Genomic DNA, 100,877 nt, shown 5'->3' on the forward strand with positions numbered 1-100,877 from the left:
CCGGCGGCGCGCGCCGCCGGGCCGGTGACGTCGTGGGCCGGCTCCTCGAGCACATCGCGCCCGCACTGGACGCGGCGGGGGACACCCGGGAGGTGACCTCGCTCGTCCACCGCCTGCTGCGGCGGGGCACCGGCGCCGACCGGCAGCGCCGGGCCCTGGCCGCGGGCGGACTCGGCGCCGTCACCGAGATGGTCGTCGAGGAGAGCAGCGCGCCCTGACGCGCGCCGCGCGTCACTCCCCGGTGGTCTTCTCCACCAGTGCGGCGTACGTCAGCTGCAGCGCGTCCGCCCCGGCGAGGGCGGTGAGCGCGCCCATGGCCGTACGGGTGGCGCGGGGGCAGAGCAGCTGGCCGGCGGTGAGCGTCGAGGCCACCCAGACGCTCATGCAGAACGGGCAGGTCATGAGCTCTCCGACGGTCTCCCTGCGGTCCTCGTCCCGCGCCTCCTCGTGCAGTTCTGCGGGGCCCTGCGGGCCGACGTACCGGGTGAAGGGCGCCCGCAGCGGGCTGGTCACCGAGGCCTTGCTCAGCAGCCGGCTGAGCCGGAACGTGGCCACGGCGGTCAGCGCCACGTCCCAGGGCACGGGCCGGTCGGGCAGCGGGCGCCCGCGCAGCCGTACCGCCGCCCCCCAGGCGGCGGTGTACGCGCCGAACGCCGCCATGGCCGTCAGGTAGCCGCGCAGCGGCCGTTCGTGGCCGTCCGAGTAGGTCTGTTCCGCCTGCCGGAGGAGGGCGCGCAGGCGCCGTCCGAGGCGGCTGTCAGCTGCTGTGCTCATGGGCCGCGTCCGCTCCTGTCGCTGTCCGTCGGCTCGCTCCACCGTCGTCCTCCGGCCGTACGCGGTCCTGCCCGCGCAGCCGTACCTCCACGTGGCCGTCGACGATGCGGGTGTCGAAGGCGGGCTGCGGAGCGGTGGCCGGCCCGCGGACGTTCCAGCCGTCGCTGAGCCGGAAGACACTGCCGTGCCAGGGGCACTCGACGCAGCCGTCGTCGACGGTGCCCTCCGCGAGGGGCCCGCCGAGGTGGCTGCACCGCTCGGCCAGCGCGTGCACCTCACCGCCGGTCTCCCGCACCACCAGCACCGGCACGTCGTCCACACGGCGCCGTACGGCCCGTCCGGCCGGGAACTCGTCCACGGCGCCGATCCGGTGCCAGCCCTCCCGGACGACGTGCGGGACCTCTTCGGCGTGGTTGGCGCCGGAGGCCTGGCGGTAGGCCAGGTGGCCGCCCAGCATGCCACCGACACCGACCGCCGTCAGCCCCAGGAAGCCGTACGTCCGGCCGGCTCCTGAGCGCCCCTTGAGGCGGCAGGCGAGCGAGGCCGCGTAGAGGCCGACGGCCGCCGTGTTGGCCACGGCGTGCACCAGCCCGACGCGCTGCTGCTGCCGGTGCAGCTCCGCCCAGTCGACGGCGCCGGCGAGGGCGGCGGGCGCCGCGGCGGCCAGCCCGACCCCGACCAGCAGGCTCGCTCCCGCCCCCGTCTCGGACGCGCGGCCGGGCCGCGCGTCGAGCACGGCCGCGGACAGCCAGCATCCGATGGGCACCTGCACGGCCAGGGGATGCACCGGGTGTCCCAGTTGACGGCCGTGCAGCGCGTCACGGGCGGGCCCCAGCGGCAGGGCGTGGACCCCCTTGCGGAGTGTCTCGATCACCCGGTCGGCCCGTGGCTCCCGCTCCAGGCGGTCCAGGAGCCACAGAACCCGGTTCTGCCGCATCACGCGGCGACGTGACGTCGTACGGAGACTCATGGGCAGCCGGGTCCCCGCCCGTGCGGAGCGCAAACGGGACGCGGGCGCCGGACGCCGGTCACCTGCGCCCGGCGGTGGCCGGGCGGGTGAGCAGCGCGCCGAGGGCGATCATGCCGATGCCGAGGAAGAAGTGCAGCCAGTTGTCGGCGGTGTTCACCGGCACGAAGTTGGCCGCGCTGTCGTGGCCGATGAACATGCCGTACAGCCACAGCACCAGGTAGACGGCGCCGCCGGCCAGCAGGTACGTACGGGCGGCCGAGGCGGTGCGGGCCAGCGCGATCCCCGCCACGCCGAACGCCAGGTGGACCAGGTTGTGCAGCACGGAGACCTGGAAGATCCCGAGCAGCTTGGCCTCGGAGTGGTGCGAGGCGAAGGACATCGTGTCGTAGTGCGTGGTGATCCCCGGGACGAACCCGAGGATGCCCACCAGCAGGAAGACCGCGCCCACCGCGAGGGCCGCCTTCTGTACGGGCGTGCGGGTCGCGGAAGAGGTACCGGCGTGGGTCGTCATGGCAGCCCAGTCTTTCTACGGTCGCGTCGGATGAACGTGTGCGCGCCGCGAGTACCCCGGCTGCGCCGCGTAATCTCCGTATCGCTCCGTACTCCCCGGCCGCCGGCCTCCGCCGGGCTCAGTGCAGGCGCATCGCCAGGGTCACCGCGGCTCCCGAGGTGCCCGCCGCGACGGTGAGGCGGTCGGTGACGAGGTGGGCGAGCCAAAGGCCGCGGCCGGAGCGGCTGTCGTCGAGACCGGGGAGGAGTTCGGGGATCGCGGGTGTGAAGCCGGGGCCGTTGTCGGTGATGCGGCACTCCAACTCGTCCGCCCGCCGGCGGAGTTCGAGATGGCCGCGTCCGCCCGCGTGCTCGATCGCGTTGTCGGCGATCTCGCTGATGGCCAGGGTGAACTCACCCAGGCGTACCCCGGCCAGCCCCTCGGCGGCCGCCCTGTCCTCCACCATGGCGCGCAGGACGGACAGGTTCGCTTCGGTGAAGTGCCGTTTCAACAAGACCGTCTCGGAATCCTCTAGGCCGCTGAGCCGCATATATCCACGCTATCCGTGTCGGGTCGATCCGTAACCGAAGGATCGCGTGGGGATGAAGTAAGGCCGGAATTGTGCGATCGCGATCGCTGAACGATTCCTTCCGGGCGCTTGTTGTACGGGGTGCCGTTCGAGTATCCGTACGCGCTCGAAGTCATGTGTGAGTCACGGAAGTTGCCCGTGTGAGAACCGTTGACGCGCCCTCGCTCCGACTCTACGGTGCGGGCACATCGGCGTCCGAAAGCACGGCCGTTGTTCGACATGTCGGACGTCTTCGGATCAACTCCCCCACCTCTCGGAGGTTCCGAGTGAGCCGCTCCCCGCGTCGTTCCCCCACCCGCCGCGCCTCCCGCAGAACCGCGCTGCTCGCCGTCCCCGCGGCCGTCCTGCTCGCCCTCGTCCCCGGCACGGCGAGCGCGTACCCGAACCCCGGGCACGTCACCGGGTCGACCGTCATCCACGACCCCACCATGATCCGCACCTCCTCCGGCCAGTACCTCGTGTACGCCACCGGCGGCGGCATCTCCTCCAAGTCCTCCACCGACCGCATCGCCTTCAGCGCGGGCGCGGACGCCTTCCGCACGAAGCCCGGCTGGTGGTCGACGTACTCCTCGGTGCCGGAGGCCTGGGCGCCCGACATCTCGTACCAGGGCGGCCGGTACCTGATGTACTACTCCGTCTCGTCCTTCGGCTCGCAGCACTCGGCGATCGGCCTGGCCACCTCGACGACCGGACAGCCGGGCAGCTGGACCGACCAGGGCACGGTCTACACGTCCAGCTCCGCCAACGACTTCAACGCCATCGACCCCAACCTCTTCGTGAACGACGACGGCAAGTGGTGGCTGTCCTTCGGCAGCTGGTGGGGCGGGATCAAGATGATCCAGATCAACCCCTCCACCGGCAAGCAGCTCTCGTCCAACACGGCCCGGTACTCGCTCGCGTACCGCCCGACCGGCACGAAGGCGGTCGAGGCCCCGTACATCGTCAAGCGCAACGGCTACTACTACCTGTTCGCCTCGTACGACACCTGCTGCGCCGGCACCAGCTCCACGTACAAGGTCAAGGTCGGCCGTGCCACCTCCGTCACCGGGCCGTACCTCGACAGGAACGGCGTCGCGCTGACGAACAACGGCGGCACCCCGGTCCTGGAGTCCCACGGCCGGTACATCGGCCCCGGCGGCCAGTCGATCTACAAGGACGTGGACGGCGACCTGATCGTCTACCACTACTACGACGGCCAGGACAACGGCACGCCCAAGCTCGGCGTCAACCTCCTGAACTGGAGCAGCGGATGGCCCGTCGCGTACTGACTCCGCTGACCGCGCTGCTCCTCGCCCTGGCCCTGGGGCAGCCGCCCGCGAGCGCGGCCCCGTGCACCAGGTAGCCGGATCCTTCCCGGCCGCGTCAGGGGCGCCGTTCGTGCACGTTGTGCCTAGAACGTCCCCGCCTGCGGCCAGCCCACCGGTTCCGGCTGGGTGCGACCGCGGACCTGGGCGGCCGTGAGGCCCTGGGCCGCGCCCGTCGCGCGGCGGTTCGCGGCTGCCGCGGCCATGCCGGGCATGCCCGTCTGGGCGGCCGGGGCGAGGCCGGCGGGCGCGGCGGGCGACATGCCCGGCAGGGCCGCCGCGGGCATGGGCGCGGGCGGGGGCACGGACGCGGGCATGGGCGGCGGGGCGGGCATGGCGGCGGCGGGCGCCGGGACCGCCATCGGCTGCGGTACGGGCGCCGGGATGGCCATCGGCTCCGGTACCGGCAGGGGGGCCGCCAAGGGCTCCGGTACGGGCACGGGGGCCGCCACCGGCTCCGGGACGGGAGCCGGTGGCGGCCCGGGCAGCTGCGCCACCCGGTCCGCGAGTCCCAGCGCACCCGACCCGTTCGTCTGGCTCATCAGCCGGTCGACGACCGCCGTGCCCGAGCCGTAGGCGGTCCCGGAGGCGGGCTCGGGCACGGCGGCTCCCCTCCTGGTCCCGTACAGCACCGACTCCAGGCCGGTCACCAGGCGGCGCACGTCCGCCTCGGGCCGGACCACGAGCCGCAGGAAGCGGCTGGACGAGCCGATCTTGTTGCCGCACTCCCGGACCAGGATGCGGTGCTCGGTGAGCAGCCGGTCCCGGACCACGGTGCCCTCGGCGCCCACGGGCAGACGCACGAAGAGGAAGTTGCCCTGCGACGGGTACACCGTCAGACCGGGCAGCGAGGAGAGCATGCGGGCCATCTCGAGCCGGTCCCGGCGCACCTGGTGCAGGCTCTCCAGGTACTCGGCGCCGTGCTCCTTGAGCATGAACACCACGTGCTCGGCGAAGGAGTTGAGGTTCCACTTCGGCAGCATCGAGCGGACCTTGCCGGCGAGCGCCGGGTTGGCCACCAGGTAGCCGAACCGTATGCCGTGCAGGCCGAAGTTCTTGCCGAGGCTGCGCAGCACGATGACGTTGGGCCGCATCACCGCCTCCGCGACGACGCTCGGCTCGGACTCGGCGTCGGCGAACTCCAGGAACGACTCGTCGACGACGACCAGGTCCAGGTCGGCCAGCGCGTCCAGGAACTGCACCACCGCCTGTCTGTGCAGGAAGCCCCCGTCGGGGTTGTTGGGGTTGCAGATCACGGCGGTACGGGTGCCGCGGGCGCGGATGAACTCGGCGTACTTCGCGAGGTCCAGGGTGAAGCCGCTGGACTCCTGGAGCGGGAACATGTCGACGCGCTTGCCGGTCTCCATCGGCTGGTCGGTCCAGCGGCCGAAGGTGGGGACGGGGACGGCGAGGGACTCCCGGACCAGCAGGTGGTCGATCCAGGTGATGAGCTCGGTGGAGCCGTTGCCCATGGCCACGCAACTCGGCGGCAGTTGGAGGAGGTTGCAGAGCTCGGCCGTGATGGTGTCGGCGCTGCTCGGGTAGTACGTGACGATCTCGCGCAGCCGTCCGGCCAGCTCGTCGAACATGGCCGGGGTGGGGAAGTACGGGTTGCACGGGATGCAGAAGTCGACCGGCCCGGCACCGTCGCCGCCCTCGCGCGTCAGCGCCGCCATCGAGGGACTGTGCGCTGCCGTACCGCGAAACAGCCCGGTGACGTTACCGGCCATGGGACCTCCGTAGGGGGCGGGCCCGCCGGAGGAGGGCGGGCCGCTCCTGCATACGGATGCCGTGTTGGTGTTGTTCAATCCCTTGTTCACCACTCGCTCAACCGCGTGTGCGTCCGGTGACCGGGCCACCCGTCGCGGCGACGGGCCGGGCCGCCCGCCCCTCGGGGGAGCAGCGACGACGTTCCGGACCGTCTGACCTGGGAGCGGGGGCTCCCAGCCCTGGGCGGTGTGTCCGCACGACCGCGGTTCGCGGCGGTGTCCCGGCGGCGCATCGCGGGCACAGCGTCTCGTCGCCCACGGGACGGAACAGGAGCGGCTGGATATGACGATCACCCTCGCACTCGCGCATGGCGGCGAGTCGGGCCGACAGGCGGGGGCCGGGCGCCGGGGCCGGGGCCTCCGGAGCAGGCAGCGGTGCCCGCGTGTGTGCGCGTGCCTCCGGCACCACCGGCCCGACGTCCCGGAGCAGATGTCGGAGCAGGCCGCCGGGTTTGTGGACCGGGCTGCCGTCGGCGGGTAGGCCGCGCAGGACGTGCGCCCGGACGGCGGAGGGCGTGTGCCCGGCCGCGAGCCAGCGGGCGGTGAGGTTCGTCAGCTCCTCCCGCATGGCCCGGGGAACGTGCCGAAGATCGGGTGAGAGCTGAGGAAAGGATGCGACGAGGAGGCGGGCTCCTGGCAGGCAGGAAGCGTCCGGGATGTCGGCCGCTCCCGCGGCGCTTGCCTTGGTGATGACCGGCGCGGGCGGATGGTGGGAGGTGTCTCCCACAGGGTCTTTCTTTGGATGACCGTCGGAGTGCCGAGGAGTCGGAGCACCGACGGCCGGAGTACGGGGACTCGGTGCGGCCTGCGGCGACGTGGGTGACGTGGGCGACGGGGGCGTCCGCGCCAGCATCTTGGCTGCCTCGGCGGGGCTCAACGGAGCGTTGGAGACGAGCTGTTGAGTCGCCCAGAGACCGCCGGCTACCTGAACCCGGCGCTCGTGCACGAAGCCCTCCTCCTTCAGCTGGCGCTTGGCGCGAGTGAAGGCGGTCGCACCGATGCCGGCGCGTTCGGCGGTGCGGGACAGCGACTCGCGCGCTCCCTCCGGAAGGGAGAGCTGCCAGGTCAGGAGGCGCACGGCGTCGGAGGTCAGCCGCGGGTGCCTGATGATGTCGTGGGAGAACTGGGTGTACGCGCGCGGGGGCGCGATAAAGTGCCGGTACATCACGGTGGAGGCTCGTTCCACTAGTGGTACAGGCCCTCGCGTACGGTTGGCGCCGTCGCGGGGGCTGCCTTTTTGCTGTTGTCGGGGCGACCGTACCGCACGGAGGGTGTACGTGTGGACACGTTGAGCTAGTGCCGCTCTTGTGGGCGATGCTCACTCGTACGACTCAACTCGGCGCTTTGCCTCTCGACGAGAAAGCCGCAAGGGCGTTTCAGATACCGGCTGTGCCGTCCGTCGCCGATTGTTGGAATCGGGAGGCGGCGATCAACTGCGCGACCGCCTCGGGGCTGCCCAGCGTGCCGGGGCCGTCCATCGGTATGGACCAGTACGAGCGCCGCGCGTACGGCGCGGTGTGCTGGGGATGTGGCACGCCGAGGCAGCAGCGCGAGCCAAAAACCTTCACGCCCGGCATTAACTCGATGCGCCAACGGTGATCGTCGTGCTGCGCCGGCTGGCACGAGGGCGTAGTAGAACTGGGAGATGGTGCTAATTTCAAGCTCTGCCTGGTAGAGCAGGAATGCGTCATGGTTGCCGAAGTCGCCCTCTTGCGAATCCGAGCACCTCTAGGTATGGATGCCACCTACGTTCCGGCACGAGCCGCGCTCACTCAGGCCCTCTCGCATCGATTCCATGGATGAGGCCACGGATGCGCTGCGCTATCTCATCGCGAATGGGACGGACGGCTGCGATGCCCTGCGCGGCCGGGTCGGGGAGCTCCCAATCGAGGTAGCGCTTGCCGGGGAAGACGGGGCAGGTGTCGCCGCATCCCATGGTGATCACCACGTCCGAGGACTGTACGGCGTCGACGGTCAGCGCCTTGGGCGTCTCGGCCGAGATGTCGATGCCTACCTCAGCCATGGCGTCGACGACGGCCGGGTTGACGGTGTCGGCGGGGGCGGAGCCCGCCGAGCGGACCTGGACGCGGTCGCCCGCGAGGTGGGTGAGGAAGGCGGCGGCCATCTGCGAGCGTCCGGCGTTGTGGACGCAGACGAACAGCACGGACGGCAGCGCGGCGGTGTCAGACATGCGCGGGGTCTTCCTGGGGTGTGGGAGTGAGGAAAAAGCGGCGGGCGCGGAGTGAGACGTAGACGAGGCCGATGAGCACGGGTACCTCGATGAGGGGGCCGACGACACCGGCGAGGGCCTGGCCGGAGGTGGCGCCGAAGGTGGCGATGCAGACGGCAATGGCGAGTTCGAAGTTGTTGCCCGCGGCGGTGAAGGCGAGCGTGGTGGCGCGCGGGTAGTCCAGGCCGACCGCGCGGCCCAGCGCCATGGACCCGGCCCACATGGCGGCGAAGTACACCAGCAGCGGCAGCGCGATACGGGCGACGTCGAGGGGCTGTGAGGTGATGGCGTCGCCTTGCAGGGCGAAGAGGACGACGATGGTGAACAGCAGCCCGTACAGGGCGAAGGGCCCGAGGCGCGGAATCAACTGCGTCTCGTACCAGGGGCGGCCCTTGACCTGCTCGCCGAGGCGGCGGGTGAGGTAGCCGGCCGCGAGCGGGATGCCGAGGAAGATGAGCACACTGCGGGCGATCTCCCACACCGATACATCCAGCGCAGTCTGCTCCAGGCCCAGCCAGCCGGGCAGGACGGAGAGATAGAACCAGCCGAGCGCGGCGAAAGCGATCACCTGGAACACGGAGTTCAGGGCGACCAGGACGGCGGCGGCTTCCCGGTGGCCGCAGGCGAGGTCGTTCCAGATGATGACCATGGCGATGCAGCGGGCCAGACCGACGATGATCAGGCCGGTGCGGTACTCGGGCAGGTCGGGGAGGAACAGCCAGGCCAGGGCGAACATGAGCGCCGGGCCGACGATCCAGTTGAGCAGCAAGGACGACAGCAGCAGGCGGCGGTCTCGGGTGACGGTGTCGAGGCGGTCGTAACGGACCTTGGCCAACACCGGATACATCATCACCAGCAGGCCCAGCGCGATCGGCAGGGACACGCCGGTCACCGTCACTGTGGCCAGCGCCTGCCCCAGCGCGGGGACCAGGCGGCCGAGTCCCAGCCCGGCGGCCATCGCGGTGAGGATCCACAGCGCGAGGTAGCGGTCCAGGAACGACAGGCGGCCCGGGACGCTCCCCTCCGCCGCAGATGCGGTCGCGGGTGCAGGTGCGGTCACGAAGCGGCCCCGGCCGGTGCCGTGCGGTCCGGCAGCGGATCGCCCGCGGGGCGGGTGAGGATGCCCGCGAGGCGGTCGGTCATCTCCGGCACCAGCCAGTAGTAGACCCAGGTGCCGCGCCGCTCGCAGTCGATGAGTCCGGCCTGCCGCAGCAGTTTCAGGTGGTGCGAGATCGTCGGCTGGGACAGGTCGAAGGCCGGGGTCAGGTCGCACACGCAGACTTCACCGCCCGCCCGTGAGGCGATCATCGACAGCAGCCGCAGCCGCACCGGATCCCCCAGCGCCTTGAACACCTTTGCCAGCTCGACGGCCTGCCCCTCGTCCAGAGGCGCGGTCAACAACCCTGGGCAGCAGGCAGCCACACCATCGTCCTGGCCCAGCACCACCAGCTCTTGATTCGACATGTATCTATATTGACATCCTTCGATCCAGGCCGCAAAGCTTGCATCGAAAGAAGTCAATGCAATCCCGATGGGAGCACCGCCATGTCTCGCGCTCAGCTCGCCCTGCGTGTCAGCGACCTGGAGGCGTCGGTCACCTTCTACTCGAAGCTGTTCGGCACCGAACCGGCCAAGCGGCGCGAGGGCTACGCCAACTTCGCCCTCACCGAACCGCCGCTCAAGCTCGTCCTCATAGAGGGTGAGCCCGGCCAACACACCCGCCTCGACCACCTCGGCGTCGAGGTCGAGTCCACCGAGCAGGTCGACGCGGCCGCCACCCGCCTGAAGGACGCCGGCCTGGCCACCTTCGAGGAGAACGACACCTCCTGCTGCTACGCCCTCCAGGACAAGGTCTGGGTTCACGGCCCCGGCCAGGAGCCGTGGGAGGTCTACGTCGTCAAGGCCGACGCCGACACCCTCGGTAAGAGCGCCGACGCCGCCCCCACCGGCGACGGATGCTGCACCAGCCAGCCCAGCGGGACCGCCTCGGCCGCAACGGGATGTAGCTGCGGCTGACCAGCAGCGTCGCGGGCGCCTGCGGTGGTTGCTGTGCAACAGGGGAGCGCAGCAACCACCGCAACTGAAGGCGGCCATCAGGGGCCGCCGATGACCGCACGAACAGCGTTCTGTACCGCAATAACCTTCCGGCCGAGTGTTCGGGACAGTGCCTGGTGTACCGGGCGGCGAGCGTCTCTGTAACCACCGGTCCACCGGCCGTCCCCCATTTCGTCACTCTGACATGAATCGGTAGCGAACCTGCACAGCAGCCTGACGGGCGCAGGTGGGAGTACCACGTCGTCAAGCCCCTGATCTACGCCGAGCCGGCCAACGGGATCACCGACTCGCAGCACCACGTCTTCCGCATCGACGGCGCGACCTACGCCCCAGCTGCGTACGAGCCCCAACCAGATCGAGTGGAACGCGCGGGCTCGCTGGTTGGTGCGGTTTTTCCGCCACAGGGCATCCGCAATCAAGGGCTCGGCCCTCCGCTCACGCGGCTGACCCCGACAAGCGAAGACCGGACCACCCTCAGCCTGGACGGCATCGCGGGTGGTCCGGTCACGGGAGCTCTGATCAGGACCCCGGTGCCGTGGGCACCGGGACGATCCGTGTGCCCGAATGCAGGTGTGGCGGCGCCCCCCGGGAGTCGATCACGCTGCCGAAGGCCACGTCACGTCAGGAACCGAAGGCGTGCACCGTCGTGGACCGGTACGTCCGCCCCGGCCGCAGCACCGTGGACGGGAACGACGGCTGGTTCGGCGAGTCCGGGAAGTGCTGGGTCTCCAGGCAGAGCGCGTCGCCCTGCCGGTAGACGCGGCCGCCGGTGCCGACCAGGGTGCCGTCCTGGAAGTTGCCGGAGTAGAACTGGAGTCCGGGCTCGGTGGTCGCGATGCGCAGCGTCCGGCCGGAGCGCGGGTCGCGCAGCGTCGCGATGTGCTCGGGACGGGAAGTGACGCCCTTGTCGAGCGCCCAGTTGTGGTCGAAGCCCTGGCCGTACAGCACCTGCTGGTGGGCGACGCGGATGTCCTCGCCGACGGTCTTGGCACGGCGGAAGTCGAACGGGGTGCCCGCGACGCGGGCGAGTTCGCCGGTGGGGATGAGGCCGGAGTCGACGGGGGTGTAGCGGGAGGCGTCGATCGTCAGCTCGTGGTCCTCGACGGTGCCGCTGCCCTCGCCCGCCAGGTTCCAGTAGACGTGGCTGGTGAGGTTGACGACCGTGGCCTTGTCCGTGGTCGCCTCGTAGTCGATGCGCCAGTCGCCGCCGCGGGTGAGGGTGTACGTCACCTTCGTGCGCAGCGTGCCGGGGTAGCCCATCTCGCCGTCGACGCTCGTGTAGTACAGGTACAGGCCGACGTCGGAGCCCTTGGTGAACGGCTCGACGTCCCACACCCGCTTGTCGAAGCCCTGGGCGCCGCCGTGCAGGGTGTTGGCGCCGTCGTTGACGGAGAGCTGGTACGCCCTGCCGTCGAGGGTGAAGCGGCCCTGGTCGATGCGGTTGCCGTAGCGGCCGATCAGGGCGCCGAAGTACGGGCTCTTCGCGACGTAGTCGTCCAGGTTGTCGAAGCCCAGGGAGACGTTGGCGTAGCGGCCCCGGCGGTCCGGGATCTCCAGGGACTGCACGACCCCGCCGTACGACAGGACCTTCAGTCGCGTGCCGCCGTTCTCCAGCGACCAGCGATGGACCCTGGTGCCGTCCGCGAGCGTGCCGAAGAGTTCCTTCACCGGCTTCTTCCCGCCTCCCGTGGCGTGTGCGGTCGCGCTTCCCAGCGTGGTGGCGGTGACGCCCGCCGCCGCCGCGCCCGCCATGACCGTTCGTCTGCTCAGTTCCATGTGCGGCTCCCGTGAAATGAGAGGGGCCCCGCCTTCCGGCGGGGCCCCGTCCGACTTTTACGAACCGACCCTGCGCTTGTTCCACACGTCGAACCCGACCGCCGCCAGCAGCACCAATCCCTTGATGACCTGCTGGTAGTCGGTGCCGATGCCGACGAGGTTCATACCGTTGTTCAGCACGCCGAGGACCAGACCGCCGATGATCGCGCCGAGCACGGTGCCCACGCCGCCGCTCATCGACGCGCCGCCGATGAACGAGGCGGCGATCGCCTCCAGCTCGAAGTTGAGGCCGGCCTTGGGCGAGGCCGCGTTGAAGCGGGCGGCGAAGACCAGACCCGCCAGGGCCGCGAGCATGCCCATGTTCAGGAAGACCAGGAAGGTGACCTTCTTGTCCTTCACGCCCGACAGCTTGGCCGCGGGCAGGTTGCCGCCGATGGCGTAGATGTGGCGGCCGATGATCGCGTTGCGCATCACGTAGCCGAAGCCGACGACCAGCGCTCCCAGGATCAGCAGCACGATCGGGGCGCCCTTGTAGCTGGCCAGCAGCATCGTGACGACCAGCACCGCGGCGCTGATCGCGACCAGCTTCAGTACGAACAGGTTGGTGGGCGGCACCTCGAGGGCGAACTCCTGCTGCCGCTTGCGGTCGCGGATCTCCTGGAGCACGACGAACGCGATCAGCGCGAAGCCGAGCAGCAGGGTCAGGTTGTGGTAGTTCGTCTCCGGCCCGACCTCGGGCAGGAAGCCGTTGGCCACCTTCTGCAGGCCCTCGGGGAACGGGCCGAGGGTCTGGCCCTCCAGGAAGATCTCCGTCGCGCCGCGGAAGACCAGCATGCCCGCCAGGGTCACGATGAACGACGGTATGCCGAGGTACGCGATGAAGAACCCTTGTGCCGCGCCCGCGGCCGCGCCGACGGCCAGGCACAGCAGCACGGCCAGCGGCCAGGGTATGTCGTTGCGCACCATGAACACGGCGGCGATCGAGCCGACGAACGCCGTCAGCGAGCCGACCGAGAGGTCGATGTGGCCCGCGATGATGACGAGCATCATGCCGATGGCGAGGATCAGGATGTAGCTGTTCTGCAGCACCAGGTTGGAGACGTTGCGCGGCAGCAGCAGGTCACCCTCGGTCCACACGGCGAACAGCGCCACGATCAGCCCGAGGGCGATCAGCATGCCGTACTGCCGCATGTTGCGGCGCAGGCCGTCCAGGACCAGCTGCAGCAGCCCTCCGCCCGCCGAGCCGCCCTTGCCGGGCGGCGCCGGGGTCGGCGACTTGGCGGTCACGTCCGTGCTCATCGGGTTACCTCTTTGTCCTTCGTCATCTGGCGCATCAGCGCTTCCTGTGAGGCCTCGGCCCGCGAGAACTCACCGGTCAGCCGCCCGGCGGCCATGGTGTAGATGCGGTCGCACATGCCGAGCAGCTCCGGCAGCTCGGAGGAGATGAAGACGACCGCCTTGCCCTCGGCCGCCAGCCGGTCGATGACCGTGTAGATCTCGTACTTGGCGCCGACGTCGATGCCGCGCGTCGGCTCGTCCAGGATCAGCACCTCGGGACCCGCGAAGATCCACTTGCTGAGGACGACCTTCTGCTGGTTGCCGCCGGACAGCTTGCCCACCGGCTCGAAGACGGTCGGGGCCTTGATGTTCATCGTCTTGCGGTAGCCCTCGGAGACCTGCCGCTCGTCGTGCTCGTCCACCACACCGCGCTTGGCGACCTTGCCGAGGGCGCTGAGCGAGATGTTGCGGTTGATGTTGTCGATGAGGTTGAGGCCGTAGTGCTTGCGGTCCTCGGTCACGTACGCGATGCCGTGCCCGACCGCCTCGGGCACGGTCCTCGTACGGATCTCCTCGCCGTCCTTGAGGACGGTGCCGCCCGCGTGCCGGCCGTAGGTGCGCCCGAAGACGCTCATCGCGAGTTCGGTGCGTCCGGCGCCCATGAGGCCCGCGATGCCGACGATCTCCCCGCGCCGCACCTCGATCGACACGTCGTCGACCACCTTGCGGGTCTGGTCGATCGGGTGGTGCACGGTCCAGTTGCGGACCTCCAGGGCGGGCGCGGCGCCCTCCTCCGGCTGGTGCGGCGTCCGTTCCGGGAAACGGTTCTCCAGGTCGCGGCCGACCATGCCGCTGATGATCCGGTCCTCGGTGGTCTCCTCGGAGGCCACGTCGAGCGTCTCGATGGAGCGCCCGTCGCGGATGATCGTCACCGAGTCGGCGACCCTGCGGATCTCGTTGAGCTTGTGGGAGATGATGATCGAGGTGATGCCCTGGTTCTTCAGCTCCAGGATGAGGTCGAGCAGCTTGCCGCTGTCCTCGTCGTTCAGCGCCGCCGTCGGCTCGTCGAGGATGAGCAGCTTCACCTCCTTCGAGAGCGCCTTGGCGATCTCGACGAGCTGCTGCTTGCCCACGCCGATGTCGGCGACCCGGGTGTCCGGGTGGTCCGAGAGACCGACCCGGCGCAGCAGCTCGGTGGCGTGCCGCAGCGTCTCCCTCCAGTCGATGAACCCGCCCTTGGCGTGCTCGTTGCCGAGGAAGATGTTCTCCGCGAGGGAGAGGTACGGCGACAGCGCCAGCTCCTGGTGGATGATGACGATGCCGCGCTGCTCGCTCGCCCGGATGTCCTTGAACTCGCAGACCTCCCCCTCGAAGAGGATCTCCCCTTCGTAGGAGCCGTGCGGGTGGACGCCGGAGAGGACCTTCATGAGGGTCGACTTGCCGGCGCCGTTCTCGCCGCAGATGGCGTGGACCTCGCCCTTCCGGACGGTCAGCGTGACGTCCGACAGCGCCTTGACGCCGGGAAAGGTCTTGACGATCGAGCGCATTTCCAGGACGGGTCCCGCCATGGTCGTGCCTTCCTTTTCCTTCGGTGCCGTCGGTTACTTGAGGTCGCTCTCCTTGAGGTAACCGGAGTCGACGACGGCTTCCTGGTAGTTCTCCTTGTCGACGCTCACCGGCTCGAGCAGGTAGGCGGGCACGACCTTGGAGCCGTTGTCGTAGGTCTCCTTGTCGTTGAGCTCCGGCTCCTTGCCGTCGAGCGAGGCCTCGACCATGTTGGTGGCGACCTTGGCGAGCTCGCGGGTGTCCTTGTAGACGGTCATCGACTGCTGGTCGTCGATGATCGACTTCACCGAGGCGAGTTCGGCGTCCTGGCCGGTGACGACCGGCAGCGGCTTGTCCTTGGTGCCGTAGTTGTCCGACTTCAGGGCGGACAGGATGCCGATGGAGATGCCGTCGTACGGCGAGAGCACCGCGTCGACCCGCTCGCTCTTGTACGCGGAGGTCAGGATGTCGTCCATGCGCTTCTGGGCGGTGCCGCCGTCCCAGCGCAGGGTGGTGACCTGGGTCAGCTCGGTCTGCTTCGAGCGGACGACGAGCTTCTTGTCGTCGATGTACGGCTGCAGGACGCTCATCGCGCCGCCGAAGAAGTAGCGCGTGTTGTTGTCGTCGTTGGAGCCGGCGAAGAGCTCGATGTTGAAGGGGCCGTCCTCGGAGCCGTCCTTCAGGCCGAGCTTCTCCACGATGTAGTTGCCCTGGAGCTCGCCGACCTTCTCGTTGTCGAAGGACGCGTAGTAGTCGACGTTGTCCGTGCCGAGGATCAGGCGGTCGTAGGAGATCACCGGGATGTCGGCGTCCTTGGCCTGCTGCAGCACGTTGTTGAGCGACTTGTTGTCGATGGCCGCGACGATCAGGGCGTCCACGCCCTGCGTGATCAGGTTCTCGATCTGGGAGACCTGCTGGTCGGGGTCGTCCTCGCCGTACACCAGCTTGGCCTCGAAGCCCTTGGCCTCCAGGTTGTCGACGACGTACTTGCCGTCGGCGATCCAGCGCTCGGAGGACTTGGTGGGCATGGCGACGCCGACGGTGGCGCCGTCCGCGCCGTCCTTGCCCTCCTCGCTGCCGCCTTCGCTGTTCTGGCCGCAGGCGGTGAGGGTGAGGGCGAGGGAGGCGGCCGAGGCCATGGCGGCGAAAGCGGCTCTGCGATTGCGCATGATCATCTTCCTTGATGTGTTGGCAGCGCGGTCGGACGTACAACGCGGGGTCGTGGCAGGGGAGTTGCCGGTACGGTGCGGACGGGCAGAGGAAAGTGTGTGTGATTGTGCGCGGCTGTGTCTGCTTCCGTGCCGCGTCTTTGTTCGAACGTTATGCAGGAGTGGCGAAGCGGTTCAGCTTGCCCGGCAGCCGGGAGCCCAGGGGCGCCATGTCGCCGTCCGCCCCGTGCCGCGCGAGCAGGTCCAGGGCGAGCCGGCCGCGCCGCACCCGCTCCCGGGCGGTGGACAGCGTCAGGTCCCGCATGTGCTGCCCGTACGGGTAGATCCCGGGAGCCTTGGACAGGCCGAACTTCAGGTAGAGCGGGGCGCCGCGCCGGATCAGCTCGGCGACCTCGTACATCCGGACGTACCCGCCGAGGTCGTCGGGCGCCTCGATGTACATGTCCATGGGGGCGCCCGACACCCGGCGTATCTCGGTCAGGTGGTCCAGGGTCAGGTCGCTGGGCACGTTGATCGAGTCGGCGCCGAGGTTCTCGTACAGCGCGTACGAGGCCGGGTTCACCGGGCCGATCAGCGCGGACACCTTCAGGGTCGTGTCGGCGGGGATGATTCCGGCGGCCCGCGCCCGGTGCAGCGTCCACAGCACGCCCTCGTCGGCGACGAGCAGGCACTTCACCCCCAGCTCCGTGGCGCGGACGGCGTCCTCGACACAGCCGGCGACCGCGTCGTGGCCCCGGGCGCGCAGGCCCGCCCCGCGCGAGTCGGTCCGGGTCGAGCCGCCGATGTCCCAGGTGCCGCGCGGGCCGGTGAACAGGCAGAGCTCGATGGAGCGCTCGGCGGTGGCCCCGACCATCTCGGTGATCTCGGCGTCGGTCAGCATCCAGACGCCGCTGCCCTGGCTGATCCGGTGGATCGGCACATCGAGCCGCGAGGCCTCCTCGAGGACCACAGCCAGCGCCTCGGGTCCCTCGCACGAGGGGATCTCGGTGCGCCAGCGGCCGCCGTCGGGGAAGGCGTGCGGTGAGGCGTCGGCGGGGTCGGGAGCGGGCGCACCCAGGCCGAGCGCGGCGAGCGCCTGCTCGCCGGGGCGACGGGGTGTCGTGGCGGAAGCGTCGGTCACAAGCTGTCCTTCGAGTTCGATATTTCGGACGGAGTTCGCGGCTCTGGGGCGGAGGCTGCCGGGGTGCGCGGGGGCGGTGGTGCGAGGTGCGGAGGTGCTGGGTGTGCGCCGGTACGGAGCGTCAGGTCTCCGTACCGGCGCACGGCTCTCGGGGTGGTGCCGGCGGTTCCGCCGGCGTGCCTCCGGTGCTCGGTGCTCGTCAGGGCCGCAGCAGGACCTTGCCGACCTTCGGGTCGCCGGCCCCCACCAGCTCGATGGCCCGGTCGAACTCGGCCAGCGGCAGTTCGTGCGTGACCAGCGGCAGCGGATCCAGCAGACCGGCCGCGAAGACCCGCACCGTGTGCGCCCACGCCTCGGGCGGCGCCCCGAACACGGTGTGCACCTCCAGCTGCCGTACGACGAGGTCGGTCGGGTCGAGTCCGTCGGCGCCCGGCGCGGGGATCCCGGTGAGTACCAGCCGGCCACCGCGCCGCAGCAGCCCGGCGGCCGTGCGGGCGGCGTCCGCGGACCCGGCGGTCTCGATGACCACGTCGAAGTTCCCGGGCAGCTCCTGGTCCTTGGTGCGGAAGTCCGTGGCGCCGAAGCTCCGGCAGAGCTCCGCACGGTCCGGACGGGTGCCGACGACCAGCAGTTCGGCCGGGCTGCCCGCCTTCAGGAACTGAACGGCGAAGACCCCGAGCGTCCCGGTGCCCACGACGGCCACCCGCTCACCAGGGCGGGCGTCCGCCTTGAGCGCCGCGGCCGCGATGCACGCGGCCGGCTCCAGCAGGGCGGCCGCCGTCAGATCCGCGTCGTCGGGCAGCACGTGCAGCAGACGGGCGGGCAGCGTGAGCGTGGCGGCCATCGCACCCGGCTGGGTGAACCCGGTCTCCTCGTACCCGGCCGTGCACAGCGTGGTGTCGCCCGCGTGGCAGCGGTCGCACACCTGACAGTTGCGGAAGCCCTCGCCGACCACCTTGCGGCCTACAAGAGTCGAAGGCACGCCCGCCCCGACCGCAGCCACGGTCCCGGACCACTCGTGGCCCGGCGTGAGCGGGTATCGCACGTACCCTTCGGGCCGGTTGCCCTGGTAGACCTCGCGGTCGCTGCCGCAGATACCGGAGGCGTGCACCCGCACCAGCGCCTCACCGGCCTCCGGCTGCCGCGGCTCGTGCGGGACCAGCCGGTGCTCGCCCGGCGCCTCGACGACGACCGCGGTGCTCACTGGCTCCCCTTGGGCTTGCGCTGCTCCCAGCCCTTGGCCCACAGGTCGAACCGCGCCTGCTGCTGCGGGAACTCGGCGGCGGCGTCCACGTCGAGCTCCACGCCCAGGCCGGGCGCGTCGGACAGGTGGAAGCAGCCGTCCTCCGGGTCCACGTAGGGCGCGCCCTTGATCACCTTCTTGATGTCCGCGTCCGCGAAGTCGTTGAAGTGCTCGAGGATCTTGAAGTTGGGGGAGGTGAAACCGACCTGCAGCGAGGCGGCGGTCAGCACCGGACCGCCCACGTTGTGCGGCGCGACCAGCACGTAGTGCGCCTCGGCGGTCGCGGCCAGCTTGCGGGTCTCCCAGATGCCGCCGATGTGGCCGACGTCGGGCTGGACGATGTCCACGGCCTGGCTCTCGAACAGCTCGCGGAACTCGATCCGGTCGTGGATGCGCTCACCCGTGGCGACCGGCATGTCCACCTTCGCGGCCACCTTCTCCAGCGCCTTGAGGTTCTCCGGCGGCACCGGCTCCTCCAGCCACGCGGGCTTGAACGGCGCCAGCTCGTGCGCGAGCCGTACGGCGGTGGCCGGCGAGAACCGCCCGTGCATCTCCAGCATCAGCTCGGCCTCGGGCCCGATGGCGTCCCGCACGGCCTCGATCAGGGAGACCGCGTACAGGGTGTCCTTGTGGTCCAGCTCGAACTGACCCGTGCCGAAGGGGTCGATCTTCAGCGCCCGGTACCCGCGCTCCATCACCCCCTGGGCGGCCTTGTGGTACGCCTCCGGGGTGCGCTCGGTGGTGTACCAGCCGTTGGCGTACGCCTTGACCTTGTCGGTGACCTTGCCGCCGAGCAACTGCCAGACCGGCACGCCGAGGGCCTTGCCCTTGATGTCCCAGCAGGCCATCTCGATCACCGCGATGCCGGACATCACGATCTCGCCCGCGCGCCCGTAGTCGCCGTACTTCATCCGGCGCACGAGGTCCTCGACAGCGAAGGGGTCCGAGCCGAGAATGTGGTTGGCCTCCGCCTCCTTCAGGTAGCCGAGGAGAGCGTCGGTGTGTCCCAGCATCCGGGTCTCGCCGACCCCCGTGAGCCCCTCGTCGGTGTGCACCTGGACGTAGGTCAGGTTGCGCCAGGGTGTCCCGACCACGTGTGTGCTGATTCCGGTGATGCGCACGGCAGTGTCCCTCGCTGCTTCGTCGGTCCTTGTGTCGATGCTCGGTCGTGTTCGAGATTTCGTCACACGTTCGAAATGCTGGCGTGACAGTAAGGACGGCGTGAGGGGAGTGTCAATGGGTCGAACGCATAACGGTTTCGCCAAGACGGGTGACCCCCGCCCTCTCAACTCCCCAAACCGGAACGGGCACTTCCCTACACAACATTCACAGCAGCCTGTGCGGATTCGCCCCGCGGAGAACTTAGTCTTCCCGCGACATGGACTACTGCCACCCGTGCCGACGGCACCTCAACGGCGCCCTCGCCTGCCCCGGGTGCGGCGCCCCGGTCGAAGAGTTCCGCCCGTACGCGACGGACGACGGGACGCGCCCGCCCCAGGAGGCCGGGGAGGCGGACACCGCGGCCGGCCCCGGCGGCGGCGGGGGCGGTGACGGCGGGGGCGGTGACGACGGGGGCGAGGACGGCGGCCGTTCCGGGCGCCGCGATCGCAAAGCGGCCGCGCACCGCCGGCGCCGCCGCCGCATCCTCTACGCCGGTGCGGGGCTGTTGCTCGCGGCGGGCGGTCTGAGCCTCGCGGAACTCGGCATCGAGGCGCCGGGCTCGCACCCCGACGCGACGACGGTGGCGGACGACGGAGCGGTGGACGCCCCGGCAGCCGAGGGCTCACCGTCCCGGCAGGGCGGCACCACGGGGGCGATCGGCGAGGACACGGGTCCGTCCGCCACCGCCGAGGACTCGGCGTCACCGACGGACCCGACGTCACCGGAGGACGGCGAGGACGGCGAGGGCGAAGGCGAGGACGGCAAGGTCGACGGCGACGAGGAGGGCGACGGGGGCGAGGAGTCCCAGGGCGGCGACGCGCACGGGGGCGGGCAGGGGGACGAGGGGGAGCGGACGGAGGAGCCGCCTCCCGGGAACTCCGGCCCCGACCCGACGTCGTCGTCGGCACCGGGAGCCACCCCGGCCCCCGAGACCTCCACGGCTCCGGACCCCGACCCCCCGTCCGAGGAGCCGCCCGCGGACCCGTCACCTTCGGAAACGTGCGACCGGTTCCTGTGGTGGTGCACCTGAGGACCGGGTCGCTCTGAGGGTCGTGTCGCGCTGAGACGCGGGCCGCGCCGACCCCCGGGCCGCGCCGATCCCCGGGCCGCTCAGGCCGCCAGCATCTTCCTCAGCAGTTCCCGCAGGCCGAGCCGCTCCTCCTCGGACAGCGCGGCCAGCGGCTCCCGCGCGAAGTCCAGGGACTCCCGCAGCCCCTTCGCGACCTGGCGGCCCTCCGGGGTGGCCGCGGCCAGCTTCACCCGGCGGTCGTTCGGATCGGGCCGCCGCTGCACCAGTCCCCGCGCCTCCAGCCGGTCCACGATGCCGGTGACGTTCGACGGCTCGCACTTCAGCTTCCGCGCCAGGCGCCGCATGGGCAGTGGCTCCAGGGAGAGCAGGCTCAGCAGCCGCGCCTGGGCGCCGGTCAGCGCGTGCCCGGCGGCGGCCTCCTCGTACTCCTCGTGGTAGCGGGCCACGACGGTGCCGATGAGTTCCACCACTTCGAGGGTGAGCGGGTCGATCGGAGTAATCCTCTGCGTGGCCATGGGTACCAGGCTACCCACTTGCTTGACATGCTGAAATATCCAGGAGCATGGTTGTTTCAGATGATGAAGTAATCCAGGGCAGCCGGCCGGTCACCACCGGTCACGACAGGAAGGCGTTCCCCCACATGTCCGACACCCCCGCACTCCCCGCCACCGGCCGCGAGTGGCACCTGCTCAGCCGTCCCGTCGGCTGGCCCGAGCCCGGCGACTTCGACCTGGTCGAGGCGGAGATCCGGCAGCCCGGCACGGGCGAGGTCCTGGTCCGGAACAAGTACCTCTCCGTCGACCCGTACATGCGGGGCAGGATGTCGGCGGCCAAGTCGTACGCCGCCCCCTACGAGCTGAACAAGCCCATGCTGGGCGGTGCCGTCGGCGAGGTCGTCGCCTCGAACACGGAGGGCGTCGCCATCGGCGACCACGTCCTCCACTTCGGCGGCTGGCGCGAGTACGCCACGGTCGACGGCGAGAAGGCCGTCAAGGTCGACCCGGACGCCGCGCCCCTGTCGACGTACCTCGGCGCGCTCGGCATGACCGGCCTCACCGCCTACGCCGGACTGCTGCGCGTCGCCTCCTTCAAGGAGGGCGACTCCGTCTTCGTCTCCGGCGCCGCCGGTGCCGTCGGCAGCCAGGTCGGCCAGATCGCGAAGCTGAAGGGCGCCTCCCGGGTCATCGGCTCCGCCGGGTCCGACGAGAAGGTCAAGCTCCTGGTGGAGGAGTACGGCTTCGACGCGGCCTTCAACTACAAGAACGGCTCCGTGTACGAGCAGCTCAAGGAGGCCGCGCCCGACGGCGTCGACGTGTACTTCGACAACGTCGGCGGCGACCACCTGGAGGCCGCCGTCGGCCGCCTCAACCTGAACGGCCGCATCGCCGTCTGCGGGATGATCTCCGGCTACAACAACACCGAGCCGGCCCCCGGCCCGAAGAACCTCATGCGCCTCATCGCGACCCGCGGCCGCATCGAGGGCTTCCTCGTCGGCGACCACTACGACCTGCAGCCGCAGTTCGTCCAGGAGGTCGGCCCCTGGGTCCGCTCGGGTGAGCTGAAGTACCGCGAGACCGTCGTCGAGGGCGTCGAGAACACGCTGGAGGCGTTCCTCGGGGTCCTGCGCGGCGACAACACCGGCAAGATGATCGTCAAGATCTGACCGGCGGCCCCGCACCCCGCGCGAGGACCGCGGGGTGCGGGGCGTGTCCGCCGGACCCGCGCCTCACTCCTGCCTCAGCGCCGCCGAGTGCACCGCCCTGACCAGCCGCGCGTTCTCCGGAGCCGCGCCGCCCGGGAAGGACATCCGGCGCCGGGTGTACCCGTACGCGAGACCGCTGCGCGGGTCCGCGAACGCCTGGGCGCCGCCCGCGCCACTGTGCCCGAAGGCCCCGGCACCGAGGAACGGGTACCAGTTCTCGGCCGTGGCCTGGAAGCCGAGCCCGTACGCCTTGTGGGCCCGCAACACCAGGTCGAAGCCGATCGAGTGGACCTGCCCGACCTCGGCGGCCGTGTCCGGCGCGAGCAACGGAGGGCGCCCGTCCAGTACGCCGACGGCCGCCGCGTACATCCCGGCGAGCCCGCGCGCGGAGGCCACACCGCCCGCCGACGCCGGTCCGGCGGCGCGCATCGCACGGGAGTTGGCGTGGTCCAGGAGGTCCGTCGGGTCCGGTGCGTGCGAGTTGAACGCGATCGAGGTGATCGTGTGCGGCCCCGTCGGGGCGGAGTCGAGCACCGCCTGCTGCTGCGGGGTCGGCTCCATCGGCCGCACCGGGCGGAAGCGCGGCTCGTGCTCCTCGGGCAGGCCCAGGTGGAAGTCCAGCCCGTACGGGGCGCGCACCCGCTCCTCGTACACCTCCTGGAGCGTACGGCCGGTCGCCCGCCGCACCACCTCGCCGGTCAGCGCGCCGATGACCAGCGCGTGGTAGCCGAAGGCGGCGCCGGGGCGCCAGTACGGGCGCTGGCCGGCGAGCCGTGCGGCGACGCGCCGGTCGTCGGCCAGCTCCTCCCGGCTCAGGCCGGCGTCGCAGCCGACGAGCCCCGCGCGGTGCGCCAGCAGCTGCCGCAGGGTCACCGTCCCCTTGCCCGCCGCCGCGAACTCGGGCCAGTAGTGCATGACCTCGCGGTCCAGCTCCAGGGTGCCGTCCTGGACGAGGAGCGCCACCACGAGGTGGGCGGCCCCCTTGGTGACGGAGAAGACACCGTGGAGGGCGTCGCCGCCGGTGTCCGGGCCCGCCCACAGGTCGACGACCCGCCGCCCGCGCACGTACGCGCAGAGCTGCCCCTCGTAGTCCGGCCGCTCCTCCGCGACCACCGCGGCGTACTCCTCGCGCACCGCCTCGAAACCCTCGGCGACCGTGCCGTGGACGGCCGCCGCCCCGGCGTTCTCCGCTGACTCCCGTGTCACCCGCAGTCCTCCTCGGTCCGGCTCACCGGCGTCCATGCCCGCCCCGCCGGGAGCCGCGTCCCGGCAGGGGCGTGCGTGTCTCCCGGCGCCTCCTGGTGTCCCCCAGTGTCCCCTGGTGAGGGCGGTGCCGACAGGCTCGGTCCACCCGTTCGACTCCCTCGCACCAAGAGGGCGCCGAAGTCACGAAAGCCTCGAACAGGACGTGCCGGGCGGAGCCGACAGGGCATGCTGGGGGCGGCACTTCGGCACGGCACAGGTGAGGCTTCGCGCGAGGCGAGGAGGGCCCATGTCCCCGATACCGTCGCTCCCCGGCATCCCCGGTGTGCACACCATCCCCAGCCGGGAGGACGTGGTGCGGCTGGCACGCAGCACCACCCAGATCACCGGCCAGCTCCTCGACACGGCCGGCAACATCACGAAGATCGCGGTCAACACCTTCGACCCGCGCGCCGGCTCGGGCGCCGAGGTGCTGCGCGTCCTGCGCCGGACCACCGCCGAACTGGCCGAGGCCAGCGCGTCCCCGCAGGCGCAGGAGGCCTTCTACCGCATCGTGGACACGCTGTCCCGGCTCGGCAGCAGCGGGGCGCCCCTCGCCGTCCACCCCGTGAGCGAACCGGCGCAGGCCCTGCTCACCGCACTCGGCGACAGCCTCCTCCCGGTCGTCGACGCGGTCGAGCCCGCGGTGGAGGAGGCGGCGGACGCCCTGGGCGAACTGGTGGAGGCGACCTCACCGCTCATCCCGGCCACCGCGGGACTGGCCGCGGGCGCGCTGCTCGCCCTGACCCCGCTGATCCGGGCGGCCGCCGAGATCCTGCGCGACTCGGCACCCGAACTGCGCCGCATCGCCGACGCGTTGACCACGGCGCTGACCCCGCTGGTGCCTCTCCAGGTGGCCCTCGCGGAGCGCGCGGCGGCCGCCGGCGCCGGAGTGGTCCGCGCGGCCCTGCCCCCGCTCGCCGACCTCACCGAGGCGGCCGCCGCCACCACGAGGGCGGCCCGCCCGGTGCTGGTCGCGGGCGAGGAGATGGTGGTCGCCGGTCTGGAGCAGCTCCAGCCCCTCCTGATCGCCGGCGCCTCCCGCGCGGGCCGGATCGCCCGCGCCGCGGCGGTGCGGGTGCAGGCGGCGGTGTCCCCGGCGGCCGATCAGGGCATGGTGGTGGCCGTCGCCCCGGCGTGACGCCGGGGCGGGGAACCCGGGCCGGCGGACGGCCGCCGCGGCCCGGCTAGAGTGCACCCCATGCGCGATCTACGGGTGGGATTCACGTACTTGCTCCGCGGCCAGCGATGGGTGGCCCGGCACGGGAAGCAGTACGGCTTCGGGCTGATCCCGGGCCTGATCACGCTCGTGCTGTACGTGGCCGCGCTCGTCGCCCTAGCGCTGTGGGGCGCGGACTTCGTCGGCTGGGCGACCCCGTTCGCCGACGACTGGACCGACCCCTGGCAGGGCCTCTTCCGCGGGCTGCTGACCGTCGTGCTGTTCGCCCTCGGCCTGCTGCTCTCCGTCCTCACCTTCACCGCGGTGACCCTGCTCATCGGCGACCCCTTCTACGAGAGCCTCTCGGAGAAGGTCGACCGCGACGTCTCGCCGGACGGCACCGCCCCGGAGTCCGGCCTGTCCTTCGGCCGCGACCTGTGGATCTCGGCCCGCGACAGCCTCCGCATCCTCGCGCGCGCCCTGATCTGGGCCGTCCTCCTCTTCGCGCTCGGCTTCGTTCCGGTCGCCGGGCAGACCGTCGTCCCCGTGATCGGCTTCATGGTCACCGGGTTCTTCCTGACCGAGGAGCTCACCGCCGTCGCCCTCCAGCGCCGCCGCGTCGAACTCCGTGAGCGCCTGGCCCTGCTGCGCGCCCGCAAGACGCTGGCCTGGGGCTTCGGCACCCCGCTGGGCCTCGCCTTCCTGGTTCCGTTCGTCGCCGTCCTCCTGATGCCGGGCGCGGTCGCGGGCGCCACGCTGATGGCCCGCGACCTGCTCGGCGAGGAGATCCAGGAGGACGGCGACGGGGAGGCCGACGGCCGGGTGCGGGACGGCGGTCAGCCGGAGACCGCGACGTCCTGATCCGAGGCGCTCGGGGCGTCCGCCCCCGCCGCGACCCGCACGATCTCCCGCACCTGGTCGATGATGTCCAGCCGGTTCCGCACGAAGTCCGGATCGGTGACCGTGCCCGTCTCCGGGTCGGTGTTGCCCGCCCCGAACTCCAGGATCGGCGTGTGCACATGGCCGCCCGGCAGGGTGCCGTGCAGGCCCAGCCGGTCGCGGAGCAGCGTCGCGCGGTAGGCGATCTCGTTGGACAGGTAGTCCCCGCCGCCCCCGGCACGCGCCGCCGAGCCCGGGGTCGGCCCCTCGGGCCGCGTGACGGACTGCGTGCCGCCCGCCGGGACCTCGGTGACGCTCGTGTTGTCGTACACCGGGAAGCGGCCCGTGTCCGCGGCGACGATCTCCGTGTACGGCAGGGTCGTGGACGTCCACTGCGGCTGGGTGGCGGGGTCGGTGACCGGGACCGTCCCCGTGCGGGAGAGGTTCTCGTTGTCGGCGAAACCGCCCCGCCAGGCACCGTTGGTGCGCTCGACGTCGATGCGGCCCGCGCGGCCCTGGCTGACCGTCGTGAACACGTCCACCTGGGGCAGCACCGGCCGCAGCGCCCGCTCCACCTCCCCGTCGGCGAAGTCGTCCCAGCGCACCGGGAAGAGGGCCGTCTCGATGCGCGCCGGACCGTCCGCCGTCCGGATCGTGGTGCCGTCCAGGGCGAGCGCGGTGGCGCCGGAGGGGTTGGAGATCCGGGTGTCCCGGTCCAGGGTGAACGGGTCGAAGCCGGTGACCAGGATCCGCTTCACGCCCTTGGCCCGCGGGTAGTGCACGGAAGTCTGCCCGCGCGAGGTCCGCTCCACCGTCTCCAGGAGCCGGTCGCGCTGGGCGTCCGTCAGCCGGAACCCGGACGGCTCCCAGCCGCGCACCTCACGGGTCATCCCGAGCCGCGCCCAGTACAGCGGCCGGTCGTCGTCACGGCTGAGGTCCCCGCGCGCCGGCCCGCGCCCCTGCGCCCGGTCCACCGCCTGCCGCCACAGGCGCGCGCCCGCGCGGTCGGCGATCCGCTCGGCCTGGGCGTACGAGCGTGCCCCGGCCAGCGAGCGGGCGAACGCGGGTGCCACGGAGTCGAACCCGGAGCGCCGCAGGATCTCCTGGGGTGCGTCCCGGTCCAGGCGCTGTTCCTCGACGGTGGGGGAGGCCGCGGTGGTCTGCGTCCGCGCGGGCCCGGCCGCCGTGGCCGTCGCCGGTGCCGCCAAGCCCGTGAGCAGGGCCATGCCAAGTATGCCGATCCGGACATGTGTGGTTCTCAAGGGGTTCCGGCTCCTTCTGTCGCCGTGTCGTGGGGGACGGCGGCAGTATCGCGTGATGATCGCCGCGGACGCCAGGGCCGATCAGTGCCCCGGCCCGGCGCCCGGCCCCTCGTCCGCCCCGCCCAGCAGCGCCACGAAGTCCCGGAACGCCCCCGGCATGTCCACCGCCTCCGGGTCCAGCAGCCACTGGTACTGCAGCCCGTCCATCGCCGCCACCAGCAGCGGAGCCGCCCGCTCCGGGGTGAGCCCGCCCGGCAGCCGTTCCCCGTACTGGGTGCGCAGCACGGCCGTCATGCTGGCGCGCACCCGCTCGTACCGCTCGGTGAAGAACCCGCGTGCGGGGTGGTCGTCCGTGACGCTCTCGCCGAGCAGCGCGGAGAACGTCTGGACGATCCCGGGCCGCATGACGTTGTACTCGACGAGCGCGGCCAGCAGGTCGAGCCGCCACGGGCTGTCGGGCACCGCGTCCCACTGGTCCCGCTCCTTCAGCACCGCGACGAGCAGCGCGTCCTTGGTGGGGAAGTGGTGCAGCAGGCCCTGCTGGGTGAGTCCGACCCGCTCGGCCACCGCGGCCATGCTCGCGCCCCGGTAACCACGCTCGGCGATCACCTCCAGAGCGGCCCGGACGATCTCGGCACGCCGTTCCTCGCTTCTGGCCCTGGTGCTCATAGCGGCACCGTACGGCAATCGGGTGGAACCCCATCCTCCGTGAGGTAACGGAGAGGTAACGAAAACTACTGCGTTACAGGGTTCGGGGCAGGATGGAGACATACCCGGACGTCACCGCTTCGACGAGGAGACACCGCTCATGGCCCACCCCCGCTCCCAGGCCCACGACCCCGCCCGGGAGGCGGCCGTCGAGGCCGCCCTCGGCCGGCTCGACCTCGACGCGAAGGCGCGGCTGCTCGCCGGCCAGGACATGTGGTCGCTGCCCGCGCTGCCCGAGATCGGCCTGCGATCGCTCGTCATGTCGGACGGCCCGATCGGGGTACGGGGCGTGCGCTGGACCGCCGACGACCCCTCCGTGGCACTGCCCTCCCCGACCGCGCTCGCCGCCACCTGGGCCCCGGACCTCGCCCGCCGCGCCGGGGTGCTGCTCGCGCAGGAGGCCCGCCGCAAGGGCGTCCACGTCCTGCTCGCGCCCACCGTCAACCTGCACCGCTCCCCGCTCGGCGGCCGCCACTTCGAGGCGTACAGCGAGGACCCGTACCTGACCGGCCGGATCGGCACCGGCTACGTCCGGGGCGTGCAGTCCGGCGGGGTCGGCACCACGGTGAAGCACTTCGTCGCCAACGACGCCGAGACCGACCGCTTCACGGTGGACAACCAGGTCTCCGGGCGCGCCCTGCGCGAGCTGTACCTCGCGCCCTTCGAGGCCATCGTCGAGAACGCCCACCCCTGGGGCATCATGACCGCCTACAACCAGGTCAACGGCGTGACGATGACCGAACACCGCTATCTGGTGAACGAGGTCCTGCGCGGCGAGTGGGGCTTCGACGGCTTCAACGTCTCCGACTGGATGGCCGCCCGGTCCACGGTGGGAGCCATCGAGGGCGGCCTGGACGTCGCGATGCCCGGCCCGCGCACCGTGTACGGCGAGGCCCTCGCGAAGGCGGTCAGGGACGGCGAGGTCGCGGAGGCGACGGTCGACGAGGCCGTGCGCAACGTCCTCCGCCTGGCCGCCCGGGTCGGCGTCCTCCAGGGCGCCGAGCCCGCGGTGACGGAGCTCCCGGACACCGTCGACGGCGCGGCCCTGGCCCGCGAGATCGCCCGCCGCTCCTTCGTCCTGGTCCGCAACGAAGTCCGCGACGGGGCGCCCGCCCTGCCTCTGCCATCCGGCGGCTCGGTCGCCCTCCTCGGCGCCGCCGCCCGCGACGCCCGCGTCCTCGGCGGCGGCTCCGCCACCGTCTTCCCCGACCACGTCGTCTCCCCGCTCGACGGCCTCACCGCCGCACTCCCCGAGGGCGCCCTCACCTACGCCCTCGGCGCCGACCCGAACGAGGAACTCGCCGTCGCCGACCAGGGCTTCGAGCTGCGCGCGGTCTGCCGCGACGCCGACGGCACCGTCCTCGGCACCGGCTCCGCCCCGAACGGCGCGGTCCAGTGGATGGGCTCCGACCTCCCCGAGGGCGTCACCCACGAGAAGCTGCACTCCGTGGAGCTGACCGGCACCTTCACCCCGCGCGAGAGCGGCCCGCACACCTTCGGCGTCAAGGGCATGGGCGCCTTCACCCTCGCCGTGGGCGACACGACGTACTTCGACGACGTGCAGCGCCCGGCCAAGGACGACCCGTTCGAGGCGTTCTTCGGCGCCCCGGTGGAGCGCGGGCGGGCCGAGCTGACGGCGGGCGAACCGGTCGAGGTCTCCCTGACCTACGTCGTCGAGCTCCCCGACGACATCCCGATGAAGGTGATCACCTTCGCGCTCTGCCACCAGGAGCCGCGACGCGACGCGGACGAGCTGATCGCCGAGGCCGCCCGGGCCGCCCGCGCCGCCGACACCGCCGTCGTCGTGGTCGCCACCACCGACCGCGTCGAGTCCGAGGGCTTCGACCGCACCGACCTGCGGCTGCCCGGCCGCCAGGACGACCTGGTGCGCGCCGTCGCCGCCGCCAACCCGAACACGGTCGTGGTGGTCAACTCCGGCTCCCCGGTGGAGCTCCCGTGGCGGGACGAGGTCGCCGCGGTCCTCCTCACCTGGTTCCCCGGCCAGGAGGGCGGCGCCGCCCTCGCCGACGTCCTCACGGGCGCCCACGAGCCGGGCGGCCGGCTCCCCACCACCTGGGGCTCGCTGACGGACGCCCCGGTCACGAAGGTCGTCCCGGAGGACGGCGCGCTCCCGTACACGGAGGACGTGTTCATCGGCCACGCCGCCTGGGAGAAGGCGGGCCGCACTCCCTCGTACGCCTTCGGCCACGGCCTCGGCTACACCGACTGGGCGTACGAGTCGGTCGACGTGACCGGCACGACCGTGACCGTCCGCGTCCGCAACTCCGGCGAGCGCGCGGGCCGTGAGGTCGTCCAGGTGTACCTCGCGCCCACCGAAACCGGTCCCGCCCGCCCGGCCCGCCGGCTGGCCGGCTTCGCGTCGGTCGAGGCGGCCCCCGGCGAGAGCGCCGAGGCCGTCGTGGAGCTCCCGGAGCGCGCCTTCGAGATCTGGGACGAGGAGGCGGGCGCCTGGACGCGTGCGGAGGGCCTGTACGAGGTCGAGGCCGGCCGCTCGGTCGCGGACCGCCGGCTGACGGCGACCGTGGTGGCCTGACCGGTTGGCCGGACCGGTGGCGTCTACCGCACGGAGAAGCCGTACACGGTCTCCGAGCGGTAGACCTCGCCGGGCCGCAGCACCGTGCTCGGGAAGTCCGGCCGGTTCGGCGAGTCGGGGAAGTGCTGGGTCTCCAGGGCGATGCCGGCGCCGGGCGCGAGGGGCTCGTCCAGGTGGTCCGCGGTGTACAGCTGGATGCCGGGTTCCGTGGTCGCGACCGTGAGGACCCGCCCGGACGCCGCGTCGTGCAGCTCGGCGACCTCCACGGGCCGGTCCGTCACGCCCTTGTCCAGCACGAAGTTGTGGTCGTAGCCGGAACCGGTCTTCCGCGCCTGCCGGAAGTCGAACTCCGTGCCCGGCACGTCCTGCGGGGCGCCGGCCGGGATCAGGTCCGCGTCGACCGGGGTGAACCGCGAGGCCGCGATCCGCAGTTCGTGGCCGCCCGCGTCGCCGGTGCCGGCCAGGTTCCAGTACGTGTGGTTGGTCAGGTTCACCACGGTCGGCGCGTCGGTGACCGCCTCGTACGCGATCCGCAGCGCGCCGTCCCCGTCCAGCGTGTACGTCGCCGCGACCTCGAGGCGGCCCGGGAAGCCCTCCTCGCCGTCCGGGGAGACCCGCGTCAGCCGGACGCCGTGCTCGACCGGCGCCACCTCCCACACGTGCTTGTCGAAGCCGCGCTCACCGCCGTGCAGCGCGTTGGGCCCGTTGTTCCGCGCCAGCTCGTGACTCCGCCCGTCCAGCTCGAAGCGGCCGCCGGCGACGCGGTTGGCGTACCGCCCGACGAGGGCGCCGAGGTAGGGCTCCGGGTGAGCGAGGTACCCCTCCAGCTCCGCGAACCCCAGCACCACGTCAGCGGCCGCGCCCGCCCGGTCCGGCACCTCCACCGACTGCACGGTCCCGCCGTACGACAGGACGCGGACCCGGGTGCCCGCCCGCTCCAGGGTCCAGCGGTGCACCGGCGTGCCGTCGGAAAGTGTGCCGAAGAGTTCGTTCATGTTCGAACTCTAGGTCACTCCTCCGGGGCCGTGACCGCCCGATGGGCGATCTCCGCCAGCCGGGCCTGCCCCTCGACGCTCGGGTGGAACCAGTCCCACGTGCTGAGCTCCGTGGTCCCGAAGCGGTAGTCGAACACCGCGCCCCCGTCGAAGCGGCACCGCCGGTCCTCGGCGCACACCTCCTCCAGCACCGTGTTGTACGCCTCCACCCGCTCCCGCACCGTGTCGCGCCGCTGGTTCGCCGCCGAGTCCACCGCGTCCGGGTCGGCCAGCATCGACGGGCAGATGCCCAGCGCCCAGACCTGCTTGCCGAGCGGGTTGGCCCGCCCCTCGGACCACAGCCGCTTCAGGTCGGGCACGCTCGCCACGTACACCTGGGCCTTCGGCGCGTCCTTCCGCAGCGTCTCCATGGCCTTCTCGAACGAGGCACGGAAGGCGGCCACCGGCGTCATGTCCGCCGTGGTCGGACGGCACGCGTCGTTCGCGCCGGCCATCACCGTCACCAGTTCCGGCCGCTCGGCCGCCGCCTGCTTCATCTGGGCCGGGAGGTCCGCCATCCGCGACCCGCTCACCGCGTGGTTCCAGCTCCGTTCCGCCGCCCCGGACGCGCCGAGGAGCCGTACCGCCAGGCTGTCCACGGCGGGGTCGCTGCCGGTCGCCCAGGAGACCTTCGGGCAGTCCGACAGCACCGAGCAGGCGTCGAAGCCCGTGGTGATGGAGTCCCCGACGGCCGCCAGGGAGCCGGGCGAACGGTCCCACACGGGCGTGGGGGAGGGGCTCGCCGTCGAGCCGCCCGGGGCGGGGGAGCCGTCGTCCGGGCCGCCGCAGCCCGCCGCCCCCAGCACCGCCGCCGTCAGGGCCGCGAGCAGCACCCGCGACCGATGGCGTCTTCCGCGCATCCCCTGGTCCCCTCGTTCGTATACGGGACGGTCACCCCGGCCCGTGCCGCCGTCCTCGACCGTCGCCGGGCGTTCCGCCCGGTCAGCACGGGTCCTCCCGGACGGCCACCGCCCCGGGGGACATTTCCGACCCCCGGTCGGAAACCCGCTCACACGTCTCGCCGGGTGAAACCTCGTCGTTTCCCGGCACCGGCTCCGACGGTACGTCACACTCCCCGGCCCGCCGCACGGTAGCCTCGCCACGTGGCTGCCCTGCCGCTCCCCGTTCCGCCAAGTTACTAGGGAGGCCCGGTGACGACACGTGGAGTTCTGTACGTGCACTCCGCGCCACGCGCGCTCTGCCCGCACGTCGAGTGGGCCGTGGCGGGTGTCCTCGGGACGCGCGTCAGCCTCGACTGGATCAGGCAGCCGGCGGCACCGGGCACCTGGCGGTCGGAGTTCTCCTGGCAGGGCGAGGCCGGCACCGCCTCCCAGCTCGCCTCCGCGCTGCGCGGCTGGCACCTGCTCCGCTTCGAGGTCACCGCGGAGCCCTGCCCGAACGCCGAGGGCGAGCGCTACAGCTGCACCCCCGACCTGGGCATCTTCCACGCGGTCACCGGCATCCACGGCGACATCCTGATCCCGGAGGACCGGTTGCGCGCCGCCCTGGTCCGCGCCCAGCGCGGCGAGACCGACCTCGCGGCCGAGATCGCGCGGCTCCTCGGCAAGCCCTGGGACGACGAACTGGAGCCCTTCCGCTACGCCGGCGAGGGCGCCCCGGTGCGCTGGCTGCACCAGGTCGTCTGACCGTCCGGCGGGAGACCCGTCCGGCAGGAGACCCGTTCGGCAGGAGCCCCTGAGGACCCGTCAGGCACGCGGAAGGCCCCCACCGGGCGGTGGGGGCCTCCTCATGTCCGTACGGCCGCGGGGGCCGTCCCTCAGACCGACCTGAACGCCAGGACCACGTTGTGCCCGCCGAACCCGAACGAATCGTTCAGGGCGGAGATGCGGCCCTCCACGGGCAGCTTGCGGGCCTCCCCGCGCACGACGTCGGCGTTGGCCTCGGCCTCCGGGTCGATGTTCTCGACGTTGATCGTCGGCGGGGCGATCCGGTGGTACAGGGCGAGGATCGTCGCCACGGACTCCACGCCGCCCGCGCCGCCCAGCAGGTGGCCGGTCATGGACTTGGTGGCGGAGACCGCCATGTGGTCCGTGTCGTCGCCGAAGACCTTGCGCAGCGCCTTCAGCTCGGCGATGTCACCGGCCGGGGTCGAGGTGGCGTGCGCGTTGACGTGCACGATCTCGGCCGGGTCCAGGTCGGTGCCCGCCAGCAGGTGCTGCAGCGCCTGCGAGATGCCGCGGCCCTCGGGCTCCGGCTGCACGATGTCGTGGCCGTCGGCGGAGATGCCCTGGCCGACCGCCTCCGCGTACACCCGGGCACCGCGCGCGGCGGCGTGCTCGGCGGACTCCAGGACGATGACGCCGGCGCCCTCGCCGAGGACGAAGCCGTCCCGGCCGGTGTCGTAGGGACGCGAGGCGCCCTCGGGGTCGTCGTTGTTCTTGGACATCGCCATCATGTTGCCGAACGCGGCGATCGGCAGCGGGTGGATGGCCGCCTCGGTGCCGCCCGCGACGACGATGTCGGCGCGGCCGGTGCGGATCATCTCGATGGCGTAGCCGATGGCCTCGGCGCCCGACGCGCAGGCGGAGACCGGGGTGTGCACACCGGCGCGGGCGCCGACGTACAGACCGACGTTGGCGGACGGGCCGTTCGGCATCAGCATCGGCACGGTGTGCGGGGAGACGCGGCGGACGCCCTTCTCCTTCAGCACGTCGTACTGGTCCAGGAGGGTCGTCACGCCGCCGATGCCGGAGGCGATGACCGCACCGAGCCGGTCGGGGTCGACCGTGCCGTCGTCGGCGGCCTTCTCCTCGAAACCGGCGTCGGCCCACGCCTCCTTGGCCGCGATCAGCGCGAACTGCGCCGAGCGGTCCAGGCGGCGGGCCTGGGGCCGCGGGATCACCTCGATGGGCTCCACGGCGATCTGCGCGGCGATGCGGACCGCCTGCTCGGCGGCCCACTCCTGCGTGAGGGGGCGGACACCGGAACGTCCGGCGACCAGGCCCTCCCAGGTAGTGGCAACGTCGCCACCCAGCGGTGTTGTTGCGCCGATACCGGTGACGACCACGGTGCGATTGGTCGGGCTCACGGGAATTCTTTCTCCAACGGATACGAGGATTCGAACGGCGCCACCGCCGGGTGGCGGGGCAGGACACCGGGCCGACCACGGGATCGGACCCGGTGCCTTCAGCCCGGGCCGATCCGGGGATCAGGCCTGGTGCTTGAGGATGTACTCGGTGGCGTCGCCGACCGTCTTGAGGTTCTTGACGTCGTCGTCGGGGATCTTGACGTCGAAGCGCTCCTCGGCGGCGACGACGACCTCGACCATGGACAGCGAGTCGACGTCCAGGTCGTCGGTGAAGGACTTGTCCAGCTGGACGTCCTCAACCGGGATGCCGGCGATCTCGTTCACGATGTCGGCGAGACCGGCGACGATCTCTTCCTGAGTGGCGGCCATGTGGGCGCTCCTTCGTAGATTTCCAGAGGGTGGGGCGGTGTTCCCGCGCCGGACCGCGTCCGCGGCCCGGCACGGAGTGCCTAGGGGAGGGTAACGACCGTCGCGGCGTACGCGAGACCCGCCCCGAAGCCGATGACGAGCGCGGTGTCGCCGCTCTTCGCCTCGCCGGTCGCCAGGAGCCGCTCCATGGCGAGCGGGATCGAGGCGGCCGAGGTGTTGCCGGTGGTACGGATGTCACGGGCGACCGTGACGTGCTCCGGCAGCTTGAGTGTCTTCACCATCGAGTCGATGATCCGCACATTGGCCTGGTGCGGGATGAAGACGTCCAGGTCGTCCGGGCTGATCCCGGCCGCGTCCAGCGCCTGCTGGGCGACCTTCGCCATCTCGAACACGGCCCAGCGGAACACCGCCTGGCCCTCCTGGGTGATCGCGGGGAACTTGACGTTGCCCGCGCTGTCCAGCGGCAGGTTCGCGACGTCGCCGACCCCGAACTCGTTCCAGGGCACCGTCTGCTTGATCGTCTCGGACTTGTCGCCCTCGGAGCCCCAGACGGCCGGGCCGATGTGCGGCTCCTGGGAGGGGCCGATCACGACCGCGCCCGCGCCGTCGCCGAACAGGAAGGCCGTGGCCCGGTCCTCCAGGTCGGTCAGGTCGCTGAGCCGCTCCACGCCGATGACGAGTACGTACTCCGCCGAGCCCTCGACGACCATGCCCTTGGCGAGCGTGAGCCCGTAGGTGAAGCCCGCGCACCCCGCCGACACGTCGAACGCGGCGGCCTTGTCGGTGCCGAGCCGGTCCGCGATCTCGGTGGCGACCGCCGGGGTCTGGCTGAAGTGCGAGACGGTCGCGACGACGACCGCGCCGATCTGCTCGGCCGAGACGCCGGCGTTCGCGAGGGCCTTGCCGGACGCCTCGAGGGACATCGCGGCGACGGTCTCCTCGGGGGAGGCCCAGTGCCGCGTCTCGATGCCGGAGCGGGAGCGGATCCACTCGTCGGACGAGTCGATCTTCTCCAGGATCACCTCGTTGGGCACCACCCGGGTCGGGCGGTAGCCGCCGACCCCGAGGATGCGCGCGTACGGGGCGCCCTTGCTGGGCCTGATCTTCGACATGCTCTTTGGGCTCCTTGTCAGGCGCCCGCCGCGTCAGCGGCAGGTGTCGACGCCTCGGCGATGAGCTCGCGGGCGGCGTCGAGGTCTTCGGGTGTCTTGAGCGCCACGGTCCTCACACCGGGCAGGGCGCGCTTGGCGAGACCGGTGAGGGTGCCGCCGGGGCACACCTCGACCAGGGCGGTGACGCCCAGCTCCTTGAAGGTCTCCATGCACAGGTCCCAGCGCACCGGGTTGGCGACCTGGCCGACGAGCCGGGCCAGTACCTCGGTGCCGGTGGCGACGGCCTGCCCGTCCTTGTTCGACACGTAGCGGACGACCGGGTCGGCCGGGGTCAGCGCCCGCGCGGCCTCGGCCAGCACGTCCACGGCGGGGGCCATGTGGTGCGTGTGGAAGGCGCCCGCGACCTTGAGGGCCACCACGCGGCGGACCCCCTCGGGCTTGTCCGCCGCCAGCGCGGCCAGCTGCTCCTGGGTGCCGGCGGCCACGATCTGGCCCGCGCCGTTCACGTTCGCCGGAGTCAGGCCCAGCTTCTCCAGGTGCGGGACCGTGGTCTCCGGGTCGCCGCCGAGCAGCGCGGCCATGCCGGTCTCCGTGACGGCGGCGGCCTCGGCCATCGCCAGGCCCCGCTTGCGCACCAGCGTCAGGGCGGCCGTGTCGTCGAGGACGCCCGCGAACGCGGCCGCGGTGAACTCGCCGACGCTGTGACCGGCGACCGCGGCGGGCGCGAGCCCGGCGATGTCACCGAGTGCCGCGGCGGACAGGAGGCCGGCCGCGACCAGCAGCGGCTGCGCCACCGCGGTGTCGCGGATGGCGTCCGCGTCGGCCTGTGTGCCGTAGTGGGCGAGGTCCAGACCGATGGCGTCCGACCATGCGCCGAGGCGGTCGGCGGCACCGGGGAGGTCGAGCCAGGGGGTCAGGAAGCCGGGCGCCTGGGCGCCCTGGCCGGGAGCGACGAGTACGAGCACTCTCACACTCTCTCTTGGAGACGGGCGAGGCCGCCCGTGGGGACAGGGACGAAGAACATGAAGGGGTTTTGTGGAACCCCGACAAAACACTAGGACTGCGGATCCCCATCGGCCAGACGCCCCAGGATCAGCGCGATGCGCAGTGTGAACGCGGATCGCACATCCGAAGGTGACCAGCCGGTGACGTCCGTCACACGTCGAAGCCGGTAGCGCACGGTATTGGGGTGGACGAAGAGCATTCGTGCCGCCCCCTCGAGACTGGACGCTTGTTCAAGGTAAACGCTGAGCGTCTCCAGTAGCGCGGAACCGGCCTCCTCCAGTGGTCTGTAGATCTCCTCCACCAACTGCTCACGGGCGTGCGGGTCACCGGCCATGGCGCGCTCCGGAAGCAGATCGTCCGCCAGCACCGGCCGGGGGGCGTCCTGCCAAGCGGAACACGCCTTCAGCCCGGCCGCCGCGGCCTGCGCGGAGCGGGTCGCCGCCAGCAGGTCGGGCACGATCGGCCCGGCCACCACGGGCCCCGCCGCGTACGGTCCGATCAGCGACTTCGCCACCTGCAGCGGATCCTCGCTGCCGCCCGCGATCACCACCAGCCGGTTGCCGAGCACCCCGGTGAGCACCTGCAGCTTGGCGTGCCGGGCGGCCCTGCGGATCGCCTCCACGGTCAGCTCGCTGTCGCCGTCGGGCGCCGTGCCGAGCACCACGCACACGTTGTCCGGCGAGCTCCAGCCGAGCGCCGAGGCCCGGGACACGGCGCCCTCGTCGGCCTCGCCGGACAGCACGGCGTTCACCACCAGCGACTCCAGCCGGGCGTCCCAGGCACCGCGTGCCTCGGCGGCCTGCGCGTACACCTGGGCCGTGGCGAAGGCGATCTCGCGGGCGTACACGAGGAGCGCCTCGCGCAGCACGGACTCGTCACCGGGCGCCACCACCTCGTCGATGGCGCTCTCCATGACCTCGATGGTGGTGCGCACCATCTCGACCGTCTGCCGCAGGGTGATCGCCCGGGTCAGCTCGCGCGGTGCGGTGCCGAACACGTCGGTGGAGATGGCCTGCGGCGCGTCCGGGTACCGGAACCACTCGGTGAAGGCCGCGATGCCGGCCTGGGCGACGAGCCCGATCCAGGACCGGTTCTCCGGGGGCATCGCCCGGTACCACGGCAGCGTCTCGTCCATGCGCGCGATGGCCTGCGCGGCGAGGCGTCCGGACGACTTCTCCAGTCGCTTCAGCGTTCCGGAGTGCGGATGGGCGTCGCGCGCGCGGGCGTCGAGCGAGTGCGGATCGGAGTTGCTGGATTCGGGTTCGGGCACGGGACAAGACTGCCTCATCCGGACGGCGGTGTGCGGCGGCGGGTCGCGTGACAGTTCGGGCGAGGCCCGGACGAAGGCCGTACGGCGCCCTGAACCGGGCTACGGTGGACCCCGTGATGGACGTACGGCGCGCCGCCGACCGCTACCGCGGAGGCGACCCGGCGGCCGGGATCGAGTCCCGGCACGCCTTCTCCTTCGGCCCGCACTACGACCCGGCCAACCTCCGCTTCGGCGCGCTCCTGGCCTGCAACGAGGAGCGGCTCGCCGCCGGCGCGGGCTTCGACGAGCACCCGCACAGCCACACCGAGATCGTGACCTGGGTGGTGGAGGGCGAGCTCACCCACCGCGACTCCACCGGCCGCGAGACCGTCGTCCGTCCCGGGGACGTGCAGCGCCTCAGCGCGGCGGGCGGCGTCCGCCACGTCGAGCGCAACGACGGCGACGAGCCCCTGGTCTTCGTCCAGATGTGGCTGGCCCCGCGCGAACCCGGCGGCGACCCGGCGTACGAGGTCGTCCGCGCCCTCGCCGACGCCAGGCCGTACGCGGTCCCTCGCGCGGGCGCGACGCTGCACGTACGGCGCCTCGCGGCGGGTGAGCGCACGCCGGTCCCGCACGCCCCGCACCTGTACGTGCACGTGGTGCGGGGCGAACTGCGCCTGGACGGCGCGGAGTTGGGTCCGGGCGACGCGGCGCGCCTCACGGACGGGCGGGGCCTGACGGCGGAGGCGGGCGCCGGCCCGGCCGAGCTGCTGCTCTGGGAGATGACCTGAGGGCCTGTGCCCTACCTCTGGCGCAGCTCCGCCAGCACCGCGTCCGTGAACGGTGTCCACGCCTCGATCGCCCACGGCCCGAAGGCCCGGTCGGTCAGCGCCACGCAGGCCGCGCCCGCGTCCGGGTCGACCCAGAGGAACGTGCCCGACTGCCCGAAGTGGCCGAAGGTCCGCGGGGAGGACGAAGTGCCCGTCCAGTGCGGGGACTTGCCGGCGCGGATCTCGAAGCCGAGGCCCCAGTCGTTGGGGTTCTGGTGGCCGTAGCCCGGCAGGACGCCCTTCGTGCCCGGGTACTGCACGGTCATCGCCTCCGCGACCGTGCGCGCGTCCAGCAGCCGGGGCGCCTGCACCTCGGCGGCGAACCGCACCAGGTCGTCCAGCGTGGAGACGCCGTCCTTGGCGGGCGAGCCGTCGAGCGTCGTGGAGGTCATGCCCAGGGGCTCCAGCACGGCCTGGCGCGCGTACTCGGCGAACGGGATGTCGGTGGCCTTCGCGATGTGGTCCCCGAGCTGCTCGAACCCGGCGTTGGAGTACAGCCGCCGCTCCCCGGGCGCGGAGGTGACCTTGTGCTCGTCGAAGGCGAGGCCCGAGGTGTGCGCCAGCAGGTGCCGGACCGTGGCGCCCTCGGGCCCGGCCGGCTCGTCCAGCTCGACGGCCCCCTCCTCGTACGCGACCAGCGCGGCGTACGCGGCGAGCGGCTTGGTGACGGAGGCCAGCGGGAACCGGTGCCCCGCGGGGCCGTGCGCTCCGGCGACGGTGCCGTCGGCGCGGACGACCGCCGCGGCGGCGGTGGGGACGGGCCAGTTCTCGATCTGCGCGAGGCTCTGCAAGGGCATGACCCGAGCCTAGGCGGACGGCAGCCGCAGCCGCATCGAGGGGTCGGGCTTGCGGACGAAGCCGAGGGAGGCGTACAGGGGTTCGGCCTCGACGGAGGCGTTGAGGTCGACGTGGACCGCGCCCCGCTCGCGGAACCACTCCAGCAGGCCCTCCATGCACGCGCGTGCGTAGCCCCGGCGGCGCGTCCCCGGGTCGGTGGCGACGCTGAAGACGTGGCCGACGGCGCCGTGGGGGTTGTCCGCGCGCCCGATCCGGTACTCCAGCGTCCCGGCGGCCAGCGCGGCGAGCGCGCCCGGCCGCCCGGGGTGGTCGACGACGAACGCGGCGAAGGAGCCGTGCGGGTCGTCGAGCCGGGCGCGCAGGGTCGGCAGGGACAGGGCGTGCCAGTCCGTGGACGGATCACCGGAGTGCACCGATTCGATCATCACCTGACGCAGCCGGAGTACCTCCGCGGCGTCCTCGTGCGTGGCACGGCGTACGAATGTCATGATCCGCACGGTAGTCACCGGGTGCCGCCGGCGTCCTCGCGATATCGCCGGAATGCGCTTGCCTGGAGTGCACTCCAAGGTCCTAGCGTGGGGGCCATGACGGTGACGGAGACCACAGGCGCGAGGGCCGACAGCTGTGCGGCCCCACCACGCGCCGGCCGGCGTCCGGACGGCGCGGACCACTACACGATCAGCGAGGTCGCCGCCTTCACCGGCCTCACGGCGCACACGCTGCGCTGGTACGAGCGGATCGGCCTCATGCCGCACGTCGACCGCTCGCACACCGGCCAGCGCCGTTACCGCAACCGTGACCTCGACTGGCTCGGCCTCGTCGGGAAACTGCGGCTGACCGGCATGCCGGTGGCGGACATGGTGCGGTACGCGGAGCTGGTGCGCGAGGGCGACCACACCTATGGCGAGCGCTTCGAGCTGCTGAAGGAGACGCGGCAGGGAGTCCTGGCGCGGATCACCGAGCTCCAGGACACCCTGGCCGTGCTCGACCGGAAGATCGACTTCTACGCGGACGCCGGGCGGGCCCTGGCGTCGGAGGGAGCTGTGCTGTGACCGGCGACAGGATCGCGACGACACGGCTGGGCGAGACCGGCCCGGAGGTCGGAGTCCAGGGCCTCGGCTGCATGGGCATGAGCTTCGCGTACGGGCCCTCGGACGCGGGGGAGTCGAGGGCCACCCTGGAACGGGCGCTGGAACTCGGCGTCACGCTCTACGACACGGCGGACGTGTACGGCGCGGGGGAGAACGAGCGGTTCCTTGCGCCGTTCCTCGCGGCGCACCGGGACGAGGTGGTGATCGCGACCAAGTTCGCCATGGCGATCCCCCGGGAGGACGTGACGCGGCGCATCATCCGCAACGACCCGCCCTACATCCGCGACGCCGTCGAGGCCAGCCTGAAGCGCCTCGGCGTGGACGTGATCGACCTCTACTACATGCACCGCCGGAACGTGGAGGTGCCGATCGAGGAGTCCGTCGGCGCCATGGCCGAACTGGTCCGCGCGGGCAAGGTGAAGCACCTGGGGCTGAGCGAGGTCACCGGCGACGAGCTGCGGGCCGCCCAGGCCGTGCACCCCGTCGCCGCCGTGCAGTCGGAGTGGTCGCTGTTCAGCCGGGACATCGAGGCGGGCGTGGTGCCGGCCGCCCGCGAGCTGGGCGTGGCCCTCGTGCCCTACTCGCCGCTCGGCCGGGGCTTCCTCAGCGGGTCCTTCGCGGACGCCGACAAGGACCTGACCGCCGACGACTTCCGCCGCGGCATGCCGCGCTTCACCGGCGACAACGCGACCGCCAACGCGTCCCTGCTGGAGCCGGTCCGCGCGGTCGCCGAGGCCCACGGCGTCTCGCCCGCGCAGGTCGCGCTGGCGTGGGTGCAGCAGCGGGCGGAGGTCCACGGCCTGCCCGTCGTGCCGATCCCGGGCACGCGGAAGCCCGGCCGGGTGGCGGAGAACGCCGCGGCCACCCGCATCGTCCTCGGCGAGGAGGATTTGGCCCTGCTGGAACCCCTCGCGGCCCGGGTGGCGGGCGACCGCTACGCCGACATGACCTTCACCTCGGCGGGCCGGGAGTAGACCCGGACGACACGGACGAAGGGCCCCGCCCCGGTCACAGTTCCGACAGCAGTTCCGTCTTCTTCGTCGTGAACTCCTCGTCCGTCACCAGCCCCGCCTGGTGCAGCTCACCGAGGTGGCGGATGCGGTCGGCGATGTCGGCCGGGTCGCGGCGGCGGACCGCTGCCTGCTCGACCGCCGCGGGCACCGGGCCCGCGGCGCGCACCGCGGCCAGCACCGCGGCGGCGAACGGCAGCGACTCGTGTACCGGGCCGTAGCCGAGCCCGAAGACGACCGCGGCCGGGTCCTGGTCGGCCTGCGCGGTCGGCGCGGCCGACGACACCGCCGACGGCACGGCCGGGTCACGGCGCAGCAGCCGCAGATGGCCCTCGAACACCTCGGGCGAGCGCCACTCGACCCCGCTCAGCTCGTGCACCGGGAAACTCTGGTCGCCCGCCTTCCACTTCGCGGAGGAGGCCCCGGTCCAGAACCACCGGAACGTCACCGACGTGCCGTCGAAGGACGCCTTCGCGTCGTACGCCTTGAACTGCCGCGGCGCTTCGGGCGGGGCCACCAGGTGGCGCTCCGCCGGTCCGTCCGCCGGAGGCAGCCGGGCCCGCAGCTCGTCCGCGTAGTACTCGGCGAGGGTCTCCCGCTCGGCCGGCAGCACGAGGCGGTACGGATCGCCCGACTCCTTCAGCTGGCCCGCGGCGGCCTCCACCAGCGGATCGGCGCCCGGCCGCGGCTCGGCGCGCAGCACTACGGTCCCGCGCCTGCCCGGCGTCAGCGTGACCCCGGCGATCGCCTCCAAGGGGATGCGGCGTTCGCCGAGCGCCTGGAAGAGCTTCGGCGTGCGGATTCCCCGTTCGAAGCGGATGAGCACGGAGTCGGACTCGAACTCCCAGGCGGCATGAAATCCGGCCAGTACATCACCCATGCGGCTCATCGTATGCGTGAGGCGCGTCTTCGTCCCCTCCTCAGGTCGGCCGTGGTTCCTTCGATTTCTACGCGCGTCAGGCGGCGGCGGTTGCGGACAGGGCCCTTCCGCACGCGTCATCCTGGTGTCCGCCGTGCGCGCAGCGGACCGCGCGATACGCGCCAACACCGATCTCGGCGAAGTTGCGCAGGCTCTCCGTACCGGGCGCGAAGTACCCCGCGTGCCCCTGCGCGCCCGCGGCCGACACCACCCGGGCCCCGAACTCCGCCGACACCGGATCGGCGCCGTGGCCGAGCCCGCCGACCTCCATGTACGGCACGTCCGCGATCCAGTCGTCGGCGTCCCGCGTCGCCCAGACGCGGGCCGAGGTGCGCAGCTGGGACACCTTCTCGACGCGCATTCCGGGACTTCCCGCGACCGCGATGTCCGTCACCCGCCCCGGCAGGGCCGGCGCGGCGATCCCGCACACCACCGAGCCGTAGCTGTGGCAGTACAGCGCGACGGGCGACCGGCCGGGCAGCCCGCGCACCAGCTGGTCCAGCCGGACGGCGCCCCGCTCGGCGCGCAGCGCGGTGGCGGCCTCCATGCCGAGCCCGCTGGGCGCGGTGTAGTCGGCCCAGGCGATCACGGCGGTGCGGGTCGCGGGATCGACCGCGCGCTCGGCCTCGTACAGGGAGCGCGCCATCCCGACGGGCGCCGAGTACGCGCGGTACGAGCGCTGGAAGGTGAGCACGTCGGTGTCGACGCCGGGCACCACCACCGAGATCCGCTCGGCCGCGTCGAGGTCGCCGAAGACCTCGGCGATCCGGCCCGAGCCCTCGGGGTCGAAGGCGAGGATCTGCCGCTCACGGTCCATCAGGTCCGCGAAGCGGTGCATCCGGCGGCCCGCCTCGTACTGGCCGAGCGAGGACAACCGGGTGTCGTGCGTGCGTTTCTCCTCGATCTCACGCTGTTGGGCGAGCGCGACGCGGTTGGCTCTGTACCGCAGGGCGACGGGGACGCCGTTCATGTTGCCGACCGCGAGCGGATAGCGGCGGACGAGACCGAGGCGCTGCGCCGTGGTGAGCGAGGCGAAGAATTCGGCCATCCGGCCCGGGGAGGAGCCGGTGTCCGGCAGCGCGCGGCCGTCGATGCGCCCGTGCTGCCACGCGGAGAGCGACGTCTGCAGGGGCGAGGACCCGCGGTGGGCGCGGATCGCGGTCCAGCCGGTGGTCGCGAGCATCACGAACACCACGGCCAACGCGAGCAACATGCGCCAGACGTTCAGTTGGGGGGAGGTGTCGAAGGAAGTCACTGGAAGGACACACTAGGAGAACGGAAGGGTCTCACGTCAATCGAGTGACCGGGATCACGTTTCGATGGAGCGAGTCGCATTCGCCCCTTTGGTCCCTCTTCGTGTCGTGCGGCACGGCGCCTCGGCCCGCACGCCCCCGTCGTCCGCCGCGGCCCGTACGTCACTTCTCGGCCGGCGCGCGGCCGGCGCGGAAGCTACGGCGCCGGGACGAGCGGCCGTCGGCTCACGGGCGGAGTCGACGCCGCTCTCCCGCGCCGGGCCCCGGAGCCGCGGTGGGGCCGCGCTCCTGCCGTGCACGGGAGGGGGCTGGTTCAAGCTGGGAAGCAGGGGTACCCGCGTTATCACGGACCCGAACTGACGGCAATGGCATGGGAGTTGATGATGGCGGGCTTCGGCAACAGCACGCGCAGGTACCCCCGCTCGAGTGGCCGTACGGGGTCACGGAGCGGGCCGGATCGCGCGACCCTGGGAATCATCGGAGCCATCTGCGCGATCGCGGGCTTCTTCGTGGCGGGCATCATCCTCGGGCCCGCGGCGGTCGTCTGCGGTTGGCTGGCCATGGGGCGCTCGTGGAACGGCAGCGCCTCCGTCCCGGCACTGATCGCCGTGGTGCTGGGCGGCATCGTCACCGTCCTGTCGATCATCGCGCTGGTCGGCGCCGCCTCCCTCGGGTTCGGAGCCTTCTGACCCACGGGAAGCCGCGCGACGAAGGGCCCCTCGGCCGCAGCCGAGGGGCCCTTCCGTGATGCTCGGACGGGGGACGGACGCTACGCGTCGCCGCCCGCGGGCCCCGGGTCCGCCGCGGCGACGTCCAGCAACTGGTACCGGTCGATGGCCTGCTTCAGCGCCGACCGGTCCACCTTCCCCTCCCGCGCCAGCTCCGTCAGCACGGCCACCACGATCGACTGCGCGTCGATGTGGAAGAACCGGCGGGCCGCCCCGCGCGTGTCGGCGAAGCCGAACCCGTCCGCGCCCAGCGAGCTGTACGTCCCCGGTACCCACCGCGCGATCTGGTCGGGAACGCTGCGCATCCAGTCGGAGACGGCCACGAACGGCCCCTCGGCACCGCTCAGCTTCCGCGTCACGTACGGGACGCGCTGCTCCTCCTCGGGGTGCAGGAAGTTGTGCTCCTCCACGGCGACCGCCTCGCGCCGCAGCTCGTTCCAGGAGGTCGCCGACCAGACGTCCGCACGGACGTTCCACTCCTCGGCGAGGATCCGCTGCGCCTCGACCGCCCACGGCACGGCGACACCGGAGGCCATGATCTGGGCCGCGATCTCGCCCTCCGTCCCCGCGCTGAAGCGGTACACGCCCTTCAGGATGCCCTCGACGTCCACGTCCTCCGGCTCGGCCGGGTGCTGGATGGGCTCGTTGTAGACGGTCAGGTAGTAGAAGACGTCCTCGCCCCCGGGATGCTGCTCGTCCCCGCCGTACATCCGGCGCAGACCGTCCTGCACGATGTGCGCGATCTCGAAGCCGAACGCCGGGTCGTACGCGACGCACGCCGGGTTCGTCGAGGCGAGCAACTGCGAGTGCCCGTCGGCGTGCTGGAGCCCCTCACCGGTCAGCGTCGTCCGGCCGGCCGTCGCGCCCAGCACGAAACCGCGCGACAACTGGTCGGCCATCTGCCAGAACTGGTCACCGGTGCGCTGGAAACCGAACATCGAGTAGAAGACGTAGACCGGGATGAGCGGCTCGCCGTGCGTGGCGTACGCCGAGCCCGCCGCGACCAGAGAGGCTGTGCAGCCCGCCTCCGAGATGCCGTCGTGCAGCATCTGCCCGGTCGGCGACTCCTTGTAGGCGAGCAGCAGTTCGCGGTCCACGGACTCGTACTGCTGCCCGAGGGGGTTGTAGATCTTCGCGCTCGGGAAGAAGGAATCCATGCCGAAGGTGCGGTACTCGTCGGGCGCGATCAGCACGAACCGCTTGCCGATCTCCTTGTCCCGCATGAGGTCCTTCAGCAGCCGTACGAACGCCATGGTGGTGGCGATGGACTGCTGGCCCGACCCCTTCTTCACGGTCGCGTACACCTTGTCGCCGGGCAGCTCCAGCGCCTTCGGCCGCACGACACGCGTCGGGACGTACCCGTCCAGCGACTTGCGCCGGTCGTGCATGTACTGGATCTCCTCCGAGTCCCGGCCCGGGTGGTAGTACGGCGGCAGGCCGGACTCCAGCTCCTCGTCCGGGATCGGCAGGTGCAGGCGGTCGCGGAAGCCCTTGAGGTCGGCGACGGTGAGCTTCTTCATCTGGTGCGTGGCGTTGCGGCCCTCGAAGTTGGGGCCCAGCGTCCAGCCCTTGACCGTCTTGGCCAGGATGACCGTCGGCTGTCCCTTGTGCTCGACGGCCGCCTTGTACGCCGCGAAGATCTTCCGGTGGTCGTGACCGCCGCGGCCCAGGTACAGGATCTGGTCGTCGGTCATGTCCGAGACCATCGCCCGCAGCCGGTGGTCGTCGCCGAAGAAGTGGTCGCGGATGTACCCGCCGGTCTCGGTGGCGTACGTCTGGAACTGGCCGTCCGGCGTGGTGTTCATCCGGTTGACCAGCACGCCGTCCCGGTCCTGCGCCAGCAGCGGGTCCCAGGACCGGTCCCAGACCAGCTTGATGACGTTCCAGCCGGCGCCCCGGAAGACCGACTCCAGCTCCTGGATGATCTTCCCGTTGCCGCGCACCGGGCCGTCCAGGCGCTGGAGGTTGCAGTTGACGACGAAGGTCAGGTTGTCGAGGCCCTCGCGGGCGGCGATGGACAGCTGCCCCAGCGACTCCGGCTCGTCCATCTCCCCGTCGCCGAGGAAGGCCCACACATGGCTCCTGGAGGTGTCCGCGATCCCGCGGGCCTCCATGTAACGGTTCATCCGGGCCTGGAAGATCGCGCCGATCGGGCCGAGTCCCATCGACACGGTCGGGAACTCCCAGAAGTCGGGCATCGACCGCGGGTGCGGATAGCTCGACAACGCGTGCGGCGCCTTCGACTTCTCCTGCCGGAAGCCGTCGAGGTGCTGCTCGCTCAGCCGGTCCAGGAGGAAGGCGCGGGCGTAGATGCCGGGGGAGGCGTGCCCCTGGAAGAAGACCTGGTCGCCCCCGTCCCCCCGGTCCTTGCCACGGAAGAAGTGGTTGAAGCCCACGTCGTACAGCGAGGCGGAGGAGGCGAACGTCGCGATGTGACCGCCGACCCCGATGCCCGGGCGCTGGGCCCTGGACACCATCACGGCGGCGTTCCACCGGGTGGCGTTGAGGATCCGGCGCTCGATCTCCTCGTTGCCCGGGAAGAACGGTTCGTCCTTGGTGGCAATGGTGTTGACGTAGTCGGTGCTGCGCATCTCGGGCACGGCCACGCGCTTCTCGCGGGCGCGCTCGATCAGCCGGAGCATCAGATAGCGGGCCCGCTCACGGCCGCGTTCGTCGACGGCGGCGTCGAGCGAGTCCAGCCACTCCTGGGTCTCCTCGGGGTCGAAGTCAGGGACCTGGCTCGGAAGGCCGCCAATGATGATCGGGTTGCGATCGGCTCCGGAAACCACGCTGTTCCTTCACTGTCAGAGGGGCACGCTTCTGTCTGTGCCTGCACCGTTTCCCATCGTGTACCTCGGGAAGGCGCACGTCATCTCTACCGTGGGGTAGTGGAAACGTTCGCGCGGGCGCCGGGGACGGGCCCGGCAAAACGCAACGATACGCCCGCGTCGTGACGTGTTCCGCAAAGGCATTCGAGTCTCGTACCCTCGAAGGACTGGTGAATGCACATACCGGGCAGAACGGTGGGGTGTGAGGCACTCTTGGTGGTAATTCCACTGCTGGAGTTGCGGTGACACGGCCGGGATCGTCACCGTTTCGGCGGTCTCGAAGGCTGGGTACTTGCGCGATCCGTCCCGCCCGTGTGGACTACGGCCAAGCCTCGCGCACGCGCGTGGCTGAACTTCCCCGGGGGCGACCCCACCCGAACATGATCAGGAGGCAACCCGTGAGCGCGACCGCGGACCACGCGGAGGAGCGGACGAACCCTGCCGCAAGGCTGGGGTTCCAGCCCGAGCAGGTGGTCCAGGAGATCGGCTTCGACGACGACGTCGACCAGGAGCTCCGCGAGGCCATTGAGGAAGTAGTCGGCAGCCCGCTCGTCGACGAGGAATACGACGACGTGGCCGACGCCGTGGTGCTGTGGTTCCGCGACGATGACGGCGACCTGACGGATGCGCTGGTGGACGCCACCACGTACATCGAAGAGGGTGGCTCGATCCTGCTGCTGACGCCGAAGACGGGCCGCGACGGTTACGTGGAGCCGAGTGACATCTCGGAAGCCGCGACGACCGCCGGGCTGTCCGCGTCGAAGAGCGTCAGCGTCGGCAAGGACTGGAGCGGCAGCCGGCTGGTGACGCCGAAGGCGGCCAAGACGAAGCGGTGACGCTCCGCGGGCGGACCGGGCCGTCCCCGGGGCTCACGCCCCGGCCCTGCCCGGCCGCCCGCAGACTTCTTCCGGGATACTCCGGGAGCACACCCGCACCCGCTCCGCGTGCCCCGGCCCGGTGCCCCCGGGCCCTGCCCGGCCTTCCCGGCCGCGCCCGCAGCCGTGCCCCTGCACCGGCAGTCGTGCCCACGCATCCGCTCCGGCCCGCTCACCCGCCCGGAGCAATCCCCGACCCCTGGTCGCACCCGTCCGTCGTGCGCGGTGGGGTCCGCCGGCGTGAGCCACGAGGGTGACCTCCCGCGATGGGGTGTGCCGGCGCTGCGTAGGGTGGCCTCAACGGAACAGCCCAGGGAAGGGAACGCGGAACCATGGCGATCCAGGCCGGCGAGCAGGCTCCCGAGTTCGAGCTCAAGGACAACCACGGCGCCACCGTGCGGCTCTCGGACCACCGCGGCGCGAAGAACGTGGTGCTGCTGTTCTACCCGTTCGCCTTCACCGGCGTGTGCACCGGCGAGCTGCGCGAGCTCCAGGAGAACCTGCCGCGGTTCGTGGACGAGAACACCCGGCTGCTCGCCGTGTCCAACGACTCCATCCACACCCTGCGCGTCTTCGCCGAACAGGAGGACCTGGAGTACCCGCTGCTCTCCGACTTCTGGCCGCACGGCGCCGTCTCGCGCGCGTACGGCGTCTTCGACGAGGAGAAGGGCTGCGCGGTCCGCGGCACCTTCATCATCGACAAGAAGGGTGTCGTCCGTTGGAGGGTCGTCAACGCCCTCCCGGACGCCCGGGACCTGAACGAGTACGTCAAAGCCCTCGACACCTTGTGATTTCTCACTCCCGGGGCCTGCGACGGGTGGGAACCCGTCATTAGGATCGACTCGTAGATCCTGGGCAACGCACGACGGGGCTTCGCCCCTGGACACCAAATGGGAGGACCCGTGGGAGTCAGCCTCAGCAAGGGCGGCAACGTATCACTGACCAAGGAGGCCCCGGGCCTGACCGCGGTCATCGTCGGTCTGGGGTGGGACGTCCGCACCACGACCGGCACCGACTTCGACCTGGACGCCAGCGCCCTGCTGATCGACGCGTCCGGCAAGGTCGGCAGCGACCAGAACTTCGTGTTCTTCAACAACCTCAAGAGCCCGGACGGCTCGGTCGAACACACCGGCGACAACCTCACCGGTGAGGGCGAGGGCGACGACGAGCAGATCAAGGTCAACCTCGCCGGGGTCCCGGCCGAGATCGAGAAGATCGTCTTCCCGGTCTCCATCTACGACGCCGAGAACCGCCAGCAGTCCTTCGGCCAGGTGCGCAACGCGTTCATCCGCGTGGTCAACCAGGCCGGCGGCGCCGAGATCGCCCGCTACGACCTGTCCGAGGACGCCTCGACCGAGACCGCCATGGTCTTCGGCGAGCTGTACCGCCACGGCGCGGAGTGGAAGTTCCGGGCCATCGGCCAGGGCTACGCCTCCGGCCTGCGCGGCATCGCCCAGGACTTCGGTGTGAACGTCTGACCGGCAGCACCCGGCACGCAGAGCACGTACCCGTCCGGCGCCGCACCTCGTCGAGTGCGGCGCCGGACGCGCTCACCACACGAACACTCCGACTCCGGGGAGGACCCGCACCATGGGCGTCACGCTCGCCAAGGGAGGCAACGTCTCCCTCTCCAAAGCCGCGCCGAACCTCACCAAGGTGACGATCGGGCTCGGCTGGGACGTCCGCACCACCACGGGCGCCGACTTCGACCTGGACGCCAGCGCCCTGCTGTGCAGCGGGGGCCGGATCCTCGGCGACGAGTGGTTCGTCTTCTACAACAACCTGACCAGCCCGGACGGCTCCGTGGAGCACACCGGCGACAACCTCACCGGTGAGGGCGACGGGGACGACGAGTCCATCATCGTCGACCTGTCCAAGGTGCCGGCCAACTGCGACAAGATCGTCTTCCCGGTCTCCATCCATGCCGCCGACGAGCGCGGCCAGGCCTTCGGGCAGATCAGCAACGCCTTCATCCGGGTCGTCGACCAGGCCGACGGGCGGGAGCTCGCGCGCTACGACCTGAGTGAGGACGCCTCCACGGAAACCGCCATGATTTTCGGAGAGGTTTACCGGCATGGCGGTGAGTGGAAGTTCCGTGCTGTCGGACAGGGGTACGCGTCCGGACTCCGGGGCATCGCTCTAGACTTCGGGGTCAACGTTTCGTAATACCGCGCACGGCGCGGGGGAACCCCGTTTACATACGATTGGGTAGCCAGTGGTACTGAAAACCTTCGGCTGGTCGTTCGCGGTCACCGCGCTCGGCCTGGTCGCAGCGGTGTTCTACGGAGGGTGGGCCGGCTTCGGTGTCGTGGCCATCCTGTCCATCCTCGAGATCTCGCTGTCCTTCGACAACGCCGTTGTCAACGCCGGAATCCTGAAGAAGATGAATGCCTTCTGGCAGAAGATCTTCCTCACCATCGGCATCCTGATCGCCGTCTTCGGCATGCGGCTGGTCTTCCCCGTCGTCATCGTCGCCATCAGCGCCCAGCTCGGCCCGATCGAGGCCGTCGACCTCGCGCTCAACGACAAGGACCAGTACCAGCAGTACGTCACCGACGCGCACCCGGCGATCGCCGCGTTCGGTGGCATGTTCCTGCTGATGATCTTCCTGGACTTCCTCTTCGAGGACCGTGAGCACAAGTGGCTGGCCTGGCTGGAGCGGCCGCTGGCCAAGCTCGGCCGGATCGACATGCTCTCGGCCTGCATCGCGATGATCGTCCTGCTGATCACCGCGATGACCTTCGCCACCCACGCCCACCAGCACGGCGGCACCCACGTCGACAAGGCGCAGACGGTCCTGATCTCCGGCCTGGCGGGCCTGATCACCTATCTGGTCGTCGGCGGCCTGTCCGGCTTCTTCGAGGAGAAATTGGAGGAGGGCGAGGAGCGCGAGCACGAGGCCGAGGAGGAGGCCAAGCGGCAGGGCAAGCCGGTCTCGGCGGTGAAGCTGGCCGGCAAGGCGGCCTTCTTCATGTTCCTCTACCTCGAGGTCCTGGACGCCTCCTTCTCCTTCGACGGCGTCATCGGCGCCTTCGCCATCACCAACGACATCGTGCTGATGGCGCTGGGCCTGGGCATCGGCGCCATGTACGTCCGCTCCCTCACCGTGTACCTGGTGCGCCAGGGCACCCTGGACGACTACGTCTACCTGGAGCACGGCGCGCACTACGCGATCGGTGCGCTCGCGGTGATCCTGCTGGTGACCATCCAGTACGAGATCAACGAGATCATCACCGGTCTCGTCGGCGTGGTCCTGATCGGCGCGTCCTTCTGGTCCTCCGTCCGCCGCAACAAGGCACTCGCGGCCGCCGAGGGAAAAGCTGACTCCTCCAAGGCGGAGGTGTCCTCCGGCGTCTGACCCGGTCACGAGACCGGTGTGAACAGTGGAGGTCCGGTTCGCTCCGGAGCGTCGGAGCCACGTGTCGACTGCGCCCCGTTCCCGCGGGTGTGAACGGGACCGGGGTGAGGAACGCTTCGAACGGGGCGGCCACCGGGGATCGCTCCCCGGTGGCCGCCCCGCGGCGGTCCACCACGGCACACCGGTACGGACACGGACAGCATGGGGGCGGGAGATGGGCTTCCTGGACAGCCTGCGCGGCAGCCGCGCGGCGGAATTCGACGCCGGCAACGCGGCGACCAACTCGATCGAACTCACCAAACGGCACCAGCGGGTCTCGCTCACCAAACAGGGCGCGGCGACCGGCCACCTACGCATCAACCTCTCCTGGCGGATGCGCACCTCCGACATAGGCATCCGGCGCCCGAGCCTGCTGCGCCACCCCTTCCAGGCGCTCAAGCCGGACGAGGTCCAGGGCCACACCCAGAGCATGGTCAACGTCGACCTCGACCTCGGCGTCATGTACGAGATGCAGAGCGGCACCAAGGGCGTGGTCCAGCCGCTCGGCGGCTTCCTGGGCGACACCAACGCCCCGCCGTACGTGAAGCTCAGCGGTGACGACCGGTTCGGCTCCGGGACCGGCGAGACGGTGTACGTCAACCTCGACCACCGCGACGCCATCAAGCGGCTCCTGGTGTTCGTCTACATCTACGACCAGACCCCGGCCTTCGACCGTACCCAGGCCTCCGTCACGCTCTACCCGAGCAACGGCCCGCGGATCGAGATCAACCTCGACGAGCGCCAGCCCGAGGCGCGGTCCTGCGCGGTGGTGATGATCGAGAACGTCAAGGACGAGATCGTCGTCCGCCGCGAGGTGAAGTACGTGTACGGCTTCCAGGGGGAGCTCGACCGCCTGTACGGGTGGGGACTGCAGTGGGGGCGCGGCCACAAGACGAAGGCGGACCGCTGACGGCTACCGGCTGCCGGTCGCGGTGCTGCCGGTCACGGTCCTAGCGGCCGATGAACTGCGGCCCCTGCGGCGGGAGGGTGAAGTCCGGGTCCGGCAGGGCTCCGGTGGGCTGCGGGTAGCCGTACGCCGGGGCCGCGCCCGAGGTCACGGGCGGCTGCTGCGGGTGCGGATAGCCGTAGGCGGGGCGCTCCGCCTGTGCGGCGGCCGGCTGCGGATAGCCGTACGCGGGCCGGCCCGTCGGCTGGGTGGGCGCCGCCGGGGGATAGCCGTAAGCCGGCTGCTGGGGCACCCCCGACGTGGGCTGCTCCGGGGGGAGGGGCACGGAGGCGTCCGGAGCCTGCGTCTCGGCGGCCTGGGACTCGGCGGACTGCGCGGCGGGGGCCTGCAGCTCGTATGCCTGCGCGGCCGCCTCCGACTGCGCGGCGGCCTCGGCCTGCGCGGCGGCTTCTGACTCGTCCACCGAGATGCCGAAGTCCGTCGCGAGCCCCTGCAGACCGTTGGTGTAGCCCTCGCCGAGCGCGCGGAACTTCCAGCCGCCGCCGCGCCGGTACAGCTCCCCGCAGATCAGCGCAGTCTCCTCGCCGGTCTCCGGCGCGATGTCGAAGTACGCGAGCGGTTCCGCGTCGGCCACGGTGGCGTCGTACAGCAGGATGCGCAGCGACTGTACGCGGTCGAAGGTGACGTCGTCGGCCGAGGCGACCAGCAGAATCTGTCCGACGGCGGGCTCGACCCCCGCCAGATCGGTCTGGATCGTGTCGGTCAGGCCCTCGGCGACGCGCTTCTTGCCGAGCCGCCAGACCTTGCCGGAAGGATGGCGAGGCTGGTTGTAGAAGACGAAGTCCTCGTCGGACCGTACGCGGCCGTCGGTGCCGAGGAGCAGCGCCGAGGCATCGACGTCCGGGACGCCCTGCCCGGTCGTCCAGCGCAGCACGGCGCGCACCGCCGTGGCGTCCAGCGGGACGTTCGACCCCTTCAGCATCGCGTGCGTCATGCGGTCATCCTGCCTCCTCGGTCCTGGTCACGACAACGCGGGGGGCGGGTATATCCAGGCCGGGCCGACCGGTTCCGGTGGGGTTGTGCAGGTGCGCGTTACCGGAACTTCATGCCCTGCGGGAACCACCGACATGGAACCCTACGTACTATTACCGGCCACTCGTTCGACAGGCCGACCAGCCGCCACCAGGGACTCACATGCGTCATTTCGGGTACCTCCCGCCTGAGGAGCGTCAGCGCCTCTTCCACCAGGAGCCGGCCGTCTTCACCGCCGACTCCCCGTCCCGCGTCCTCGCGGCGGCTCTCGGGGCCACCCTCTACAGTCCCGCCACCCGTCCCCGGCTGGCCGACGACGTGATCAAGCAGGCCGGGCGCGGGGTGGTCTCCATGGTGCTCTGCCTGGAGGACTCCATCGACGACGCCGAGGTCCCGGGCGCCGAGGAGAACCTCGTCCGGCAGTTCGCCGACCTCGCCACCCGGCCGACGGCGGACCTCCCCCTCCTGTTCGTCCGGGTCCGCGCCCCCGAGCAGATACCCGACCTCGTACGGCGCCTCGGTACGGACGTACGGCTGCTGTCCGGTTTCGTACTGCCGAAGTTCACCGAGGAGCGGGGCGTGCCGTTCCTGGAGGCGCTCACCGCGGCCGAGGCGGCCTGCGGACGGCGGCTGTTCGCGATGCCCGTGCTGGAGTCGCCCGACCTGCTGTACCTGGAGACGCGCGTCGCGGCCCTGCAGGGCATCGCCCGCACCGTCGACAAGTACCGCGACCGGGTGCTCGCGCTGCGCCTCGGCGTCACCGACTTCTGCTCCTCGTACGCGCTGCGCCGGGCGCCCGACATGACCGCCTACGACGTGCGGATCGTGGCGTCGGTGATCGCGGACGTGGTCAACGTGCTGGGCCGGGCGGACGGCACCGGCTTCACGGTGACCGGGCCCGTGTGGGAGTACTTCCGGGTCTCCGAGCGCGTCTTCAAGCCCCAGCTGCGGCACAGCCCCTTCCTGGAGCAGCAGGCCGTCGGCCTGCGCCAGGCGCTGCTGGAGCACGCGATGGACGGCCTGCTGCGGGAGATCGCCCTGGACCAGGCCAACGGCCTCCTCGGCAAGACCTGCATCCACCCCTCGCACGTGCTGCCCGTGCACGCGCTGTCGGTGGTCAGCCACGAGGAGTTCAGCGACGCGCAGGACATCCTCCGGCCCGAGCGCGGCGGCGGAGGCGTGCTGCGGTCCGCGTACACGAACAAGATGAACGAGGTGAAGCCGCACCGCGCCTGGGCCGAGCGCCTCCTGCAGCGCGCCGAGGTGTTCGGCGTCGCCAACGAGGACATCGGCTTCGTGGACCTGCTGGCGGCGGGGCAGCGGGCCGCCTGACGGCCCCTGGGGCGTACGCGCGTATGAGCGTACGCGCGTACGACAAAGCCGACGTATCCGCCGACGTACTCGTCGACGTATCTGCAAGGAACCGATGAACAACAACGAGGTCTGGTCCGGGACCTGGGTCGCCGAGCGGCTCGGAGTCGAACTGGCCGGTGAAGACGGTGGCAACGGCGACATCGGTGACAACGGTGACAACGGTGACCGGCTGCGCGGTCTGCTCGGGCTCGCGCTCCGGCGCAACCCCAAGCGCGCGCACCTCCTGGTGTCGAACGTGCTCGGCAAGCACGTACCCCAGTCGCCGTCCGTCGTGTACGGGCACGGGGTCGCCCTCGGACGCCGGGTGCGCGCACTGCTCGGCGACCGGGAGGCGGCCGCGGCCGTGGTCCTTGGGTACGCGGAGACAGCCACCGGCCTCGGGCACTCGGTCGCCGACGGGGTGGGCCTCGCGCCGTACCTCCACTCCACCCGGCGGCCCGTCGCGGGCGTGGCCCGGGCCGGCGGCTTCGAGGAGTCGCACTCCCACGCCACCTCCCACCTGCTGCTGCCCGAGGACCCGGCGCTGCTCGCGGGCGACGGGCCGCTGGTGCTGGTCGACGACGAGTTCTCCACCGGCAACACGGTCCTGAACACCATCCGCGAGCTGCACGGGCGCTATCCGCGCGGGCGGTACGTGATCGTGGCGCTCGTCGACATGCGGTCGGCGGCGGACCTCGGGCGCCTGGACGAGTTCGCGCGTGAGATCGGCGCCCGCGTGGACCTGGTGGCGGCGGCCTCGGGGACCGTACGGCTCCCTGAGGGCGTGCTGGAGAAGGGACGGGCGCTGGTGGCGGAGCACGAGGCGGCCGAGGCCGTCCCTACGACCGCGGCGGCACCGTCGGTCACCCGCGTCGAGCTCGGCTGGCCCCACGGCGTCCCCGACGGCGGCCGGCACGGCTTCACCCCCGCGCACCGTACGGTCCTGGAGGACACGCTGCCCGCCATGGCGGGCAGGATCGCGGACGCCCTCCCGGCCGGGACGCTCCGTGTGCACGTGCTCGGCTTCGAGGAGCTGATGTACGCGCCGTTGCGGCTGGCGGTGGAGCTGGAGCGGCAGATCGGTGCCGGCGCCGGTACTGGTGCGGAGGCCGCTGCCGGTACTGGTGCGGAGGCCGGCGCCGGTACTGGTGCCGAGGTGCGCTACTCCACCACCACCCGCTCACCCGTCCTCGCGGTCGACGACCCCGGCTACGCGATCCGCAGCCGTCTCGTCTTCCCCGCCCACGACGACCCCGCCGACGGCCCCGGTGAGCGCTACGCCTACAACGTAGCGGGCGCCGGCTTCGACGCGGTCGTCGCCGTCGTCGACTCGGCTGCCGACACCCCGGCCCTGCACGCCCCCGACGGCCTGCTCGCCCGGCTGGCCGCGCACGTCCCGCACGTCCTGCTCGCGGTCCTCCCCTCGTACGTCCCCGCGCCCGCGCACGCCCCTGCGCACGCCCCCGAAAGGCTCCCCATGCTGCCCGAGCCCCTCCGCGGCCCCGCCTTCTCCTCGTACGCGCCCGACGAGGTCGGCTGGCTGCTGCAGGACCTCTCGGACGTCACATTGGAAGCGCCCACCGAGGAGCGCGAGGAGGCCGTCCAGAGCGGGGGAGCGCACTACGCGGAGTCGCTGCCGGTGGAGTACCAGCCCAGCGAGCAGTACCAGGCGCTCTTCCACAGCGCCCTGGACGCCTCCGCCGCGCGCATCGCCCGGGCCGTGGGCGTGGTCACCGAGACCGTGCTGGCGGAGAGGTCGCCGCGGCCCGTGCTGGTCTCCCTCGCCCGCGCCGGCACCCCCGTCGGCGTCCTGATGCGCCGCTGGGCGCTGCACCGGCACGGCCTCGACCTGCCGCACTACGCCGTCTCCATCGTGCGCGGCCGCGGCATCGACGCCAACGCGCTGCGCTGGCTGGCCGCGCACCACGACCCGGCCGACGTGGTGTTCGTCGACGGCTGGACCGGGAAGGGTGCCATCACCCGGGAACTCGCGGAGGCCGTACGGGACTTCGAGGTGTCCGACGGCACCACCGGCTTCGACCCGGAGATCGCGGTCCTCGCCGACCCCGGCTCCTGCGTGCGCACCTACGGCACCCGCGAGGACTTCCTCATCCCGTCCGCCTGCCTCAACTCCACGGTCTCCGGGCTGGTCTCGCGCACCGTGCTCCGCGCGGACCTGGTCGGCCCGGACGACTACCACGGTGCGAAGTTCTACCGCGACCTCGCCGGCGCCGACGTGTCGAACGACTTCCTGGACGCCGTCTCGGCCCGCTTCACCGAGGTCGCGGACGCGGTGGACGCCAAGGCCGAGGAACTGCTCTCCGCCGACCGCACCCCCACCTGGGAGGGCTGGGCGGCCGTCGAGCGGATCAGCGAGGAGTACGGCATCCACGACGTCAACCTCGTGAAGCCGGGCGTCGGCGAGACCACCCGCGTCCTGCTGCGCCGCGTTCCGTGGAAGATTCTCGCGCGGGCCGGCGCGGGCGCCGACCTCGACCACGTACGCCTGCTGGCCGAACAGCGCGGGGTACCGGTGGAGGAGGTCGACGGCCTCCCGTACACCTGTGTGGGGCTGATCCACCCCCGGTACACACGGGGCGCCACCGGCGCCGACGGAAAGGCGGTGGCCGTCTGATGGCCGGCCAGGTGACGGAGGACGCCCTCCAGGTGACCCAGGTGTCCCAGGTGACCCAGGTGACGAACGGCGCCGTCCTGGTGGCGAGCGACCTCGACCGTACGCTCATCTACTCGACCGCCGCGCTGGCGCTCACCGCGCCCGACCCGGAGGCGCCCCGGCTGCTCTGCGTGGAGGTGTACGAGGGCAAGCCGCTGTCGTACCTGACGGAGACCTCCGCCGCGCTGCTCACCGAGCTCGGGGAGGCGGCGGTGTTCGTGCCGACCACGACCCGGACGCGCGCGCAGTACCAGCGGATCAACCTGCCGGGCCCGGCACCGAAGTACGCGATCTGCGCGAACGGCGGCCACCTGCTCGTGGACGGGGTCTCGGACCCGGACTGGCACGCGCGCGTCCTGGCCCGGCTCGCCGACGAGTGCGCCCCGCTGGACGAGGTGCGCGCCCACCTGGAGGCCACCGCCGATCCGCTCTGGACGCGCAAGCACCGGGTGGCGGAGGACCTGTTCGCCTACCTCGTCCTCGAACGTGAGCTGCTGCCCGAGGACTGGGTCAAGGAGCTCGCCGTCTGGGCCGAGAACCGTGGCTGGACGGTCTCCCTCCAGGGCCGCAAGCTCTACGCCGTGCCGAAGCCGCTCACCAAGAGCGCGGCGATGCGGGAGGTGGCCCGCCGCACCGGTGCCGGGCTGACGCTCGCGGCCGGGGACTCCCTGCTGGACGCCGATCTGCTGCTGGCGGCGGACCGCGGCTGGCGCCCGGGGCACGGGGAGCTCGCCGACAGCGGCTGGGCGGCCCCCACGGTCACCGCGCTGCCGGAACGGGGGGTGGCCGCGGGGGAGCGGATCCTGCGGGAGTTCCTCAGCGCCTGCCGTTAGACGACGAGGCGGCCGTGTCGCTCCCGACCGTGCCGACGGTGCCGTCCGTGCCGGCCGAGTCGCTCCCGCCGCCGCGACGGCGGGAGCCGGGTCCCTTCTTGAACAGCCGCAGGACCACGAAGGCCAGTACGGCGAGGACGGCGAGGCCCAGTACGACCTTCGAGTAGGCGGAGACGATCGACACCACCTCTCCCCAGTTCTCGCCGAGGAAGTAGCCGGCGAGGACGAAGATCAGGTTCCAGATGGCACTGCCGAGGGTGGTGAGCAGGGTGAACGTGGGCAGCGGCATGCGTTCCACACCGGCCGGCACGGAGATCAGGCTGCGGAAGACCGGGATCATCCGGCCGAAGAAGATCGCCTTGGTGCCGTGCTTGAGGAACCACGCCTCGGTCTTCTCGATGTCCGAGACCTTCACCAGGGGCAGACGTCCCGCGATGGCGACGGTGCGGTCACGGCCGAGGAGCGCGCCGACACCGTAGAGCGCGATGGCGCCGATGACCGAGCCGGCGGTGGTCCACAGCAGGGCCGCGATCAGGTTCATGTCGCCCGTGCTCGCCGCGAACCCGGCGAGCGGGAGGATGATCTCGCTGGGCAGGGGTGGGAACAGGTTCTCCAACGCGATCAGCAGCCCGGCGCCGGGCGCGCCGAGCGTCTCCATGAGGTCGCTGATCCACTGCGGTGCGGGGCCGGCCTCCGCCGCCATGACTGTCATACGACAACGGTAGGTGCGTGAAGCTGAAGGGGAGCTGAGGATTCCGTCACCCTGCCCCAGCGGCAACAGCCTCAGCCTCGACGACTTCAGCCGCAGCAGCCCCCACCGCAGCAACCGCCACCGCCACCGCCGCCGCCCGTCGGACGGGACGCGGCGGCCGGAGCGGAGGCCGAGCCGCCCACCGCCACCGTCGACAGGAGCTTGACCGTGTCGGCGTGACCGGCGGGGCAGTCGGCGGGCGCGGCGGACTCCGCCATGGGACGGCTCAGTTCGAAGGTGTCGCCGCAGGTCCGGCAGCGGTACTCGTAGCGAGGCATGCGGACAGGTTAGCGGGGCGCACCGACACTCAGGAGGCCTCGAGCGCTCGGGAGGCCGAGACGGAGCTCGGGGGAGGCCCCGTGCGCTCAGGAGGCTCCCGCGCCGCGGTCCTCGCGGATCCGGTTCACGACCCGGGCCACGTTCGCCCGCACCGCCTCCGTCTCCGTCAGGAAGTGCCAGTAGTCGGGGTGCCGTCCCTCCAGTGTGGCGATCGCGCGCTCCAGCCGGGCGACGGAGTCGTCGAGCGGGCGCGCGTGCCGCGGATCGGGGGTGGCCCGGCCCGCCATGGCCAGCCGCTGGGCGTCACGGATCGCGAACCGGGTCCGCTCGATCTCCTGCTGCGGGTCCTTCTGTACGGCGTTCAGCCGCTGCAGCCGGTCGCCCGCCGCGGAGACGGCCTCGTCCGTGGCGTTCAGCAGCGCCCGTACGGTCGACAGCAGGGCGGTGGCGTCCGGCCAGCGCTGCTCGTCGCGTGCGGCCCGGGCCTCCACGAGCTTCCCCTCGGCCTGCCGTACGTCCCGCGCGGCCTGGTCCGGCACGTTCTGCAGGTCCTGCCAGCAGGCGGCCGAGAACCGCCGGCGCAATTCGCTGAGCACCGGTTCCACCTGCTCGGAACGCGTGGTCAGCGCCTGCGCGCGGGTGCGCAGCGACACCAGCCGGCGGTCTATCTCGGCGGCCCGCTCCGGCAGCCGCTCGGCCTCCGCGCGCACCGCCTCGGCCTCCCGTACGACCCGGTCGGCGCGCTCCAGGGTCCCCGGCACACCGTGCTGTCCGGCGCCCTGGTTGAGCTTGGTCAGCTCGGGGGCGAGGGCGGCCAGCCGGGCGGCGAGGTCGTCGGCCTCCAGTCCCGACCCCCGTACGGAGTCGAGGGCGCCCGTGGCGGCGAGCAGGGCCTGGCGGGCGCGTTCGACCGCCGGGGCGAGCCGGGCCAGCTGGGTCTCGGCCTTGCCGAGCAGCGGCCCGAGCCCGGCGGCGAAACGGTCCAGCTCCTCCTTGACCCGCCCGAGCTCGTCCTTCGCGGCGGTCAGCTCGGCACGGGCGCGGGAGGCGGCGGAGGACTCCAGGTCGTCCCGGTCGAGATCATGGGCGTCCACGGCCTCGATGTACCGATGACTGGCCTCGTCGATCCGCCGCCCCAGCGCCTCGAACCCGGAGACGGCACGGCGGGCATCGGGGGAATCATCGACAGCGCTGATCGTCTCTATGGAGATCCGCAGATCGCGCTGGGCGGTGTCGAGCTCGTAGAACGCGGCCGCGGCGGCGTCCTTCGCGGCCTGCGCCTCGGCCCGCTGGTTCTCGGCCCGCCCCCCGAACCACCGTCGCGTCCCGCCACCCGTGAAGGCCGCGGGCAGGGTGAGCAGTGCGAGCACGGGAACGGCCGCCACGAGGGTCAGCAGGTCACGGGCACCCGCGCCACCACCGGACCCGCGACGCGGACCGCCGGGCCCACCAGCCGAACCAACTACACTTCTCGGACTTCGTGCCTGCGGGAGTCCGGACCGGCGACGTGCTGCGCGACGCGCCCATGGCGCAAACGGCGTGTACGGCTGCGAAGGTATCGCCGTCACATCCCTCTCCCGTGCTGTGATCCGCCCTGCCCGAATTCATTCTCCCACTGGACAAGGACGAACACACGGGTCGTTCAGTTCGCCGTGCGCACCTTGATCGATCCGTCGTTCGTCCGAGCGGTGACCACATGGTCGCTGGACTCGTCGCGGGGCACGGACACGTCGACCGACCCGTCGGAGCTCTCGGCCGTCACGCGGTACGTCTCCTGGGGCAGCGCTATATCGACGGAGCCGTCGGCGCTGCGGGCCTCCAGCAGGTCCGGCACGGCCCGCAACTCGAGCCGGACGGACCCGTCCTCCGTACGGGCCTTGACGCTCGGCGCCTCGATCCCCTCCGCGCGCACGGCCCCGTCCTCGCTGTCCACCTCCAGCGGCCCGCTGCTGTCCGAGACCCGCACCGACCCATCGGCCGTACTGATGCGCAGCGCCTCCTCGAACCCCTTGGCGGTGACACTCCCGTCCGTGCTCTTCACCGTGACGGCGACACCGCGCGGCACCTCGACCCGATGCCTGGCCGAGCAACTGGTGATGAACCCCCGGCACTTCGTACGCAGCTCGAGCCGGTCGTCCTCCATCCCCCAGGACACGCCGGCACTCCCCACGACGGCACGACCCGCGAACCACCGGGTCACCCGCACCTCGCCCACGTCGGCGGGCACGAGCTCCAGCGCGGAGTCATCGGAATCAATGGTGAGGGCACGCCCCTGGAGGGCGAAGGACCGCTGCTCCGGATCACTGTCCTCCCCGGCCTCGGCACCGCACGCGGCGAGCGCCCCCACGAGCACCGCGACCACTCCGGTGACGGCGCCCGCCCGGACACGCCTTGTACGAACCATGAGAACTTCCCCCTGAACCATTGACGTGCATCAACCTGCGAGAGAACGGGGATCCAAGACCAGCTCCCCCGACGTCTCCGACGCTACGGCCCGTCTCGACCCACCAGAATCCGGCCCACTCCCCGAAGCAGGGTGGGGTTAACCCCCGCATCGCCCTCGCCGTGACGCACTCCCACCCCCACCTCGGGTTTGCAGGGCACGCCCTCGGGCCATGTAGGCTGTCGACTCGTCCCGGGCGCGTAGCTCAGCGGTAGAGCGCCGCCCTTACAAGGCGGATGTCGGCGGTTCGAAACCGTCCGCGCCCACCGGGGAAAGGCCCCCAGCCGATCATGGCTGGGGGCCTTTGACATCCAGGATTGACATCAACGCCGCTGGATCGGCGCCAGGTCAGTGCCGGGGACTACTCGCGCTGGAGACGCCGCACGAGCAGCCGGTCCATGTGGCTGACAGCCTCGCGCTGGGTGTCCTGCACCACGTGCGTGTAGACGTTCATCGTGACGGCGATCTGACTGTGCCCGAGGATCTCCATCACGACGCGCGGAGCCACCCCGGCCGCGGTGAGCAGGGTCGCCGTCCCGTGCCGGGCATCGTGCAGCCGGACCACCCGCAGCCCCGCGTTCTTGGCGACCCGGGTGAAGGACCGGTAGACGTTGCGCGGCTCGATCGGCCGCCCGGTACGAGTGGTGAACACGTATCCGGTCTCCTCCCAGCGCTCCCCGGCACGCTCACGGATCGCTGCCTGCCGCATCCGCTGGTACCGCAGAGGGGCGATGCAGATGGCCGGCAGCGGCAGCACCTGCTTACGGCGTCGCCCCTTCGGATCATCGTCGTACGCCTCCCCGCCGACCCGCTGCCGCTGCTTCCGGATGCGGATCTGGCGCTGCTCCAGGTCGACGTCCTCCCAGCGGAGCCCGACGACTTCCCCGCGGCGCATCCCGAGCGCGATGGCGAGCACGAACGCGGGATAGAGGGGATCGGTACGGGCCGCGGTGAGAAAGTCGAGCGTCTCGGCCAAGCTCCACGGCTCGAGGTCGCGGGACTCGACGCGAGGCGGCTCGACGAGGGTGACGACGTTCCGGGTGATCAGCTCTTCCCGGCAGGCCGCCGACAGGGCGGAACGCAACACCTTGTGCGTCTCCTTGGCGGTGGCCGCCGTGGTCTGCCGCTCCAGCTTGGAGAGGAAGCGCCGGACGTCGGCGACGCCAAGGGACTCCAGCTTCTTGGTGCCGAGCATGGGCACCAGGTAGAGCCGCATGTGGAATTCGTACTTGGCGTACGTGGTCCGCTTCCGATGAGGCTTGATCACGTTCTCCAGCCAGTACGGCAGCCACTCGGCGAGCTTCGCCGATCTGGTGGGTACGGGCACGCCCTGGTCGACCTTGTCGAGGAGCTCCCGGCGCTTGGCGTCGCACTCGGCCCAGGTCTTGCCATAGGCGAACTTGCGGGCGCGGGTGCCGTCCGGCTGGAGGACGTACACGGCGCACTGGAAGCGGCCGTCCTTGCGCTTGGTGATGGTGCCGGCGCCGTTCGGGTTGCGCTTGCGTTGCTGGGCCATCAGGCCGCGGCCTCCAGTTCGTTGGTGATGTACTCGCGGACAGCCCGCGCCGGGATGCGACGGCACCGGCCGATGGTGATCGAGGGCAGGCGGCGGGAGCGGATCAGGTCGTAGACCGTGGACCGGCCGAGCTTGAGCAGCGCCATGACGGCGGGCACGGTCAGCAGCTCGTCGTCATGCATGGATCGGCTCCCCTTCGGCGTCTGCGCGTGAGTCGGTGGTGTCCGTGGTGGGTGGCGGACTGCCGTGGGTGATGAAGTGCTCGGCGGCGGTGAGGCCGGTGCCAGCGAAGCGCCAGTGGGAGAGGACCAGGACGGTGTCGGGGTCGAGGTCGGGCAGCGGGTGGCCCGCTTCGGCCGCGCGTTCCCGGGCCTGGGCTTCGTTGTGGTCGGCGCGTTGCTGGCGGAGGGCGCCGAGGGTGACGGAGTAGGCGCGGGACTTGGTGGAGAAGTGGCCGCGGAAGCCGAGCATGTGGGCCCACTTGCGCAGGCGCAGGTCTTCCAGGTCCGGCCGGGCGCCGAGGCGCCAGCAGGTGAGGATCATCTGGCGGGCGTGGTCGGTGATGTCGGCGCCGATCAGGTCTGTGATCGGGTTGCGGATCGGTCGGTCCACGGTGCCGGTGGCGCTCTCGGCGCCCTTGGTGGCGTACTTGGCGATGTAGCCCGCCACGGCGCGGCTGGACAACTCCGTGGTGCCCGCGAAGTCGGCGGAGCGGATGGGGCGGATGTCGAGTTGCTTGCCGAAGCGGAAGGCGTAGGTGCGGCCGTCGAGGTCGGGGCCGGGTGCTTCGGCGAGCCGGGTCGCTGAGCGGATGGCGTCGGTGAGGAGTTCTGTGGTGGCCCAGGCCGGCGGGGTGTCTTCTGCGCCGTCCGGGCCGTCGAGGCGGATGACGGCGTGGAAGTGGATGGCGCCGCGTCGCTGGTACTCGGCGACTTTGGCGTACGAGACCTTGAGGCAGTGGCGGAGCTCCGAGCGGGGGATGCCCGCGGCGGCTGCGAGGTGCTGGCGGAGGTAGGTGGTGAAGCGGCCCCACAGGGCTCCGGCGTGGGCGTTCCACAGGACGGCCGCGCGGTAGTCGTAGCGGTCGGGGTCGAGGGGTGTGCCGAGGGCGGGGTCGTCGGCCGGGTGGAGGTGTCCGCAGCGGCACCGGCCGCCGCCGGGCCGGTTGTGCACAGGGCCGAAGGAAGGAGCGGTGAAGGTGGCGAAGACGCGCGGGTGTTGGGCGACGGCCGGGCCGATGCCCTTGCCGCCGTTCAGTCCGGCCGTGACGAGCTGGAAGGTGTCTTTGCGGTAGACCTCGCTGCAGGTCGCGCAGCGGGTGGCGCGGCGGTTGTTGCAGCGGATGAGGAGCTGTCCGGCCGGAAGGTCGCGGTCGACGAGTTCTCGGACGATCTCTCCGGTGGTGGCGTGGACGTGGAGCCGGTGGCCCTCCATGCGGATGGGCTGTTCGCAGCCGCCGAGGCGCTGGACCTGCCGGGCGTAGGCGCCGAGGTCGCCGTGCCGGGCGTGGGCCACCAGTTGGCGGAGGGCTCCGGTGGGAGCCGGGGCGTGCATCTGCGGATCTCTCCTTTGAGGCGTCAGAGCGTTGGGGCGAGGCACCTGCCACCCGCACTGTCGAGGGGGCTAGACAGTGCGGGTAGACGGAGGGGCGGGGCAGACCGGGGTCAGCGGCCGTTTACGGCGTCCACGCCGAGCCGGGTCAGGTCGGTGATGTACGGGCCGAAGACGGTTCCGGCGAGCAGGGAGCCGAGGAGGACCAGGGCGACGACGAGCCAGACGCGGACGGCGAGGAAGCGGACGGCGAACCAGGCGACGGCGGCCAGCACCAGGACGAGCGGGAGGTTCACGGTCATGGCGGAGCCCTTCGGGTCAGCGGGGTGAGCAGCGGTGGGTGCGCGCGGCCAGCTCGGCGGCGGCGCGGCTGTCGTACTCGGAGGTGAAGTCGCAGTTCGGGGCGGTGCAGGCGGCCAGGTGGCGGTGTCGGCCGCGGACGATGTAGGAGGCGACGCGTACGGGGCCGATGCGGCGGACGTTGCGGAAGCGCGGGAGCACGGCGGGACTCCGTTCTCAGAGGTGGGCGGCGACGGACGGGGTCATGGACGGGGGCAGGCCGAGCCGGGTGCGGACGTGGTCGGGGTCGGCCGGGTGGCCGGTGGTGGCGCGGTGTTCGTCGGCCAGGGCCCGGACGCGGTCGACGAGGACGGGAGGCAGGGGCGGGGCCGGGGCAGGCGCGGAGTCGGACGCGGTGACCGGGGCGGGCTCGGGCACGGCGGCCGGGTTGGATGGCGCTGCGGGCAGCGCGTCACGGTCGGGGGCAGCCACGGCCACCGGGACCGGTTCGGGCACCGGTTCCGGCTCCCGGTCCGTTTCGGCGGTCGGCAGTGTCGAATCCGGGCTCTCCTCCTGCTTCGGTGCGCGGGGTGTGTGGGCGAGGAGCGTGCCGCCGAAGAAGGCGACGGCGGGCCAGCCGGCCACCACGACGCGCAGCCACGCGGGGACGTAGTCCAGGTCGAGGAGTCCGGCGGTGGCGACGTTGGCGCCGAGGGATGCGGCCAGTGCGACGAGGAACCACAGCCGCGGCCCCCCGGCCGGTCGTCCTGCCCGCTGCTGTTCGCGCATCCGGTGCCAGGCGGCCACCAGCAGCAGGTCGACGCTGACCGGGTAGGCCCATGCCTTCCAGCCGCCTTGCCCGGCCGCTTCGGCCAGGTCGTGCAGGTGGGAGAAGGACAGGGCGCCCGCGATGACGGCTTGGATGATCACGGCGTCCAGACGGGCCAATAGGGTGCGCATCGGCTCGGCTTCCTTCCGGTGTCGGGCATGGGAGGGGTAGGGACCTGGCGTGAGGCGGTCACGCCGACCGTGGGAGGGGAAGCGCGGCTACTCGGTGACCGGGCGAGCAGTGGGCGCGGGAGTCGCCGAGGGGGCCGACTCGGTGGGCTTCACGAAGACGACGGGCCGGAAGGCGTCGAGCCGGGGCAGTTCCGGCACCAGGCCGGAGGTGTCGCGGCAGACGGCCGCCGCTTCGTCGAGGGTGAGGTGCGGGGAGCGGACGCGGGACCAGCCGCCGGAGGCGTCGCCGACGACCGCGACGCCGGGCCGTTCGGCCGGGATGGAGGTGGCGGCCAGCGCGGCCTCCTGGGCGACGTCGGCGAGCGCCATGTTGGCGGAGGTCTCGTCGTTCACACGGTGGCAGACCCGGCCGGTGAGCTGGGCGCGCAGCATGGTCGCGCCCTTGCCGAGCTCGGAGCCGAAGCGCTGCCCGCACACCTCGAGGTAGATGCCGGCGGCGCGGCCGAGCTGGGCGAGCCGGATGAGCTTGGTGACCATGGCGTCCCGTCGCTTCTCGTCCTCCTTGCCCGCGGCGAGGAAGAGTTCCGCGACCTCGTCCACGACGACCACGACCGGCACCGGCCGGATCGCCTCCGGCAGCCCCCACACGTCCGAGGTGAGTCGGACGTCCTCACCGGCCCCGCCCAACAGACCGATCAGGCGGAACCGTGCCTCCATCTCCTCCAGCAGCGCATCGAGGATGCCGTTGGCCCGGTCCGGGGTGTCGGCCAGCGCCGACAGGCGGGGCGCGAACGGCGCCAGCTCGACGCCCCACTTGCAGTCGATGCCGACGAGGGCGACCGGTTGCCGGGCCAGCCCGCACAGCAGGTTGCGCAGGTACACCGACTTCCCGGACTGGGTCGCGCCGAGGATCAGTTCGTGCGGGACGGTGCGGAAGTCCCGGACGTGCCAGTGTCCGTCCTCCCGCAGCGCCAGTGGCAGCAGCAGTGGCCCGCTCCGCAGCCGCCGCCGGGCGGGACGTACGTCGGCGAGCACGTCCCAGCCGATCAATCGGAGCTCCAGCCGTCCCGGCTTGGTGGGCCGGATGTGCACGGCGTGGGCGCCCCAGGCGTGCCGCAGCCGGTCGGCCGAGGCGGTGAAGTCCTCGGGTGCCTGCCCGGCCGCCATCCGCAGCCGCATCACGAGCCCGGACCCGGTCGGACAGGGCAGCGACCGGCGAGGCGGTACCGGCGCCGCCTCACGCCCCAACACCCGGGCCGTGGCCCGCCGCACGGCCGAGGCGGGCACCGTCAGCCCGCACGCGTCCATGGTCGCCCGGTACGAGGCGAGCACCCGCACGGAGACGACCGGGTACCCAACGAGCCACCAGAACAGCACCGGCAGACGGTGGCGGATCACCAGCAGCGCGGCCAGCGCCAGCAGGCCGGCGCCCAGCACCCAGACGACATCGGTCATGGCGATCAGCCCTGCACCGAAGCGGCCGGGGCGCCGACCATGGCGGCGTCCGCCCGATAGGCGATGCCGTGCCGGGCACGGCCGTTGAACTCGCTCTCCCAGGGCCGGGCCACCAGGCCGGACAGGAAGACCGGCACGCCCATGACCAGGCCCTCACCGATACCCTTCTCCGGAACGGTGACCTTGATCATGTCCGAGCCGCCCTCGGCAATGAACACCAGCTCCATCACCATGAGCCGGTCGTTGGTCACCGGGTCGACGGCGACCTCACCGGTCTGACGGTCCCTCACCTTCACCTCAGGCAGCTTGGTGACGAGCAGCGTCGCAGCCGAAGCGTCCACGGGGATGACACGCATTCTGTGTACCTCACTGGGTTGGCGGCGCCTCTCAGTCAGCGCCGAACGGGACTGTGTACCCCCCTAGACGGCGAGGGGCGACCCGCCCCGAACTGTCTAGGGGGGTTGACGCCAACCGTAACCCGACGCCCCATCAACTGTCTAGGGGGGTATACGTTGAGCGCTGTCAGCCGGGTGAAGAACGGCCAACACGATTCGAGGGTGCTACCAGCAGGCGACGCACCGAGTGAGGTCTTCCGAGAGGAAGAGAACGAAACGTCCCTGCGGTTCGGTAACTGTCGCCATGTAGACCCGAGCCGTTCCCGCAGCTTCGAGTCTGTCAACGGCTTCGGCTAGTCCGGGCCGAGGTGTGACGTCCGTGTCGTGCATGACTTGCTGTCGCCAGGACCAGATGTCCCAAAGCTGTCGTGCGGAAGCGGTTTGGCTCAGGAAGACCTCGAAGTCAGAACCTGCCTCCAACTCGGCCAGGGCTGCACGAGCGGAGACGCTGCCGTCCTGGGCGAGTACGGATTGCATGGCGACACGGTTCATGCGATCAGTTTGCCGGACCCGCTTGTGGGCGTGAGGCGGGTGCCGGTCTGGTCGGGAACGGTGCTTGTCGGCGGGTGATCAGGCGGCAGGCGCGTTCGCGATAGCCGCCTTACGACAACACCCAATGAACGACTGTCGCATCGTCTTGCGCCTTGCCGCGCGGCCAGCGCCGACCGTGAGGGTCCCCCGCTTCCGCCTCCCGGACCTGCCGGATCAGCTCATCCGGCCCAGGCGAGCCGAGGACGCTCAATACCTGTGCCCAGTCCGCAAGGTTGAAGCGGTCGACCAATCGTGTCGCCCCGTCGCTCAGCAGCGTCACAGACGTGAGCGCATCCAACGGGACGGTCCCTGTCAGCGCATGCTCGGCCGCCCGTGAGTCGGGGCCGGCGATCCAGAAGCCGTCCGGCCGGTTGCGCAGTCCCGTCAGGGCGTCTCGGTACTCGGCCAGCGCTACGACGTGTTCCGGTGAGCCCGTGGGCAGCTCGTCGACGGGTCCGCGCAGCCGCTTGCCGACCTCATCCAGGCGCTCGTCGGTGATGACGACCGCGCCTCCATCGTGCTCGGCGAGGAGGAGCGAAGAGTCACCGAGAACGAGGTACTGGAGCTCCCGGCCAACCACCCGGACGGCGACGACCGTACTGGTCGGGCTGGCCCGATAGGTCAGGTCGCAGGTGCCGTCGTGCATGCCCCGGACCTGGTCGATAGAGTCGGCCAGACAGTCGGCGAGCGACCGCGCGGGATGCGCTGTGATGCTGCGGAGCAACAGCGCGCCCAGCGTCCCGGAGAACCAGGCGACACCGTGCACGCACCCAGTCTCTGCCCCCGCCACACCGGCTCCGTCGAGGAGGACCGCCGCGCCGGGAGCGGCGGCAGCGTAGTCCTCGTTCTCTCTGCCTGGTTCAGCGGGCAGGGTGCCGAGGCTGACCCTCACGCCGAGTTCTCCTCGTCGTGGCGGTAGAGCGGGCAGAGCAGTTCCACGGACTTCGGCTCGCTGGTCTCCGGGTCGTACTCGACACCCACCAGCGTGGAGAATCGTTGCTCCCCGATCTGCCCCCACAGGGCGTTCAAGTCAGAAGCGAGCAGCTGCACAACGCCGAGCGAGCCTTGCGTATGGATACCGGCGATGGCGAGCAGTGAGCCGTTACCGTCCGGCCGGGGCAGCCTGCCGAGATACCCCACGTCGTACGGCCGGGCCGGGTCGCTGTCCTGCCCGGACCGGTGCACGGTGCCGGTCCGCCGGTCCACGACCGTCCAGGGCCCGTCCTCCGCCTGCTCCCAGCGCAACACCGGGTCCTGGGCGTAGGTGTCCCACATGCCCTGCGACATGCGCGGGCCGCAGACGACGACCAGGCCGTCACGGTTGAGGTCGATGTCACCGCTCACCGGCACGTGCTCCGAGGTGACGTTGAGCCCGTACGACCGCGCCAGGTCCTCCAGGCGCTTGCCGGAACTCACGTCGTCCACCGCGACAACCGTGCGCCCCCGCTCGTCGTCCCGCCGCAGCGGAGTTGCGACGATGACGGCTCCCGTACCGAGGAAGGCCCCTTCGGGCGCCGGGCCGGTGTGCCGAATCTGGTGAATGCGCCCGCGGCTCAGCCCGGCCTTCTCCGCGATCTGCGCGTACGACAACCCCTGCGCGTGCAGGTCCTGGACCACGCGCCGGCGCAGCCGGGCCAGCTCGGTCACCTCCTGCTGTGCGTCGGCCAACCGGGTCGTGACCTCACGCAGGAGCCGGTACGGATCGTCAATCGTCGCGATCCGCTGCAACTCGTCCGACATGCCCTCACCTCCTGGATACACCCAGAAGTCTAGGCCCCTAGACAAAACGGGTGGGAGTGGCAGTCCCGAACGAGCACCGACTACATAGAAGCCAGATCGGCGCCGAGGCACACCCCGAGGGCTCACCCGTCACCGCCGACGCGGCAACCAGGAGCCGATCCCGGGCCGAGGGCACTCACGCCCCACCCAGTGAAAAGTCGGCCCACACGGAGCGCCCGTCGACCGAGTCCGCTACCCCCCAGTCCTTGGAGAAGGCCGCGACCAGCGTCAAGCCCCGGCCGCCCTCCTGCTGACTGGTCGCGTCGCACCTCTGCGGCAAGCGGTCGCCGCCCTGGTCGACCACCTCAAGGCGGACGGACTCCGCACGGAAGTCGACGATCACAAGGAAGCGGCCGCCATCCGCGCCACTCAGTGTGTGTTGAACGGCGTTGGCCGCCAGTTCGCTCACGACCAGGACGGCAGCCTCAGCGCCGCGCCACCCGTGCAGGACGGCAGCGACGAAGTGACGGGCTTCGGCAACTTGCTCCGGCAGGCCGGGGAAGGCGCGGCACCACTTGACCAGCACGGGACCCACTCCTCGTCTAGGGGGCTAGACAGCGTGAGGAGCAGAGTATTCCTGGAGCAGTCAACGCACTAGGCATTCTGAGGAATTATTCCTCTATCGAGTGGAGGCGTCCGCCATACCCCGGAACTCCCCCATGACCCGCAACAGCAGCTCACGCGCCGCAGCACCGAAGACAGCAGCACCTTCGAAACGACCGAATGTCTCCCCGTACAACGCCAGCTCAGCCCCCTCGGTCGAGACCCGCTCCTCCCAGAACGCCTCCACCACAACCGCCCGCTCATCGCACAGCGTGAACCCGTGACGCGGCATGAGCGGCACTGGACGACTCCACGGAATGACACCGAGCCGCACCGTGCTCAGACTCTCGACGGCCAGCAGCCGGTCGAGCTGGGCCAGCATGAGCGACGGAGACCCCGGCCACGTCCGCAACACGGCTTCCGTCAGCACGAACACTGACTCCCGCCCCGGCTCGTACAGCACACTCTGCCGCCCTATCCGAGCAGCCACAGCACGGCCGACCGCCTCATCGTCCGCGTGCGGAGCACTGGCGAAGACGTGCCGGGCGTACTCGGCACTCTGAAGCATGGCCGGCAGCACCACGCACTGAAACGACCGCACCAGCCGAGCACTGCGGACCGCCTCATCCAGGGTTGCTCCCGCCGGAAGGTCACTGGCGGAGCTCTGATCAGAGCCCGCAGCAGTCGCCACAGCAGTCAGGAGCTCACGAACCTCACGGACCGTCAACTCGTCGAGACCAAGGGCCCGAGACAGCCGGTCGAGCACATCGAAGCTGGGCACCATACGCCCGGTCTCGACCTTGGAGACCGTTGGCTGTCCCACACCGGCTCGTTGCGCCAGCGCGGCACCCGTCATACCGGCATCCGCCCGCAGAGCCCGAAGACGCGCCCCAAGCGCCCTCATCCGCCCTCGCCGCTCACTCCCCATACCCCAGGTTGTACACCACAGAGCAGACGCCATCGCGCGAAGGAGCAACGACCAAGATCACGAACACGATCCCCGATGTGATTCAAACTTTCTCTACTGGTTCAAGGCGGCTCGCTCCGCTCCCCGCGCGCGGCCCGGCCCCCGGCCGGGCTTGCACTCCTGTCTCCGCCCCGCTCCAGCCCGGCCGGCAACCGCGCCGCGCGCACAGCAATCGGCCGCCTGCCGCCAGAGAGGGAGTGTGTCGTGGCGGGGGCGGCTGGCTCCACAGCTGCGGCAGCCACTTTGGCGCGAGCCGTGAAGATCATGGCCCCAGCGTCGCGCTTTACCGGGCAGGTCCGCAGAGTGGCCGACGCGCCACAAGCCTACAGAGCCATGATCACTTGCGCTAAGGCAGCTTCAGCCCCAATTCGTTCCGCCGACCCGAGTAGCGCAACTCGCCGAATCAGTAATTGTACTCTGGACTCAACCGCTCAAGCCGGAGTTACGGCGCCATTGAGCCTTCAACTGAAATCTGTCGCCACCATCCAGCTCGCCAAGATTGTGAAGACGGTCGATAATGGACGAAACGCTGACATGCAAGCGCGTGGCCAGACTTGAAATTGTTTCAAGGTCTCGAATATCGCCATTGATTTGCGCGAGATGATCCCTTAACAGCCAAGTAGGCATCAAAAAGGCAGCCGCAAAGGCGTTAGCTCGCTGCTCTACAAAAAGAGGAGCCCACGGACCGGAAGCGACAGCTAGCTCACTGGCCCGATTGCGATCAAGCAACAGGTGAGCCAGTTCATGCGCCAGCGTGAAGCGTTCGACCTCACGACTCTGCCCCCACTTTGTGTGAGTGTTGCAGAACACCTTCGGACGCTGATTCGGCCCAAAAACAGAAACCGCCCGAATGTCCCGATCGGAAAGAGTGATTTTTTCGTGCGGGATATCCAAAGCAACAAAGACCGAATGTACGTCCACCCAGGACCGATCTTGGTGTGTGACCAGCAATTCACACGCTCGCTCACCAAGCCAGCTCCCCTGCTCTCCCGGCGTTAGCTCTCGTACTTCAACCGGATCAAAGGAGAGTGCAAGCTTGTTAAGCCAAGGTGACGCATCGCTAACGTGATTCTCAACCAATGCTGTGGCAAGGGTGATCACGTCGTCACGGTTTATAGAGGGGCTGTACGCGCCGTACACCAACTGCGCGTAAGCGCTACCTTGAACAACGAGTGCCGTGACGTGATTGGCCCCCGTGATCTCTCGTCGCACATCCTCGGAGACGCCAGCAAGTGCCTGGTCAACGGCCGAAGAAATGGCGCTGTATTTTTCAGCGTCCGCCCCAAGGCCCGCCAGCCAGGCCATGCGATTGGAGACGTTCAAGTCACTCGAAATCTCTTCGACATTTGCGACCAGAGTCGCGACCCGATGTGAATCAGGCAGCCTTCGCCGAAGCTCTTGTGATGCGGCTTGGAGCACTGCGTACACGGCCTCGGTCGAATTTACCAAATCCACCTCATAGCGCCTATGCGGGGCCAGGAAGGTAAATTCCTCAGGTATGCCGACCAGCCTTTCGGCTCCTGTAGATACCTCAAGCGAGGCTCCATAGCGACGCATGTAAACGTCTGGGAAGAGGCCACCCTCACGTGCAGACCTAACGCTGTGCCTATCCCACCAAGTGGTCCACTCGTCAAGCCACTCGAATTCATCCAAATCCTTAAGTGAAATCGGAGGACTCTTGGTCAGGGTCATAGCCTCAGCGGCCGAATATCCCACATTCTTCAGAGGCAACTGCTCTTCATGGAAAATAGCGTTCCAGTTTTTGGTTAGCCACTCCAAGAAGGGAATCATGTACCAATGGGCAGCCTCGATTACCTCACCCTGCTCAAGGTGCGCACAGAGGTTCTCTCCGGCCACCCACAATGCGAAAGAGCCCCAAGAGTTGGCCTCCTCCGGAGTAGCGCGATCTTGCTCTCCGTGAGGGTTACGCAAAAACGAAAGCTTGAATGCAAAATCGGCGGGGTCTCCCGCCTGCATTTCCCAGTTGCTCACAGTCATTGCGGTCACCAATACTCTCTGATGCTGCGACGCGAGACTCGATGGTCAGCTAACCACTGACGCCGAAGTCTCTCGGGCACTCTCCTCCACTCGACCGGGAAGCCATGCCAGCAGTCCGGGGCGTGTTCATGCCCACAGTAGGCCCGCTCCCCGTCCGTAGCATATCGCTTACCCGGTTGGCTAGGGTCTACAACGCTGTCTGTCAGGAGTGTAGGCCCGTCAGCTCCTGCCGGGCAGAGCGAGCCGCGCGCCCCCGGCTGCCACGGTTCCTTGTGCTTCGCGTTGGGCTCATACTTCAAGTTCCCCCCCCGTTACTGCAAGTAACGCCCATACGGCCATACAGCATCAGTGTCCAGGACGGTGCCCCTGAGGAGCAAGGGCCTGCATCACCCGCACAGGAGATTGCCAGACGCAGGCCATCGCCCGAGTCGCTCCACGCATCGCGCCGGTGTCGGTCCCATCCATAAGCGCCCAGACGGAACGGGGAGCGACAACAGGGGCAGCGGCTCAGCCCGACACGGCCACGGCCTGGCCGTTTGTCCAGGTCAGCGCCCGAACAGGGCCCAAATGATCTCAGTCCCCCAAGCTGAGGGTCCTGAGGGCACCCGACATCTGTACGGTCCGGCCGTCATGGCTTGCTCTGGTCGACGGCATGGCAGCGTGGCTGAGGCCGGCGGGGTGCAGCGAGGCACACGCGCGCCTGGTCGGTCGGCAGACGCGCCATCGTGGCTGACTGTCGTCGGTCGAGGTACAGACGATCTGAGGCAACGATGCACCGCGCGGTCCGGTCTGAGGTGACGTCCCTGCCCTGCGTGATTCTGCAACGTGGGAGGGGAATGCAGCCCCGTGTCGGAGTAAGGCCAGGGGAGGGATAGCGGGTGGCGCAACGGGGCAGCGGCCGAGGCAACGACTATCAGCGGCAGCAGCAAGGGTTACGACAAGCCCAGGAACAACGGGCACGACAAGCGGAGCGAGAACGCAAGGCCGCCGAGACGGCCAGCAAGCGGCAGGAGCGCGAGCGGAAGGCCGCGTATCAGGAGCAGCAGGCCGAGCAGGCGCAGGTGCGCACGATCGGGGTCGAGCACGAGGTCGAGCAGCTAGGGCAGTTGCTCCGGGACGCGTTGGTGGGCGATCCGCCTACGACTTTTGAGCGCCGGCGGAGGACTCACACGCCGAAGAAGTTAGACGAGCGTCCCTGGTCTCGTCCGGAGCCTTCACCGCGCTGGGAGGAGTTCGCGCCACCGGAGCCTGGCGGTCTGGTTGCTGTCCTGGGTCTTGGCAGGAAGCGCTATGAAGCTGCGGTTGCCGAGGCGCGTGTGCGGTTCGGCGAGGCACAAGAGCGCCACAGGCGAGCCGAGGAGAAGCGGCTGGCGACGCTGGAGCGGAAGCGTGCCGAGCATCGCCAGGCCGAAGCGCAGGCCCTTGACGAGGTGGCGGCTTTCAACGGGAAGTTGGACGAGGAGCGCGAGGCGTACAGGGCCGGGGAGCCAGCGGCGGTCGAGGCTCATCTAGGGGCTGTTCTGGATGCGTCGGAGTATCCATTGGGCTTCCCCCACGAGCATCGGATCGCCTTTCGACCTGCCACAGGTGACGTGCTCGTTGAGATCCACTTGCCGCCTGAGGCGATCGTTCCTACGGCGCGGGGCTACCGGTACGTGAAGAACCGGGACGAGACGACCGTGTTGCCTCGTCCGGAGAAGGAGCGCAAGGAGATCTACGCCTCCGTCCTGGCCCAAGTCGCTCTGAGGACAGTTCACGAGGTCCTGACGAGCGATCCGGACCGGATCGTCAATGGGGTGATTCTGAACGGCCATGTGAGAACCATCGACCGGGCCACCGGTCAAGAGGTCTCACCCTGTCTGGTGACGCTCAGCGCCAGCAGGGAGCAGTTCGGGAAGCTCCGTCTCAGTCAGGTTGATCCAGCGCAGTGCCTCAGGGGACTCAACGCTCTGGTGTCTCCCAACCCCTACGATCTCGAATCGATCCGCCCCATCGTCGAGTTCGACCTGTCGAAGTACCGGCTCATGGACAGCATGGACGTAGTCGCAGGCCTGGACAGTAGGCCCGTGTTGGTGAAACTGACGCCCACCGAGTTCGAGCACCTGATTCGCCAACTGTTTGAGGCGATCGGCATGGAGGCTTGGAACACCCAGGCGTCCAAAGATGAGGGCGTTGACGCGGTGGCTGTCAGCAAGGATCCCGTCTTCAACGGTGAGTGCATCATTCAGGCGAAGCGCTACAGCAAGCTCGTGGGCGTGGAGTCCGTCCAGGCGCTGGCCGGAGTGGTCGAGCACAAGCGTGCTGCCAAGGGAATCCTGATCACCACATCGTGGTTCGGCAGGGCCAGCCACGACTTCGCCCGCCAACATGGCCGACTCCAGCTCATCGAAGGACCGGAACTGAAGTACCTGATCAAGAAGCACCTTGGCAAGGATGTGATCCCGGGCCCGGTCCCCCCGAAGAGGCGCCCCTCGCGCTGAGGCCGCCGGACCCCACTCAGACCGAGTCTCTGACATCCAAGGCTGACATCAACGACGCCGGACGGAGGCGTACGCCAACATCCCTGTCCAGCTATCGCACCAGTGGATGGCAGCTGCTGGAGCCGGATCGGATCGAACTTACAAGGCGGATGTCGGCGGTTCGAAACCGTCCGCGCCCACCAGTCCGAGGTCACGAACAAGGCCCAGGTCAGCCGGTACGAAGCCGGAGACCTGGGCCTTGATCGTTGGTGGCGGTTCGAGGCCGCCGTGCCACTTACGTGTCAGATGGGCCGCGCGGAGGCCGCTGCACCCTCCTGAATTGTCCGTCGACGTAGTCGGCGATGGCATGGTCCCGTGTGGTGGCGCCGCCGGTCGCGGTGAGGGCCCGGAGCCAGATCCGGCGGAGGATGCCGCCGCGGGCACCGACGAAGACGAACATCGTCGAGCGCTGTTCCAACCGGCTCAAGGGCTTCCGAGGCGTCGCGACCGGATACGACAAGATCGCCACCTCCTACGAAGCAGCGGGCTCTCTCGCCTCGTTCCTGCTCTGGGCAGGATCCGTTTGACGACGGACCCCTAGTGCCGTCTCGACCGTCGCGGTGTACGCGCCGGCGCTGAGAGCGTCGGTGTAGGTGCTGCTGGTGGCCATGCCGACGCGTTCAGGATTGCGCGTTTGCGCGTGAACTTGTTCGCGATGAAGGCGCCGGTCTCGATGTCGTCCCGGCCGACCACGGCATCGACCGTGCTGGGGTAAGCGTTGCGGGCCGCGGCGCCGACGGTGGTCTCGGAGACCGATCCCGCCAGGACATCCCGGTCCGTATCTTGTGGACCACGCCGTTGATCACCTGGCGGCCCTCCACCCGCGGCCGACCCGTCGCGGCCCGTGGAATGAGTGGAGCGAGTAACTCCCAGTCTTTATCGGACAGTTCGCGACGGCGTACCACGCCACCATGATCCCCCATCTAGTGACCCGTGACGGACCCTAGACGGCGGCCCCGGCTTCGAGGTCGAAAGGGACACCTGTGAGCTGCTCGCTCGCCGCCCACAGCCGCCTGCCCTCCGCGGGGTCGTCGGCGCCTGTGGGGAGCTTGGCGGGCTTGGGGGTGCCGGAGGTCTGGTCCCGTCCGGCGGGGCCGATGAACCTGCCCGACTGGACGTACGAGCTGGTTGCCGCATACAGGGAGGGCCAGGCGGCACCCTCGGCCGAGCCCATGAGCAGGCGTGCCGCGATCGGGGTGATTATGCGGCTCAGGGCGCCGTTGCCGTGCTGCTGCAGATCGGTCATCGCCGACCCCGGGTGGACGACGAGCGCTTCGACGGGGCTGCGTGCAGTGCGGCGCGCGAGTTCGAGGGTGTAGACGATGTTGGCGCGCTTGGACTTGGCGTAGGCGCCCATGGGGCGGTAGCTCTTTTCGCTCATCAGGTCGTCCAGCCTGCCCACCGGCCACCGCGCCGCGATGGCGCTGACGGTGACCACACGCGGTGCGGACGAGCGGCGCACGGCGGGCCAGAGCTGGGCGTTGAGGGCGAAGTGGCCGAGGTGATTGGTGCCGACCGTCATCTCGAGGCCGTCGTGGGTGGTCCGCCGCTCGGGCAGGTTCATCACGCCGGCGTTGTTGAAGAGCAGGTCGACCGTCTCGGTCTCGGCGATTCGGGTGGCCGCGTCGCGGACGGAGGAGAGGTCGGAGAGATCGAGCACGAGGGTGTCCGTCTGGGCCTCGGGGGTCGCCGCGCGTACGGCCTCCGCGGCCTGGTCCAGCTTGGTCCGGCTACGGCCGGCCAGGATGACGCGGGCCCCGTGCCGGGCGAGCGCGCGGGCGGTCTCGAGTCCGATCCCGCCGTTCCCGCCGGTGATCAGCGCGGTGCGGCCGGTCTGATCGGGGATGTCGTCGGGAGTCCAGTGGTTCACCGTTGTCACACTCCTCGGATTCGTTGATTTCGTGCTCGGTCATGCGGCGCTCGGCAGGGTCGTGATGCCGGGCTGGAAGAGCATGCCGAGACTGTCCTCGGCGACCGGCGACCGGCGACCGGCGACCGGCGACGACCTGGATGGTGTCCAGGCGCATGCCGCTGAAGGCGTCGGCGGCACTGGGCCGCCATGAACTTGCGGTAGGCGTCGGTGCCGCGGCGTTCTCCGGGCTGCCGCCGCGCCAGATCATGTCGTCCGCCCAGAGCTGGTCGACAGCGTCGAGACAGCCCCCGTTGACGACTTCGTCCATGAAGGGCGTCGGTTTTGGTGCGCAGCCCAAGACCTGCCCCCTTTTCAGACCGGTGGTCTGTTTGACTGCGACCCCAACGTAGAAGACCACCGGTCTGATGTCAAAAGACCGGCAGTCTGTAACCTGGAGGCATGACGAACTTCCAGCGCGCGCGCAGTGAGGAGCAGCGTGAGGTGCGGCGCCAGGCCATCCTCGACACCACCGCCGCCATGCTCGAGGAGATGCCCATCGGCGAGATCAGCCTGAACGAGCTGAGCCGCCGCGTCGAACTGGCGAAGTCCAATGTGCTGCGCTATTTCGAATCCCGTGAGGCGATCCTGCTGGAGCTGCTCGACCGTGCCTGGCGGCAGTGGGTGGCCGACTTGCCTGCCCTTGTGTGCGCCGGCGTCGACCAGGACGCTCCGGTGAGCCGGCGTGCAGAGCAGTTCGCCGCCGTCATCGCGGGCTCCCTCGCCCGACGCCGGGTCCTGTGTGACCTGCTGAGCGCGCAGGCGGGCGTACTGGAACACAACGTCTCCCCGCAGGTGGCCGCCCGCTATAAGCGCGCGGCCGTGGCCAACGTCGCCGGCATCGCGGCATTGGCCCACCAGCGCCTTCCCGAGCTGGGCGACAGCGCTCCGCAGTTGGTCGCAGCCATGATCATGGCCGTCGGCGCCGTGTGGACACACGCACGGCCCTCCCCGGCGATGCTCGCCGCCTACGAAGCCGACCCCTCGCTCACCGCGTTCAAGCTGGACTTCGTGACTGCCCTGCAGGAGATGCTGGCCACGCTCACCGCGGGCACCATCGCCCGCGCCTCCGCCTGAGCACGTCCAGGCAGTATCCGTGGGCCGGGCCGCGGTGGCCGGCGCGCGGTGGCGCGTCGCGACCAGGTACGACAAGCCCCGTGTGCGGGAACACAGGAGTGCTCCGCAGGCGTCACGTCCCTACCGGGAGTGGCGGGCGAGTCTGGTGCTCAGAGATCAGGTAGTCCCGTCAGGCTCGACATCATGGCTATGGTCGTCGGGTCAGCGGCGCCGGAGTAGGCGCGCACCTCATCCACGGTGCCCGCGAAGTACTCCCCGTGGATCGCCGAGCGGCCCACCTGCAGGCCACCGGAGGCTGTCCACGACGTCGTGTCCACGGCAGTGGACGTGTTGGACAGCTGGCCATTCACATAAAAGCGAAGCTCATGAGCAGAGGCGTCATAAACGACGGCCAAGTGGTCACCTACGTTACCGGGATCGTCCTCGGGTAGAGCCTGCTCCTCAGTGATGACCACTTGCGAAGCATTCGCCTCATCCTCGGTGGATACCGCGACTTCCCACTTCCCGTTTGCCGCTTGGTACCGGATCGCCAGGCGGTCGGTGTCGGCGCCCGGAAGCGATAGAACGGTCTGCGTCCTGTTGTCTGTCGCAGCCAAGCGGGCCCGAGCGGCGAGAGTGAAGCTCCCGTCCCCACTGACCGGTGGCGCGGATGTTGCCGCCCAGTCTCCGTCACCGTCGAGCCTGAGATCGCCCTTGTCAACCAGTGCGGGATCGCCGAATATGTCGTCGTTGTGATAAATCCAGGCATCGCCGTTCAAAGCCAGCGGCAGGCCGTCGGGCTCCATGTTAGGAGCTATTCCACCAGGGGCTGTCTCCAAGGGCCAGTAGCCCTTCCGGCTCAGCCAAGTTTCTCCAGCCCGCGCACTGTGTTCCTTGCCGGCTGCATAGGCGGTGCCGGGAAGCGCGCCGAGTGCGAGCGCAAGCGCGGCGGCGCTCAACGCCACCAATGCGCCAGGATATCTGTCGCGCATGACCCCTCCTTCTGAGAATGCGGTCGAGATGCTGAACGATCGTCCGGTCTCGCATCTTCGAGCGCAAGGAGTTTCGACCGTCCGAAGCGTATCGGTCAGCCTTCGGGGCAGCCTTGTGGTCAGGCCCGGTGCATCTGCGCTGAGCGGTGCGAGACGGCAGCGGAGCACAGCAAGCGTCATGAGCGCAACCAGCCGGTATCGGCGCCAAGTGGCCATCTGACGGTCACGGACTCCTCAGCAACCGCCTCGCCTGTAGTTCGAGGCGTCAAGGCACGGTTCCCGGCCGCACCACTCTTGTGCCGGAACGGGCAGCTATCAACGGGGAGCACCGGGGAGCCGGTAGGCCGCGCAGAGAGCCGCGTGACGATCCCACGCACAGCAGCGGACTACCGGCGCTCCACCAGCATCCAGTGACAGCGTCACCGCGATGCGCCTGTGGCTGCGGGTCTGCGCCCTTCCCGCTTGCTCGCAACGCACCGTGGCCTGCCGCAGGCCGCGACGTTCCACGTCGGAATTACGGGCGCTGTTCAGCGATCCGTGGGAAATTCGCTGGGAAGGAGGGGCGGTCCGGAAGAGGATGCCTGCATGCGGGTAGGGGTGATCGGGCTCGGGATGGGGCTTCACCTGGCGGACTGGTGCCGCAAGGTGGGCATGGAGGTCGTGGCGGCATGCGACCGTGTCCCCGAACGCCGCGCTGCGGCACGGGCGCGGCTGCCCGGTGCGGTGCTGGTGGAACGGTGGCAGGAGCTGCTGGAGCATCGCCTCGACGGAGTCGTGCTGGCCAACGACTTCGACGAGCACGCGCCGTTGGCCATCACGTTCCTGCACCATGGGGTGCATGTGCTGTCCGAGTCGGCGGCGTGTGTGGATGCAGCGGAAGGGAAGCGGCTCATCGCGGCGGCGGACAGGTCGTCCGCGACCTATTCCTTCGCTGAGAACTACGTGGCTCATCCGCACGTCCGGCTCATCCAGCAGGCGATCGAGTCCGGAAGGCTGGGCCGGATCAGCCTGATCGAAACGGACTACCTGCACGGCATGTCCCCAACCGATGTCGCCGGCCTGATCGGTGACCCGGCCCACTGGCGAGGGCGCATCGCTCCCACGGCGTACTGCACGCACACCCTTTCACCGGTGCTGGCCCTCACGAATGCCTGGCCGGTGGAGGTGTCGGCGTTCTCCGTGGAGGAGTCTGACCCGCGCGCCGCGGTCGTCATGGCGGTACGGCTGTCCAGCGGGGCGCTGGCCCTCACCCGGCACGGATTCCTGCAGGGCGAACCCGACAGCCACTGGAGCTGGGTGTCCGTGCGGGGAACCAAGGCGCTGGCCGAGTCCGTCCGAGCCGCCGGTGAACGGTCCTGGTCGGTCCGTGTCAGAACGGAGAGCTGGGCGGCTTCGGAGGGATACGCCCGCGAGGAGGAGTTGACCCCTCCACCGCTCACTCTCACCGGGGAGCCCGTAGCGCGCGGGGCCGAGGGCACAGTACGGATACTGCTCGCCTTCCGGGCCACGGTGGAGCACGGGAAGCCACCGCTGGTACCGGTGCGGCCCGCGGTGGCCGCGTCGCTGGTCGGCGTGGCCGGCGCGGAGTCCCTGGCGGACAACTCTCGCCCGGTCCCGGTGCCGGTGGTCCGAAGCCTGGAGGAAGGGGGCGCCGACCGATGAGTTCTCGCGTGATCCACGGTCAGGAACCACGGTAGGCGCGCCACAGCCGCGACTGCGGTGGGAGCCCGCGCCGGCCGAGTCTGCCGAAGAGTTGAACACGAGACACCGAGGAACTGAGATGCGCACCCTGATCAGCACCGCCTTCATATCGCTCGACGGCGTCGTCGAGGCCCCGGGCGGCGAGCCCGGTTACCGGAACTCCGGCTGGACCTTCAAGGACATCGAGTTCCTCCCCGAGGCGTTCGGCATCAAGGGGCGTGAGCAGGAGGAAGCCACCGCGATGCTGATGGGCCGGACCAGCTACGAGGCGTTCAGTGCGGTGTGGCCCGACATGGAGGACTTCGCCGGCTACAAGGTGATGCCCAAGTACGTCGTCTCCACCACGCTCGGCGAGGGGGGCCTGGTGTCGAACTGGGGTGAGACGACGATCCTGCGCTCACTCGACGAGGTCGCCGCGCTGAGGGCGGGCGAAGGGGGTCCGATCATCGTTCACGGCAGCGCCTCCCTGAACCGGGACCTCTCGGACGCCGGTCTCATCGACCGCTACCACCTGCTCGTCTTCCCGCTTCTGCTCGGTGCGGGCAAGCGGCTCTTCAGCGCCACGGACAAGGACGCGCAGAAGCTGAAGCTGGTCGAGCACGAGGCCTACGCCAACGGCCTGCAGAAGAATGTCTTCGATGTCGTCCGCTGACTGTCATGCGCCCGGATGTGCCATGTTGCTCACCCCGCCCGAAGCGCTCGTCCGGATGTGCGGTCATACCGCGGAGGGTGACGGAGAGGTTGTTCGGGGCGGTTTCTGAGGTGGTGCGTGCGGGGTGGGCGGGGAGGTGCGTGAGGGGTCGGTTCTCAGAGGGTCCGGCAGTCCGAACGTGGCGGTGACCTGGGGCGCCGGCGGGACGTGGTGGTCCGGTCGCTGCCTCTGGCGATCATGTCCGACCGGGCCGGGCGGTTCTCGTCGGCCGGGCCCCGGCGGGACAGCGGGAGCAGAAGGCTGTAGAGAACCGGTAGACGGAGGCGCATACTGGTGGCAATGACAAAGTCAGCTGCACCGAAGCGTCATCTGCCCACCAGCCCCTTCGCGGCCCCGGTCACGCCACCTCTCAAGCAGTTCGCCGTGGGTGACCGGGTCACCCACGACATGTACGGCCTCGGCCGAGTGGTCGGCGTCGAGGAGGGCATTGCCGTACTTGTTGATTTCAGTTCGGCGCAGGAGCGGATCCTGAGCCCGTACGCCAAGATGAGCAAGCTTTAGAACCTTCGTGCTCGGTCGCGCCGCGGCACGCCAAGCTCCCGCATGCCCATGTGCCGTGCCGGATGCCCGTGTGCGGACGGCCGTGTCCTAGGTCCTCCAGTTCTGCGTCGTTTGTCGTCCCGAACCACCACACCGAGACGGTTCAGTTCCTCGCGCAGCTCCTGGACGTCGTCGCCGGATCGTCCTTGTACGGATCGGTGTCCGCCCAGGTTCATCCGTGTGCGGTGAAGGCGGGAACTCCCGCTCCCGTCCCTTGCTCGTGAGTACGACGCGGTCGTCCGACAGCGGATCGTCAACTGCTCGTTCGACGCGGCCGAGCAACTCCCGGCCCCGCGCCTCATCCTCCAGCGCTTCCTGCGGCCCGGCCTTTCGTAGTAGCTAGTGATCCAGCCGGGCCCAAGGGTCCGGAACCCGGGGCGGTGACACCCGACGCCGACGGGTGATCGGCCTGCGTGGCCACCTCAAGGTGTCCCGGGTGCCTCGGATGCCCCCGATGTCTCCTCCGTGGGGTCCGGGCGCTCATGGGCGTGTTTGAGGTGCATGCGGGCGTCGACCTTGTCCTGGGCGGTGACCTCCGTCCAGAAGCGGTGGCAGGTCACGAAGACCGCGAGTTCCCGTTCGCGTCGGCGCAGCTTCTCGACCTCCGCCTGTTCGTCGGGGGTCCAGCCCGGGGAGGCGGGGCGCTCCACCTTGCGCCAGCCGTTGTCGTCCTGGAAGCCGTCCAGCGGCTCGACCGACCAGGGGAGCCGCTTCAGGAGGGCCAGCAACTCGGCCCGGACCTGATGCAGTTCCTCCTGTCCGGCCAGGAGATCACTCGGGAATTCATAGGTACCAGCCACGCGGCAATGGTACGCCTGTTCGATTTTCAGTTGCGAGTCTCCACGGGCACTTCGGCCACTTCGTTGCCGCTGCCAGTGGCCGCCGTCAGCGGTCGGCGTCGGCGCCCGGCGTCAGGCGCCGGGATCAGGGTGGTGGTCCGCCGCCCGGAGCTCCCGTACCAGCCTCTCCGCCACCGGGACCGGAACGCCGTGCCGGTGTGCCGCGCGCAGCACGGCGCCCCCGATCGCGTCCAGCTCCAGCGGACGGCCCGCCTCCGCGTCCCGCTGCATGGAGCTCTTCATGGCGGCCGGGAAGCCGTCGTAGCGGCGGACGGCCTCGGCCGGGTCCGCCGGGGCGCCGCACGCGCGGCTCACCGTCGCGAGCTCCTCGACCAGCGCGGTCAGCTCCTCGCGGTGGTGGGTGCGGAGGTCGCCGACCGTACGGCCGTACCGCGTGCTGAGCAGGGCGAGCGGGGCGAGGAACGCCATCTTCGCCCACAGCGCCGCCTGCTCGCCCCGCAGTACGCGGGTGCTCACCCCCGCCCCTTCCAGTGCCTGCGCCAGCGGGCCGAGGCGTCCGGGCGGCAGCGCGTCGCCGGTCAGGTCGACCTGCACGAAGGGGCTGCCGTGCTCGATGACGCCGGGGGCCACCCGGGTCGACTCGACGCGGATGACGCCAGGGGCCACCCGGTCGGCGCCGTAGCGGGCGCGCAGTGGTTCCGGGTGCTCGACGCCGTTGAGGAGGGGGACGACGAGGCCGGTGGCGCCCAGGGACCGCGGCGGCACGCGTTCCAGGGCCGCATCGAGACTCGTGTGCTTCACCGTGATCAAGCAGGCGTCGACGGGCTCGCGCAGCTCCGCCGCCGTCTCGACGCGGGCGGTGAAGTCGCCGAAGCGGCCGCTGCGGACCCGGAGGCCGTGGTCGTGCAGGGCGCGGGCGGTGTCGGGCCCGGCCAGGCAGAGCACGTGGTGTCCCGTGCGGGCGAGGAGGGCGGCGAGGAGGCCGCCGACACCCCCCGGGCCCAGCACCGCCACCGTGAGCCGGTCGTTCGCCGTCATGGTTCCCCCTCTTGCCGTCTGTCGCTGTCGCCTTTTCCTTCCGCCGCTTCGTGGGCGGCGGTATCCCGCGATGATCAGCAGAGGGGGGAGCCGCGTCAATGCCCGGGGCGTGCCGGGCCGGCCCTGGGACACTGGGCGCATGTGCCGGAGTATCAAGACGCTGCGTCCGCCCGTACTCCCCGACGAGGCCACCGAGGAGGAGATCCGGGCCGCCGCCCTGCAGTACGTCCGCAAGGTGTCCGGTTTCCGGGCTCCCGCCGCGCACAACCGGGAGGTCTTCGACCGCGCGGTGGAGGCGGTCACCGCCGCGACCGCCGAGCTGCTGACCGGGCTGGAGGTGCGGGGGAGGAGCGCGGCGGCCTCGGGCCGAGGCGGTCAGGCAGGCGATCAGGAAGGCAGTTAGGCAGGCAGCCAGTCGGGCAGGCGATCAGGCAGGCAGTCAGTCCTGCGGGCGCGGCCTGCGTATCAAGTACGCCGCGCCCGCGCCCGCGCCGAACAGGGCCGCCAGCGAGACCGCCGTGGCGATCCAGGTCGCGCCCAGCCAGTGGGCGCCGAAGTAGCCGAGGGCGACGCTGTAGGCGGCCCAGGCGGTGCCGGCCAGGATCGACCAGGGCAGGAAGTCGCGTACGCGGCGGCGGGCGGCGCCGGCGCAGAAGGAGACCACCGAGCGGCCCGCGGGGGCGAAGCGGGCGACGACGAAGAGGACGCCCCCGCCCCGGGCGAGAGCCGTGCCGAGACGTTCCTGCGCGTGCGAGAGGCGGCGGGAGCGGGCGATGGCGCGGTCCAGGCGTTCGCCGCCCCGCCAGGCCACGCGATAGGCCACCAGGTCTCCCAGTACGGACGCCGTGGCCGCGGACAGGATGAGGAAGAGCAGGTCGGGTACGTCGGCCTGGGTAGCCGTGCCGGCCGCTGCCGCCGTCGCCGCCATGACGACCAGGACACCGCTCGGCAGGATCGGTACGAAGACGTCCAGGAGGACGGACGCGGCCACCACGGCGTAGATCCATGGGCCGGCCGTCAGTGACCCCACGCTCTCCAGCACCGACAACTCCCCGACTCCCCGAGACTCCCCCGTGGGCCCGGTCGTGTCGCCTCGGGAGGCGGCAGGGCGGCCCAGTGACCGCCGGACAGCGTACGCCCCGGGTGTGACAGGGGGGTCCGCAGGGGCCGGATGTGTCCGCATCACGCCGTTCGCCCGACTGCCGTCCCGGGAGGCGGCCGGCGACCCGGCGGCGTACCAACGGAAGCGGAGACCGAGCGGTGGCGCGGCGGAGCAGGAGCGCGGTGGCGCGGCGGAGAGAAGCACAGTGGAGGAGTGGACACAGATGGTGGCAGGCATGGCCGTCGCCCTCACCGCGGCCGTGGTGACGGGCATGGGCGGTACGGCGGACGGCGGCGGCGAGTACTGGTCACGGAACGCCGCGACCTTCGCGCCCCCCGGCAGCCCCGCCCCGGTGGCGGTGACGTACGACAGGGCGCTCGTCCCGGAGGCCTCCTCGATCGAGGTGCACCAGCACACCGGGGCGGGTGGCGGGACGACCGTGCGGTTGCGGGTCACGGGGATGCGGGCCGGTCACACGTACGGGGCCCATGTGCACCAGAAGCCCTGCGGGGCCGAGCCGGACGACTCCGGCGGGCACTACCGGCACGAACCGTCCGCGGCCACCGCCGACAACGAGGTGTGGCTGGACTTCACGGCCGACGGGAGGGGCGTGGGCGAGGCGACGGCGCGGCACGACTGGGGGTTCCGGACGGGCGAGGCGTCCTCCCTGGTGCTGCACGAACGGCCCGGGGACTCCGGGGCGCGCGTCGGCTGTCTCACCGTGCCCTTCGGACGGGACGGGGGAACCGGGCCGGGACCGGGAGCGGGGTCTTACCCGTACGGGTGGAACGCGGAGGGGACGGGTACGGGGCGGTGTCCGTACGGGTGGACCGGGCAGAGTGCCGTGCCCCACGGCTGGGTCGGGCCGGGGACCGTGCCGTTCGTATGGAACTGGACGGAGCAGGACCGCGACTGGGACCAGGAACGGAACTGGGGGCGGGACCAGGACCTGGAAGCGCAAGGGGAGCGATGACGGCGCCCGCCGCCGCGGGAGCGGGGCGGGCGCCGTCGGGTACGGGGAGGGGCGTCAGGCCGCGACGGGCCTCCGCTCGGCGGCGGGCTCGTCCGTGGACGTCGCCGAGCGGCGGCTCGCGAAGAGCCGGTCGAGCCCGAACGCGCCGGAACCCGTGAAGATCAGCAGGAACATCGCCCAGCAGTACAGGGCGGCGCCTTCGCCGTTGTTCTCCATGGGCCACAGGGCCGAGGGCTGGTGCACCTTGAAGTACGCGTAGGCCATGGCGCCCGAGGAGATGAACGCGGCGGCGCGGGTGCCGAGGCCGAGCAGGACCAGGGTGCCGCCGACGAGCTCGATGACGGCCGCGTACCAGTCGGGCCAGGCGCCCACGTCCGGGGTGGTGCTGCCGAGCAGCCCGAAGATCTTGGCGGCGCCGTGGCAGGCGAAGAGCAGGCCGACGACGATGCGGAACAGGCCGAGGGCGTACGGCTGGGCGCTGTTCAAGCGTCCGGTCATGTGGGGGACTCCTTCGGTCGGGCATTCCGGCCCGCGGGCGAGCGGGCCGGTCGTGGGGACGATTGTGTTGCCGATCGCCCGCCAACGTTAGGCACGCCTAACCATTGGTTGCAAGTTCAACATTAGGCCAAGGCTTCACCTCCGCTTGGGCCTTGGCTTCCGGTCCGCGCGCACGTGAGCACGCTTTCTGGGCCGCGCGGGCGGTCAAGGGCGTGACCGGAACCGACCCCGCTGTCCGTCCGGTGCGCGGGGACTTCGCGGCACCGCGTCGGACGGTACGGACCCGGTGTTACGTACACCCTCCGGTTGCGTAACGGGAAGGGGACGTGCGGCAGTCGCTCCCGCGGAAGACGTCAGGGGGCGGAACCCTTCAGGAGGTGAGCTCCGACTCCGCCACCGTCTCCAGCCGGGCCGTGCCGCCCCGCGGCTCCCGTGCCCGGTCGAGGCGCAGCCGGGCCGAGCGGCCGCGCAGGGTGAGGGTCATCAGGTGGTTCCCGAACCAGGGGCCACCCGTGCGCCGCCAGTCGAAGGAAGGTCGCGCCCCCCTCCCGTGCCGGCCGAACCAGCGGCCGAGGGCGCGTCCCGTGCCGCTCCAGCCGAAGCGGAAGCCGAGCCGTATCGAGAGCGGTATGGCGTTGTGCACCGGGGAGCAGGTCAGCTGGAGCACCCGGGCGTCAGGGGCCTTCCTGGTGGTCCCTGCCGGACCGGCGGGCCAGGAAGGTTCCGCGATGTACGCGTGGTGCACGTCGCCGGAGAGGACGAGGACGGTGGCCGGTGCCCCCTCGCCCGACCCGGCCTCGACGATCAGGTCCGCCAGCGACTCGAACGACTCCGGGAACGCCGCCCAGTGCTCCAGGTCGGCCCGCCTGCGCAGGTCCTCGCCGATCCGGGCCCAGCGCGCCCCGCGCTCGCCCCGGCACAGGGCGGCGTCCCAGGCCTCGGCGTCGTGCACGAGGTGGGGGAGCAGCCAGGGCAGCGAGGTGCCGATGAGGAGGTGGTCGTACGCGCCGGGGTCGTCCAGCACCTGTGCGCGCAGCCAGCGTTCCTCGCCCGGGTCCAGCATCGACCGGCGGTCCTCGTCCAGGACCCGGGCGGCCCGGGTGTCGACCATCAGCACGCGGACCCGCCCGAAGTCCCGCCGGTAGCTCCAGCGGACGGAGTCCGGGTCCCGGTCGGCGCGGGCGGCGTGGGCGCGCAGCGCGTCCGTGCCGTCCGGTGCGGCCCGTACGGCGGCGTAGAGCGGATCGTCGGCCAGTTCGGCGGGCGCCAGGTTGCCGAGGTGCTGGTGGACCCAGTACGACATCAGTCCGCTCAGCAGCCGCTCCTGCCACCACGGGAGCGCGCGCATGTCGGACAGCCAGGCGGCGCTGGTGTTCCAGTCGTCGATGACGTCGTGATCGTCGAAGATCATGCAGCTGGGGACGGTGGAGAGCAGCCAGCGCACCTCCGGGTCGAGCCAGGACTCGTAGTAGAGGCGGGTGTACTCCTCGTAGTCCGCGACCTGGTCGCCGGGGGGTTCGGCGAGGTCGCGGCGGGCGGCGAGCCAGCGGCGGGTGGCCTCGGAGGTCTCGTCGGCGTACACCTGGTCGCCCAGCAGGAGCAGGACGTCCGGCCGCTCGGCCGCCGGGTCGGCGGCGATCCGGGCCGCGAGGGTGTCCAGGGCGTCGGGGCCGACCGGGTCCTCCTCGTGCGCGGGCGGCGCGGCCCAGCGGCAGGAGCCGAAGGCGACGCGGACGCACTCCGCGTCGGGGGTGCGGATCGTGGAGGGTGGGAAGGGCGAGTCGGGCAGGGGCCAGACGGGGGCGTCGTCGAGGAGCACCTCGTACGCCGTCGCGGTGCCCGGGGTCAGGCCGGTGACCGTGACCAGCGCGTAGTGGTGGCCGGCGATCTGGAAGGTGCGGGCGTCGCCGCGGGCACCGTCGGCGCAGCGCACCTCGGCGGCGCACGGCCGGCTCGTCTCGAGCCACACGGTCGCGGTGTCGCCGTCCGCGTACCTCAGCAGGGGGCCCAGCCGCAGTTCGGTCATCGACGATCATCCTCCTCCGTCGCCCCGTACGGTACGGGGCGACGGAGGAGGGCGTGAAGGTTCCGGCAGGACGACGGGCGGAACGTCCGGCGGATCGGCGGAACGTTTCAGCAGGCGGACAGGTAGTTCGTGAGCGCCGACTTCTCGGCGGAGTCCACCGACAGGCCGTAGTAGTGCTTCACCTGCACCCAGGCGCGGACGTACGTGCACCGGTACGCGGTGCGCGACGGCATCCACTCGGCCGGGTCCTTGTCGCCCTTGGACTGGTTCACGTTGTCCGTGACGGCGATGAGCTGCGGGCGGGTCAGGTCGTTGGCGAAGGACTGGCGCCGGGAGGTCGTCCAGGAGCTCGCCCCGGAGTCCCAGGCCTCGGCGAGCGGCACCACGTGGTCGATGTCCACGTCGGAGGCGGCGGTCCAGGTCGCGCCGTCGTACGGGGAGTACCAGCTGCCGCTGGTGGAGGCGCAGGCGGAGTCGGTGACGACGTTCGAGCCGTCGCGCTTGAGGACGGTCTCGCGGGTGTTGCAGGTGCCGCTGACGGTGATCCAGTGCGGGAAGAGGTCCCGGTTGTAGCCGGTGCGGTTCTCGGTCGCCACGGTGAGGGAGGCGAGGTAGGTGCGGGCGGTCGCGGCGCTCACCGGGGTGGGCAGGGCGGCGGCCGCGTTCGGGGCGCTGAACAGGCCCGTCATGGCTGCCAGGCCGGTGGCGGCGGCGAGTACACTGAGCCGTCGACGCGCGTAGAACTTACGCATGCGAACTCCCTCGAGGGGTGGGGGGGCTTGGGTGCGGGCAGGGGAACTCTGTCCGCGCCGTGTTGCGCCCGGATGAGCGTTCGGTGAGAAGTTAATGACGTGTGCATGACACGACAAGACCCGGGGCGCGCGAAATCCCGCACGGGTTCCTCCGGATGAGGCCCGCGGGGCCGTCGCGTACGATGGGAAGCGCAGAAGGGGAGTAGCTCTTCGCCGGACCGTCGACATACTGCTCAGCTCGTCTGAGCCGGCGCCCGGAGGCAGGCCTCGTCCAGGGGCCCGCCAGCGAGACCTTCGGCAAGCAGTGCACCGACCGCGCCGTCCGGCGCGGTCGCCCGTCCGTACCCCGTGGGTACGGGACCCGTGTGTGCTGCCGTGCCGAGGTGTCGCGTCAGTGAACGGTTCTCTCGGTGGGGCAGCCCCGACCGATTGAGGAACAGTGATCAGTCTCAGCGTCACGGCGCTCGTCTTCGGCGTCGTCTTCCTCGCCGAACTCCCGGACAAGACCGCGCTCGCCGGCCTCGTCCTCGGGACGCGCTACCGCCCCTCCTACGTCTTCGCCGGTGTCGCCGCCGCCTTCCTCGTCCACGTGGTGCTCGCCGTCGCGGCCGGCAGCGTGCTGACGCTCCTGCCCGGGCAGCTCGTCTCCGCGATCACCGGTGTGCTCTTCCTCGGTGGCGCGGCCGTGCTCCTGCTGAAGAAGGACGAGGAGGAGGGCGAGGTCCGCAAGCCCAAGGACCAGAGCTTCTGGAAGGTCTCCGGGGCGGGCTTCATGCTCATCCTGGTCGCCGAGTTCGGTGACCTCACGCAGATCATGACGGCCAACCTCGCGGCCCGCTACGAGGACCCCCTCTCCGTCGGCCTCGGCGCAGTGCTCGCGCTGTGGGCGGTGGCCGGGATCGGCATCGTCGGCGGCAAGGCCCTGATGAAGCGGGTGCCGCTGCGGCTCATCACCAGGATCGCGGCACTGGTGATGCTGGCGCTGGGCGTGTGGAGCCTGTACGAGGCGGTGGCGGGCTGATCCTGGTGAACCGGGGGGCAGGCGGTGAACCGGAGGTGGCGCGCCGGGGTGGGGTGCGTGGAGGTCGGAAGTGCCGGCCCGGGACCGCTGGCGCGGCGCGGGACTCGTTTTGTATCGTGGAGGAACAAAGTGGTTCCCGTCCGCACTCCCTGACCGGCGGGCGGGGCCACCTTGTTCCCGCGGGCCCGCGCCCCGCCCCCTAGCACGTCCTGGAGCATGCCGATGACGGCCACCACCGTTCTGACCGCCCGCGCCCTCCTCCTCGACATGGACGGCACCCTCGTCAACTCGGACGCCGCCGTCGAGCGCATCTGGCGCCGCTGGGCCGCGCTGCACGGGGTGGACGGGGACGAGGCCATGAAAGTGGTGCACGGGCGGCAGGGGTACGCCTCGATGGCGCTGCTGCTGCCGGACCGGCCCATGGCGCAGAACCACGCGGACAACGCCCGCCTGCTCGCCGAGGAGACCGCCGACACGGACGGTGTCGTGGAGATACCGGGTGCCGCCGTGTTCCTCGGCTCGCTCGCCGGGCTGCCGCACGCGCTCGTGACCTCCGCCAACGTGCCGCTGTCCACCGCCCGTATGGCCGCCGCCGGGCTGCCGCTGCCTGCCGTGCGCGTCACCGCGGAGTCCGTCGGGGCGAGCAAGCCCGACCCCGAAGGGTTCCTCAAGGGCGCCGCCGAACTGGGTGTCGACCCCGCGGACTGCCTGGTCTTCGAGGACTCCGGGGCGGGCATCACGGCGGGGCGCTCCGCCGGGATGCGGGTCGTCGGCGTCGGGCCGCGAGCGGCCGTGCACGGGCCGGACGCGCTGGTCACGGACCTCACGCGGGTACGGGTCGAGCGGGCAGGGAACGGCGAGCTGCGGGTCACCCTCGGCTGACGGCCTCCGCCGACCGCTGCCCGCCCGCGGTCTTCACCTGCGGCTGCCCGACTGTGACTCCCGTGTCCGCCTACGGCTCCCGTGTTCCCCTACGGCTTCCGTGTCCGCCTACGGCTCCCGTGTCTCCGCTTCGAGGCGTTCCCGGGTCGGCAGGCCGTACGCGCCCCGCTCGTCGTTCATGATGCCGCGGCGGAACTGGTAGTACTGGACGGCGTTCTCGACCCCGCGGTCGAAGTTCTCGTCGATGTCACCGTGGTACATGTCCAACTCGCGGAGACGCAACTGGAGTTCGGTGACCTCCGGGCCGTCGTCGCCGCGCCGCAGGGTCTGGGGGGCGGACTCCTCCTCCGGGGCGTCGGCCTCGGGCGCCGGTGCCTCCGTGGTGGCGGAGGTGTTCGGCGAGGGCTCGGCCGGATCCTCCTCGGCGGTCACCGACGGGGACGGGCTCGCCGCCCCGGCGGACGCCGACGGGGCGGAACTCGGGCTCGTGCCGGGCGAGGCGCCCGCGGTGCTGTCGTCGGCGTCGGCGGAGGGTTCGCCGGACGCCGACGCCGTGTCCTCGTCGGACGGCGGCGCCGCCTGTGACGCCTCCTCCTCGGGCGACCTCTCCGGCACGCTCGCCCGCAGACCGTCCGGCAGTGCCTCGTCCCGCGTGGGGGTGTCGTACGAGAACACGCCGCTCACGAAACCCGCGGTCACCAGGACGGCGGTCACGGCCCCCGCGACGGCGAACACGGTGCGCTTCCGGCGCGGGTGCCGCGCGGCGCCGGTGCCGGGGCCGGTGGGGGCACCCGGGCCGGCGGGCTCCTCGAAGAGGCGTACGTCGGCGGAGTCGGGCCGGGTCGTTCCCGCCGCCATCGGCACGGTGATCGTGGGTGCCCCGGCGGGCCGCCGGTCCGGCCCGGTCCGCTGGTCGGGCTCCCCGGCGGCTCCCGTGCCTTCCTGCCCCTGCGCTCTCGCCTCTCTCCCCGGTTCCCCCGCTCCCGCTGCCGCCTCCGCGCCTCGCGGTGCCTCCGCACCCTTCTCGGCAGTGCCGTCGAGCTCGACGTAGGGGCGGATGCGCAGCGGGTCGAAGTCCTCCGCGGCCGCCGCCTGGGCCGTACGGGCGTCCCGGAGGGCGTCGGAGGCGCGGGTGCCGCACGGGCAGGACGGGGTGCCGTCGGCGGCGCGCGGTGCCGCGCACTGCGGACAGACGTGACCCCTCGGTTCGGCGGCATGGCCGTTCGGCTCGCTCACGCGTGATCCCTCCCGTACGAACTCCAGAGATTATGCAGATCTTGCGCACAAGATCTCCAAGGCACCCTCGGAATACCGGATTCCGATGTGGGCGAGCAGGGCGTAAGGGGGCGCAACGGGCGAGGAGTTGGCGGGGCGGACGGGTGAGCGGGTGAAACAGTTTACGGGTGGACGTTCGGGCAACCCGTTGCGGAAACAGGCCCGTTGGGTCGAGAACCCCGGAAGGCATACATGTCCACAGGCTTGATCATCGCTTTGATCGTGATCGTGGCGGCCGTCGTGGTCATCGCGGTCGTGCTGTCCCTGCGCAACCGAGGGGCCGACGGAGGGCGCGGGCTGCGGCGCCGCTTCGGGCCCGAGTACGAGCGGACGCTCGCCAGGCACGACGGTGACACCAAGGCGGCCGAGCACGAGCTCGCCGAGCGGGTGAAGCGGCACGGCTCGCTGGAGCCGCGGGCGCTGGAGCCTGCCGAGCGCGAGCGGTACGAGGTCCGCTGGACGGCGGTACAGGAACGTTTCGTCGACTCGCCGCGCGAGGCCCTCACCGAGGCCGACCGGCTGCTCGGCGAGGTGGCCGGCGCGCGCGGCTTCCCGGACAGCGGCCGCTACGACGAGCAGCTCGACGCGCTCTCCGTGCACCACGCGCACCACGTCCACGGCTACCGGCGGGTGCACCGTGTCGCGCACGCTCCCGCCACCGGTGAGACGGGCCCGGGCGGCACGGGCACCGAGGAGATGCGCACGGCGCTGGTCGAGGCCCGCGCGCTGTTCGAGGAGCTGGTGGCCCCGGGCGGCCACCGGAACTCCGACCACCGTACGGAGGCGGCGGCCCACCACGGCTCGCGCACCAGCCCGTCGTGGTCGTTCAACAAGCGTCACCCGAAGGAGAGCTGAGGGGGTTGAGGGAAATGGCAGACAACATCGGAACCGGCCGGGACACCCAGCGCATGGAGGCCGTACCGGGCCACGAGGGCCCGCAGGGAACGAGGCGGGGAACGACGGCAGGAAAGGCACCGGGAGCCGCGCCGGGCGCGACACCGGGAGCGGCGCCGGGCGTGGACGGTTCGACGGGATTCGCGGCCCCTGCCGCACCCACGGCCCCCGGCGCGCCCACGGCCCCCGCCGCACCCGCCACGTCCACCGGACACGCCGGGTCCGCCGGGTCCGCCACGTCCGCCACGTCCACGGGGCACGCGGGCCCCACCGAGTCGGTGGCGAAGGCCAGGGCGACGGCGGCGGCGACCGGGTCCCACCGCGCCTCGCTGCTCCCGCACCAGGAGTGCGACAAGTACACGGAGCGGCTCCACCACACGGTCAGCGGGTTCGTCGACGGTCCCCGGGACGCCGTGGAGGACGCCGACCGCGTGCTCGAGGAGATCGCCTCCCGGTTCACCGAGGCCGTGGCCGAACGGCGCCGTACCCTGCGCACCTCCTGGCAGGGCGGCACCGAGGGCGGACCGTCCACCGGTGACACCGAGCAGCTGCGCCTGGCCCTGCGCGACTACCGCGAGCTGGCCGAGCGGCTCCTGAAGGTGTGAGGGCCGCTCCGCGCCTCGTACCCGTGAACGTACGACGAGGCCGCGCCCGGACCGTGATCCGGGGGCGGCCTCTCACGTGTCGTCGTGACCCCGTGTCGTCACCCGCGTGACGCGCGCTCTCCTGTCACCGCCGCCCCTCCGCCCCTCTCGCCTCTTCCCTCACTGCCGCCCTTCCCGCCACTGCCGTACGACCTCCTCCTCGTCGTACGGCTTGAGGCCGAGCGGCGGGCCCGGCGGGGGCTTGAACATCATGTCGCGGATCTTGGCATTGATCTCGGTGACGATCTTCCGTACGACCCGCTCCGAAGGCGCGGACAGGGCCGCCGCCAGCGCGTCCTCGGCCTCCTTGCGCAGGGCCAGGGTCGGCGGCAGTACCGCCAGCCCCTCGCGGGCCATCTTCCGCTTGATCCACCACAGTTCGTCATAGGGCGTGTCGGAGTCGGCCAGTGGCTTGCCCGCGCCCGGCAGCGCGGCGAACTCCCCGCGCGCTTCCGCGTCACGGATCTGTTTGTCGACGAAGGACTCGAAGCTGACACCCGGTGGCTTGCGCTCGGTCATGTGTCCAGTGTGCCTGGAACCGCACATCTGGCCGAGGGGCCGATCTATCATGCGGCGGCGGTGCGCCGGGCGAGCCCGCGCGGTGACACGGACAGGGTGACGGCCGGGCGTGCGGACCGGAACCCGTGACCAGAAGGAGCGCACGTGCTCGAACTCACCATGGCCTCGGTCTCCGGCGGGGACGCGGGGGCGACGGCCGGCATGCTGATGGCCGACGCGCCCAGCGACCCGGGCGTCGTGCTGCGGGTGGGCCGTGACCGGGCCGTGTGCCGTCTCGCGACGCCCGACGACTGGCTGTTCGTCTCCCGGGTCCACCTGGAGTTCCTGTGCGCCCCGGACGGCAGCTGGCAGGTCACCTGGCTGCGCGGTTCACAGCCGGACCCCTCCGCGGAGGTGAGCCTGGCCCTGGCCGGGATACGGCCCCAGCCCCTCCAGTACGGCGCGACCGCCAGGCTGCCGCAGGGCAGCAGCGGCGAACTGGTCATCCAGGACCGCACCGGGCCCCGCAGCGTCAACGTGGGCTTCTTCCACGAGCGGTGAGGCTCCGGGAGACGGTTCCGGCCGTCAGTCCAGCACCCGGGCCAGCGCGAAGCCGTCGTACCCCTTGCTCCCCACGGTCTGCACCGCCGTCGCGCTGAGCCTGGGGTGCGTGGCCATGAGGTCGAGCGCGGCGCGGGTGCCCCGGATGCCCGGGTCGTCGCTGTCGGCGTCCGCGACCCGGCCGCCCTGGACGGCGTTGTCGAGCACGATCAGCGTGCCGGGGCGGGAGAGCCTGAGCGCCCACTCCACGTAATGCGGGTTGTTGGCCTTGTCCGCGTCGATGAAGACCAGGTCGAACGGCTCGGGGTGCTCGTCCGCGAGCTTCGGCAGCGACTCCAGCGCGGCGCCCACCCGCACCTCCGCCTTCCCGGCGAGGCCGGCCCGCTCCAGGTTGCGGCGGGCGACCTCGGCGTGCCGGGCGTCGTACTCGAAGCTGATCAGCCGGCCGCCCTCGGGGAGCGCGCGGCCCAGCCAGATCGTGCTGTAGCCGCCGAGCGTGCCGATCTCCAGGATCCGGCGCGCGCCCTGGACCTGGGCGAGGAGCTGGAGCAGCTTGCCCTGGTTGGGGGCGACGTTGATGGGCGGGAGACCGGCGGCCTCACTGTCGCGCAGCGCCGCGGTGAGGACCTCGTCCGCCGGGGCGAGGAGGGCGGTGAAGTAGGCGTCGACGTCGTTCCAGGGGCGGGACTCGCTGCCGCTCATGCACCGTGCCTTTCGTCGTTCCGGCTGCTCCGTCCAGTCGGATTGACCGACCAGTCGCGCGGGTCGAGCGTAGACCCGGCGGCGGCCCGTGGAGTGGACGCAACCCGCCGCGCACTATCGTCATCCGGACAAAAGCGGGACGGACGTCAGGTGAAGCAGGGGTTGCCTGCGTCTCATCCCGGGGGCAGTGCGACTCTCTAGGGGTGTCCCCAGGTGCGCACAGGGACCACCTACGGGACGAGACGGGGCGGGAGGGCCGACGGGGCGTGGCGAACGCGGAGCAGGGCAGACCGGGCAATGCCTTCGGGGCAGCGGCGGGCGAGGTCACGACGAGGCTGGGTACGGCCCGCGCGGGGCTGTGGCTGCTCGCCGCCGTCCTCGCCGTACGGCAGGTCGCCGCCGTGCTGGGCACCCCCAAGGGGGAGCGGCTGACGGATCTGGAGACCTGGGTCGGGTCGAACGGCGTCCTGCACGTGAGCGGCTCGCTGTACGACTCGACCCGGTTCACGGGTACGCCGTTCGGCGGACTCGTCCTCAAACCGCTGACGCGTGCGGCGGAGCAGGCCCTCGGCTGGGGCTGGACCTTCGGCACGCTGCTGCTGGTGGTCGCCCTCGGCCTGATCGTCGCCCGCGCCCTGCCCCAGCCGGTGTCCCGGCGCACGGCCCTGCTGGCCGCGCCCGTCGCCATCAGCCTGCTGATGCTGTCGCTGCCGGTGCGCAACACCCTGCACCTCGGCCAGACCAGCATCATCCCCGTCCTGCTGGTCCTCGCCGCGTGCTTCGCGGTCCGCGGGGAACGCGCCGGCGGGGTCCTCGTCGGCCTCGCGGCCGCCCTGCAGCCGACCGTGCTGCTGTTCGCGCCGCTGCTGTGGTTCACCGGGCGCCGGCGCGCGGCCGTCGCCGGCGGCGTCACCTTCGTCGCGTGCACCGCGCTCGCCTGGGCGGCGATGCCGCAGGACTCGTACACGTACTGGGTGCACCACCTCGCGGGCGTCGGGCTCGGCGGCGCGGCGGACGGTCTGGCCAACCAGTCGCTGCACGGCGCGCTGCTGCGGCTCGGCCTCACCGGGCCGCTGGAGATCGCGCTGTTCCTGGCGCTGGCCGTGGCCGTCGCCGTCGTCGGTCTGCGCCGGGCCGTGCGGTACGCGGCGGACGGGCAGCTGCTGCTCGCCGTCGCGATCACCGGCTGTGTCGCCGTCGCCGTGTCGCCCACCACCTGGCAGCACCAGCTGCTGTGGGTGCTGCTCGCGGTGGTCGGCCGGGTCGGCAGACGGGCCTCCGACCGGTACGTGTGGCCGGTCGCCGTCGTGCTGGTGATGACGCTCCCCGCGAAGATGATGCTGCCGAACATGGCGGCCCTGCACCCGGTGCGCGACAACGCCGTGCTGCTGGCCGCGCTCGCCGCCGCCGTCGCCGTGCCGTTCCTCTCCCGCACCTCCCCGTACTACCGGGAGCCGGTCCCCACCGAGCACGCCGCCCCGGTCCCCACCCGGTGGGGCTTCGTTCCGCTGCTGCCGTTCCTGCGCCGCGTCCTCACCCGCCCCAACCTGCTCCTCGAACTGCTCCTCATCCGTGTCACGTACGCCGCCTACTCGCAGGTGCGGATCGCGGCGGCCGGCGGGCGGGCCACCGCCGAGGAGCACGGCGAGCAGATCCTCGCCGTCGAGAGGGCCCTGTTCCTGGACGTCGAGCACTGGGTGAACCACACGGTGGTCGGCATCGGCTGGCTGCGCGACTTCTTCGACTTCTACTACTCGTCGTTCCACTTCGTCGTCCCGCTGGCGATCCTCGCCGTGCTGTACGTGCGCCGCCCCGCCGACTACCGCTGGGCGCGCTCGTCCCTCGGCTTCGCCACCCTGCTCGCGCTGCTCGGCTTCTGGCTCTACCCGCTGGCCCCGCCGCGCCTGATGCCCGGGCTCGGCATCATCGACACGATCCACGGCGTGCAGGACTTCTCCCAGCCGGACTACGGCACGCTGACCGCACTGACCAACCAGTACGCGGCGATGCCCTCGCTGCACTTCGGCTGGTCGCTGTGGTGCGGGCTGGTCATCGCGATCGTCGCGCCGAAGGCCTGGATGAAGGCGCTCGGCCTGCTGCACCCGCTCCTCACGTTCGCGGCGATCGTGGCGACCGGCAACCACTACATCCTGGACGCGGCGGGCGGTGCCGTGGTGGTCGGCGCGGGCTTCGGCCTGACGTACCTGCTGCAGGGGCCGCGGGCGCGCGAGAAGGCGTCCGCGGAGCCGGAGCCCCGTACGGAACCGGAGACGGCCGAGGTCAGCGCGGCGGCCGCTCGAACGTGACCGGTGCCTCGAAGGCGGCCCTGCGGGTGGCGCGGCGCAGCGCCTTGAGGAGGGTGGAGCCGAGGGTCAGGGTCAGGGCGACGGTGACCAGCGCCCGGCCCAGGTCCCAGGCCAGGGACGTGGCCAGGCAGTAGGCGAGGAAGCGGACCAGGTTGGCGCCGAGGGGGGCGTCCGGGTCGAAGGCCACGCCGGAGGCGAGGGAGGGCAGGAACGGCCAGCCCGCGAGGTTCATGACGGTGCCGTAGGCGAAGGCGGCGAGGAAGCCGTACGCGGCCAGCAGCAGCAGTTCGGCGCGCCCGCGCAGCCGGCCCGCCCCCGGCAGCAGTCCGGCCCCCATCGCGAACCAGCCCATCGCCAGCATCTGGAACGGCATCCAGGGCCCCACCCCACCGGTGAGCAGCGCGGACGCGAACATCGTCACGGCGCCGAGGACGAAGCCGAAGCCAGGGCCCAGGACCCGCCCACTGAGCACCAGCAGGAAGAACATCGGCTCGATGCCCGCCGTGCCGGCGCCGATCGGGCGCAGCGCCGCGCCGGTCGCGGCCAGCACCCCGAGCATCGCCACGGCCTTCGCGCCGAGCCCCGACTCGGAGATCGTCGCCCCCACCACGCCGACGAGCAGCACCAGCAGCCCGGCGAAGAGCCAGGGCGCGTCCTGCGCGTGCGCGGCCACAGCTGAGTCGGGGTCCGCGAACAGCGGCCAGCCGAAGGCCGCCACGCCCACGGCGCTGACCAGGGCGAGCGCGGCGAGGGAGCGGGGGCCCAAGGGTACGGGGCGGGAGCGGTTCACGTCTTTCACGCGTTCTCGGCCTCTCACGCGTCCTCGACCTCCAGCGCCCGCCGCACCTGCGCCACCGTCAGCCACTTCTGTGGCGCCAGCACCTTCGTGACCTGGGGCGCGAAGGACGGGGAGGCGACGACCACCTCGGCGGTGGGCCCGTCGGCGACCACCTCGCCGTCCGCGAGGATCACCACCCGGTGGGCCAGCTCGGCGGCGAGTTCCACGTCGTGGGTGGCCAGGACGATGGCGTGGCCCTCGGCGGCCAGCGCGCGCAGGACGGTGACCAGGCGGGACTTGGCCGCGTAGTCGAGGCCCCGGGTCGGTTCGTCGAGGAGGAGCAGGGGAGGACGGGCCGTCAGGACCACCGCGAGGGCGAGCGCCAGGCGCTGGCCCTCCGACAGGTCACGGGGGTGCGTGCCGTCGGCCACGCCGGGGAGCAGCCCGGTCACCAGCGCGCGGCAGGTGCCCGGCGCGGCGCCCGCGTCCTGGTCTGCCGCCGCGCACTCGGCGGCCACCGTGTCGGCGTACAGCAGGTCCCTCGGCTCCTGCGGAACGAGGCCGACGCGGCGGACGAGGTCGCGCGGGGCCGTGCGGTGCGGGACCGCCCCGCCGACGCGCACCGTGCCGCCGGCCGGCTCCACCAGGCCGACCAGTGCGCCGAGGAGGGTGGACTTCCCGGCGCCGTTGCGGCCCATCAGCGCGACGGTCTCGCCCGCGGCGACGGTGAGGCCGACACGGTGCAGGGCCTCGACCTGCCCGCGGTGGACGGTGAGGGAGTCGACGAGCGCGGCGGGGGAGTCGGAGGGGCCCGGTACCGGGGCCGCCCGGTCGCGCCTCCTGCGCAGCAGGAAGCCGGCGCGGCGGGGTGCGGGTGCGGGCGGGGCGGCGGCCGG

Annotated in this window: 99 protein-coding genes, 1 tRNA gene and 2 pseudogenes; 37 read left to right on the forward strand and 65 right to left on the reverse strand. The window is 71.2% G+C overall.

What is annotated here, in order from left to right:
• Nucleotides 1-218, forward strand: a pseudogene (locus UW392_RS49140) (carboxylate--amine ligase); the annotation flags it as partial.
• A gap of 13 nt (nucleotides 219-231) precedes the next feature.
• Here UW392_RS49140 and UW392_RS49145 read toward each other — a convergent pair.
• The 4 genes from UW392_RS49145 to UW392_RS49160 form a co-directional block, all read right to left on the reverse strand.
• Nucleotides 232-774 carry a DUF1360 domain-containing protein gene (locus UW392_RS49145; protein WP_320781901.1) on the reverse strand — a complete coding sequence of 181 codons (543 nt, stop codon included), beginning with the start codon at nucleotides 772-774 and terminating at the stop codon, nucleotides 232-234.
• Complete coding sequence (locus UW392_RS49150; RefSeq protein WP_320781993.1) at nucleotides 758-1,711, reverse strand: Rieske 2Fe-2S domain-containing protein; 954 nt, start codon at nucleotides 1,709-1,711, stop codon at nucleotides 758-760. Before UW392_RS49150 ends, UW392_RS49145 begins: the two co-directional genes overlap by 17 nt.
• Nucleotides 1,712-1,802: 91 nt before the next feature.
• Nucleotides 1,803-2,255, reverse strand: coding sequence for a DUF4383 domain-containing protein (locus UW392_RS49155; protein ID WP_320781902.1), 453 nt, complete (start codon nucleotides 2,253-2,255; stop codon nucleotides 1,803-1,805).
• Between the two features lie 118 nt (nucleotides 2,256-2,373).
• Nucleotides 2,374-2,784, reverse strand: a complete 411-nt coding sequence (locus tag UW392_RS49160) for an ATP-binding protein (RefSeq protein ID WP_320781903.1) — start codon at nucleotides 2,782-2,784, stop codon at nucleotides 2,374-2,376.
• 305 nt (nucleotides 2,785-3,089) lie between these two features.
• Here UW392_RS49160 and UW392_RS49165 point away from each other — a divergent pair, with 305 nt between their 5' ends.
• On the forward strand, nucleotides 3,090-4,091 hold the full coding sequence (locus tag UW392_RS49165; protein WP_320781904.1) for an arabinan endo-1,5-alpha-L-arabinosidase: 1,002 nt from the start codon (nucleotides 3,090-3,092) through the stop codon (nucleotides 4,089-4,091).
• Between the two features lie 122 nt (nucleotides 4,092-4,213).
• On the opposite strand, the gene UW392_RS49170 is transcribed toward UW392_RS49165, so the two are convergent.
• The 5 genes from UW392_RS49170 to UW392_RS49190 all read right to left on the reverse strand — a co-directional run bounded on the left by UW392_RS49170 (nucleotide 4,214) and on the right by UW392_RS49190 (nucleotide 9,590).
• Entirely contained in the window at nucleotides 4,214-5,857 is a 1,644-nt protein-coding gene (locus UW392_RS49170) for a histidinol-phosphate transaminase (protein WP_320781905.1), read from the reverse strand.
• A 1,415-nt stretch (nucleotides 5,858-7,272) separates the two neighbouring features.
• Entirely contained in the window at nucleotides 7,273-7,431 is a 159-nt protein-coding gene (locus UW392_RS49175) for a hypothetical protein (protein WP_320781906.1), read from the reverse strand.
• Nucleotides 7,432-7,664: 233 nt separating this feature from the next.
• Complete coding sequence (locus UW392_RS49180; RefSeq protein WP_320781907.1) at nucleotides 7,665-8,087, reverse strand: arsenate reductase ArsC; 423 nt, start codon at nucleotides 8,085-8,087, stop codon at nucleotides 7,665-7,667.
• Nucleotides 8,080-9,186: an ACR3 family arsenite efflux transporter gene (arsB, locus tag UW392_RS49185; protein ID WP_320781908.1), complete on the reverse strand. Its 1,107-nt coding sequence runs from the start codon at nucleotides 9,184-9,186 to the stop codon at nucleotides 8,080-8,082. The genes UW392_RS49180 and arsB overlap by 8 nt, the downstream gene beginning before the upstream one ends.
• A complete protein-coding gene (locus UW392_RS49190) occupies nucleotides 9,183-9,590 on the reverse strand; it encodes a metalloregulator ArsR/SmtB family transcription factor (protein ID WP_320781909.1) in 408 nt (135 codons plus the stop codon). The genes arsB and UW392_RS49190 overlap by 4 nt, the downstream gene beginning before the upstream one ends.
• Before the next feature lie 81 nt (nucleotides 9,591-9,671).
• Here UW392_RS49190 and UW392_RS49195 point away from each other — a divergent pair, with 81 nt between their 5' ends.
• Together UW392_RS49195 and UW392_RS49200 are read left to right on the forward strand one after the other, a co-directional pair.
• Nucleotides 9,672-10,142, forward strand: coding sequence for an ArsI/CadI family heavy metal resistance metalloenzyme (locus UW392_RS49195; RefSeq protein ID WP_320781910.1), 471 nt, complete (start codon nucleotides 9,672-9,674; stop codon nucleotides 10,140-10,142).
• 266 nt (nucleotides 10,143-10,408) lie between these two features.
• A pseudogene (locus UW392_RS49200) lies at nucleotides 10,409-10,546 on the forward strand (NUDIX hydrolase); the annotation flags it as partial.
• 256 nt (nucleotides 10,547-10,802) lie between these two features.
• Here the strand turns inward: UW392_RS49200 and UW392_RS49205 are convergent.
• From UW392_RS49205 to UW392_RS49235, 7 genes are all read right to left on the reverse strand, one after another.
• Nucleotides 10,803-11,957 carry an aldose epimerase family protein gene (locus UW392_RS49205; protein WP_320781911.1) on the reverse strand — a complete coding sequence of 385 codons (1,155 nt, stop codon included), beginning with the start codon at nucleotides 11,955-11,957 and terminating at the stop codon, nucleotides 10,803-10,805.
• A 57-nt stretch (nucleotides 11,958-12,014) separates the two neighbouring features.
• A complete protein-coding gene (mmsB, locus tag UW392_RS49210) occupies nucleotides 12,015-13,256 on the reverse strand; it encodes a multiple monosaccharide ABC transporter permease (protein ID WP_320781912.1) in 1,242 nt (413 codons plus the stop codon).
• Entirely contained in the window at nucleotides 13,253-14,803 is a 1,551-nt protein-coding gene (mmsA, locus tag UW392_RS49215) for a multiple monosaccharide ABC transporter ATP-binding protein (RefSeq protein WP_320781913.1), read from the reverse strand. The genes mmsB and mmsA overlap by 4 nt, the downstream gene beginning before the upstream one ends.
• A gap of 33 nt (nucleotides 14,804-14,836) precedes the next feature.
• Entirely contained in the window at nucleotides 14,837-15,949 is a 1,113-nt protein-coding gene (chvE, locus tag UW392_RS49220; RefSeq protein WP_320781914.1) for a multiple monosaccharide ABC transporter substrate-binding protein, read from the reverse strand.
• A gap of 151 nt (nucleotides 15,950-16,100) precedes the next feature.
• Nucleotides 16,101-17,069, reverse strand: a complete 969-nt coding sequence (locus UW392_RS49225) for a hypothetical protein (protein ID WP_320781915.1) — start codon at nucleotides 17,067-17,069, stop codon at nucleotides 16,101-16,103.
• 199 nt (nucleotides 17,070-17,268) lie between these two features.
• The gene (locus UW392_RS49230) at nucleotides 17,269-18,273 is read right to left on the reverse strand and encodes a zinc-dependent alcohol dehydrogenase (protein WP_320781916.1); all 1,005 of its coding nucleotides are present in this window, start codon (nucleotides 18,271-18,273) and stop codon (nucleotides 17,269-17,271) included.
• Nucleotides 18,270-19,433, reverse strand: coding sequence for a mandelate racemase/muconate lactonizing enzyme family protein (locus UW392_RS49235; RefSeq protein ID WP_320781917.1), 1,164 nt, complete (start codon nucleotides 19,431-19,433; stop codon nucleotides 18,270-18,272). Before UW392_RS49235 ends, UW392_RS49230 begins: the two co-directional genes overlap by 4 nt.
• Nucleotides 19,434-19,690: 257 nt before the next feature.
• On the opposite strand from UW392_RS49235, the gene UW392_RS49240 reads away from it, so the two are divergent.
• The gene (locus UW392_RS49240) at nucleotides 19,691-20,503 is read left to right on the forward strand and encodes a hypothetical protein (protein WP_320781918.1); all 813 of its coding nucleotides are present in this window, start codon (nucleotides 19,691-19,693) and stop codon (nucleotides 20,501-20,503) included.
• An 80-nt stretch (nucleotides 20,504-20,583) separates the two neighbouring features.
• On the opposite strand, the gene UW392_RS49245 is transcribed toward UW392_RS49240, so the two are convergent.
• On the reverse strand, nucleotides 20,584-21,018 hold the full coding sequence (locus UW392_RS49245) for a MarR family winged helix-turn-helix transcriptional regulator (RefSeq protein WP_320781919.1): 435 nt from the start codon (nucleotides 21,016-21,018) through the stop codon (nucleotides 20,584-20,586).
• Nucleotides 21,019-21,143: 125 nt separating this feature from the next.
• On the opposite strand from UW392_RS49245, the gene UW392_RS49250 reads away from it, so the two are divergent.
• Nucleotides 21,144-22,166: an NADP-dependent oxidoreductase gene (locus UW392_RS49250; protein WP_320781920.1), complete on the forward strand. Its 1,023-nt coding sequence runs from the start codon at nucleotides 21,144-21,146 to the stop codon at nucleotides 22,164-22,166.
• A gap of 63 nt (nucleotides 22,167-22,229) precedes the next feature.
• Here UW392_RS49250 and UW392_RS49255 read toward each other — a convergent pair whose 3' ends face one another.
• Nucleotides 22,230-23,411 (reverse strand): serine hydrolase domain-containing protein, encoded by a 1,182-nt coding sequence (locus tag UW392_RS49255; RefSeq protein ID WP_320781921.1) that lies wholly within the window; start codon nucleotides 23,409-23,411, stop codon nucleotides 22,230-22,232.
• 286 nt (nucleotides 23,412-23,697) lie between these two features.
• Here UW392_RS49255 and UW392_RS49260 point away from each other — a divergent pair, with 286 nt between their 5' ends.
• Together UW392_RS49260 and UW392_RS49265 are read left to right on the forward strand one after the other, a co-directional pair.
• Nucleotides 23,698-24,588: a hypothetical protein gene (locus tag UW392_RS49260; protein ID WP_320781922.1), complete on the forward strand. Its 891-nt coding sequence runs from the start codon at nucleotides 23,698-23,700 to the stop codon at nucleotides 24,586-24,588.
• 60 nt (nucleotides 24,589-24,648) lie between these two features.
• Nucleotides 24,649-25,467 carry an EI24 domain-containing protein gene (locus tag UW392_RS49265; RefSeq protein ID WP_320781923.1) on the forward strand — a complete coding sequence of 273 codons (819 nt, stop codon included), beginning with the start codon at nucleotides 24,649-24,651 and terminating at the stop codon, nucleotides 25,465-25,467.
• Here UW392_RS49265 and UW392_RS49270 read toward each other — a convergent pair.
• Complete coding sequence (locus UW392_RS49270; protein ID WP_414497536.1) at nucleotides 25,443-26,711, reverse strand: pyroglutamyl peptidase; 1,269 nt, start codon at nucleotides 26,709-26,711, stop codon at nucleotides 25,443-25,445. The genes UW392_RS49265 and UW392_RS49270 overlap by 25 nt on opposite strands.
• Nucleotides 26,712-26,828: 117 nt before the next feature.
• Nucleotides 26,829-27,434 carry a TetR/AcrR family transcriptional regulator gene (locus tag UW392_RS49275; RefSeq protein ID WP_320781925.1) on the reverse strand — a complete coding sequence of 202 codons (606 nt, stop codon included), beginning with the start codon at nucleotides 27,432-27,434 and terminating at the stop codon, nucleotides 26,829-26,831.
• Between the two features lie 121 nt (nucleotides 27,435-27,555).
• On the opposite strand from UW392_RS49275, the gene UW392_RS49280 reads away from it, so the two are divergent.
• A complete protein-coding gene (locus UW392_RS49280; RefSeq protein ID WP_320781926.1) occupies nucleotides 27,556-30,009 on the forward strand; it encodes a beta-glucosidase in 2,454 nt (817 codons plus the stop codon).
• Between the two features lie 23 nt (nucleotides 30,010-30,032).
• On the opposite strand, the gene UW392_RS49285 is transcribed toward UW392_RS49280, so the two are convergent.
• Entirely contained in the window at nucleotides 30,033-31,004 is a 972-nt protein-coding gene (locus UW392_RS49285; RefSeq protein WP_320781927.1) for an aldose epimerase family protein, read from the reverse strand.
• 14 nt (nucleotides 31,005-31,018) lie between these two features.
• Nucleotides 31,019-31,903, reverse strand: coding sequence for an SGNH/GDSL hydrolase family protein (locus tag UW392_RS49290; protein WP_320781928.1), 885 nt, complete (start codon nucleotides 31,901-31,903; stop codon nucleotides 31,019-31,021).
• Nucleotides 31,904-32,194: 291 nt separating this feature from the next.
• Between UW392_RS49290 and UW392_RS49295 the strand changes: the two genes are divergently transcribed.
• Complete coding sequence (locus UW392_RS49295; protein WP_320781929.1) at nucleotides 32,195-32,689, forward strand: DUF3145 domain-containing protein; 495 nt, start codon at nucleotides 32,195-32,197, stop codon at nucleotides 32,687-32,689.
• Nucleotides 32,690-32,820: 131 nt separating this feature from the next.
• Here UW392_RS49295 and UW392_RS49300 read toward each other — a convergent pair whose 3' ends face one another.
• The 5 genes from UW392_RS49300 to UW392_RS49320 form a co-directional block, all read right to left on the reverse strand.
• Nucleotides 32,821-34,092 carry a beta-ketoacyl-[acyl-carrier-protein] synthase family protein gene (locus tag UW392_RS49300; protein ID WP_320781930.1) on the reverse strand — a complete coding sequence of 424 codons (1,272 nt, stop codon included), beginning with the start codon at nucleotides 34,090-34,092 and terminating at the stop codon, nucleotides 32,821-32,823.
• Nucleotides 34,093-34,212: 120 nt separating this feature from the next.
• Nucleotides 34,213-34,461, reverse strand: a complete 249-nt coding sequence (locus UW392_RS49305) for an acyl carrier protein (protein WP_152787270.1) — start codon at nucleotides 34,459-34,461, stop codon at nucleotides 34,213-34,215.
• Between the two features lie 80 nt (nucleotides 34,462-34,541).
• On the reverse strand, nucleotides 34,542-35,573 hold the full coding sequence (locus tag UW392_RS49310) for a ketoacyl-ACP synthase III (RefSeq protein WP_320781931.1): 1,032 nt from the start codon (nucleotides 35,571-35,573) through the stop codon (nucleotides 34,542-34,544).
• A 17-nt stretch (nucleotides 35,574-35,590) separates the two neighbouring features.
• The gene (locus UW392_RS49315) at nucleotides 35,591-36,538 is read right to left on the reverse strand and encodes an ACP S-malonyltransferase (protein WP_320781932.1); all 948 of its coding nucleotides are present in this window, start codon (nucleotides 36,536-36,538) and stop codon (nucleotides 35,591-35,593) included.
• 89 nt (nucleotides 36,539-36,627) lie between these two features.
• The gene (locus tag UW392_RS49320; protein WP_320781933.1) at nucleotides 36,628-37,848 is read right to left on the reverse strand and encodes a helix-turn-helix domain-containing protein; all 1,221 of its coding nucleotides are present in this window, start codon (nucleotides 37,846-37,848) and stop codon (nucleotides 36,628-36,630) included.
• Between the two features lie 116 nt (nucleotides 37,849-37,964).
• Between UW392_RS49320 and UW392_RS49325 the strand changes: the two genes are divergently transcribed.
• On the forward strand, nucleotides 37,965-38,618 hold the full coding sequence (locus UW392_RS49325; protein WP_320781994.1) for a pirin family protein: 654 nt from the start codon (nucleotides 37,965-37,967) through the stop codon (nucleotides 38,616-38,618).
• An 11-nt stretch (nucleotides 38,619-38,629) separates the two neighbouring features.
• Here UW392_RS49325 and UW392_RS49330 read toward each other — a convergent pair whose 3' ends face one another.
• A complete protein-coding gene (locus UW392_RS49330) occupies nucleotides 38,630-39,454 on the reverse strand; it encodes a serine hydrolase domain-containing protein (RefSeq protein ID WP_320781934.1) in 825 nt (274 codons plus the stop codon).
• A 9-nt stretch (nucleotides 39,455-39,463) separates the two neighbouring features.
• Nucleotides 39,464-39,943: a GNAT family N-acetyltransferase gene (locus UW392_RS49335; protein ID WP_320781935.1), complete on the reverse strand. Its 480-nt coding sequence runs from the start codon at nucleotides 39,941-39,943 to the stop codon at nucleotides 39,464-39,466.
• 96 nt (nucleotides 39,944-40,039) lie between these two features.
• Between UW392_RS49335 and UW392_RS49340 the strand changes: the two genes are divergently transcribed.
• Nucleotides 40,040-40,507 carry a MerR family transcriptional regulator gene (locus tag UW392_RS49340; RefSeq protein WP_320781936.1) on the forward strand — a complete coding sequence of 156 codons (468 nt, stop codon included), beginning with the start codon at nucleotides 40,040-40,042 and terminating at the stop codon, nucleotides 40,505-40,507.
• Entirely contained in the window at nucleotides 40,504-41,520 is a 1,017-nt protein-coding gene (locus tag UW392_RS49345; RefSeq protein WP_320781937.1) for an aldo/keto reductase, read from the forward strand. Before UW392_RS49340 ends, UW392_RS49345 begins: the two co-directional genes overlap by 4 nt.
• Nucleotides 41,521-41,554: 34 nt before the next feature.
• On the opposite strand, the gene UW392_RS49350 is transcribed toward UW392_RS49345, so the two are convergent.
• Nucleotides 41,555-42,436 carry a DUF4429 domain-containing protein gene (locus UW392_RS49350; RefSeq protein ID WP_320781938.1) on the reverse strand — a complete coding sequence of 294 codons (882 nt, stop codon included), beginning with the start codon at nucleotides 42,434-42,436 and terminating at the stop codon, nucleotides 41,555-41,557.
• A gap of 76 nt (nucleotides 42,437-42,512) precedes the next feature.
• The gene (locus UW392_RS49355; RefSeq protein ID WP_320781939.1) at nucleotides 42,513-43,730 is read right to left on the reverse strand and encodes an alpha/beta hydrolase; all 1,218 of its coding nucleotides are present in this window, start codon (nucleotides 43,728-43,730) and stop codon (nucleotides 42,513-42,515) included.
• Between the two features lie 381 nt (nucleotides 43,731-44,111).
• On the opposite strand from UW392_RS49355, the gene UW392_RS49360 reads away from it, so the two are divergent.
• Complete coding sequence (locus tag UW392_RS49360) at nucleotides 44,112-44,417, forward strand: small hydrophobic protein (protein ID WP_320781995.1); 306 nt, start codon at nucleotides 44,112-44,114, stop codon at nucleotides 44,415-44,417.
• An 80-nt stretch (nucleotides 44,418-44,497) separates the two neighbouring features.
• On the opposite strand, the gene aceE is transcribed toward UW392_RS49360, so the two are convergent.
• Nucleotides 44,498-47,245 carry a pyruvate dehydrogenase (acetyl-transferring), homodimeric type gene (aceE, locus tag UW392_RS49365; RefSeq protein ID WP_320781940.1) on the reverse strand — a complete coding sequence of 916 codons (2,748 nt, stop codon included), beginning with the start codon at nucleotides 47,243-47,245 and terminating at the stop codon, nucleotides 44,498-44,500.
• 437 nt (nucleotides 47,246-47,682) lie between these two features.
• Here aceE and UW392_RS49370 point away from each other — a divergent pair, with 437 nt between their 5' ends.
• The 6 genes from UW392_RS49370 (at nucleotide 47,683) to UW392_RS49395 (ending at nucleotide 52,466) form a co-directional block, all read left to right on the forward strand.
• Complete coding sequence (locus UW392_RS49370) at nucleotides 47,683-48,120, forward strand: DUF3052 domain-containing protein (protein ID WP_320781941.1); 438 nt, start codon at nucleotides 47,683-47,685, stop codon at nucleotides 48,118-48,120.
• A gap of 371 nt (nucleotides 48,121-48,491) precedes the next feature.
• Nucleotides 48,492-48,950, forward strand: coding sequence for a peroxiredoxin (locus UW392_RS49375; RefSeq protein ID WP_320781942.1), 459 nt, complete (start codon nucleotides 48,492-48,494; stop codon nucleotides 48,948-48,950).
• A 111-nt stretch (nucleotides 48,951-49,061) separates the two neighbouring features.
• Complete coding sequence (locus tag UW392_RS49380; protein ID WP_320781943.1) at nucleotides 49,062-49,637, forward strand: TerD family protein; 576 nt, start codon at nucleotides 49,062-49,064, stop codon at nucleotides 49,635-49,637.
• A 112-nt stretch (nucleotides 49,638-49,749) separates the two neighbouring features.
• Entirely contained in the window at nucleotides 49,750-50,325 is a 576-nt protein-coding gene (locus UW392_RS49385) for a TerD family protein (protein WP_320781944.1), read from the forward strand.
• 49 nt (nucleotides 50,326-50,374) lie between these two features.
• Nucleotides 50,375-51,517, forward strand: a complete 1,143-nt coding sequence (locus UW392_RS49390) for a DUF475 domain-containing protein (protein WP_320781945.1) — start codon at nucleotides 50,375-50,377, stop codon at nucleotides 51,515-51,517.
• A gap of 214 nt (nucleotides 51,518-51,731) precedes the next feature.
• Nucleotides 51,732-52,466, forward strand: coding sequence for a Tellurium resistance (locus tag UW392_RS49395; RefSeq protein ID WP_320781946.1), 735 nt, complete (start codon nucleotides 51,732-51,734; stop codon nucleotides 52,464-52,466).
• 40 nt (nucleotides 52,467-52,506) lie between these two features.
• Here UW392_RS49395 and UW392_RS49400 read toward each other — a convergent pair whose 3' ends face one another.
• Entirely contained in the window at nucleotides 52,507-53,457 is a 951-nt protein-coding gene (locus UW392_RS49400; protein ID WP_320781947.1) for a TerD family protein, read from the reverse strand.
• 200 nt (nucleotides 53,458-53,657) lie between these two features.
• Here UW392_RS49400 and UW392_RS49405 point away from each other — a divergent pair, with 200 nt between their 5' ends.
• From UW392_RS49405 to UW392_RS49415, 3 genes are all read left to right on the forward strand, one after another.
• A complete protein-coding gene (locus UW392_RS49405) occupies nucleotides 53,658-54,827 on the forward strand; it encodes an HpcH/HpaI aldolase/citrate lyase family protein (protein WP_320781948.1) in 1,170 nt (389 codons plus the stop codon).
• Between the two features lie 94 nt (nucleotides 54,828-54,921).
• Nucleotides 54,922-57,483, forward strand: a complete 2,562-nt coding sequence (locus UW392_RS49410; protein ID WP_320781949.1) for a phosphoribosyltransferase — start codon at nucleotides 54,922-54,924, stop codon at nucleotides 57,481-57,483.
• On the forward strand, nucleotides 57,483-58,355 hold the full coding sequence (locus tag UW392_RS49415; RefSeq protein ID WP_320781950.1) for an HAD family hydrolase: 873 nt from the start codon (nucleotides 57,483-57,485) through the stop codon (nucleotides 58,353-58,355). The genes UW392_RS49410 and UW392_RS49415 overlap by 1 nt, the downstream gene beginning before the upstream one ends.
• Here UW392_RS49415 and UW392_RS49420 read toward each other — a convergent pair.
• The 4 genes from UW392_RS49420 to UW392_RS49435 form a co-directional block, all read right to left on the reverse strand.
• Complete coding sequence (locus UW392_RS49420) at nucleotides 58,339-59,067, reverse strand: DedA family protein (RefSeq protein ID WP_320781951.1); 729 nt, start codon at nucleotides 59,065-59,067, stop codon at nucleotides 58,339-58,341. The genes UW392_RS49415 and UW392_RS49420 overlap by 17 nt on opposite strands.
• A gap of 86 nt (nucleotides 59,068-59,153) precedes the next feature.
• Nucleotides 59,154-59,384: a zinc ribbon domain-containing protein gene (locus tag UW392_RS49425; protein ID WP_320781952.1), complete on the reverse strand. Its 231-nt coding sequence runs from the start codon at nucleotides 59,382-59,384 to the stop codon at nucleotides 59,154-59,156.
• 87 nt (nucleotides 59,385-59,471) lie between these two features.
• Nucleotides 59,472-60,953 carry a hypothetical protein gene (locus tag UW392_RS49430; RefSeq protein WP_414497534.1) on the reverse strand — a complete coding sequence of 494 codons (1,482 nt, stop codon included), beginning with the start codon at nucleotides 60,951-60,953 and terminating at the stop codon, nucleotides 59,472-59,474.
• Between the two features lie 74 nt (nucleotides 60,954-61,027).
• Complete coding sequence (locus tag UW392_RS49435) at nucleotides 61,028-61,789, reverse strand: DUF4097 family beta strand repeat-containing protein (RefSeq protein ID WP_320781953.1); 762 nt, start codon at nucleotides 61,787-61,789, stop codon at nucleotides 61,028-61,030.
• Between the two features lie 233 nt (nucleotides 61,790-62,022).
• On the opposite strand from UW392_RS49435, the gene UW392_RS49440 reads away from it, so the two are divergent.
• Nucleotides 62,023-62,094: transfer RNA gene (locus UW392_RS49440), tRNA-Val, on the forward strand.
• Nucleotides 62,095-62,189: 95 nt separating this feature from the next.
• On the opposite strand, the gene UW392_RS49445 is transcribed toward UW392_RS49440, so the two are convergent.
• From UW392_RS49445 to UW392_RS49510, 14 genes are all read right to left on the reverse strand, one after another.
• Complete coding sequence (locus UW392_RS49445; RefSeq protein ID WP_320781954.1) at nucleotides 62,190-63,344, reverse strand: site-specific integrase; 1,155 nt, start codon at nucleotides 63,342-63,344, stop codon at nucleotides 62,190-62,192.
• Nucleotides 63,344-63,526, reverse strand: coding sequence for a helix-turn-helix domain-containing protein (locus UW392_RS49450; RefSeq protein WP_320781955.1), 183 nt, complete (start codon nucleotides 63,524-63,526; stop codon nucleotides 63,344-63,346). The genes UW392_RS49445 and UW392_RS49450 overlap by 1 nt, the downstream gene beginning before the upstream one ends.
• A complete protein-coding gene (locus UW392_RS49455; protein WP_320781956.1) occupies nucleotides 63,519-64,898 on the reverse strand; it encodes a replication initiator in 1,380 nt (459 codons plus the stop codon). Before UW392_RS49455 ends, UW392_RS49450 begins: the two co-directional genes overlap by 8 nt.
• Nucleotides 64,899-65,008: 110 nt before the next feature.
• Complete coding sequence (locus UW392_RS49460; RefSeq protein ID WP_320781957.1) at nucleotides 65,009-65,197, reverse strand: hypothetical protein; 189 nt, start codon at nucleotides 65,195-65,197, stop codon at nucleotides 65,009-65,011.
• 16 nt (nucleotides 65,198-65,213) lie between these two features.
• A complete protein-coding gene (locus UW392_RS49465; RefSeq protein ID WP_320781958.1) occupies nucleotides 65,214-65,396 on the reverse strand; it encodes a mobile element transfer protein in 183 nt (60 codons plus the stop codon).
• 15 nt (nucleotides 65,397-65,411) lie between these two features.
• The gene (locus UW392_RS49470) at nucleotides 65,412-66,134 is read right to left on the reverse strand and encodes a DUF2637 domain-containing protein (protein ID WP_320781959.1); all 723 of its coding nucleotides are present in this window, start codon (nucleotides 66,132-66,134) and stop codon (nucleotides 65,412-65,414) included.
• Between the two features lie 87 nt (nucleotides 66,135-66,221).
• Complete coding sequence (locus UW392_RS49475; RefSeq protein ID WP_320781960.1) at nucleotides 66,222-67,589, reverse strand: FtsK/SpoIIIE domain-containing protein; 1,368 nt, start codon at nucleotides 67,587-67,589, stop codon at nucleotides 66,222-66,224.
• 5 nt (nucleotides 67,590-67,594) lie between these two features.
• A complete protein-coding gene (locus UW392_RS49480; RefSeq protein ID WP_320781961.1) occupies nucleotides 67,595-67,945 on the reverse strand; it encodes a hypothetical protein in 351 nt (116 codons plus the stop codon).
• A 204-nt stretch (nucleotides 67,946-68,149) separates the two neighbouring features.
• Nucleotides 68,150-68,476, reverse strand: a complete 327-nt coding sequence (locus UW392_RS49485) for a hypothetical protein (RefSeq protein ID WP_320781962.1) — start codon at nucleotides 68,474-68,476, stop codon at nucleotides 68,150-68,152.
• A gap of 109 nt (nucleotides 68,477-68,585) precedes the next feature.
• Nucleotides 68,586-69,407 (reverse strand): integrase, encoded by an 822-nt coding sequence (locus tag UW392_RS49490; protein WP_320781963.1) that lies wholly within the window; start codon nucleotides 69,405-69,407, stop codon nucleotides 68,586-68,588.
• Complete coding sequence (locus UW392_RS49495) at nucleotides 69,404-70,255, reverse strand: sigma factor-like helix-turn-helix DNA-binding protein (RefSeq protein ID WP_320781964.1); 852 nt, start codon at nucleotides 70,253-70,255, stop codon at nucleotides 69,404-69,406. The genes UW392_RS49490 and UW392_RS49495 overlap by 4 nt, the downstream gene beginning before the upstream one ends.
• Before the next feature lie 175 nt (nucleotides 70,256-70,430).
• Nucleotides 70,431-70,820: an ATP-binding protein gene (locus tag UW392_RS49500; protein ID WP_320781965.1), complete on the reverse strand. Its 390-nt coding sequence runs from the start codon at nucleotides 70,818-70,820 to the stop codon at nucleotides 70,431-70,433.
• A gap of 93 nt (nucleotides 70,821-70,913) precedes the next feature.
• Nucleotides 70,914-71,765 carry a helix-turn-helix transcriptional regulator gene (locus tag UW392_RS49505; protein WP_320781966.1) on the reverse strand — a complete coding sequence of 284 codons (852 nt, stop codon included), beginning with the start codon at nucleotides 71,763-71,765 and terminating at the stop codon, nucleotides 70,914-70,916.
• A 462-nt stretch (nucleotides 71,766-72,227) separates the two neighbouring features.
• Nucleotides 72,228-73,796 carry an ImmA/IrrE family metallo-endopeptidase gene (locus UW392_RS49510; protein WP_320781967.1) on the reverse strand — a complete coding sequence of 523 codons (1,569 nt, stop codon included), beginning with the start codon at nucleotides 73,794-73,796 and terminating at the stop codon, nucleotides 72,228-72,230.
• A gap of 884 nt (nucleotides 73,797-74,680) precedes the next feature.
• Here UW392_RS49510 and UW392_RS49515 point away from each other — a divergent pair.
• Nucleotides 74,681-76,282: a restriction endonuclease gene (locus UW392_RS49515; RefSeq protein WP_320781968.1), complete on the forward strand. Its 1,602-nt coding sequence runs from the start codon at nucleotides 74,681-74,683 to the stop codon at nucleotides 76,280-76,282.
• Nucleotides 76,283-76,941: 659 nt separating this feature from the next.
• On the opposite strand, the gene UW392_RS67170 is transcribed toward UW392_RS49515, so the two are convergent.
• Nucleotides 76,942-77,244 (reverse strand): transposase, encoded by a 303-nt coding sequence (locus UW392_RS67170; protein WP_414497535.1) that lies wholly within the window; start codon nucleotides 77,242-77,244, stop codon nucleotides 76,942-76,944.
• 20 nt (nucleotides 77,245-77,264) lie between these two features.
• Nucleotides 77,265-78,191: an oxidoreductase gene (locus UW392_RS49520; protein ID WP_320781969.1), complete on the reverse strand. Its 927-nt coding sequence runs from the start codon at nucleotides 78,189-78,191 to the stop codon at nucleotides 77,265-77,267.
• Nucleotides 78,192-78,632: 441 nt separating this feature from the next.
• Here UW392_RS49520 and UW392_RS49525 point away from each other — a divergent pair, with 441 nt between their 5' ends.
• Nucleotides 78,633-79,307 (forward strand): TetR/AcrR family transcriptional regulator, encoded by a 675-nt coding sequence (locus UW392_RS49525; RefSeq protein ID WP_320781970.1) that lies wholly within the window; start codon nucleotides 78,633-78,635, stop codon nucleotides 79,305-79,307.
• 149 nt (nucleotides 79,308-79,456) lie between these two features.
• Here the strand turns inward: UW392_RS49525 and UW392_RS49530 are convergent, their stop codons facing one another.
• A complete protein-coding gene (locus tag UW392_RS49530) occupies nucleotides 79,457-80,278 on the reverse strand; it encodes a LamG domain-containing protein (RefSeq protein ID WP_320781971.1) in 822 nt (273 codons plus the stop codon).
• Between the two features lie 585 nt (nucleotides 80,279-80,863).
• Between UW392_RS49530 and UW392_RS49535 the strand changes: the two genes are divergently transcribed.
• The 3 genes from UW392_RS49535 (at nucleotide 80,864) to UW392_RS49545 (ending at nucleotide 83,192) form a co-directional block, all read left to right on the forward strand.
• Complete coding sequence (locus UW392_RS49535; RefSeq protein ID WP_320781997.1) at nucleotides 80,864-81,940, forward strand: Gfo/Idh/MocA family oxidoreductase; 1,077 nt, start codon at nucleotides 80,864-80,866, stop codon at nucleotides 81,938-81,940.
• A 118-nt stretch (nucleotides 81,941-82,058) separates the two neighbouring features.
• Nucleotides 82,059-82,631, forward strand: a complete 573-nt coding sequence (locus UW392_RS49540) for a dihydrofolate reductase family protein (protein ID WP_320781972.1) — start codon at nucleotides 82,059-82,061, stop codon at nucleotides 82,629-82,631.
• Nucleotides 82,632-82,970: 339 nt separating this feature from the next.
• A complete protein-coding gene (locus tag UW392_RS49545; RefSeq protein WP_320781973.1) occupies nucleotides 82,971-83,192 on the forward strand; it encodes a hypothetical protein in 222 nt (73 codons plus the stop codon).
• A gap of 461 nt (nucleotides 83,193-83,653) precedes the next feature.
• On the opposite strand, the gene UW392_RS49550 is transcribed toward UW392_RS49545, so the two are convergent.
• Both UW392_RS49550 and UW392_RS49555 read right to left on the reverse strand, forming a co-directional pair.
• Complete coding sequence (locus UW392_RS49550; protein WP_320781974.1) at nucleotides 83,654-84,031, reverse strand: hypothetical protein; 378 nt, start codon at nucleotides 84,029-84,031, stop codon at nucleotides 83,654-83,656.
• A 111-nt stretch (nucleotides 84,032-84,142) separates the two neighbouring features.
• Nucleotides 84,143-85,069 carry a 2-dehydropantoate 2-reductase gene (locus UW392_RS49555; protein ID WP_320781975.1) on the reverse strand — a complete coding sequence of 309 codons (927 nt, stop codon included), beginning with the start codon at nucleotides 85,067-85,069 and terminating at the stop codon, nucleotides 84,143-84,145.
• A 139-nt stretch (nucleotides 85,070-85,208) separates the two neighbouring features.
• On the opposite strand from UW392_RS49555, the gene UW392_RS49560 reads away from it, so the two are divergent.
• On the forward strand, nucleotides 85,209-85,472 hold the full coding sequence (locus UW392_RS49560) for a DUF2277 domain-containing protein (RefSeq protein WP_320781976.1): 264 nt from the start codon (nucleotides 85,209-85,211) through the stop codon (nucleotides 85,470-85,472).
• Nucleotides 85,473-85,508: 36 nt separating this feature from the next.
• Here UW392_RS49560 and UW392_RS49565 read toward each other — a convergent pair whose 3' ends face one another.
• Entirely contained in the window at nucleotides 85,509-86,111 is a 603-nt protein-coding gene (locus UW392_RS49565) for a DedA family protein (RefSeq protein ID WP_320781977.1), read from the reverse strand.
• Nucleotides 86,112-86,394: 283 nt separating this feature from the next.
• On the opposite strand from UW392_RS49565, the gene UW392_RS49570 reads away from it, so the two are divergent.
• Nucleotides 86,395-87,144 (forward strand): hypothetical protein, encoded by a 750-nt coding sequence (locus UW392_RS49570; RefSeq protein WP_320781978.1) that lies wholly within the window; start codon nucleotides 86,395-86,397, stop codon nucleotides 87,142-87,144.
• A 54-nt stretch (nucleotides 87,145-87,198) separates the two neighbouring features.
• On the opposite strand, the gene UW392_RS49575 is transcribed toward UW392_RS49570, so the two are convergent.
• The 3 genes from UW392_RS49575 to UW392_RS49585 form a co-directional block, all read right to left on the reverse strand.
• Complete coding sequence (locus UW392_RS49575; protein ID WP_320781979.1) at nucleotides 87,199-87,642, reverse strand: DoxX family protein; 444 nt, start codon at nucleotides 87,640-87,642, stop codon at nucleotides 87,199-87,201.
• 370 nt (nucleotides 87,643-88,012) lie between these two features.
• A complete protein-coding gene (locus UW392_RS49580; protein ID WP_320781980.1) occupies nucleotides 88,013-89,668 on the reverse strand; it encodes an alkaline phosphatase D family protein in 1,656 nt (551 codons plus the stop codon).
• Between the two features lie 107 nt (nucleotides 89,669-89,775).
• Complete coding sequence (locus UW392_RS49585) at nucleotides 89,776-90,420, reverse strand: HNH endonuclease family protein (RefSeq protein ID WP_320781981.1); 645 nt, start codon at nucleotides 90,418-90,420, stop codon at nucleotides 89,776-89,778.
• A 439-nt stretch (nucleotides 90,421-90,859) separates the two neighbouring features.
• Here UW392_RS49585 and UW392_RS49590 point away from each other — a divergent pair, with 439 nt between their 5' ends.
• A complete protein-coding gene (locus tag UW392_RS49590; protein ID WP_320781982.1) occupies nucleotides 90,860-91,441 on the forward strand; it encodes a TMEM165/GDT1 family protein in 582 nt (193 codons plus the stop codon).
• A gap of 216 nt (nucleotides 91,442-91,657) precedes the next feature.
• Nucleotides 91,658-92,323 (forward strand): HAD family hydrolase, encoded by a 666-nt coding sequence (locus tag UW392_RS49595; protein ID WP_320781983.1) that lies wholly within the window; start codon nucleotides 91,658-91,660, stop codon nucleotides 92,321-92,323.
• A 108-nt stretch (nucleotides 92,324-92,431) separates the two neighbouring features.
• Here the strand turns inward: UW392_RS49595 and UW392_RS49600 are convergent, their stop codons facing one another.
• On the reverse strand, nucleotides 92,432-93,559 hold the full coding sequence (locus UW392_RS49600) for a peptidoglycan-binding domain-containing protein (RefSeq protein ID WP_320781984.1): 1,128 nt from the start codon (nucleotides 93,557-93,559) through the stop codon (nucleotides 92,432-92,434).
• Between the two features lie 231 nt (nucleotides 93,560-93,790).
• On the opposite strand from UW392_RS49600, the gene UW392_RS49605 reads away from it, so the two are divergent.
• Nucleotides 93,791-94,453: a hypothetical protein gene (locus UW392_RS49605; RefSeq protein WP_320781985.1), complete on the forward strand. Its 663-nt coding sequence runs from the start codon at nucleotides 93,791-93,793 to the stop codon at nucleotides 94,451-94,453.
• 14 nt (nucleotides 94,454-94,467) lie between these two features.
• Nucleotides 94,468-95,097, forward strand: coding sequence for a hypothetical protein (locus UW392_RS49610; RefSeq protein WP_320781986.1), 630 nt, complete (start codon nucleotides 94,468-94,470; stop codon nucleotides 95,095-95,097).
• Nucleotides 95,098-95,256: 159 nt separating this feature from the next.
• Here the strand turns inward: UW392_RS49610 and UW392_RS49615 are convergent, their stop codons facing one another.
• The gene (locus UW392_RS49615) at nucleotides 95,257-95,655 is read right to left on the reverse strand and encodes a DUF1992 domain-containing protein (protein WP_320781987.1); all 399 of its coding nucleotides are present in this window, start codon (nucleotides 95,653-95,655) and stop codon (nucleotides 95,257-95,259) included.
• Between the two features lie 144 nt (nucleotides 95,656-95,799).
• On the opposite strand from UW392_RS49615, the gene UW392_RS49620 reads away from it, so the two are divergent.
• Nucleotides 95,800-96,195, forward strand: coding sequence for a hypothetical protein (locus tag UW392_RS49620; RefSeq protein WP_320781988.1), 396 nt, complete (start codon nucleotides 95,800-95,802; stop codon nucleotides 96,193-96,195).
• A gap of 24 nt (nucleotides 96,196-96,219) precedes the next feature.
• Here UW392_RS49620 and UW392_RS49625 read toward each other — a convergent pair whose 3' ends face one another.
• Nucleotides 96,220-96,897 (reverse strand): O-methyltransferase, encoded by a 678-nt coding sequence (locus UW392_RS49625; protein WP_320781989.1) that lies wholly within the window; start codon nucleotides 96,895-96,897, stop codon nucleotides 96,220-96,222.
• A gap of 266 nt (nucleotides 96,898-97,163) precedes the next feature.
• On the opposite strand from UW392_RS49625, the gene UW392_RS49630 reads away from it, so the two are divergent.
• A complete protein-coding gene (locus tag UW392_RS49630; protein WP_320781990.1) occupies nucleotides 97,164-99,203 on the forward strand; it encodes a bifunctional glycosyltransferase 87/phosphatase PAP2 family protein in 2,040 nt (679 codons plus the stop codon).
• Here the strand turns inward: UW392_RS49630 and UW392_RS49635 are convergent.
• On the reverse strand, nucleotides 99,178-100,002 hold the full coding sequence (locus UW392_RS49635) for an ECF transporter S component (RefSeq protein ID WP_320781991.1): 825 nt from the start codon (nucleotides 100,000-100,002) through the stop codon (nucleotides 99,178-99,180). The genes UW392_RS49630 and UW392_RS49635 overlap by 26 nt on opposite strands.
• A gap of 14 nt (nucleotides 100,003-100,016) precedes the next feature.
• A partial coding sequence (locus UW392_RS49640) for an energy-coupling factor ABC transporter ATP-binding protein (RefSeq protein ID WP_320781992.1) occupies nucleotides 100,017-100,877 on the reverse strand: 861 nt, incomplete at its 5' end.

The sequence above is a fragment of the Streptomyces sp. CRN 30 genome, assembly GCF_034105845.1.

What these genes read in the sequence shown, in the direction of transcription:
- UW392_RS49470 (WP_320781959.1), bottom strand. Translation starts at nt 66,134, where the DNA reads ATGCGCACCCTATTGGCCCGTCTGGACGCCGTGATCATCCAAGCCGTC.
- UW392_RS49350 (WP_320781938.1), bottom strand. Translation starts at nt 42,436, where the DNA reads ATGGGTGATGTACTGGCCGGATTTCATGCCGCCTGGGAGTTCGAGTCC.
- UW392_RS49310 (WP_320781931.1), bottom strand. Translation starts at nt 35,573, where the DNA reads ATGTCGAAGATCAGGCCCAGCAAGGGCGCCCCGTACGCGCGCATCCTC.
- UW392_RS49330 (WP_320781934.1), bottom strand. Translation starts at nt 39,454, where the DNA reads ATGCCCTTGCAGAGCCTCGCGCAGATCGAGAACTGGCCCGTCCCCACC.
- UW392_RS49290 (WP_320781928.1), bottom strand. Translation starts at nt 31,903, where the DNA reads ATGCGCGGAAGACGCCATCGGTCGCGGGTGCTGCTCGCGGCCCTGACG.
- UW392_RS49395 (WP_320781946.1), top strand. Translation starts at nt 51,732, where the DNA reads ATGGGCTTCCTGGACAGCCTGCGCGGCAGCCGCGCGGCGGAATTCGAC.
- UW392_RS49530 (WP_320781971.1), bottom strand. Translation starts at nt 80,278, where the DNA reads ATGCGCGACAGATATCCTGGCGCATTGGTGGCGTTGAGCGCCGCCGCG.
- UW392_RS49205 (WP_320781911.1), bottom strand. Translation starts at nt 11,957, where the DNA reads ATGGAACTGAGCAGACGAACGGTCATGGCGGGCGCGGCGGCGGCGGGC.
- UW392_RS49405 (WP_320781948.1), top strand. Translation starts at nt 53,658, where the DNA reads ATGCGTCATTTCGGGTACCTCCCGCCTGAGGAGCGTCAGCGCCTCTTC.
- UW392_RS49280 (WP_320781926.1), top strand. Translation starts at nt 27,556, where the DNA reads ATGGCCCACCCCCGCTCCCAGGCCCACGACCCCGCCCGGGAGGCGGCC.
- UW392_RS49335 (WP_320781935.1), bottom strand. Translation starts at nt 39,943, where the DNA reads ATGACATTCGTACGCCGTGCCACGCACGAGGACGCCGCGGAGGTACTC.
- UW392_RS49580 (WP_320781980.1), bottom strand. Translation starts at nt 89,668, where the DNA reads ATGACCGAACTGCGGCTGGGCCCCCTGCTGAGGTACGCGGACGGCGAC.
- UW392_RS49385 (WP_320781944.1), top strand. Translation starts at nt 49,750, where the DNA reads ATGGGCGTCACGCTCGCCAAGGGAGGCAACGTCTCCCTCTCCAAAGCC.
- UW392_RS49445 (WP_320781954.1), bottom strand. Translation starts at nt 63,344, where the DNA reads ATGGCCCAGCAACGCAAGCGCAACCCGAACGGCGCCGGCACCATCACC.
- UW392_RS49265 (WP_320781923.1), top strand. Translation starts at nt 24,649, where the DNA reads ATGCGCGATCTACGGGTGGGATTCACGTACTTGCTCCGCGGCCAGCGA.
- UW392_RS49455 (WP_320781956.1), bottom strand. Translation starts at nt 64,898, where the DNA reads ATGCACGCCCCGGCTCCCACCGGAGCCCTCCGCCAACTGGTGGCCCAC.
- UW392_RS49375 (WP_320781942.1), top strand. Translation starts at nt 48,492, where the DNA reads ATGGCGATCCAGGCCGGCGAGCAGGCTCCCGAGTTCGAGCTCAAGGAC.
- UW392_RS49625 (WP_320781989.1), bottom strand. Translation starts at nt 96,897, where the DNA reads ATGAGCGGCAGCGAGTCCCGCCCCTGGAACGACGTCGACGCCTACTTC.
- UW392_RS49615 (WP_320781987.1), bottom strand. Translation starts at nt 95,655, where the DNA reads ATGACCGAGCGCAAGCCACCGGGTGTCAGCTTCGAGTCCTTCGTCGAC.
- UW392_RS67170 (WP_414497535.1), bottom strand. Translation starts at nt 77,244, where the DNA reads ATGGGGGATCATGGTGGCGTGGTACGCCGTCGCGAACTGTCCGATAAA.
- UW392_RS49485 (WP_320781962.1), bottom strand. Translation starts at nt 68,476, where the DNA reads ATGAACCGTGTCGCCATGCAATCCGTACTCGCCCAGGACGGCAGCGTC.
- mmsB (WP_320781912.1), bottom strand. Translation starts at nt 13,256, where the DNA reads ATGAGCACGGACGTGACCGCCAAGTCGCCGACCCCGGCGCCGCCCGGC.
- UW392_RS49180 (WP_320781907.1), bottom strand. Translation starts at nt 8,087, where the DNA reads ATGTCTGACACCGCCGCGCTGCCGTCCGTGCTGTTCGTCTGCGTCCAC.
- UW392_RS49570 (WP_320781978.1), top strand. Translation starts at nt 86,395, where the DNA reads ATGGTGGCAGGCATGGCCGTCGCCCTCACCGCGGCCGTGGTGACGGGC.
- UW392_RS49415 (WP_320781950.1), top strand. Translation starts at nt 57,483, where the DNA reads ATGGCCGGCCAGGTGACGGAGGACGCCCTCCAGGTGACCCAGGTGTCC.
- UW392_RS49250 (WP_320781920.1), top strand. Translation starts at nt 21,144, where the DNA reads ATGTCCGACACCCCCGCACTCCCCGCCACCGGCCGCGAGTGGCACCTG.
- UW392_RS49285 (WP_320781927.1), bottom strand. Translation starts at nt 31,004, where the DNA reads ATGAACGAACTCTTCGGCACACTTTCCGACGGCACGCCGGTGCACCGC.
- UW392_RS49400 (WP_320781947.1), bottom strand. Translation starts at nt 53,457, where the DNA reads ATGACGCACGCGATGCTGAAGGGGTCGAACGTCCCGCTGGACGCCACG.
- UW392_RS49410 (WP_320781949.1), top strand. Translation starts at nt 54,922, where the DNA reads ATGAACAACAACGAGGTCTGGTCCGGGACCTGGGTCGCCGAGCGGCTC.
- chvE (WP_320781914.1), bottom strand. Translation starts at nt 15,949, where the DNA reads ATGCGCAATCGCAGAGCCGCTTTCGCCGCCATGGCCTCGGCCGCCTCC.
- UW392_RS49555 (WP_320781975.1), bottom strand. Translation starts at nt 85,069, where the DNA reads ATGACGGCGAACGACCGGCTCACGGTGGCGGTGCTGGGCCCGGGGGGT.
- UW392_RS49260 (WP_320781922.1), top strand. Translation starts at nt 23,698, where the DNA reads ATGTCCCCGATACCGTCGCTCCCCGGCATCCCCGGTGTGCACACCATC.
- UW392_RS49545 (WP_320781973.1), top strand. Translation starts at nt 82,971, where the DNA reads ATGACAAAGTCAGCTGCACCGAAGCGTCATCTGCCCACCAGCCCCTTC.
- UW392_RS49150 (WP_320781993.1), bottom strand. Translation starts at nt 1,711, where the DNA reads ATGCGGCAGAACCGGGTTCTGTGGCTCCTGGACCGCCTGGAGCGGGAG.
- UW392_RS49305 (WP_152787270.1), bottom strand. Translation starts at nt 34,461, where the DNA reads ATGGCCGCCACTCAGGAAGAGATCGTCGCCGGTCTCGCCGACATCGTG.
- UW392_RS49540 (WP_320781972.1), top strand. Translation starts at nt 82,059, where the DNA reads ATGCGCACCCTGATCAGCACCGCCTTCATATCGCTCGACGGCGTCGTC.
- UW392_RS49145 (WP_320781901.1), bottom strand. Translation starts at nt 774, where the DNA reads ATGAGCACAGCAGCTGACAGCCGCCTCGGACGGCGCCTGCGCGCCCTC.
- UW392_RS49610 (WP_320781986.1), top strand. Translation starts at nt 94,468, where the DNA reads ATGGCAGACAACATCGGAACCGGCCGGGACACCCAGCGCATGGAGGCC.
- UW392_RS49560 (WP_320781976.1), top strand. Translation starts at nt 85,209, where the DNA reads ATGTGCCGGAGTATCAAGACGCTGCGTCCGCCCGTACTCCCCGACGAG.
- UW392_RS49425 (WP_320781952.1), bottom strand. Translation starts at nt 59,384, where the DNA reads ATGCCTCGCTACGAGTACCGCTGCCGGACCTGCGGCGACACCTTCGAA.
- UW392_RS49340 (WP_320781936.1), top strand. Translation starts at nt 40,040, where the DNA reads ATGACGGTGACGGAGACCACAGGCGCGAGGGCCGACAGCTGTGCGGCC.
- UW392_RS49475 (WP_320781960.1), bottom strand. Translation starts at nt 67,589, where the DNA reads ATGACCGATGTCGTCTGGGTGCTGGGCGCCGGCCTGCTGGCGCTGGCC.
- UW392_RS49535 (WP_320781997.1), top strand. Translation starts at nt 80,864, where the DNA reads ATGCGGGTAGGGGTGATCGGGCTCGGGATGGGGCTTCACCTGGCGGAC.
- UW392_RS49525 (WP_320781970.1), top strand. Translation starts at nt 78,633, where the DNA reads ATGACGAACTTCCAGCGCGCGCGCAGTGAGGAGCAGCGTGAGGTGCGG.
- UW392_RS49495 (WP_320781964.1), bottom strand. Translation starts at nt 70,255, where the DNA reads ATGTCGGACGAGTTGCAGCGGATCGCGACGATTGACGATCCGTACCGG.
- UW392_RS49460 (WP_320781957.1), bottom strand. Translation starts at nt 65,197, where the DNA reads ATGACCGTGAACCTCCCGCTCGTCCTGGTGCTGGCCGCCGTCGCCTGG.
- UW392_RS49420 (WP_320781951.1), bottom strand. Translation starts at nt 59,067, where the DNA reads ATGACAGTCATGGCGGCGGAGGCCGGCCCCGCACCGCAGTGGATCAGC.
- UW392_RS49595 (WP_320781983.1), top strand. Translation starts at nt 91,658, where the DNA reads ATGCCGATGACGGCCACCACCGTTCTGACCGCCCGCGCCCTCCTCCTC.
- UW392_RS49240 (WP_320781918.1), top strand. Translation starts at nt 19,691, where the DNA reads ATGGACTACTGCCACCCGTGCCGACGGCACCTCAACGGCGCCCTCGCC.
- UW392_RS49190 (WP_320781909.1), bottom strand. Translation starts at nt 9,590, where the DNA reads ATGTCGAATCAAGAGCTGGTGGTGCTGGGCCAGGACGATGGTGTGGCT.
- UW392_RS49605 (WP_320781985.1), top strand. Translation starts at nt 93,791, where the DNA reads ATGTCCACAGGCTTGATCATCGCTTTGATCGTGATCGTGGCGGCCGTC.
- UW392_RS49325 (WP_320781994.1), top strand. Translation starts at nt 37,965, where the DNA reads ATGGACGTACGGCGCGCCGCCGACCGCTACCGCGGAGGCGACCCGGCG.
- UW392_RS49435 (WP_320781953.1), bottom strand. Translation starts at nt 61,789, where the DNA reads ATGGTTCGTACAAGGCGTGTCCGGGCGGGCGCCGTCACCGGAGTGGTC.
- UW392_RS49585 (WP_320781981.1), bottom strand. Translation starts at nt 90,420, where the DNA reads ATGCGTAAGTTCTACGCGCGTCGACGGCTCAGTGTACTCGCCGCCGCC.
- UW392_RS49155 (WP_320781902.1), bottom strand. Translation starts at nt 2,255, where the DNA reads ATGACGACCCACGCCGGTACCTCTTCCGCGACCCGCACGCCCGTACAG.
- mmsA (WP_320781913.1), bottom strand. Translation starts at nt 14,803, where the DNA reads ATGGCGGGACCCGTCCTGGAAATGCGCTCGATCGTCAAGACCTTTCCC.
- UW392_RS49170 (WP_320781905.1), bottom strand. Translation starts at nt 5,857, where the DNA reads ATGGCCGGTAACGTCACCGGGCTGTTTCGCGGTACGGCAGCGCACAGT.
- UW392_RS49450 (WP_320781955.1), bottom strand. Translation starts at nt 63,526, where the DNA reads ATGCATGACGACGAGCTGCTGACCGTGCCCGCCGTCATGGCGCTGCTC.
- UW392_RS49270 (WP_414497536.1), bottom strand. Translation starts at nt 26,711, where the DNA reads ATGGCCCTGCTCACGGGCTTGGCGGCACCGGCGACGGCCACGGCGGCC.
- UW392_RS49160 (WP_320781903.1), bottom strand. Translation starts at nt 2,784, where the DNA reads ATGCGGCTCAGCGGCCTAGAGGATTCCGAGACGGTCTTGTTGAAACGG.
- UW392_RS49505 (WP_320781966.1), bottom strand. Translation starts at nt 71,765, where the DNA reads ATGGGGAGTGAGCGGCGAGGGCGGATGAGGGCGCTTGGGGCGCGTCTT.
- UW392_RS49195 (WP_320781910.1), top strand. Translation starts at nt 9,672, where the DNA reads ATGTCTCGCGCTCAGCTCGCCCTGCGTGTCAGCGACCTGGAGGCGTCG.
- UW392_RS49480 (WP_320781961.1), bottom strand. Translation starts at nt 67,945, where the DNA reads ATGCGTGTCATCCCCGTGGACGCTTCGGCTGCGACGCTGCTCGTCACC.
- UW392_RS49245 (WP_320781919.1), bottom strand. Translation starts at nt 21,018, where the DNA reads ATGGCCACGCAGAGGATTACTCCGATCGACCCGCTCACCCTCGAAGTG.
- UW392_RS49360 (WP_320781995.1), top strand. Translation starts at nt 44,112, where the DNA reads ATGGCGGGCTTCGGCAACAGCACGCGCAGGTACCCCCGCTCGAGTGGC.
- UW392_RS49575 (WP_320781979.1), bottom strand. Translation starts at nt 87,642, where the DNA reads ATGACCGGACGCTTGAACAGCGCCCAGCCGTACGCCCTCGGCCTGTTC.